Below are 115,343 nucleotides of genomic sequence, written 5' to 3'. Positions count from 1 at the left end.
ACCGGGACAGAGCACCTACGCCGGGCAAGGCGGAATGCTCGACCCGAACGGCACCGGCGCACCGGACGCACAGCTGCAACTGCCCAGCGGATCCGCGAACGGCCTCGGCGCCGGATCGGCGTCCGGATCGGGCGGGTGAGCCCGGCGTACCGAATGGGTAACTTGGCCGTCGCGCACCGCGGGCGACTCCTACCATCGGTACATGTCCGAGGTAGCCGCAGCTCAGCTGCCTCTGACCATGCTCGAGCGCGCCACCCTGGTGATGGACCTGTTCCAGGCGCCCGATCGGCATCTGACACTCGGCCAGATCGCCGTCCGCACCCGGCTGCCGCGCGCCACCGTGCATCGGATCGTGCGGCAGCTCATCGCACTGGAGTGGCTCACCCACGGCACGGACGGTTACGCGCTGGGCCGGCGCGTCCGCACCTGGAACGCCGACACCGCGCGACTGTCCCGGTTACGTGCCTGCGCGGCGCCGATACTGCACGAATTGCTGCTGGCCACGGCCGCGGTCGTCCATCTCGGGGCACTGGACGGCGGGGAGGTGCTCTACCTGGACAAACTCGGCGGCCGCGCGGCGACGGCGGTGCCCACCCGGGTCGGTACCCGGGTGGCGGCCCACCGCAGCACCCTAGGCCGGGTCGCGCTGGCGCAGCTGCCACCCGAGGATGTCGAAGCACGGGTGACCGATGTCGAACCCGGATTCGATCTCGCGGCCCTGCATCGGCGTCTGCATCGAATAGGCTGTCGCGCAACCGATTACGACGACGACGAATTCGGCTCCGGGCTGGCCGCGGTGGCCGTGGCCGTCGACGCGTCGGCGGCGGTGGGTGTCGTCTGTGATCGTCCGGCGGCGCTGCGGCGGATCGCACCGCGGGTGCGGGCGGCGGCCGCCGAGATCCGCGGCGGGCTGACGCCGCGGTCGCGGCAGGTGAGCGATCACCATCGACCGCGACCGTCACGGTGACGGAGTGGTCTCGATTTGCGCCGACACGCCTCGCCGCCGCTAACGCCCGCCGACCTGGCGCGGATCACACGATGACGGCACCGATCGCATCAGGAGACCGCCCATGCGCTCCCCCACCCGACTCCCTCATTTTTCCGGCCACCGGCAGATCCGGGCCACGGACATACTCCGCGTCGTCACCGTCGCGACCGGCGTCGCAGTCGCCGCCACCCTCGTCGCCTGCTCGACCGACTCACCGGCCTCGGAAGGACCGAACACCGCCGCATATCGGTCGATGACGCAAGCGCCCGCCGTGAACACCTCCGGCGAAACCGACAACGCCTCCGGCGGTTTCGAGCGGACGCCGTCCGGACCCGCCGAAGTACCCTCCGCGCCGACGTCCGACCTTCCCGTCGTCTCTGCGTCCAGCCCGGCCGCCGGCGACCGTCCACCCGCCGGCACCACCTTCCCCGGCGAAGGCATCAGTGGCGAGGCGGCCGAACAGTTGCAGCAGTCGGCCGACGCCGGTCACCAGGCGTGGCGGTTGGACGAGGACGCCGTCGCACGCGCCTTCCTCTCCGGGCGCTTCGGCTGGTCGCGGCCGACGATCACCCACGACGGCGCCTACCTCGCCGTCGCGACCGGGCCGAACGGACAGCGCGTCTCCCTGCAACTGTCCCAGCCCGCCCGCAAGAACAACGGCGGCGTGTGGGTCGTCGAATCGGGCATCTGGTTGTAGTGCCCGCGCGGCCCCCGATACGCGTCTGAGGTGATGCGTGTGCTGATGGTCGAGGACGAGCCCCGGCTCGCCGCGACCCGCGCTCGGCGACTACCTATCCGACAGCTCCGGCCTCGGTGACGGCGGTGGTGCGGCGCTGATCGGCACGATCATGGTGGTCATCGAACAAGCCTTGGGAGAACATCGCGTCCGGGCTCGTAACCTGGATTCATGCCCGAGCTCGCGACCCTGCCGACGACAACCGGCCTCGATCGTGCGGTGGAGGTGCTGGCGGGCCGGCGAATCGTGGTCCTGACCGGGGCCGGCATGTCCACCGACAGCGGTATCCCCGACTATCGCGGGCCGGATTCGCCGCCCCGCAATCCGATGACCTATCAGCAGTTCGTCGGTGATCCGGTGTTCCGGCAGCGCTACTGGGCGCGCAATCACGTCGGCTGGCGGCGGATGGACGCCGCGCGGCCCAATCTCGGCCACCGCGCGCTGGCCCGGCTCGAACGTGCCGGCGTCGTCGGCGGGCTGATCACGCAGAACGTGGACCTGCTGCACACCAAGGCCGGGCACCGCGCCGTCATCGATCTGCACGGCACCTATGCGCGGGTGCGCTGTCTGTCGTGCCACGGCCTGATCTCGCGCATGACGCTCGCCGACCGGCTGGAGGCGGCCAATCCCGGCTTCGCCGAACTGGCGACGGCGACGGGTATCGAGGTGGCGCCGGACGCCGATGCCGTGGTCCGCGAGACCGACAGTTTCCGCATGGTCGACTGTGACGACTGTGGCGGGATGTTGAAGCCCGATATCGTCTACTTCGGCGAGAACGTCCCGAAAGATCGTGTGGCCGAGGCGTTCTCGATGGTCGACGCGGCCGATGCGATGGTGGTCGCGGGTTCCTCGCTGACGGTCATGTCGGGGCTGCGATTCGTCCGCCGCGCCGTGAAATCCGGTAAGCCGGTCGTGATCGTGAACCGCGGCGCCACGCGAGGTGACGAATCGGCCACCGTCCGTATCGATTCCGGCTGCTCGCCCACCCTCACGGCCCTCGCCGACGCGCTGATCCCGGCCGACGGCGTCTCCGTATGAAACGGGTAGCCGGTGGACCGTGGTCCACCGGCTACCCGCACAGGATGTTCAGTTCCAGCCCGGTTGGGCCTGCCGTTTGACCGACGACGAGTTCGCCAGGATCTCCAGGTCCTCGAGGAACCGTTCGATACTGTCCGACTTCGCCTCGGGGGTTGCCACCTGGTCGCGCACCTTTTCCTCGGTGATCGCCAGCATCGCGGCCGCCAGATCCGTTTCCAGATCGCGCACCATCTGGCGACGCAGCTGGGCGACCTGATCGCGGCCCTGCCGTCGCACCCGTTCGACCTCCGCCGCGGCCGCTTCTCGCATCTGCGCCACGATGTACTCGGCGTCGGCGCGCGCGTCGGCGCGAATCTGCTCGAGCTCGGTGTGCGCTTCGGTGAGGGCGTTCGCGTAGGAGCGCTTGGCCTCCTCCAACTGCTGTGCGGCGTGATCGCTTTCGGTGAGCTGCTTGGCGATCGCGTCCTGACTCTTGGCCATCAACCTCTTCACCGGCGGGACGACCCATTTCCAGATGATGTAGATGATGACGGCGAAGCCGAACAGCTGACTGAAGAAGACCGGCCAGTCGAAGGTGATCTGGTATCCGCCTGCGGCAAGCACACCGCCGCTGGTGTGAATCATTACGAATCCCTGCCCCTCCTACGACCGGCGGTGCCGGCGTGGCGACTGTCACCGATCACCTGATCGGCGAGCGATTGGGCCAGCGGCTCGACCTCGAGTCGCAGCTCGGACTTGACGCGGTCGGCCTCGGCGCGCAGATGGGCAGCGGATTCGGCGACGATGCCGTCGACCTCCTGCTGTGCCTGCGTCCGCAGGTCGTCCATGATCGCCCGGCCCTGGGCCCGTGCCTCGTTGCGGATGTCGGCCGCCTCGGTACGGGCCTGTTCCAGCGCCGTCTCATATTTCGCCTGGGCGTCGGCGAAGACCTGTTTCGCCTCTTTGGCGTTGGCGGCGGTCGCCTCCACCCGCTCCTCGCGTTCGGTCAGCACCTTGCGGATCGGCGGAACGACGAAGAACCAGATGACTCCGAGCACGATCAGAAAAATGATCAGCTCGACGAAGAAGGTGCCGTTGGGGATGAGGAAGTTCCCCTCGGCCACCACATCGGTTCGCGCGGACATCTCGCCGATTACTTACCGGGAGTTGCGAATACGAACAGCGCCATGAACGCGAGGTTGATGAAGTACGCGGCCTCGACCAGACCGACGGTCAGGAAGAAGTTACCGCGCAACCGGCCCTCGGCCTCGGGCTGCCGGGTGACGCCGTTGATCAGTGCCGAACCGGCCAGACCGTCGCCGATACCCGCGCCGATGGCGCCACCGGCCATGATGAGGCCACCGCCGATGAGGGCACCCTGGACGATTGCTGGATCTGCTGCCATTTTCTCTTCCTGTTCTCCAACGTTGACCGATCGGTGGGGCCGATCGGGACTGCCGTTCAGTGGTTTTCGTGCTCCAGCGTCATGGATTGGCTGAAGTAGAGGACGGTCAAAAGCGCGAAGATGAACGCCTGAATGGCGCCGACGAACAAGTCGAACAACTTCCAAATGGCGTTGGGGCCCCACGCGATCCAGTACGGGAACAGTGCGATCACCGCGACCATGACGCCGCCGGCGAACATATTTCCGAACAATCGCAGCGACAGCGACAACGGCTTGGCGATCTCTTCGATGATGTTGATCAACACCATCGGCCCCCACCCCGTGTGGCCCTTCAGCAACTGTTTCACATGCGTCACCGGACCGCGGCGTCTGACACCCGCGGCGTGGTAGAAGACGAAGACGAACAATGCCAGGGCGTAGACGAAATTGACATCGGAGGCCGGCGGGAAGATGAATTCGCCGCGGCCGTACTGCATCGGCAGCACCGATATCCAGTTCGACAGCAGGATGAAGGTGAAAAGCGTTACCGCCAACGGCAATACGAAGGGCGCGATACGCATACCGATCGCGGACTCCACCTGCCCGCGCATCTGCACGGTGACGGTTTCGAAGAACAACTGGACGCCGTTCGGGACGCCCGAGGTGATCTTCATGCGAAGGAAGAGAGCCAAGGCGATGACGATCACCGCGGCGACCGCCGTCGAGAGGATGGTGTCGACGTTGAACGTCAATCCCCAGAGTTCGGTGGTGGCGTGGTGACCTACTTCGATCTTCGGCTCTTCATCGGCCAGGATCATCGTCGCGATAGTGCTGCTCATGACTGCTGACGGAGCCCTCTCCACTCGGGCACGACGGTATGCAAGACGAGGATCACCTGGAACAACGCGAGTCCGAAGAAGATGCCCACACCGTTCGGGCGCGTCAGGAACGCCACGATGATCGCCAGCACGGTGACGATGATCAGCCGCGCGGCCGTCGACAAGGCCAGCGCCTGCTTATTCGGCGATTCCGAGCGGGTGATGCCGGTGACCGATCGCAATGTCAATTGCGCGTTCAGCCATCCCAGCCCCAGCCCGATACAGATGAAAACACCCAACATCAACCGATCCAGCGGACCGGTCACCACCAAAGCCAGCACACCGAATGCGGCTACCATGTAGCTCGCACGGCGCAGCCGGAGTTTGTCGATACTCACTGCGACACCACCATCGCCGCCATCCCACCTCGTAGTAGGTCGTGATCGAGGTCAGCTTACACAGACCAACCTTCTTGCGTAGCAACATTTTTGATCTTCATATACTTGATCTTGAATTTTGCGCCGGACACTCCGGCTGAATAGGCTCAGTCATCGACGGGCTATCGTCTTCTACGCCGTACGACCTGCAAATGAGGGCGTTTTCCGGAACATTCGGACGCCGCTCGCAGCGGCGCGGCAATGGTAAATCAACGGTCAATACACTGCCGTGAAACGGTAAAATCATCGGCGCGTCGTAATTGCAATTTGTCTAGATTGCCCGAATTGTCGAGATTTCGATTCGTCGATCTATCTATGCCTTATATATATGCGCGCCCGGGCCTCCGAGGGCGGTGCGACCGAGGCCCGCCGACGACCCCGGACACCCCGGCAGGGGCGGCGACACGGTCCGCCGCGATGTCCTACCGCTCGGCAATCCCGCCCGCCCGACCAGGTCGGATCGCACAAATTTCGTGTTCTACCAGGCATTCCCGGACAATTTACTGTCGAGGGGTTACCGTGACGTCTGCTGGGTACATCACCCACCGGGTCGCTCCGGCCCGCCCGATGAGGGAAACCGTAGTTCCCGAGAGACGCCTGGTGGTTTCTGGTCTCTCGCCATGCTTGGTCGCAGCTTCACACGTTGAGGAGGCAGTACCATGAGCAGTAACCCGTCAGGCTCGGATTCCTCGGGTCCGTCCGGCTCCAGTCCCGTCGAGTACGACGACTCCCTGCACTACCCGGATTCGGCGTACTCGGCCTCGTTGGAGGACGCTTCACTGGCGGACTCGGAATCCTTGATCTACCGGCTCCACGGTTCCGGCGCGCCCTTGCACATCGTGATGGTCGCACCGCCGTACTTCGAAGTGCCGCCTGCCGGTTACGGCGGCGTCGAAGCCGTGGTGGCTCAACTGGCGGACGCACTGGTAGCACGCGGGCACCGGGTGACACTGCTGGGCGCCGGCCGCTCCGGGACTACCGCTCGGTTCATCCGGGTGTGGGACGACATCCTCGCCGATCGCCTCGGCGATCCGTTCCCGGAGGTGCTCAACGCGCTCAAGGTTCGGCGCATCATCACCGAACTGGCGCAGACCGAACGGATCGATGTCGTCCATGACCACACCTTCGCGGGGCCGCTGAACGCTCCGATGTACACCGCCCTCGGCATTCCGACCGTCGTCACCGTGCACGGTCCGGTCGACGGGGAAGCGCAGGAGTACTACAGCTCGCTGACCGATACCGCGCAGTTCGTCGCGATCAGCGATCGGCAGCGCTCACTCGCGGAGAATCTCAACTGGGTCGGCCGCGTCTACAACACGGTCCGCCCGGCCGAATGGCCATTCCAGACCCGCAAACAGGACTTCGGCCTGTTCTTGGGGCGCTACGCCCCGTACAAGGGTCCCGATCTGGCCCTGCACGCCGCACACGAGGCGGGGATCCCGCTGGTGCTGGCGGCGAAGATGAACGAGCCCCCGGAGAAGGCCTACTTCGAAAACGCGGTGCGGCCGCTGCTGCGCGACACCGATTTCGTCTTCGGTGAGGCCGATCAGATCGCGAAACGGCTACTGCTCGCCTCGGCGCGCTGCCTGCTGTTCCCGATCCGCTGGGAGGAGCCGTTCGGCATCGTGATGATCGAGGCGATGGCCTGCGGCACCCCGGTGGTGGCTCTGCGTGGCGGCGCGGTCGAAGAAGTCGTCGACCACGGGGTCACGGGCATCATCTGCGACGATCCCGCCGAACTGCCCGCGGCCATCGCCGCGGCCGACGAGATCGACCCGGCCGCCTGCCGGCGCCGGGTGGTGGAGAAGTTCTCCGTCGACCAATTGGGCGCCGGATACGAATCCGCCTACTACGCGGCGATCGACAAACTCGCCGGTGTCCCGGTACCCGTCGCATCCGACGGCATTCCCCTGATCCGCCCGCTCTCGGCCGTCGGAAACGGCTGATTCGCAGGCGAATCCACCCGCATCCGGTCCGCTTCTCGCACGACCGGATGCGGGCGTCCGCGCCGACCGAGCCGCCGCGCGCGTCAGCGGGGCAAGCCGCCGAACCGCCCTTCCCACCGCACCAGCACATCGGCCAGGATGCGGGCGAGTTCGCGCTGGTCCTCGTCCGGTAGTCCGGACAGCAATCCCGCCTCATAGGCCAGCTGGCGCGGCATCAGCCGATCGATCAGCGCACGGCCTTCCGCACTCAGCGCGATATGGGAGACCCGCCGGTCGCGGGTATCGGCCCGCCGGCCGACGAGCCCGCGCTCTTCCAGCCCCCGCAGCCGTTTGGTCACAGCCGCGGGCGAGGCGAACGTTTCGCGTGCCAGCCGGCCCGGCGTGAGTTCACCGCCGACGCGCCGCAGTGCCAGCAGAATGTCGAATTCCGGTCGCGCCAGGTCCTCGTCGCCGAGCGGTGCGTCGGCGACCTGTTGCAGCAGCGCCGCACAGCGGGTGATGCGGCCGATCACCGCGATCGGACTCAGATCGAGCTCGGGCGCGGCCTGCGCCCACTGCCGCATCACCTCGGCGACGGCATCGTCGGCGGTCGCGGCGACGGCGCCGCGCGTTGCGGCCGGAGTCCGCGCGGTCATCACGACACCGCCGCGAGGGTCCGGACCGGCAACCGATCCAGCAGCTGATGTCCGGTACGTTCCGCGGCGACGATGCGTTCGTCGGGAAGCGGCGCACTCCACCACTCCCCCGCGGCGGTGTCGGCGCAGTTTCGGACCTCGATCAGGGCGGCCGCGAGCCGAGCCCGGTCGCCGGGGCCACCGGTACCGGAGTCCACCGCCCGGCGGGCGCGGGCGATCGCGGCATCGAGTTCGCCCAGCGCCGCCGCAACCCGGTCGGTGACCCGGCGATTGGGCACGGCGAAACAGATCAGGACGGCGATCACCGCGCCCACGCAGGTGTCGAGCCAGCGATCGAGTCCGAGTTCGGAGGCCGGACGCGGAGTGGCGAACTCCACCATCGCCAGGGCCATCGGTGTGATGAACACCGAAGCGACCCAATAGTTCCGGGAGATGGTGGCCTCGACGATCACCTGACAGATCAGAGCCATCACCACCAGTGCGACGGCGCTGTGCGCCCACGGCGCCACCGCCGTGAACAGCGCGACACCTACCAGATTGCCCAGCACGCGTTGCACAGTACGCTGCCACGACAGCGCGGTGTTGGCGACGATCAGAACGGCGGCGGTCATCACCGCCCAGTACGGGCGATTCACGCCCAGCGCCAACGAGATCCAGCCCGCGGCCGCGGAACCGAGGGTGACGCGGGCGGCGAGCGGCAGTCCGGCGGCGCCGGGCAGGAAGGCATGGCCCACCCGCCGCAGCGCCGCACCGCGGACGCCGTCGGTTCGCCCGAGGCCGATACCGCGGATCTCGGATTCTTCGGCTGCGGCGCAATGGATCCGGGGGATGTCACGGCCGCGGCGCAGGGTGCGGGCGTACTGCTCGAGGGTTTCGGCGTCGATTCGGGTTCGCTCCCGTGTTGCCGTGAAATCCGTTTCCGCCCCGGCACTTCCGGCATCGGAGGGATACCGGGACAACTCGGAGTCGGCGGGCCGGGTTGTGGCGGCGAGGGTTTCGGCGCGGGCCAGCAGACCGGCCAGCGCGGTGCGTTGTGCCGCGGTGCGGGCGGTCGCGGGCACCCGGGCCAGCGCGGTCCATCCGGCCTGCACGGCGACCGCGGCATCGTGCCGGGCACGCGGCACTCCGGCATCGTCGAGCGGTACCCGCAGCAGCCGAGCGGTGGATTCGAGGGCGCGCGCCACAGCCAGCCGCTGCGGCCCGTGCGGGCGTACCAGCGCCGGGGCCATACACACACACCACGCCAGGACGCCGCCCAGCAGGATCAGGGCGAGGTGGCCGGGGAGTTGCTCAGTGCGCTGCGGGATGAAGGCCGCGCTGGAGACCACGAAGGTGAAGATGATGTTGCCGGGCGGGCCCATCCGGGCGGCATCACAGACCAGCTTGTACAGCCCGGCGAGCACCGCGATCACCAGCACCCGCACCGCCGCGGAGTCGATCAGCGCCGACGCGGTCAACGCGACCGCTGTGCCGGCGAACATTCCGAGCACCACCCAGGCCAGCGTGCGGCCGCGGGCGGCATACGGCAGGCCGTGCCCGTACAGGGCGCACAGACCGCCTGCGCTGGTGTAGAAGGCCAGCTGCACCTGCCCGGTGGCCAGCAGCACGACCTCCGGCCCGCCGATGGCGATCACCGCGCACAGCGCCGCCTGATACCAGGTGTCGGCGACCGGTCGCATCCGGAACACGCCTCGCAGCGACAGCATCCGCAGGGTGGTACGGAAGCCGGCAGCTGGGGAGGAGGGGGCACGATGCGACACACAGGAAGGTTAACAGGTATTTTACTAGGAAACTATATGACGGGCAGCACGCACTCCACGGAAGGTGGGGCGACGGACCGGGCAGCCGACGACCCACCGAGCGGCCGCGACTCCGCCCAGCGCAATTCTTCGGCATTCGATCGCCATATTGCGAATGCAGAATGCGGGCGACGGAAAATGCCGCAGCGAGTTAACCGGGACACGGTGCCGCACATTGTTTCGGGCACCGAAAATCACGGATTCCCGAAATCCGAATACGGGTCAGGACACGATTCGCTATCGATTTCGAGTCAGCGACTGGCGGTATGCCCGCGGTGACATCCCCATCCACCGCGTGAAGGCGTGAGTGAAATTGGCCGTTTCCGCATATCCGAGCCGGCGGGCCACATCCTCGACCGTCGACCCGGCGCGCAGCAGCTCCGCCGCGGTGCTCTCCCGCACGGTGTTGAGCAGGCCGCGGAAGCTGGCGCCCTCGGCGGCGAGTTGCCGGCGCAGCGTCCGGACGTTGATGTGCAGCTCAGCGGCTACTTCGGCCATCGACGGCACCGAACCCGGTTCGCGCAGCAGGCGCTCACGGACCAGCGTCGACAACTTCCAGCCGCCGTCCAGCAGCACCTGCAGCGCCTCGCGGCACTGCCGTTCGATCAGGTTCGCGGTATGCGAATCGGCATGTGGCATGCGCAGATCCAGGAACGAGCGCGGCAGTACCAGCGCGGTCCGCGGACAGTCGCTGAGGATGTTGTCGACCGAGGTGAACTCGGCCAGTGCGGCGGCCCGATCGGCACCCAGCTCCAGTTCCAGGCGCACCGCGGGGATGGTCACATCGAGCGCCCGCTCAGCGACGAAGATCAGCGCCACCTCGCGTTCGACGAAGTATCCGCGCAGGTCCGCGGGTATTCCCGAGCCGTCGGCAACCAGCGCCACCTCGTCGCCGCCGGACTCCTCCAGGTGATAGCGCGCCGCCACCGAGACCAGATCCTGGTAGCGGACCGCGATGTTCAGCACATCGCGCATGGTCGCGCTGGCCAGGGCCGCGAGGCCGACCAGACCGGCCTTGCCGAGGGATGCCTGCGCGGCGGTCTGCACGCCGAGACCGGGCCGGTCGCCGAGCGCGCGAATCAGATTGCGCGCGACGGCGAATTCTTGATCCGGCCAAATTCGCACCTGTTCATCGGCCAGATCCGCGGGTTCGATTCCGGTACCCGCCAATAACAGCGGTTCGTCCAATCCATGCGCGAGCCCGACACTGACCATCATTCGCACACTGACGCTGCCGTGCGGCAACACATCGGACGGCGTACCGATCCCAACCACAGTCCGAAATTACCAATATTCGGTCCGCTCGGCACATTCCGGCCCCCGAAAGTGGGGGCATAACCTCGACAGACCGACATCGGCACGGGATGGCCGATGGGCAGGCAGGGATCGAGGAGGGCGACTACACCGTGGATATGTTCAGCACCTGTTGGATGGAACCGCTCGACCTCACCCCGCAGAAGGCCCATCAGATCATGCAGATGCACCGAGGCTGCCGGACCGACGAATGCCCGCGCCGGCGTGCCGCGCTACGCGTGCTGGTCGAGGAAGGCCGGCTGATTCCGGATTCCTCACGGGTGCACTGACAACCCACGAACGGTGGCCGCGCTCAGGGCGCGGCGAAGCTCCACTCGTCGCCATCGGGCCAGATGACGCGGGAGCCGTCGCGGCGGCGCATGGTCCCGGACGGGTCGACGATCCAGTCCGCCGGATCGAAGCTGTCACCGCCGGTGGCCGGGTGCTCGACAGCGGTGTGGTCGCGGCGCACGTAGGCCCCGTCCTCACGCGGCGTCCAGAGCGCCGGATCGTAGGTACGCAGCGCGTTGTCCGCCGTGATCACCGCCATCGGGCCGTAGTGGCGCAGACGCGAGCCGTCGGAACGGGTGGTCCAGGCCGCGTCGGTCATCGTCTCGGCGTCGTCGCCACCGGCCCAGACGATCTCGGAGGTACCGGGCGCGTACAGGTCGCCGCGGTCACCGTACTGCCAGTACCCGGGCTCGCGCCGCAGCCACGGCCGGTCTCCGAGGAGAGCGACCACGGCGTCGAGATCCTGCGGCTCCCCGAAATGCGCTGTGCCGATGCCTTTTTCCGATCGGCGCAGCAGCGATGTGAGGCGTGCGCCGGGCCCGGCTTCGATCACGTATCGAACACCGCGCGCCGCCAGTCCGGCCGTCACCACATCCCAGCGCACGGGTGCGCAGATCTGCGCGGACAGCGAGTCGACCGGGTCGGCGTCGGTTCGCCACTGCCCGGACGCGCCCTCCACCACCGGAATTCGCGGCGAGGTGAATTCGGCGCGGGCGAGTTCGGATCGGAACCCGGCGGCGGCCGGTGCCATGAGTGCACAGTGGAACGGCGCGCTGACGTCGAGCGCACGGGTGATGGCCCCCCGCTCCTCGGCGAGTTGCCGGGCCCTGCCGACCGCGCCGGTGTGCCCGGAGATCACCAGCTGACTCGCGCCGTTGTAGTTGGCGACCGCGACGACCTCGGATTGCGCCGCGGCGGTGCAGATCCGGTCGACCTCGTCGGCGGCGAGACCCATCACCGCCACCATCGCGCCCGCCCCCGGCGGCACCGCTTCCTGCATCAGGGCGCCCCGGCGACGCACCAGGCGCACCGCGGTCTCGACGTCGAGGGCGCCGGCGCAGACGTGGGCGGTGATCTCACCGAGGCTGTGCCCGGCCACGACCATCGGATGAATTCCGGTCTCCGACACCAGAACTCGATAGGCCGCCACACTGGTGGCCAGGATCGCGGGCTGGGCGCATTCGGTCCGCGCCAGCTCCGCCGGGTCGCCGGCGAAGCACAGCTCGCTCAGGCCGAAGTCGATCGCCGCGTCGGCACGGTCGAACACCTCGCGCGCGACCGGATAGGTGTCGGCCAGCGCCTTGCCCATGCCGGGGAACTGCGCGCCCTGACCGGGGAATACGAATGCGAGCATGTCAGCCGATCCTCAACAGTGCGACGCCCCAGGTGCCGAACCCGTGGCTGATGGTCATGACGATCTCCCCCGGCGCGACGCCGTCCTCCAGATACGTCTGCAGATTGATCAGGTTGTCGGCCGAATGGACGTGGGCGTAGTCGGCGATGTTGTCCAGGTAGCACAGGTCGTGGTCGAGTCCGGCCGAATCGGCCATGAATCGCACGGCCTCCTCGTTGACGTTGTTGGCGATGATGCGCCGCACGTCGCCGCGGTCCAGGCCGGCGCGGTCGAGCATATCGGCCACCGCACGGGACAGGCCACGCTTGGTCAGCCCGGCCAGCGCCGGCATCTTCGCCACGCGGATCAGCTGATTGGTGCCCTGGTTCGAGCCGAGCACCTCGATCCGCGACGGTTGCGCGGAGGTGATCAGGCAGGCGGCGGCGCCGTCGCTCAGTACCGAGAGCGCGTCGCGCAGAATGCGGGCGTGCGGGTCCGGGCACGCGTCGGAGGTGACCACCAGGACGTTGCGGGCCGATCCGGCGGCGACCAGGCTGTGCGCGATGCGCAGGGCACTACCGAAATTCGCGCATTCGGCCAGCGTGACACCGATCGGAGTGGCACGGGTGAGACCGAAACGCTCACAGAAGCGCAGGAAGTCACCACCGGCCAGGGCGCCGGTTTCGGGGCTCGACGACGCGTAGACCAGCAGGTCGATCTCGGCGGCATCGACCGGGATCCGGTCGAGGGTGCTCGCGACCACTTCCGCGGCCAGTTGCAGCGGCGTCTGTTCGGCGCGGCAGTAGTTGTACAGGCCGAGGCCGTGCATATCGCGCAGCATGGCCGGGTCGTCCCGTAGCGGTTCGAGGCCGGCGATCGGCTCGCGGGCGCCGACCGCGTAGGAGATCCCGTGCAGGTAGACGCTCATCGGGACTCCTCCTCGCGTAGGCGGGCGCACAGATAGCGGTGCATCGCCCGCACGGTCGGATGTTCCCAGTGCACCGCGCCGGGCAGGTCGATACCCAGGGCGGCCGACAGGCCGTTCTTGAATTCGAGCAGCGCCAACGAACTCATGCCGAGCTCCAGAAACGGTGTGGCCGGGTCGATTTCGTCGGTGCCGATGCGCAGAACCGCCGCCGTCCTGCTCAGCAGCAGCTCCCACAGCGCGGCCTCGCGCTCCTCGGCCGGGAGGCGGCGCAACTCCTCCGCCAAGGCCGAGGTGGCGCCGGAACCCATGGCGCGCAACGGTTCGTACAGCGGAACGGCACGGGCGAAGGGGTGCGCGCCGAGCCAGGCGTCGGCATCGAGACCGATGATCGCGGCGCGCGGGCGGCCGTCGTCGAGCAGCGTCTCCAGCAGTGTGTACCCCGCCGCCGGTGTCAGCGAGCGGATTCCGCGGCCGGCCAGATACTCCTCCGTCGCGGTGCTGCGCGCGGCGAGTCCGGTATCGCGGAAGGGACCCCACGCCACCGCGGTGGCCGCCAGGCCCTGGGCGCGCCGGTAGTGGGCCAGGCCGTCGAGAAACGCGTTGGCCGCGGCATAGTTCAATTGACCGCCCGAGGGCAGCACCGTCGCGGTGGAGGAGTACATCACGAAGTACTCGACGGGATCGCCTGCCACGGCGCGGTGAACATTCCACGCTCCCAACGCCTTCGGGCGCAACACCGGATCGAACTGTGCCCAGCTCTGATTGGTCAGTACGGCGTCGCGCAGAACGGCCGCGAGATGGAACACACCGCGCACCGGGCCGACCCGGGAGCGCAGCCGCGCGACGGCGGCGCCGACCTCGGCCGCATCGGCGACGTCGGCGCGCTCCACCCGGACCCGTTCTCCTCCGGCATTGAGTTCGTCGATGATCGCGCGTTCCTCGGCATTCGGATCGCGGCGGGCCAGCAGGCCGACCTGCGCACCGCCCCGTTCGACCAGGGTGCGGGCCAGGTCGAGACCGAGCCCGCCCAGGCCGCCCGTGATCAGGACGCAGCCGGGTTCGGCCAGCCCCTGTGCGGCGCCGCGCACGATGTCGGTGGTGGCCGCGTCGTCGGTCACCAGCACCAGTTTCCCGGTGTGCGCGCCGGTGCTCATGAGACGAAAGACCTCGGGCGCCGCGGCGATCGGATAGGTCTGCACCGGAAGCGGTGTCAGTTCGCCGGAGACGACGCGGTCGAGGGTGTGGTGCAGCAGTTCGGCGAAGATGGCGGGACGCGCGCGATGCAGTCCGGCCATATCGACGGCGGTGTAGGTGATGCGGCGTTTGAAATGTTCCAGCGGGAGCCGCCCCGAGCCGTAGATATCGCGTTTGCCGAGTTCGAGGAAGATTCCGTCGGCGGCGACCGTGCGCAGACTCGCCTCGGCGGCCGCGCCGGTGAGGGAGTTGAGCACGATGTCCACGCCCGCACCGGCGGTGACGTCGAGGACCTGCTGCTCGAATTCGGTACTGCGCGAATCGAAGACGTGCTCGATGCCCAGCTCCCGCAGGTAGCGGCGCTTGTCCTCGGTGCCCGCGGTGGCGATGATCTCCAGTCCGTGTCGCCGTGCCACCGCGATGGCCGCCGAACCCGTTCCGCCCGTACCCGAGTGGATCAGGATGCGCATGCCCGGGCGCACCCGGGCGAGATGTTCGAGCGCGTAGCACGCGGTGGTGTAGGCGGTGGGCAGCGCCGCGGCGTCGATGAGCGGGAACGTCTCCGGCAGCCGATGGACCAGCGCCGCGTCGGCGACGGCATGGGTGGCCAGGCTGTTCAGTGCCACCGCCACCACTCGGTCGCCCACGCGCACCGTATCGACCTCGGCGCCCACGGCGAGGACGGTGCCGGCGCATTCCGATCCGAGTGGCACGTCGTCGAGATCGGAGAAGAAGCCCATGGCCCACATGACGTCGGCGAAGTTGAGAGCTGCCGCGGCCACGGCGATGACGACCTCGCGCGGGCCCGGTCGCGGTAGGCCGCGTCCACGCAGCGTCAGCGTCTGCAATCGGCCCGGCTCATCGATATCGACCCCGAAGCCGCGGGTTCCGGCGGCGACGACGGGCGGATCCGGGTTCAGCCGGACCCGGTCGAGGCGCGCGACCCAGCGCATTCCGGCGCGCAGCGCGATATGTCGCTCACTGCCGTCGGCGAGTTCCGAGACCAGGTCGGCCGCGTCGTCGCCGTCCACGCCCGCATCGGCGGCCAGGTCGATGAGCGTGGTCCGCAGTTCGGGGTGTTCGGCGGCCAGGGCCGTGCCGAAACCCCACAAACTGGCCTGCCACGGGTCGACGCATTCCTGCGCCACCGCCTGTCCGCCGCGCGTGACCACCCACAGGCGCGGCGCGGAGGTCATCTGCACGAGGGTGCGCGCGAGACCGAGCAGGGTGGCGAGATCGGCGAATGCCGTTGCGCCGTCCTCGGTTCCGGCGAGGTAGAGGATGTGGTCCGCGGGTTCGTCGAAGGTCGCGGCCTCCGGCCCGCTCTCGTCGGCACTCGGCGCGGCCGCAGCGGTGGTGGTCTCGGCGCCCGCCGCGACGAGCTCCCGGATCAGCGTCGCGGATCCCAGCGGTGCGTCGTCCTCCGCGTCGCCGCAGACGACCACCCAGCGCCCCGAGAGCCGGCCGGTGGTGCGCGGTCGCTGCTGCCAGTCGACCGCGAGCACGGCGGCCTCGGGGGTGTCCGCGCCGTCGACGCGGGTCGCGGTCAACTCGCGCACCGTGGCGACGAGGGAACCGTCGTCGGCGTAGATGTCGAGATCGGCGGTCTGCAAACGTCCTTCACGGGAGTAGCGGCGCACATGGGCGTGGACCTGCGGCGGAATGTGGTCGGCGACGGACAGGGCGCCGATCGCGGACGGCAGGAACAGTTCGTCCCCGGCCAGGGCACCGACCACCTGGAAACATCCGTCCAGCACCGCGGCCGCCGTGACCCCCTGCTCGGGATCGCGCGCGCCGGTGACCGCGCTCACCCGGCCGAGCGCCTCGCCGTCGCCGACCGACAGTTCGGTCACGGTCCGGAACGCGGGCCCGTAGCGGGTGCCGTTGCGGGTGTAGGCCGCGTAGAGATCCCGCGGGTCGAGCGCGGTGAGGCAGCGCCGCTGTGCCGTACTCAGCCCCGGCGCCTCGGGAAGGTGCTCGCCCGCGACGATCCGTCCGCGAGCGTGTTCGGTCCACACCGTGGCCGCGCCACTCGACTCGGCCGAACGGGCACTGATCCGAAATTCGTTGTCGCGCAACACCACCTGAACTCGGCGGCCGGAATCGGGCAGGGTCAGCACCCGTTCGAACCGGATATCGGCGAAATGGCATCCCGGTCCGAAACCGTGCTGCAGGCGCGCCGCGGCGGCGAGGTTGACCAGCCAGGCACCGGCGGCGACCGGGGTATCGCCCACGGCGTGGTCGAGCAGCCAGGGCGAGCGGGCGGGATCGACCACCCGCTGCAGGAGGCGTTCGCCGCTGACGGACGATTCGACCACCGCCTGGCCGCCGTGCTGTTCGGCGGCCACATCCCAATCGGAGCGCGCCCAGAACCGCTTGTGCTGCCATGGATACGACGGCAGGTCGACGATCCGGCCGCGCACCCCGGCAGCCGCCCAGTCGACAGGGAGTCCGTGCACGTACAACCGGGCGATCAGCTCCAGGATGTCGCGGCGCGCGTAGCCGTTGCGTTTCAGGGAACCGGCCACCGCGCCCCGGTCGTTCGAGGCGTCGATGCGGGCGCGGATACCGTCGACCAGGACCGGATTCGGCCCGATCTCGACGAAGGTCGCCGGGCCCTCCGCGAGCACCCGCTCGACCGTCTCGTCGAGTCGGACCGTGCTGCGCAGATTGCGGGCCCAGTAGTCGGCGGTCAGCGCACCGGTGGGGACGTAGTCGGACTCGACGGTGGACAGGAATGCGGCCCGGCCACCCGGGATCGCGGTGATACCGGCGATCCGTTCGACGAAGGCGTCCAGATGCGGATCCAGCTGGCGACTGTGCGCGGCCGACTCGATCTTGACCCGGCGCGGGTCGTCTCCCGCTGCGGCAAGGGCCTTTTCGAGCCGGTCCAGATCGGCGACCGTACCGGAGACCACGACCTGCGCGGGACCGTTCACCGCGGCGAGGTCGAATTCGCCTTCGATCCGTTCCAGCCATCCCTCGAGCTCGCCGACACTCATCGGCACCGACAACATGCCGCCGGTCCCCTCGATCGCGCGCAGCACCCGGTTGCGGTGGACGATGACCGCGGCCGCGTCGGCGAGGCTCAGCGCCCCCGCGACCCGGGCGGCCGCGATCTCACCGACGCTGTGGCCGATGACGGCGTCGGGGCGGAATCCGTTCGCCGCCAGCAACTCCGCCACTCCGATCTGCACGGCGAAGGACATGGGCTGGGCGAGATCGATACGGCCGCCATCGGATTCGCCGGCGGCGAGCAGTTCCGCGATATCGATGCCCAGATGCGGTTCGAACGCGGCCGCGCAGCGCCGCACCGCCGCCGCGAAGACCGGATGATCGGCCATGAGCTGGGCGCCCATCCCGGGCCAGTGCCCACCGAATCCGGCGAAGACGAAGACCAGCGCGCCCGGTTCGCCGCGGCGGCCGCGAATCACGCCCGCGCGGTCACGGTCCTCGGCGATGGCGGTGAGCCCGCGTTGCAGCGCGGCGGCGGTTTCACCGATCACCACGGCACGATGGTCGAGCGCGGCGCGGCGGGACGCGGTGAAACACAGGTCGCGCGCGGGGGTACCGGCTGCCAATTCGTCGCGCAGGCGAAGCGCCGTCTCGCGCAGGGCCTGACCGGTTGCCGCCGACAGCGGCAGGACCAGTAGTTCCCGCGCCGGTTCGGCGGCTTCTTCGGGAACCATTTCGGTTCCGGGGGCCGCGGTGATGATCGTATGCGCGTTGGTCCCGCTGAATCCGAATGCGCTGACCCCCGCGTACACCGGTTCGGTGCCGGGGATCTCCTGCGCGTCGGCGGGGATCACGATCGGTGTGGCATCCCAGTCGATCAGTGGATTCGGCGCGTCGAAATGCAGTGTGGGCGGGACGATCCGGTCGCGGACGACCGTGATGGCTTTGAGCAGTCCGGCGATTCCGGCGGCCGGTTCCAGATGCCCCAGGTTGCCCTTGGCCGATCCGACGAGCAGCGGACGGTCGCGTTCGGTACCGAAAACCGCCGAGAGCGCGCGTAATTCGATCGGGTCACCGAGCGGGGTGCCGGTGCCGTGCGCCTCGATGTAGTCGATGCGTCCGGCGTCCACCTTGGCCTCACGCAACGCATCCCGCAGCACCTGTTCCTGGGCGCGGCCGTTGGGGGCGGTGAGGCCGTTGCTGCGGCCGTCCTGGTCGACGGCGGTGGCCACGATCGAGGCCAGGACGCGGTCGCCGGCGGCGTGGGCGGCGGATTCGCGCTTCAGCACGACGACACCGCACCCCTCACCGCGTACCAGTCCGTCGGCGGCCGCGGAGAAGGGTGCGCAGCGATTGCTCGGCGAGGGCGCCCGCAGTTTCGACATCGAGATCATCGACTGCGGGGAGACGATCAGATTGACTCCGGCCACCAAGGCCAGATCACACTCCCCCGAACGCAGGCTCTGCACCGCCAGATGCAACGCCACCAGCGCGGACGAACACGCGGTGTCGACGACCAGGGCGGGACCCTGCAGTCCGAGGTGATAGGCGATCCGCCCGGCCGCCACCGACGGCGCCAGACCGGTCGCGGAGTAGATGTCGATCGACGCCGGGTCGGTGGCCGCGGCGCCGTAATCGTTGGGGCACATGCCGACGAAGACGCCGGTTCGGCTCTCGCGCAGGGTTTCCGGTGCGACCGCGGCGTGTTCGAGCGCCTCCCAGGTGACCTCGAGCAGCAGTCGCTGCTGCGGGTCCATGGCCTCGGCCTCGCGCGGTGAGATACCGAAGAAGGCGGCATCGAAGTCGCCGATATCGGTGAGGGCGCCCATCTTCGCGATGAAGGATCGGCCGGGTGCGTCGGCATCGGCGTCGTAGTAGTGCTCGACGTCCCAGCGGTCCGGCGGAATGTCGACCACACCGTCGCCGCCCGCGCGCAGGAATTCGGCGAATCCGTCCAGCGAATCGACCCCGCCGGGCAGGCGGCAGCCCGCACCGATCACGGCGGCCGGCTCACTGCGCTGCGCCAGCGCCCCACGGGCGGTACGCAAGGCGGCGATGGCGCCGCGTAAGGCCTCACTGCTGTCGCCGCCCTCGGGCAGCGCACTCGGATTCGTCGCGGTCGGGGTCAACGCAGCACCTCTTCCAGGGCGGCCACTTCCGCGCGAGCCAGCGCGATGAGATCGGATTCGCTCAGCCCGTCGAGCGGAGTACGGGTCGTGCTGACGGGGATGTCGAACGGCCGGGGGCGCGGGTCGGCCTCGCCGTCATGGTGCTCCGGCTCGGTCGTCGTCGGTGCCGCCGCCGGTGCCGACATCGCCGGTTCCGCAACCGGTGCGGGCGGAATCGCCGGCGCGACGGCCAATCGAGCGGTGAGTTCGGTGATCTGCGCTGTCGCCGTGGGGAATTCGAAGGCGAACGCCGCCTCGATCGGCAGCGCGAGGGCACGGCCCAGGACGGTGCGCAGTTCGATCGCCATCAACGAGTCGAAACCGAGTTCCTGCAGCGGGGTGTGCAGATCGACGGGATCGGACTCCGGCATCTGGAACACCTGCCGGATACTCGCCACGACGACCGCGCTCACCCGGCGGCGCAGCAGGAACAGATCCGCGTCCGTCCGCGCGGGTTCGACGGCTGACGCCCCGGGCGCGTCCGGCACGGTCGCACCGGCTCCATTGCGCGCGGGCGAGGCGGGGACGGTGGAATCGGCGGCAACTCCCCGGACTTCGCTCGTTGCGGTCGTGGCCGGACGCGACGCGCCGGCCGCGTCGTGTGGGGCCGTCCGGGCGGCGTCGCGGGCGTCCACGCCGAGCGTTTCGGCATGCGGAGGGAGCGCCGTCGCGGCCGGCGCACTCGGTTCACCGTGGGTCGCGCCGGGTGCTTCCACCCAGAACCGGCGGCGTTGGAATGGATAGGTGGGCAGCGTGATCCGGGGGTAGTCGGTGCCGTGCAGGTCACGGAGGTCGTCGACGGCTCCGGCCGCGAACAGTCCGGCCGTGCACCGGGTCAGTTCGCCGCGGGTGGTACCCGTGGTGAGCCGGCGGTTCTCGGATTCGCTCAGGCGGTTCCCGGCGAGGTCGGTCAGCGTCGCCCCCGCGACTTCGACGACGACGGTGCAGTCGAGTTCCCGCAGGGTGTCGAAGGCTCGGTCCAGGTGTGCGGGCCACAGCGGGCGGGACGACCAGTAGGCCGGATCGGCGGCTTCCCGGCCGAGGCGCATCCCGGTGTGCGCGGAGACGACGGTGAGTTCGGGATCACCCGGCTGCCCCAGGTCGGGCACGGCCGTTCCCAGGTGATCGCGCAGTTCGGCGTGGGTCGTGGCGGCGATACCGGCGGCGCGCAGGCGGTGCAGCAGCGGCTCGCGGCCGCCGGGACCGGCCTCCAGCAGGTAGCGGTCGCCGGTCTGACCACACAGGCGCGCACCGGTTTCGCGCAGCACCGCCTCGAGCAGGGCGCCGTCGTCGGTGCGTGCCACCGCACGCTCACCGAGCAGTGCGGCGGTCGATACCGACGCACGCAGTGCCACAGCGGGTTCCAGAGTTCCGGCGATCGCGGCGGCGACGTACTCTCCCACCCCGACGCCGAGGACGGCAGCCGGGCGCAGTCCGAATGCCAGCAGCTGGCGAGTGATGGCGTAGCGGTGTACGAAGGCCAGCGCATCCGCGAGGCCGGGTACCCGCTGCGCCTGATGGGGTGCGAGCCCCGCGAACAGGGCGGTGCGGAAACTCTCCCGGGACGAGGTCGCGTCCAGGCATTCGTCGACCGCGGCGCGGAAAACGCCGGAGCCGGTGTAGTTCTCGCGATCGAGCGGCTCCACACCGGGTTCGCGATGGCCGATCAGCAGGGCGGTGCGCACGGCGCGACCGCGCGGCACATGGCCGGTCACGACCGCCGGCTGCCACTGCCCGGCGGAATGGGCGTCCAAGGCGGCCGCCATCGCGGTCGTACTCCCGGCCACCACGGCGAGCCGGTGCTCGAACGTATTCCGGCCGAGATTGGCTGTCGCGCACACAGATTCGATCTGCGCGGGCTCGACGGTGCGCAACGCCAGCGCGAATCGCCGCGACTGCGCCCGCAACGCGTCGTCGGTCCGCGCCGACAGTGTCAGCAGTCCCGTGGGCACGGCGGTGCCCGACGCCGTGGCCACCGGCGGCTGTTCGACCACCACGTGCGCATTGGTCCCGCTGAATCCGAACGAACTGACACCCGCGATCCGCGATCCCGCCGGCCACGGTGTGGTCTCGGTGACCACCCGCGCCGAGCCGGACGCCCAATCGATGCGCGGATTCGGTTCCCGCACATGCAGGGTCGGCGGCACCACACCGCGTTGTACGGCCAGAGCCGCCTTGATCAGGCCGGCGATCCCCGCGGCCGTCTCGGCGTGCCCGAAGTTCGATTTGATCGACCCGACCCACAGCGGCGCTCGGGCGGCGCCGAAGACGGAATTGAGCGCGCCGATTTCGATCGGATCGCCCAGGGCGGTGCCCGTGCCGTGCGCCTCGATGTAGTTCACCTGCGCCGGTTCGACATTCGCCGTCCGCAGCGCGGCCCGCACCACCGCCTCCTGCGCACGGGCGCTCGGCACGGTGAGGCCGCCGGTCCGGCCGTCATGGTTGACCGCGGAGCCGCGGATCACCGCGTAGATCCGGTCACCGTCGCGCTGTGCCTGCGTCAACCGCTTGAGCACCACCAGACCGGCTCCCTCGGCGCGGCCGTATCCGTCGGCGGAGGCATCGAAGGTCTTGCAGCGGCCGTCCGGCGACAGCGCGCGTATGCGGCAGCAGAACATCGTCGAGAACGGCGAGAGGATCAGATTCACGCCACCGGCCAACGCGGTCGAGCAGTCGCCGTTGCGCAGGCTCTGCACCGCCTGATGCACCGCGACCAGCGACGACGAGCACGCGGTGTCGACCAGCGACACCGGTCCGTGCAGATCCAGCGTGTACGCCACCCTGCCCACCGCGATACTCGGGGTATTGCCCAGTCCCGCATAGGCGTTCATGGCCTCGGGGACGTCGGCGACGGCGACGCGGTCGTAGTCGCGCCAGCTGAATCCGACGAACAGCCCGGTATCGGATCCGCGCAGCCGCTGGGGTGCGATGCCCGCGTTCTCCACCGCCTCCCACGCGATCTCCAGCAGGAGCCGCTGCTGCGGATCCATCGCGTGCGCTTCGCGCGGCGAGATCCCGAAGAAGTCGGCGTCGAACATGTCCACTGCGTCGAGGAATCCGCCGCGGGTGGTGTAGATGGTGCCGGGCTTGTCCGGGTCCGGATCGTAGAACCGCTGCACATCCCATCGATCGCCGGGCTGTTCGCCGGTGGCGTCGACACCGCCGGCGACGACATCCCACAGGCTGTCCGGATCGGTGATGCCGCCGGGGAACCGGCAGCCGATGCCGACGATCGCGATCGGTTCCGCCGGGCGGGGTTCGGCCAGCCGCTCGCGGGCCGAGCGCAGGGCCGCGGCGATGCGCTGTTCGCGGTCGGGTGCCGCACCGCCGGTGCCGGCGGATTCGGAAGGTGCTGCGGACATATCCCTCACCACTGTGCGTCGCTGTGTAATGCCGCCTCCAGCAGAGCCAGCTCGGCGGCGATCGGATCCTCCGGCGGGGGTGCCGCTGGCCGGGCCGACGGTGGCGACTCGGCCGAAGCCGGCGATGTCGCGGCCGGGTGCGGTGGCCCGGCCTGCGCCGTCGGCTGCTGCGGCCGGGCGCGATGTGCCGCAGGGGCCACGATCGCGTCCGACGTGTCGGCTTCCTCGGAAGAGATGGCGGCCGAAAGATATTCGGCCGCCTTCTCGACGGTCGGATAGTCGAATCCGAAGGTCGCGGGCAGCGCGAGTCCGAAGCCGTCCTGCAGGCGTGAGCGCAGTTCGACGACCGCGAGGGAATCCATGCCGAGCTGGGTGAACCCCTCCTCCGGGTCGATCAGATGCCCGTCGTCGAGTCCCAGTACCGCCTTCACCTCGGTGGCCGTCAGATCACGGACGAGGGCCGGCCGGTCGGTCCGGGCAGCGGCCAGGGCCCGTTCCCGCAGCGAGGCGGCCGGTCCGGCAGCGGCGGGGGTGGCGGCGATACTTCCGTACCACGGGTCACCGCCCGCGGCCGTGGCAAGTTTCGGCCAGTCCAGATCCGCGGCGACGACCGTCGGTCCGGCTGCGACCAGATTGCCGGCGAGCAACCGCAGCCCCTGTTCCGGTGAGAGCGGGCGGTAACCGCGCAGCCGGGCGCGCTCGCGTTCCTCGGCGTCGAGACGGGCCGCCATCCCGATCTCCCCCCACGGCCCCCACGCGATGCTGGTGGCGGGGATGCCCTGGGCCCGCAGCACGGACGCGTACCCGTCCAGGTAGGCATTGGCCGCGGCGTAGTTGGCTTGCCCGCCCGCACCCACGGTCGCCGTCAGCGACGAGAAGCAGACCACGAAATCGGTTTCCGCGCCGATGATCTCGCGCAGCGAACGAATCCCGCCGACCTTGGGCGCGAGCACCTTCTCGAACCGGCCGGCATCCATCCCGGCGATCGTCGCATCGTCCAGCACACCGGCCGCGTGCACGATGCCGCCGAGCGGATGCGGCGCCGTGGCGACCACGGCGGCGAGTGATTCGGCGCCGATATCGGCGGTGTGCACGGTGATCGGGCAACCACCGTCGCGGATCTCGTCCAGCAGCTGCGCGGTCTCCGGATCGGGGGCGGTGCGGCCGACGAGTACGAGGTGGCCCGCGCCCTGTTCGGCCAGCAGACGCGCCACGCGCGGGCCGATGCCCCGCAGACCGCCCGTGACGAGATAACTGCGATCGGGCCGGATCCGCACATCCGTTCCCGGCTGTGCACGGCGAAGCCGCGCGACGTAGCGATCCTGCCCGCGATGCGCGATTCGCATCTCCGGCGACCACCGGTGGATCTCTTCCGCCAGACGTGCCAGCGACGAATCGGCGTCGTCATCCAGATCGACTGTGCTGCACCGCAATTCCGGATACTCGCGACGCACGACCGTGGCGACACCCCACAGCATGGTCGCGGCCGGATCGGTGACGTCGGCGTCGCCGGTCACCGGCTGAGCGCCACGAGTCGGCCACCACACGCGGACGCGTTCGGACGCCAGTGCCGGTAACGGTCGCACAGCCGCGGCACACCGCTGGGCGACCTCGCCGACGAAGTGCGCGCTCTCGTCGTCCGTCGCGGACAGGCCGCGTAGGTCGACGAAGCCGCGACGATCCGCCGCGGCGAATTCCGCGGGCCACGACCCTATTTCGGCATCGGTGGCCGCGTGGCGGGTGATGCCCGAGCCCGGCGGTACCTCCGCGCCGATCAGCACGGACACGGCCGGAATCGACCGCTCGCGCAGCACCCGCGCGAACCGGCTCAACCGGTCGGGTTCGTCGTCGACCACCAGCAGCGACACCGGCTCGGCGCCCGCCCCGGCCGCCTCGGTGCGCTGCCAGTGTTGTTCGTGGGTGATATCGGCCGTCTTGTGGGCGAGCGCCCGCTCCACCTGCGCGCGGCTGATGCGCCGCGATTCGAATCCGTCCACGGCGACCACCAATTCGCCGGTGACGTCGTACATCCGGATATGCGCGGTGAACGCCTCGTCCCCCGCGCCGTGCCCGCCCGCCAAGCGGGCGTGGATCCACAGCGGGCCCTCGGTGCGGCGACCGGAGAAGTAGTAGCGGTCGATACTGAACGGAACGTAGATGTTCTCCTGTGCCCGCAGCAGCGCGTTGTCGTATTTCCAGCAGCTGTTGAGTACCTGGAACGCGGCTTCGACCAGCCCGGCGTGCAGCGGTTCCGGTCCGATCTCCACACCCTCGGGGCGGGTGGTCAGGCACAGTGCCTCGTTGTCGCCACGCCAGATGGTCTCGATCCAGTGGAAGGAGTTCCCGGTGTCGAGCCCCGGCACCCAGACGTCCCGATAGAACTCGAGTCCGGACAGCTCCTGTGGACAGCGAGCGAGAACATCGTCGCGATCGGCATCACCGAAGGTCGAATCCGATTCGGCGGGAGCGCTGTCCAGTGCGGTGCGGAACAGCGCTGGCCACGCCACACCCGCACCGGATTCCTCCTCCGCAACCAGGGTCACGTCCCAGCCCGAACCGTTCGGGCGCAGCACCAACTGGGCGCGGCGGCTCCCGCCGTCGGACACGGCGAACGGATGGAGGAACAACGTGTCCCGCAACGCGTACGGCCCGTCGATGTGGTGGGCCGCCGCGGCCAGCACCATCGCGATATGCGAGGCACCGGGCACGACCGCGGTGCCGAACAGCCGGTGATCGGTCACGTACGACGGGGAGTCGCAGGCGAAACTCCGTTCGTAACGGATCTCCTCCGAAAGCGGCAGATCCACCGGACGGCCGGGCAGCCCGGCGTCCTCGGCGGCGCGAACGGTACGGCGAAGCGCACGCTCCGGTTCGACCCAGAAGTGGCTGCGCTGGAAGGTGTAGGTGGGCAGCGGGATTCGGCGCCCCAGAGCGAACGGCCCCCACGGCGTCGGGCAGATATCCATACCGACCGCATAGAGTTTCGCCGCGGCGATCAGCAGGGTCCGCTGGACATCGTGCGGCCCGTCGGCCGCGAGTACGGTGTGCACCCCGTGCCGATCGGCGGCCAGCCGCAGCCGGGCGCGTTCGTCGCTGCGCCGGCCCAGGACCAGCATCCGATCGCACCCCGCGGCCGTCACGCACGATTCGACGTCCGGTGCTTGCGAGACGAGCCACAGCTCGCGGCGATCGCCACCCGTCGTCAGCGGTGTCGCGGCGGCGGCGTAGCGCATCGCGGTCGCCAGATCCACGACACCGGATATCGCCGCCGCCACGTATTCGCCTGTGCCGTACCCGATCACCGCATCCCACTGCAGACCGCACGCCCGCCACACCTGCACCAGGACGTACAGCCGGCCCAGATCCGCTGGTACTCCGGTGGGTTCGGCGCCGCCGAGCGCGGCGGTCACCTCCGCCCGCGCCGTCCGCACCACCGAATCCTCGGCGTACAGGTCGAGGAATGCGTCGACACCGGCTTCGGGAGCGTCGCCCAGGACCAGGCACAGCCGCCGGTCCGCATGCTCTTCCGCCGCGGTGAACAATGCCGCCGCGGGTTCACCACGCAGGTACGCCGCCAGCGCCGCCCGCAACTCCGGCAGCGAGGAGATCACCGCGGCCAGTCGACGCTCGTGTTGCTCGCGACCGAAACCCGTTGTGTAACAGACATCTTCGACGGCCGTATCGTCGGTCAGACGATCGAGGTAGCGTTGCGCGAGGTCGCGCAGGGCCGCATCGGAACGCGCCGACAACCGGAACAGTCCGGTCCAGCCCGCGGGTAAGTCGGTGGCGGCGCGCGGCGGCGCCGCCTCGAGCACCGCGTGTGCGTTGGTGCCGCCGATGCCGAACGCCGACACGGTGGCGATCCGCGGCCGATCCGACGGCCACGCCCGCGAGCGCGGCGAAACCTGGAACGGCGTCTCGGACCACGGGATCCGGCTACTGGGCCGCTCCAGATTCGCCAGTCCCGGCAGCACCGCGTGATCCAATGCCAGCACGGCCTTGACGAATCCCGCGACTCCGGCCGCGGTATCGAGATGGCCGATATTGGCCTTCACCGACCCGACGTCGCACCGATCCTCACGCGGTCCCCCGAAAGCTTCGGTGAGCGCGGCGATCTCCATCGGATCACCCATCGGGGTGGCCGTACCGTGCGCCTCGACGTATCCGATCTCCGTAGGGGCGACTCCGGCCACACGGTGCGCCCGGCGGATGACCTCGACCTGGCCGTCGACACTCGGCGCGGTGAAGCCGACCTTCGCCGCGCCGTCGTTGTTGATCGCGGTGCCGCGCACCACGGCGAAGATCCGATCACCGTCGCGCACCGCGTCGTCGAGCCGTTTGAGCACGACCACGCCCGCACCGTTGCCGAAGACCGTGCCGCCGGCCTGCTCGTCGAAGGCCCGGCAGTGCCCGTCGGGCGAGGCGACCATCCCCTCCTGGTGCAGGTAGCCGACGCGATCCGGCACTCGCACGGCCACACCACCGGCCACGGCGATCTCGCATTCGCCGCGCCCGATGGATTGACAGGCCAGATGGACCGCGACCAGCGAGGTCGAACACGCGCTCTGCACGGTGACGGCAGGTCCGCGCAGGTCGAGGCGGTAGGCGATCGAGGTGGGCAGGAAGTCCGGTTCGTTGCCCACCTTGATCTGGTAGTGCTGAGTGGAGGGCAGCTGGGTGAAGTCGTCGGCGAAATAGCGATGGAAGTAGCTGCTGGGCAGCCCGCCCACGAACACCCCGGTGCGCGGCCGCTGCGGCGCACCACCGTAGCCCGCGTGTTCGAGCGCCTCGACCGCGCATTCCAGCAGCAGCCGGTGCTGCGGATCGGTGACCTGCGCCTCGCGGGCGGTGAAACCGAAGTAGTCGGCGTCGAATCCGGCGATATCGTCCAGAACCGCCGCGGTGCGCACGTAATTCGGCGCGGCGATGCGCTCGGCCGATTCGCCCGCGGCCCGTAGTTGCTCGTCGTCGAGGTCGGTCATCGTCGTGCGCGCACCGGCGATGACATCCCAGAATTCGTCGAGGTCGGCAGCGCCCGGCACGCGCACGGCCATCCCGATCACCGCGAACGGACCGCTGCGGTCGGCGGCCTCGTCGGCCACGTCCCGGGCGGCCACCGAGCCGGCGAGGGCCGCGGCCAGTGCGGCCACGGTCGGGTAGCGGAACAGGTCCGTGCGCGCGATCGAGATGCCGAGTGCCTCTTCCAAGGCCAGGTGCACCCGGGCGACGAGCAGTGAATTGCCGCCGAGATCGAAGAAATTCGCGGTGGCGGGGACCGAGTCGCATTCGAGCACTCGGGCCCACACCGCCGCTATCGCGTCGGAGAGTTCGTTCGCTGACGCTGTGGTTGCGCCGCGCACCGTCGCGACGGGTGCGGGCAAACTCCTGCGGTCGATCTTCCCGGCGGCGTTACGTGGAAACTTCTCGAGCACGATAATTCTCGCCGGCACCATATAGGCCGGCAGCAGCGCACGGGCGTGCTCACGCAACGTATCGGCGTCGACCACCGCGTCGTCCGCGGGGCTCACGTAGCCGACCAGTTCGCTGCGCTGCGGATCATCACCGAAGACAGTGACCACGGCCTCGCGCACCCCGTCGGCGGTGCGCAACACCGCCTCGACCTCACCGGCCTCGATGCGCAGGCCCCGCAATTTCAGCTGATGGTCGGCCCGGCCGAGATATTCCAGGCGTCCGTCCGGCAGTCGCCGCACCCGATCGCCGGTGGCGTACAGCCGTTCTCCGGTCCGCCGATCGGCCACGAAGCGGCCGCTCTCGTCGGCGGGATCGACATAGCCACGCGCCAGACAGACGCCGGCCAGATGCAGCTGTCCCGGAACACCCACGGGCACAAGCTGTCCCGCTGCGTCCAGGACGAGGGCGCGCACGTTCTCGATCGGCCGGCCGAGGGTGACCGCCGCTCCCGGAAGTACCTGTTCACAGGTGACGTCGACGGCGGCTTCGGTCGGTCCGTAATAGTTGTGCAGCGCGGTATCCGGCAGCAGCCGATGGAATTCGGCGGCCACATCCGCGGGCAGCGCCTCACCGCTGGTGGTCACATAGCGTAGCGAGGTGCACCCCTCGACGCCCGGCTCGGCCAGCCACGTGCGCAACATCGAGGGCACGAAGTGAGCAACGGTGATCTGCTGCGCGCGAATGGTTTCCAGCAGGTAGCGCGAATCCCGGTGCCCCTCCGCATCGCACAGCACCGACTGCGCACCGTGCACCAGCGGATAGAACAGATCCCACACCGACACGTCGAAGGTCAGCGGCGTCTTCTGCAACACCCGATCGGACTCGTCGATGCGAATCGCGTCGTGCAGCAGGCGATTACAGATCGCCGCGTGTTCGATCAGCACACCTTTGGGCCGGCCGGTCGAGCCGGAGGTGTAGATGACGTAGGCCAGATCCGTCGGCGCTCCGACCCGCGCGGGCGCGGGCTCGACCTGTTCCAGGTCGTCCCATACCGCATCCAGATCGATCGCCGTGACGCCCTCGACCGATAAGCGCCCGGCGATGCCGGCATCGTCGCACAGCACCACCGACGCACCGGAATCCGCGAGAATCGTCGCCAGCCGCGCATCCGGATCCGCCGGGTCCAGCGGCAGATAGGCCGCACCGGCCTTCATGACGCCCAGCGCCAGCACCGGCACCCGGAGCGAGCGCCGCAGGCACAGCGCGACGATCTGCCGAGGTCGCACACCCACGGCGCTCAGGTATCCGGCGGCCCGCGCCGCGCGGTCGTCGAGTTCGCCGTAGCTCAGCGTGCCCGCCTCGGACATCACGGCGGGACTGTGCGGCCGGCGCGCCGCTCGTTCGGCGATCAGCGCGTGCAGGGTGGTCGCGGGGCGGGCCACCGACGGCCCGGTCGACCACTCGTCGAGGGCCGTCCACTCGTCGTCCGGCAGCATCGGCAAGGCCGCGAGCGCGGTATCCGGATGGGCGGTGAACGCGTCGATCAGTAGCGCCCACTGCGCGAGGAGCCGGCGCACCGTCTGCGGCTCGAACAGCTCGGCATCGTATTCACAGCGCAGTTCACCGGCGCCGCGATCGTCGACGAAGACCAGATCGCAGCCGACGACGGCCTCGAGCGCATCCTCCGCCGCGTCCGGATCGTGGTCGCCGGTGAGCTCGCAGTAGGCGATCTGGAACAGCGGATGCCGATCGAAGACCGGTGTGGGGCAGAGTTTCCCGATCAACTCGTCGATGTCGAAACCGGCGCGTCCGTCCACCAGCCGCGACCGGGCGTCGGCGACCTCGGCGGCCAGCGCTTCCGCCGTGCGATCCGGTTCGACGGCGATTCGCAGCGGAATCGGTGAATCATCCTCTGGCGCGATCACACCGAGTGTGACCTCGGCGTGTTCGGAATACCTGTGGATCAGGGCGGCCAGCGCCGCCAACGCCGGACCGGACGCGCCGAGGCGGTACTCCTCCCGGGCACGCAGATATCGCTGCACCGGTGCGCGGCGGAAATCGGTGGCGATGGCGAGGACGCCGGGAAGAAAGTCGGCTTGCACAGTAACTCGATCCCACTTATCCGGCGCGAACCGGCTCTACCAGGTAATTGCCGATGGCCAGCACGTCCAGTCCGGCGGTGACGAAGGTGTCCAGGCCCTCGGCCGGCGTGCACACGATCGGCTGGCCCTTCACGTTGAACGAGGTGTTCAGCAGGATCGGCGTTCCGGTTTCCTGCCGGAAGGCGTCGATCACCGTCCAGAACCGTTCGTTGCGCTCCCGCGACACCGTCTGCACCCGCGCCGATCCGTCGACATGGGTGACCGCCGGCAACCCCTCACGGAATTCCGGCCGCACCGAGGTGATGAACAACATCCAGGCATAGGTGTCGACCTCGGTGTCCTTGATGTCGAAATACGTGGTCGCGTACTCGTCGAGGACCGCGGGGGCGAAGGGCCGGAAGCCCTCCCGCTTCTTGACCTTCGCGTTGATGATGTCGCGCATCCGCGGATGGCGCGGGTCACCGAGAATGCTGCGATTACCCAGAGCGCGCGGACCGTACTCCAGGCGCCCCTGGAACAGCGCCCCGATCTGCCCGGCGGCCAACCGACGGCCCAGTTCGCCGGCCAGTGCCGCGAAGTCGTCGAATCGCGTTGCGGTGCAATCGGTCCGGCCCGCCAGTGCCGCCGCGATCTCGTCGTCGGAGTATTCCGGGCCGTTCAGCGGGGTCTCGATGCCCGTGATCGGGGCCGCCTGGTCACGCTGATGGTGGACGTACAGCGCGGCACCCAGCGCGGTGCCGTCGTCGCCGGCCGCGGACTGGATGAACATGCGCTTGAACTGGCGGCTGCGCAGAATCACGCCGTTCGCCGTGCAGTTGAGCGCGACCCCGCCGGCCATGCACAGATTCTTCGCACCGGTCTGTTTGCGGAAGTGGCGCAGCGTATGCAGCAGCGTCGCCTCGAGTGCCGCCTGCAGGGCGGCCGCGATATCGCGGTGGTGGTCGGTCAGCTCGTCCTCGGGTCCGCGGGCCGGCCCGAAGATCTCCTCGACGGCTTTCAGTGTGCCGCGGTAGGTTTCCCGGTCCAGATCGGTTTCGTTGCGGTACAGGATGGGAATCGTGAAAGTACCGTCCGGCCGCAGATGAATGAGATCCATCATCGCCGCGAAGTGTTTGCGGTGGTCACCGTAGGGCGCCAGCCCCATGATCTTGTATTCGTCGAGGCCGAACGCGAAGCCCAGATAGTAGGTGAAGACGCCGTAGAGAATTCCCAGGGAATTCAGCTCCGAGACCGTCGCGATCGGTTCGATGCCCGCATCCGTTCCGAGCGCGACGGTCGCGCTGTGCTGCTCTCCCATGCCGTCGGCCACGAGGATCAGCGCCGAGTCGAATCCGCTCGGGTAGAACGTGCTGGCCGCATGGGCCAGGTGATGCGGTACCTGCACCAGCCGGTCGTCCCAGTCCCCGCCGAAGGTCTCGGTGAGTTTGTCCAGCAGCACCTGCCGGGCGAAGACCTCGCGGAAGCGCGCGCGCCCGAGTTCACTGTGGTCGAATTCGGCGCGCAGCGGCTCGTAGGAGAAGCCGTGCGCGAGGACGTCGAGCGAATCGACCGAGATTCCGGCCCGCTCGCAGCCGAAACGGATGGCGTGTTCGGGAAAGGCGCCGGTCGCCTTCTCGCCGGTGAACCGCTCCTCGGCGACCGCGCTGACCAGCTCGCCCTCGTGCAGCAGCGCCGCCGCGGAATCGAAGCCCTGGGTGATGCGATAGTCCCGCCAGCCCAGTCCCGGAAAGCGGGCCTGTTTGAACGGCACACTGTTGTGCAGACCGCTGATCCCCATGATCGACTTCGGTTGCGCGGCTGGTGTTCTCACCATGGCGGAGGCTCACAATCTTCGTGCCCGCGGACGTTTGCGGGCGAAATACTGGCTGGTCGCATACAGTTCGACGGTGATGTCGGTATCCGGGACGACGCGCTGCAGGAAGGCGCGATGGGCATCGATGGCCGCCGGGTCGGCGCCGGCGTGTTCCAGGTATGCCGGCACGCACTGTTCGAAACCCAAGGCGTGCAACATCTTCGCCTCCGGCATCGCCGACACCGGCTGAAAGCGGTCGCGCCGCGCGATGATGAAGCCGGCCTCGGTGAGCAGTTGCGGAGTGCGGTCGTAGATGTCGTGCGCGGCGCCGCGCGCCCGGCCGAGGGCGAACCACCACTGCCGCCACAGATCCGCCGCCGGATCGTCGGCGGGGACGAATCGCAATGCCCCGACGTCGGACATCTCGAGCAGCAGCGCACCGTCGTCGGCGAGCATGCGCGCCATCGCGGTGAGCGCGGCGGCGGCGTCGGCCACGTGCATCAGCAGGAAGCGGCTGTACACCCAGTCGACCGAGCCGGGTTCGAGCGGTGCGTCCTCGATGCGCGCGTGCACGTAACGCACCTGCGGCAGATCGCCCACCAACCGGCGGGCGATCTCGAGCTGTTCGGCGGAGGCGTCGACGGCGTAGACGATGCCGTCCGGCCCGACCCGCTCGGCCAGCCAGGCCGTCATCGCGCCGTGCCCGCAGCCGATATCGGCCACCGTCGCACCGGCACAGAGTCCGACCGACTCGAGGAAGGCCCGGGAACTCGGGTTGTAATGCTGATCCAGCAGGGCCAGGCGCGCCGCGTCGCGATCGCCGACGGCCATGCTGTAGGTCATCGCTGCAGCCATATCGGATTCGTCTCTCTACGAACGCGCGGCCGGTTCGTGCTCGAGCGTGGAGGCCCATTGCAGGCTGTGTGCCCGCTCCGGATCGGGCAGCAGATAGGCCCCGTCCTGGCGCGGCCGGCGGCCCGGTGTCACCAGACCGACCGGCGGCCCGGCGCCGAAATCCAGCCAGGAGGCGGGGATCCGGGACAGATTGCTGACCAGGAAGCCCGACTGCGGCGGATATCCCCATACCCGGTCGAGCCCGGCGATGCCGTGCACCTGCAGGAACGCCTCGAGTTCGGCGATCGCGTCGTCGATACGCTCGGGCGCGGTGGCGACCGCATCCCGCACCCAGCCGGCGATCTCCGGAACCGACGCGTCGCGAACCCGTTCGGTGTCGACATCGATCAGCACCTGCACGAAGGCATTACCGAAATATGTGGGGCCCAGCTCGCGGACGAAGCGACGGATGTCGACCGGGCAGGCCAGGGTCACCCGCTCGGTGTCCTTGGTCGCCGCGTAGTCGCGAAACAGGCCCGCCGCCACCAGATCCGCGGTCGACAGCCCCGAGACCTCCGCCTGCGCCTCACATTCGGTGAGGTCGAGCCGGCCGGTGTGGACGTCGAGTTCGGGCAGTTCCAGATCCGGCTCGACGGTGACGAAACCGGCCCGGCGCAACGCATCCGGATCGACGCTGTCGCGGTCGCGAGCCTGCGGCCGCGTCAGCACCTCGCGGTCGCAGCGCGGCGACAGGAAGCGAGCACCGCGTGCCCGAGCCGCCCATGCCGCCATGAAGAAGAACATGCCGTAGCCGTCTGACAGGCCGTGCGACATCGACAGCCCGACGGCCGTGCGCTCGCCGCGGGTCACCACCCGGCCGCGGGCGAGCACATGGCCCACCCCGATCTCGACCGGGTCGAGGCATTCGCTCAGCGGCACGGTGGATTCGGCGACCGTGGCCCGGATCGCGGGGCGCGGGTCGTCGACGTCGAGCGCCAAGGTGCGCTCGTCGAGTTGCACCAGTGCCGCGTCCGCACCGACGAATTCGCGGGCGGTCTCGACATAGGCCTCGACGATCCGATCGGCGTCGAGCACCTCGCCGAACTCCACCACGAACTGCAGCGGACCGGCCATATTCGCCGTCCACATGTGGTCGACGGTCGACAGCGGTACCGGCGCCATCGTCAACTCCTCTCCAGGGCGTCGAATTCCCCCTGCAGCAACTGGTTCCACATCACCCGCCGCCGCGGCTTACCGCTGGTGGTGCGCGCGATGAGTCCCCGGTCGCCGATGAACAACCGCAGCGACGTCTCCGCTCCGAGCTGCCCGGCCAAAACCTGCCGCAGCCGCACGGCCTCCACCGGCTTGTCCTCGACCAGCACGGCGACGCGCGCGGCGCCGAAGGCGTTGCCGGCCAGCGCGACCACACGATTGGCGGGCACGCCGAATGCCTCCACCACGGCCGCCTCGATATCCTCGGCATAGACCGTGCGCCCGCGCACCTTCACCGCGTCGCCGACCCGGCCGATCGGATACAGTTGCCCGCCCACCAGCAGGCCCGCGTCACCGGTCGCCAGAGCGCCGTCCTCGGCACGCGCCAGGTCGCGAGTGCCCTCGGCCGTCTGGTACTCCCGGGCGACGCTCGGACCACCGACGATCAATTCGCCCGGAGCTCCGGCATATTCGTCGGTCGACGCGGTCCGCACCGTCACCCCGTCCAGCGGTGCGCCGCAGCCGACCAGCCAGCGCCGGCCGTCCTCGAGCGGGGCGGACATCAGATCGAACGGACCGTCCACGGCGCCGGTGTCGGGTGTCACCGCGGCGGCCTGCACCGGCTCCGAGGGGCGCAGACCGGATACCGCGAGCGTGCCCTCGGCGAGCCCGTAGGCGGGACACGGTGTGCGCGAATCGAATCCGTACGGCGCCAGCCGCTCGGCGAAGCCGCGCAGAATCGCCGGGTCGATCCGTTCGGCGCCCACGATCATCACCCGCCAGGGATCGAAATCCATTCCGGCCAAGGCGTCGTCGGTCATCTTTCGCAGCAGATACGCCAGCGCGAAGTTCGGTGTCGCCGTGATCGTCGCACCGTCGCGGCCGAAACAGGACAGCCACGACAGCGGATCTCGAATGAAATCGATCGGCGTCATGGCCTGAATGTCCAGATTCAGAATGGTCGGCGTGATGATGCAGCCGATCAGCCCCATATCGTGATACGGCGGCAGCCAGGTGGCGATCCGGTCCGTCGGCCGAAACTCCAGCCACCGGTCGATCGCGGCGCAATTGGCCTCCAGATTCGCCACCGATACCCGCACCGCTTTGGGCGAACCGCTACTGCCGGAGGTGAATTGGAGCAACCCGATCCGGTCGGGTTCGCAGCCCGGCAGTTCCGTCACGGCGGGGGTCTCATTCGACGTCCCGACAATCGTGACTTCGCCCAGGGATTCGAGCACCGGATGAACCACCGCGGCGAGTTCCTCGGCCACGATGATCGCCGACGGGGCGGCCGCGGCCAGCAATGCCGACAGTTGCTGCCGATACGCCGACTCGTTCTGCAGCGGTAGCGGCGGCGCCAGCGGATTCGGTGTCGCCCCTGCGGCCAGCACGCCGAAGAAATTCGTCATGAATCGTTCCGGAGCCGATTCCACGATGGAAACCACCGCACCCGGACGTACCCCGGCGTCGATACAGGCCGCGGCCACCCGCCGCACCTGCTCACTCAGCCGGGGGTAGCCGACGCGCCGCCATTCGCCCTCGGCGGCGATGGTCCAGCCGCGGTCCTCACCGTCGTAGGCCAGCCAGTCGAGCAGGCCCGTCACGGCTGTTTCGCCCGCAGCGCGTCGCACACCATCTGCTCGATATCGCCGACGGTCACCACATTGGTCGCACCGGAGTCACCGCCGGCGTCGATTCCGAAACGCACCTGCAGGCCGAGCGCGAGTTCGATCAGGGCCAGCGAGTCGTAACCCAACTGTTCGGCCAGCACATCATCGGAGGCCAATTCCGCCGAAGGCTGGGGGGCGTGCCGACGGACCAGTTCCCGTACCTGGTCGCGCACTTCATTTTCGTCCACGAAATGCTCCCGAATTGTTTGTGTTCACCGCACGAGGTACGTGATCGGATGTGATTCGCCGTGTATATCGGCATATTCTCCGGCGGCCGCCGTGCAGGATTCCCGCCAGTTTTCCGCGAGCTCCGAAATAATGTCGCTCGGTATTCCGATGGACGTCATTCTGCGGCCGAGAGAACTTTCCGCGAATTCCCATTGTTCGTGAAGTATCTCGGCGCGCTTCTGCAAAACCGGAACCAATCGCGGAAACGGATCCCGGGTTTCCGGATCGACCAGAGTCCGGGCCGCCGCCGGAAGATGTCCGCGAATCATCTCCACAATATGATCGCGATATCCGCCGCGGACGCCGTTGCGCAATGCCAGCACACCGAAGGAAATATGCCGCGATTCGTCACGGGCGACATTCGTGATGCCGGTCCGCAGGATGTCGAAGCGCGGCAGCGCCCGCACGGTGCCCAGCACGGTGTGCAGACCGGTCATCGCCACCGCACCCTCGACCAGCAGGTGGTAGACCACCACCCCCTCGTACCAGGCGGCGGTGTCGGCCGGGTCCTCCCGCACCCGCTCGACCGCGTCCACGAGCGCCTTCTCGAACAGGTCGCCCACCCGATCGACGCCGCTGACCTGCGACAACTCCTCGTTGCCGAGGGTTTCGGAGAGGAAGGCCAGGTAGCGCCGGAAGAAGACGGTGTGGCGTGCCTCGTCGGCCAGCTGCGTGGCCAGATACATCTTGTAGTCGACCTCGGGCGCGGCGTAGGCCAGCGGCGCCAAGGTCTCGGTCACGGTCGTCTCGCCGATCAGGAAGCGCGCGAGGGTGGCCAGCAGCGGCAACCGCGCGAAGGCCGGCAGCTGGGTCCACCCCTCGGCATCACGCTCGTATTCCAGGCTCTGCGCCTGCCATTGCTGCATTTCCCAGCGGCGATAGAGATCGAGCGCGGTGACCCGTTCGGCAAGATCGATCTCGATCTCGTCGATGACCGTTGAATTGTTCATCGCGATTTCTCGATCTGTTACGACGGCAGGCCGGTGAAAATCGATAGCAGAGTGCTTTCATACACGTCGATCAACCCTTCCAACCGCCCAGCTACCCCACGCGCAGCGTCCTCACCTGCTGCGGCGTGTCAATACCCGTGACCACGCATCCGTACCGGAAGGATTAAATCCTTCGATCTTGTGGACAGCGATTCTGCACGGTGCCCGAGCTTACTCCCGAAATAGCCCGCGAGCCACTCGTAACGAGCAGATCACAACGGCAAAAGGTTATCTATGAATTTGCCGCCTTCTCGGCATTCCCGGTGAGTGGACACGGGCGTTTCACATTCCGGCTGACAGCCCACCACACCCCACCCCCCAGGTGGGATGCGAGAAGTTAGCCACAGATGCCGATAGGCCCGTCCACAGCGGTGAAAATCGCCCCAGCACGCCGAAACGGCCGCCGCTCGCAGCCCCTGGCTACGATGCGGCGGCCGTCGGCGACCGGCTGTCGGCTCCTATTCGCCTGCGGCGCGGCGGATTTCGCCTCCCGCGGCCCGGTTCCGGGTGGCCCGGGCAGCGGCGGCGTCGAAGTGCTCCAGATGGTCGAACAGCGGGTCCTCGTCGTCGACGTCGAGCACCACCGCGCGGCGGCGCAGGGCACGAGCGGCATCGCGGTCCATGCCCGGGCGCCGCTCGGTCCGGACCTGGTCCTGCGCAACGGGTTCGGTGTTGCCGGCCGGGCGCTGCCGCGCCCCGGGCAGCCGCGCGGCGCGACGCCGTCGGATGTCCTCCTCGAAGCGCACCTGCCGCCGCAGATACGCCAGGTAGGCCCCGAACGCCACCACCGAGAGCGCACAACCCCACCACAGGGTCGCGCTCACGACGATCGCGAAGGCGCCGAAAAGCAATGTGCTCAGGATCAATCCGAGTGCGGTGCGCTGCCGGAAGCGATACCGGGCCGCGCGTGCGATCGCGTCGGCCTCCGGATCGAACCCGCCGCGGCCACGCCGGGACGGGACGAAATCGCGTGCGGTCGATCCGGGTTCGTCGCCGGCGCGGTCGTCGAAATCACCGGAGTCGTCGAAATCGTCGTCGGAATCCACATCGCCGCGCCGGGCCGGAACCACCGCACTGGGCGCGGGCGGGATGCGGGCCATGCTCGTCTGGGGGCGATCCTCGGTCGCGGCGGCGGCCGGTACGTCGTCGGCCTCCTCACGATCCTCGGCACCGTCCGGATCACCGGTGTGGGCGTCTCCGGCGAGGTCATGGTCGCCCTCGCGTTCGGCTGTGCCGTCGATGTCGTCGCGGTCGTCGCCGCCCGGCTCGGCATCGGCGGCGTCGACGGGGGTTTCGGGGGCGTGCTCCTCGCCCGCGTCGGCGCGACCGGGCGGATCACCGGCACTCCGGCGGGCCCGCGTCACCTCCGATTCGGCGCGCTCGGGTGCGTTCCGGTCGTCCTCGATGACGGGCTCATCGGCCGATGTCGTCATCCGGTCCTCCGCATCATCGCCGTGGGAAAGCCTTCTCTGCCGAGGGGCCGGCACCCAGTCCGGATCGGTCTCATGTCCGGTGGCCGGCCCTTTCTTCGCACGTCGTCTGGTACCGCCTCGATGCAGCACCCGGGTTGCCAGGGCCACGTCCGTGGTGCGGCGGATCCGCGGATGCCGATCCGCGAGCATCGGGAACAGCACGAAGACCCAGAGCACGACCAGCGCGATCCACAAGATCGAATTCGGCATCGCGCTCCCACCTCCGTCCCCGCCTGACCACTGTCCCTTCTCGACCACTGGGCAGGTTCTCGCCACCTGTTCCGTCCTGGCACCGGACGCACCACCGACGTCCGTAGGTTAATCCGGCGTCACAGGAATATCCCGCAGGCGCGCCGCCCACACGCGTCCCACCCGTCACAAGCCGGTCATCACCCGGCGCGGGCGCGTCGACGCGGGACACGCCACGTGACGGGGCCACTCACGGCGGCGTGGCACGACCGGAGCGGATGAGGCGATCGACGACCGTGCCGGATACCTCCTCGGCGGTCATCGCGACCAGCAGATGGTCCCGCCACGCGCCGTCGACGTCCAGATAGCGCCGCAATGTGCCCTCCTCGCGAAAGCCCACATTGCGCAGGACCGCCTGGCTGGGCAGATTCTCCGGGCGCACCGTCGCCTCCACACGGTGCAGGCCCACGGGCCCGAAACAGTGGTCCAGGCCCATCGCCAGCGCGGCGGTGGCCACCCCCTGGCCGCCGACGTCCTTGGCGACCCAGTAGCCGATCCACGCCGAACGCAGCGCACCGCGCACGATGTTGCCGATGGTCAGCTGGCCGCCGAAGGATCCGTCGACCTCGATCACCAACGGCACCATCGCGCCCCGCCGCGCCTCGGCCTTCAGACTCGACCACAGCGCGGGCCAGTTGGAGGCGTGATTGCGCGCCTCCCAGCTACCCCGGCCGGTCGGCTCCCACGGCTCCAGATGTTCGCGGTCGCGCAGCCGGATGCGCGACCAGGCGGCCGCGTCGCGCAGCCGGATCGGGCGCAGGGTCACCCGCCCGCCCGCGACCCGAACCGGACCGAGATGGGCGGGCCAGCCGGGATGCTGGGCGGCCCGGAATACGTTCATGTCCACAGCTCACCCGCGCTGTGCGAGAAATGCGACCTGGACCTCGTCACCGGTGCGAATATCGGTGACCTCCGGGTCGATGACGATCAGGCTGTTGGCCTCGGCCAAGGTCGAGAGCAGATGCGACGAGCCGTTGACCCCGAGCGGCTGAACCAGGTACTCGCCGGTCTGCTCGTCGCGCATCAACTGGGCGCGCAGGTAGCCGCGGCGGCCCTCCATCGAGGTGATCGGCATGATCGTGCGGGCCCGCACCACGCGGCGCATCGGATGCCGGCGACCCAGCGCGATCCGGATCAGCGGCCGCACCATGATCTCGAAAACCACCAGTGCGCCAACGGGATTCGATGGCAGGAGGAACGTCGGGACCTCGTCGCGGCCGAGCCGGCCGAAACCCTGCACGGAACCCGGATGCATGGCGACCCGATCGATGGTCAGCTCGCCCAGCCCCTCCAGGGCCTCGCGGATCTGATCGGAGGCCCAGCCGCCGACCGCGCCCGCGATCACGACGACCTCCGAACGCACCAGCTGTCCCTCGACCACATCGCGCAGGCGCTTGGGATCGGCACTGACGATGCCGACCCGATTCACATCGGCGCCGGCATCGCGGGCGGCGGCGGCCAGGGCGTAGGAGTTCACGTCGTAGACCTGTCCCGGACCGGGCGTGCGGTCGATGTCGACCAGTTCGCCACCGATCGAGATGACCGACAGCCGCGGCCGCGGATGCACCAGCACCTTGTCCCGCCCGACCGCCGCCAGCAGGCCGACCTGCGCCGCGCCGATGATGGTTCCCGCCCGGACCGCGATATCGCCGGGCTGCACATCGTCGCCGATGCGCCGCACGTAATCGCCGGACCGCACCGGCTCGTAGATCTTGATCCGGGCCCGGCCGCCGTCGGTGAAATCCAGCGGCAGCACCGCATCCGCCAGCGTGGGCAGCGGCGCACCGGTATCGATGCGCACCGATTGCCGCGGCTGCAACCGGATCGGCTGGCGCGAACCGGCGGCGACCTCGCCGACCACCGGCAGCGTCAGATCGATCGGATCGCCGTCCTCGGTGCGGATGTCGGCGCCGGCGCCCTGCACATCCACACTGCGCACGGCATATCCGTCGATGGCGGCCTGATCGAATCCGGGCAGCGGACGCTCGGTGACCACATCCTCGGCGCACAGCAGACCCTGGGCTTCGGAAATCGCGACCCGGACCGGCCGCGGGGCGACGGCCGCCGCGGTCACCTTGATCTGCTGGTCCTCAACCGAGCGCATGCCGCCCTTCCCTTTACTCCGACTGATCACCCGGTCCCGCGGTGACGGGACCCGGCCGACCCCGCCGTCACGACGAGATCAGCTGCGGGTTCCAATCCGGAGCAAGCCGACGCTGCAACCACTCGCGCAAGGCGGGGCCGTATTCGTCTCGCTCCAAAGCGAAATCGACCGCAGCACGAAGATAACCGCCAGGGTTGCCGAGGTCGTGGCGCGACCCACGGTGGACGACGACATGAACCGGATGTCCCTCCGCGATCAGCAGCGATACGGCGTCGGTGAGCTGTAGTTCGCCGCCCGCACCCGGCTCGATCCGGCGCAGCGCGTCGAAGATGGCGCGATCGAGCAGATACCGGCCCGCGGCGGTGAAGGTCGACGGCGCCTCCTCGAGCGCCGGCTTCTCCACCATGCCGACCACGCGCAGTACGTCGGGGTTCGTGCTGTCGGTCACCGGCTCCACGTCGAAGACGCCGTAGGCGCCGACCTCCTGCTTCGGGACGTCGATCGCGCAGAGCACCGTGCCGCCGCGTTTGCGCCGGACGCGGCTCATCACGTCGAGGACGCCGCAGGGCAGCACCAGGTCGTCGGGCAGCAACACCGCGATGGCGTCCTCGTCGGGATCGAGCGCCTGCTCGGCCTGGGCGACGGCATGGCCGAGCCCGAGCGGCTCGTCCTGTACGACCGAGGTCACATCGAGCAGGCCGGGAGCCTTGCGCACCTTCTCCAGCAGCTGGAATTTCCCGCGTTCGGCGAGCGTGCTCTCCAGCACCAGATCCTCGACGAAGTGGGCGACGACCCCGTCCTTACCGGGCGAGGTCACGATGACCAGCCGCTGGGCGCCCGAGCCGGCGGCCTCGGCGGCCACCAATTCGATACCGGGTGTGTCCACCACCGGCAGCAGCTCTTTCGGCACGGTCTTGGTCGCGGGCAGGAACCGTGTCCCGAGTCCGGCCGCGGGAACCACCGCGGTGCGGAAGCAGGAACTCACGGCCTGCGTCGCGTCCGATCCGGCGTCAGCTGTCATAAGTGCACACCCTATCCATCGCTCTTGTCGTCGGACCGGCTCAACACCGGCCCGGCATCTGGGAAGCCTAGGCGGCCGCGGCGGCGCCGTCGCACCGAAACGGTGCGGCAGCAACCCTCACCAGCGAGTTCGCGGTAACGCGTCGGGTCAGCGATTCCCCGCCGAGGGCACCTGGAAACACGGGAGCGGGCAAACTCACCGTTCGCCCACCTAGGGTGAGCCCTGTGGAGATCGCCGGTCAGCGGGACAAGGGGCGGTGGCGAGCGGAATTGCTGGCCGCCCGGGCGGCGGTGCCGCCGGAAACCAGGGCCGCGGAGGCCGAGGCGCTGAGCCGATCCGTGGCGCGAGTACTGGACATCGACCGGCCGCGTACCGATGGGCCGCGCAGCGACGATCGCCCGGCGGGAGGATCCGGCTCGCAGGCTCCCCGCTCGCGCTGGGTGGCGGGGTACATCCCGGTCGCGGGCGAGCCGGGTTCGGTCGCGATGCTCGACGCACTGCGGGTCGCGGGGGCTCGAGTGATGGTTCCCGTGACGGGACCGCCCGGTCCGCTGGGGTGGGTGGAATACACGGGAATCGAGGGGCTGCGGCGCGCCCGCTACGGACTGCTCGAGCCCGACGGGCCGCCGTTGGGCGTGGCGGCCATCGAATGGCCGGAGGTGATCGTGATCCCGGCACTCGCGGTCGATCGGCGCGGTGTGCGGCTGGGGCGAGGCGCCGGGTATTACGACCGGACGCTGCCCGCGGCGCGACCGGACGCATGTCTGGTGGCGGTCGTCCGAGACACGGAACTGCTGGATGCGCTGCCGGAGGAACCCCACGATCGCCGGATGGGGTGGGCATTGCTGCCGGAGGCTGGGCTGTGCAGGCTCGATGCCGGCGATCGCGAGATCGGCGGTCGATACTCGAGCGTCTGACGCGGGCGCCGGGCGCCCGGACTCGGTGGCGCGGATGTGACCTCACGCGCACCATGGGAATCAAGACCGGATTGGCACTGTTGGCACTGTCGGCTGTAGAGTGCTAAAAGACGAAAACCGTGGAGGTTCGCAGGTGCCTACTTACTCGTATCAGTGCACGCAGTGTGGTGACAAGTTCGACATCGTGCAGTCGTTCTCCGATGACGCCCTGACCACCTGCGAGAAGTGCGACGGCAAGCTGCGCAAGCTGTTCAACTCGGTCGGCATCGTCTTCAAGGGCAGCGGCTTCTACCGCACCGACAGCCGCAACGGCTCGTCGTCGGCCAGTGAGCCCGCCGCGAAGTCGAGCGAATCCAAGTCGAGCGATTCGGCCGGCTCCGGCTCGTCCGGCTCGTCGAGCAGCTCTGCTTCGTCGACCTCCTCGTCGACCAGCACCGCCGTCGCCTGACCCATCCCCGTACCGGGCGGCCACGTACCGCCCGGACGGTCACCACCCTCCGGCCGCGCCGTCCTGAGTTGTCCACAGTCTTTCCGTTATCCACAGAAAAGTTCTGACCTGCTCTTTTCCCGGATGACCGACCTGGCGTGGGTCCTACGGTGGCCGGTATGCGGACCTTGCGATTCGATCGGCTTCGCGCCGGTGACACCGATCTCGGCCATGCTCGTGGCAGCGAATTCCTGTCCCGGATACGGCCGCCCTGGCTCGACCTGACCCTGATCCGCCGGCTGTCCGCCGTCGGACTGGCCGCCGCGGCAGCCGTCGTCGCCCTGCGCGGCGACCCCGCCGGGCATCGCACACCGGTCGTGGTCGCGGCACGGGACGTGCAACCCGGGCAGGTGCTGGCTCCCGCCGATCTGCGGTACGCCGACCTGCCACCGGACGCGGTACCGGAAGGCGCCGTCACCGATCCCGCGACACTGCTCGGCGCGACCTCGACCGGCGCTGTGCACGCCGGGGAAATACTCACCGATCTCCGGATCGTCGGCCCACGCCTGGCTGCCGCGGCGACCGGCACACCGAATGCCCGGATCGTGCCGATGCGCTTGGCGGACAACGCGATTGCCGACATTCTGCGCCCCGGCGACCGGGTGGACGTGGTCGCCGCGGAGGACACCGGGGCGCACGGCGATCCGGAGGCGATTGCGCCACGGGAGCGTTCACCGTCCGCGCATACCCTCGCCACCGATGCCGCGGTCGTCCTGATTTCCGGTGCCGCCGACACCGGTTCCCGGACCCGCGCCTCCCCCGAACGAATCGTGTTGCTGGCACTCGATCCGGGGCATGCGACCACCGTCGCGGCCGCCTCGTTGCACACCGCCCTGACCGTGGTGTTTCACTGATGTTCGCTGTGTTCGCCAAGCATTTGCCGCAACTGTCCGTTAGCATCCCGAGTACCTCATTCGATAGCGGAAAGCAATCGCATCGGATGCCACGACCAGACCGAACGGCGCGGCGCGGGCACGCCGGATGAGACAGGAGCCGCAATGCTGAAAGGTTTCAGGGATTTCCTGCTCCGCGGGAACGTGATCGATCTGGCGGTCGCGGTCGTCATCGGTACCGCGTTCACCGCGGTCGTCACCGCCATCGTGACCGGAATCGTCAATCCCCTCTTGGATGTGTTCGGCGGCGCGAACGAACACGGCTGGGGCTTCTATCTGGATTCCAGTAAACCGTCCACATTCATCGCACTCGGCCCCATCGTCACCGCCGTGGTCAACTTCATCCTCATCGCGGCGATCCTGTACTTCATTCTGGTGCTGCCGGCGGGCCGGCTGATGAAGCGCTACGGCACCGAGAAGGAAGCCGTGATGACCGAGGTCGCACTGCTCACCGAGATCCGTGATCTGCTCTCGGAGGGCAGCAAGAGCGCCGGCGGCCGGCACGAGTTCGCCGACGTCGATTCCCTACGCCGACAGGGGGATTCGCAGCGGAGCCGGTGACAGCGCCGGCCCTGCCGCGTATCCGGAACAGCTCAGCCCAGGCTGAACGGCTTACCCCACAGCGTCACCCAGGAGATGACGTTGTCGGTCTCGACCTCGACGCTGACGAACGCGCGCGCCTGCGCGTAACCGCCACATCCGGTCAGGCCGATGATCTCGTCGGACCAGGCCACCGAACCGCCGGCACCCTGGAACTTGTTGCGGGACTTGTGCACGTCCGGTCCGAAGTCGTCCTTCTCCTCACTGTCGAGGATGTAGAACGACTTCGCCTGGCCCGGACCGAGAGTCATGTTGCCACCGATATTTCCGCCGGCATCCGGCTTGGCGTTCTCGCCGTCGCTCCAGTCCATGCTCGCGCCGGGACCGCCGTCGACCCCGCCGCCGGAGATGTCGACCTGGCATCCCACGGTGTATCCGGGGTAGATGCTGCCGCCCACGGCGGTGGTATCGCCGGACAGCTCGACATGGGCGTTGCCGGAGACCCACGCGGTGCGGTGCACCGGCGTCGCGCCGAGCGACGGAGTGATCTTCGCGGATTCGCCGTCCAGCCAGACGTGCACCACGGTGCCGTCGGACAGCGTCTTGGACAGGTCGCCGCCGGGCAGCGCGACGAAGGTGTCGGCGTTGGCGGCACCGGTGGAGAACAGGCCGAGCGCGACGGCCGCCACGGCGCCGAGGCCCGCGATGCGCGCACCCCACCGCCGACCGTTCGCACGGTTGGTATTCATATGTCCCCTCATCAGGTTCTTGCCGTGGGCCACGAACTCCATCGGGCGGCGCGACGCGCGCGCCTACCCGGAGCCTTCGTGACCCGCAGGTGAAGCAGCCGAACGGGACAATAAACGGCACGCCTCACCGCTGCCAACATCGGGCGATGAACGTAACGGGTTATCCGTGATGAGGGGGCACCTGCGCGCGCAGCCAGTCGTCCGAGGAGCGGGGTAGCTCACCGTCGGGGGCGCGCTCGTCGCTGCTGGTGCGCGGCAGCGTCTCACCGAAGACCCGCGCCAAGCGCGCGGCCTCCGCGGCCGACCGGGCGCGGCCCTTCGCCGGGCGATCCGCGGACTGCGAATCGCCCGGACGCTGCGCCCCTGTCGGCCGGTCGGTCATACCGTGATTATTCCGCCAAGCCGGACAGTTCGTCGACGACCCGGCTCACCAGCGGGCCGAGCGTCGCCATACCGTCGCGCACGGCATCGCGGGTGCCGGGCAGATTGACCACCAGGGTGCTGCCCGAGACCCCGGCCAGACCCCGCGAGAGGCCGGCGTCGAGCGAACCGGCCGCGAGTCCGGAGGCGCGCAGCGCCTCGCTGATGCCGGGCAATTCGCGATCGAGTACCTCGAGGGTCGCCTCCGGGGTGACATCGCGCGGCGACATGCCGGTGCCACCCACGGAGATCACCAGGTCGACCCCGCCGATCACGGCGGTGTTGAGGGCGTTGCGAATCTCGATCTCGTCGCCGGCCACCGACACCGTGGCGTCGACGAGGAAGCCGAATTCGGTGAGCAGTTCGGTCACCAGCGGCCCCAGCGAGTCCACCCCGCCATGCGCGGTTCGATCGTCCACGACCACAACAAGTGCCCGGCCCGCCACGGGAGCATCGATTTCCATGTTGCTCACCGTAGCGTCCGTGGGCGACAACCACTCCGGTCCCCCGGGCTCGTCGGCGTCGGGTGTCGGGAGCACTGTCAAAGGACGCGGTTCACGGATCATCGGCCACCCTCCGCCGGTGCGGCGCCGAGGGTCACCTCGACGGTTTTCGGATTCTGTCCTTGTGGATCGGTGTAGGTGACCTTCACCTTGTCACCCGGTTGATGCGACCGCACGGCGGCGATCAGCGAATTGCCCGAGTCGATGACCTGATCGTCGACCCGGGTGACGATCGCACCCGACGGAATGCCCGCCTTGGCTGCCGGGCCGTCCGGTGTCACGTCCAGGACCCGAGCGCCGTTGACGTCGTCCTGCGCGCGCACCGAGATCCCGATCTGAGCATAGGTGGCGTGGCCGGACTTGGTCAGCTCATCGGCGACGCGACGGGCCTGATCGACCGGAATCGCGAAGCCCAGACCGATCGAACCGCTCTGCGAACCGGGCATTTCCGAGGCGCCGAGGGTGGCGATCGCGGTGTTGATGCCGATCAGCTTGCCGTTCGTATCGACCAGCGCGCCACCGGAATTGCCGGGGTTGATCGCCGCATCGGTCTGAATGGCGGAGATGACCGTGCCCTGCGAGCCGGCCTCACCACTGGTCGACACCGGGCGGTTGAGCGCCGACACGATGCCGGTAGTGACGGTTCCGGCCAGGCCCAGCGGCGAGCCGACCGCCACTACGGGCTGGCCGACCATCAGGTTGCGCGAGGTGCCGAGTTCGATCGGCGTCAGGTTGGTCTTGCCGGCCGCTTTGATGACGGCCAGATCCGACACCGGGTCGACACCGACGACCGAGGCGTTAGCGGTCGTGCCGTCCTGGAAGGCGACCTCCATCTTGGCGTTGGGGCCGGCACCGCTGGCCACGTGGTTGTTGGTCAGGATCAGCCCGTCCGAGGACAGCACCACACCCGAGCCCTCGCCCTCCGCGCGGGCGCCCGCGACGCGGATCATCACGACGCTGGGCAGGACCTTCTGCGCGACCGCGGGCACGGATCCGGGCGGTGCGCTCGCCGAGGCGGGATCGACCGGCGCGGGCGCGTTCAGGGCGTTGTCGACCGGCGCGTTGTTGTCGTCCGAGCGTGTGGCGAGGGTGCCGACCGCACCGCCGATACCACCCGCGACGAGCGCCAGCACGACGGCGCCGGCGAGCAGGCCCGCGCGGCCGCGGCGGCGCGGAGTGCCGGCGTAGGCGCCGGTGGGATCGGCGCCCGAACCGGTGGGATACGGTTCACCCGCGCGGTGCTCGCCGGTGGCGTAGGGCGTGCCGGAGGGGTACGAGCCGGGCTGCTGATAGCCCTGACTCGAGGTGTGGCCCGCCGCGTACGGGTTGTACGGCGGCATCGGCGCGGTGTGGCCGGCCGCGGGATCGGCGGCGAACCCCGGATGCTGTCCCGGTCCGTACCCTTGCCCCGGTCGGTCGGGCCCGCCCTGTCCGGGATTCGTGAACTGCTCGGTCCGATGCTCGCCGGACGCTTGCTGGCCGGGCTGTACCTGCGGGCTCCCACTCGAACCGGCCGGTCCCGGCCCCGGCGACTGCGCACCCGCGTCGGCCCCACCGGCCTGCGACGACGGCCCTGCCCACTGCGACGGTTGCCCCCACCCGCGCGAGGCGTTCCCGGCATCCCCCGACTGCGAAGCGGTTCCGGAACCTGTCGACGGCGGAGTCGGCTCGGCCCCTCCCGACTGGGGAGTCGAACCGGTCGGCTCGTCGCGCCTGTCCCTCGAATCCTCGGTCATATTTCTCGTTTCTCCTCGAGTCTGTCGCCCAGCCTGGTGACAGCGACTGAGAGCGGACTGAGACCGTGCTTTCAGTTCTCCGTGACTCCGTGCCGTATCCGGGTTTCCGCGGGAGCGGGACGCCGCACGGGTCACAGTTTATGGGGCGCCCCCGCACGCGCCCGGCGATTCCGGATCGCCGGTGATCACCCCCGGCGCTCCCCGGCGACCGGCGGTTCGCCGGGAAGGACGATGCGCACCAGCGTGCCGCCACGCTCGGAGGTGTCCACGGTGATCGTGCCGCCGTGTTTGGACACCACCTGTTTCACGATCGCCAGACCCAGCCCGGAACCGGGCATCGATCGCGACGCCGTGGTGCGGTAGAAGCGTTCGAAGACCAGTTCCCGTTCCTCCGGCGGAATACCCGGCCCGGCATCGTCGATGGCGATTTCCATGAGCCCGGGCCCGGTTTCGCGCATGGTCAGGACGACCTGCGCCTCCGGCGGACTCCACTTCGCGGCATTGTCGAGCACGTTGAGGATGGCTCGCTCCAGCCCGGCGTCGTGGCCGTAGACGAACCACGGCCGCAGTTGCGCCGAGAATTGGACGTCCACGCGCCGCCGCCGCACCCGTTCCAGTGCGCGCTCGGCGACCTCGCCGAGATCGACCCGCTCGTAGACGGTTTCGGGCGCGTCCTCGCGGGCCAGGTCCACCAGGTCTCCCACCAGCGTGGACAGCTCCTCGATCTGGGCGATCACATCCGCGCGCAACCCCGCCATGTCCTCCTCGGGAATCGGGGGCGCGTCCGGGCGCGAGGAGGCGATGAGCAGTTCCATATTGGTGCGCAGCGAGGTCAGCGGGGTGCGCAGTTCGTGTCCGGCGTCGGCCACCAGCCGCCGCTGCCGATCGCGAGATTCGGCCAGCGCCCGCAACATCAGATTGAAACTCTCGGTGAGCCGCGCCAGTTCGTCGTCACCGGTGACCGGAATCGGCGCCAGATCGTCGGTGCGCGCGACGCGTTCGGTGGCCGCGGTCAATCGCGCGATGGGCCGCAGCCCCGTTCGCCCGACCGTGGCACCGGCGGCTCCGGCGACCAGCACGCCGCACCCGCCGATCGTGAACAGCAGCCACGCGAGCCGGTCGAGCACTTCCCGGGTGGGTTCCAGCGACCGCGAGATAACCAGCGTGGCACCGGATTTCGTGCGCCGGGCGAGCACGCGCTGATTGTTCGCGGTCCGCAGCGAGACATCCGCCCTACCGTGCGCCACCGCCATCTCGGCCGGGCCGATCGGCGGATCCATCGGCTGCGGCGGGGCATAGGGCACATCGACGTCGGGGTAGATCAGCGCGATGCCGATATCGTTGGAGTACAGGCTGCTGAACATGATGATCGCCTGGAAACCCTGCAGGTCGATGTTGTTCTTGACCATCACCTCCGAGCGGCTGCGCAATTGACTGTCCACATCGGCGTACAGGGCGCGAGCGACCAGTGCGTAGGCGGCGATCGAGGTCACCGCGACGGCGATGGCCACCACCGAGGCGGCCAGCAGCGTCACCCGCCAGCGCAGCGACACCGATCGGGTCAGCGGCATCGGCGGGCGCATTTCGTGCGGATCGGGACGCGGCCCCAGCCGGGCCACGCGATCGGGACGGCCACCGTGCCCCGGATGAGCTCTTGCCACGACGCCCCGGCCTACGGAGGAGTCTCGCGCAGCACGTAACCCACCCCGCGCACGGTGTGGATCAGTCGTGGCTCCCCCTCGGCCTCGGTTTTGCGGCGCAGATAGCCGATATAGACCTCGAGCGCATTACCGGAGGTGGGAAAGTCGTAGCCCCAGACCTCCTCCAGAATGCGGCTGCGCGTCAACACCCGGCGCGGATTCGCCATCAGCATTTCCAGCAGCGAGAATTCGGTGCGGGTCAGGCTGATGGCGCGCTCGCCGCGCGATACCTCGCGCGTCACCGGATCCAGGGACAGATCCGCGAAACGCATCGTCTCCGAGGAATCGGTGGCCGGGTCGGCGGTGGTGCGGCGCAACAGGGCGCGCAAACGCGCCAGCAATTCCTCGAGCGCGAACGGTTTGGGCAGATAGTCGTCGGCGCCGGCGTCGAGCCCGGCCACTCGCTCCGACACCGAATCCCGGGCGGTGAGTACGAGAATCGGCAGATCATCACCGGTGCTGCGCAGGCGGCGGCATACCTCCAGGCCGTCCAGCCGCGGCATCATCACATCGAGCACCAATGCATCGGGCCGGGACGCGCTGACCTTCTCCAAGGCGTCGACGCCGTCGACCGCCAGCTCGACGGAATATCCATTGAAGGTGAGCGACCGGCGCAGCGACTCGCGCACCGCGCGATCATCGTCGACTACCAGAATGCGCATGGCCTCCAGTTTGACCGGATCGACTGAGAGCCGACTGAGAACCGACCATTCGACACGCCGCACATCCACAACAGATGACCTGCGGAATCATCGAAAATAGTTCCGAGAAGTATGCGTTGCACACGAAAGTTGTTGCGCCGAGCCGATTTAGACCGTTGTCGCTGGACCCCTCCAAATTGCCGCGAACGTGTTCTCGCGGTATGTTGCCTGCGGTAAAAGTAAACCTCTAGTTGGTTCTCAACCCGTTGGACCCGAACGGCCAGACGCGGGCGGCGGCCGGAACCCGGGGCACGTGCGCGAGCGGAGGCGACGGAAGCGGGATGGGCACTGCACCGCGGCCATGGCAGAGGAGTCTGTCCAATCTGTCCGTGACCAGCAAGGTCGGCATCGTGCTACTGCTGCCGGTCGTGCTGGCATCGGCATTCGCCGTTCTTCGAATCAAGGACGAGCTCGGCACCATCTCACAGCTGAACACAGCCAGTGAGCAGGCGCGGATCATTCGGCCGACCCTCGACTTCGGTTCGGCGGCCAACAATCTCGCCGTCACCCTCGGCAACGGCGAACACGTTCCGCAGTCGGCGCTGGACCAGGCCGCGGCCCGGTTCGACCAGGCCGCGGCGGATCTGCAGACGGCGCTGCAGAATTCGGCGGCCGACAAGCGGGTCGCCACCGAACTCACCGAGGCGCTGGCGGCCGGGCGCACCCTGCGCAACAGTCTGCACGGCGGTGCGCCGCAAGAGGTGGTCAAACAGGCGAGCGAGGTGAACGGCCACGTCAGCAACGCCGTCTCCTCGCTGGCGACGCCGAAGGAAACCACCCTCGAGCGCTATTACGTGCAGATGGGTGTCATCGCGATCGCCCGCCAGATGTTCACCCAGCAGCAGCTGGCGCTGGAGAGCGGCGAGATCGGCAACAACCCGGCCGTGCTGGCCCAGGTCCTGACGGCCACCGGCGCCGAGCTGACCATGATCAACCAGTACGCGGTCGTGCAGCCGGAATCGGCGCTGAAGCCGGATGTGCTGCTGGGTGCGCTGCAGACGCGTATCGCGGCGATGAGCCAGAACGCGGTCGAGCCGATCAACGTGCCCGGCGTCGTGCAATCGCTGCAAACCAGCACCGACACCTACAACGAGGCCACCAACCATCTGGTCGACCTGATCGACTCCGGACTGTCGGACCGCTCGGTCGACGCGCGCGGCACGGTCCTGCGCGATGTGGCGCTGGTGGTCGTCACCCTGCTGGCCGGTCTGGCCCTGGCGCTGGCGGTCGCCCGCTCGCTGGTCGTCCCGATTCGCCGCCTGCGCCGCGATTCGCTCCAGGTCGCGCACACCGACCTGCCCGCCGAACTCGCGGTCGTGCGCGGCGGCGGCGCGACCCCGGAGATCGTCCCGGTCGACGTGCAGACCACCGAGGAGATCGGCCAGCTGGCCCGAGCCGTCGACGACATGCACCGCCAGGCGTTGTTCCTCGCCGCCGAACAGGCCCGCCTGCGCCTGCAGATCAGCAATATGTTCGAAACGCTCTCGCGGCGTAGCCAATCCCTGGTCGAACAGCAGCTGTCGCTGATCGAGGATCTGGAACGCGACGAGGACGACTCCGATCGGCTGCAGAGCCTGTTCCGCCTCGACCACCTCGCCACCCGCATGCGCCGCAACGGTGACAACCTGCTGGTACTCGCCGGCACCGCGCTGCGCCGCGGACATCTGCCGCCGGTGCCGCTGTCGGACATGCTGTGGAGCGCGGTCTCCCAGGTCGAGGATTATCAGCGCGTCGAAATCGGTTCGGTGCCCGACGGTATCGTCGCCGGTGAGCCCGCCGTCGACATCGAACACCTGCTGGCCGAGCTGATCGACAACTCACTGCGCTACTCGCCGCCGAATACGCCGGTGGCGGTCTCGGTATCGCGCGCGGTGGACGGCGGATATCTGATCGAGATCACCGACCGCGGACTCGGCATGTCCGCCGACGATATGCGCGCGATCAACGAGCGCCTGGCCTCCGGTGGTGAGGTCACCATCGAAACCGCTCGCCGCATGGGTCTTTTCGTGGTCGGCCGCCTGGCGGCACGGCACACCATCACGGTCAGCCTGCGTCGCACCTCCACGATGGCGCAGCAGCCGGGCATCACGGCCAGTGTGCATCTACCGGGTGCGCTGGTCTCGCCCACCGAGGCCGTCGTCCCGCCGGCCATCTCGACGTTCACCACACCGGCGGCGGACTTCCCCTCCCCGGTCACCGAATTCCCCGCTCCCGGCCGCACACTCACCGCGGTGCCCAATCCGCCGGAGCGGTTCGGGGAGACGTCGGAGCCGGCCCGATTCACCAGCGCCGGACTGCCGCAGCGCCGTCCGGCCGGCCAGTCGGATTCCGACTCCACGGCCCAAGTCACCCGGCTCACGCCGCTGCCGGACGTCGCCGAGAACGACGATCGCGCGCCGGAACCGCTCGACGACGGCGTGCTGCGCGGTGCCGAGACCGGGCGCGAGAACGCCTTCCACGACGACCGCGGCGAAGAGAAACAGCGCGACGAACGCGCCGAGGCCGAGGAGGCCGAAAACGCGAGTCGCGGCCAGGATTTCGCCCCGGCCTCCGATCCGTGGAACCCGGTGACCGACCGCGATCTGCAACAGATCGTGCCGCCCCGGCGTCCCGCCCCGGCCGATCCACGACCGCAACCCCAGCCGCAGCCCATCGATATCTGGGCCGAAACGGCGATCATGACCCCGGCACAGCGCACCCCGGACCGCGAACCGGCGCCGCTGTCCCGCCACGGCGCGACTCTCGCGCCACCCCGGCCCGATGCCTATCAGCACGATGCTCCTCAGCAGGATGCTCAGGCGCCGGCCAAACCGGAATCCCCCACGCCGATCTATCAGCGCATGGTGTCCGAATGGCTGGTCGAACCGTCCTCGAACGCGCCGACCGGCGCCTGGTCGTCTCCCGCCGACGAGGGCTGGGCGGCGGCCGCGGACGCCAGCACCCCGACCGCGACCACCCGTACCACGGGTGGCCTGCCCATCCGCCGGCCCGGTGCGCAGCTGGTGCCCGGCGGAGTGACGCAGGACGATGCCGTCGAGGCTCGGGATCCGGAGGAAATCCGCAACAACTTGTCAAGGCATTTGAGCGGCGTCCGCAGCGGACGCGTCAGCGTCCGAGACAACACGGCCCAGTACGACCCCGCCGATACGGCCGGATACGACCCGGCCGGGCCGGCCCGATTCGACACGGCCGGGCGGAACAACGCTCAGCAGAACGACGGAGGCTTTGCATGACCGACACTGCGCAGAACAGTACGGACGAGAATTTGAACTGGCTCGTCACCCGCTTCACCAGAGAGGTGCCTGGAGTCTCGCACGCGGTGCTCGTCTCGGCCGACGGCCTGCTCCAGGCGACCAGTCCGCACCTCCCGTCCGATCGGGCCGAACAGCTCTCCGCGGTGACCGCCGGTCTGGCGAGTCTGTCGGCGGGGGCGGCGCAATTGTTCAACGGCGGCAAGGTGATGCAGTCGATCGTCGACATGCAGCGCGGCTACCTGCTGGTGATGAGCGTCGGCAACGGCTCGCATCTGGCGGTACTGGCCAACAAGCAGCACGACATCGGCCGCATCGGTTACGAGATGGCCCTGCTCGTCGATCGAGTCGGATCGGTCGTGCAAGCCACGGCCCGTTCGGCGGTCTGACGATTGCGATGTCCAGCTCGTTCGGAGCCGGGTCCGGCCGGCCAACCACTCGCGTCCGTCCTTATGCGCTGACCGCTGGGCGCACCGAACCCGCGGTCGAACTGCCTCTCGAGGCGGTCGTGGAAACACTGCCCTACGCCAATCAATTCGATTGGCCCGCAGGCGATATTCGAACAGATATTCTGCGTCTGGGCGCGGGGCGGCTCTCGGTCGCCGAAATCGCCGCCCATCTGCAACGTCCCCTGGGCATGATCCGGGTGGTGATCGGCGACCTGGTGGTGGCCGGCACACTGCGGGTGCACACCACGCTCAGCGAGGACGCCACATTCGACGAGCGGCGATCCCTGATGGAGAGGACCCTGCGTGGACTCCGTGCCCTTTGATACCGCGGCACCGCCCCGGCCCGCCGGGGCACCCTCGACGGCCGAGCGGTATCCGCCCGCGCCGCAGCCCGATTCCGCGCAGATCGGACCGCTCGGACCCAATTCCCCGGGCTCGCACCCGCAACCGCCGCTTCCATACCAGAATCCCCCCATGCACTTTCAGAACTCGACGGCTCCGATGCCGCCCCACCCGGAGCTCGACAGCCGCACCGCCTCGACCAAGATCGTGGTCGCGGGTGGGTTCGGCGCCGGGAAGACCACTTTCGTCGGTGCGGTCTCGGAGATCGTGCCGCTGCGCACCGAGGCCATGGTGACCGGCGTATCCGACGGCATCGACGACCTGTCCGCCACCCCGGGCAAGGAAACCACCACGGTGGCCATGGATTTCGGCCGCATCATCCTGCCCGGCAACCTGACGCTGTACCTGTTCGGCACGCCCGGGCAGCGCCGATTCTGGTTCATGTGGGACGACCTGATCCGCGGTGCGATCGGCGCCGTCGTGCTGGTCGACACGCGCCGGATCGAGGACAGCTTCGCCGCGGTCGACTTCTTCGAGGCGCGCGGGCTGCCATTCCTGGTGGCGGTCAACAGGTTTCCGAGCGCACCGCGTTTCCCGGTCGCGGAACTGCGGGAGGCGCTGTCGATCCGCGAGGGCGTGCCGGTGGTCGATATCGACGCCCGGGACGCCGGGGAGGTTCGACGGGCGCTCGCCGCGGTCACCGAATACGCGATCGCGCGGTTGACCGCCACCCACGCGACGGTGGGACAGAGCTGAGCGGTGCGAGCTGAGGGGAAGCGATGAACTACTTCACCATGGGGTACTGGGTGCTGGGCCTGGCACTCGGGGTTTCCGCGGCCGGCGCGGTCGTCGGACTGGCCTGTGTTCGCCAGTCGACGCTCTCGGTCACCGCGCGGTTCCGGTTGGTGTGGCTCACCGCGGCGGCAGTGTCCATCGGCGGCGTCGGCACCTGGCTGGCGGTGTACGTCACCATGCTCGGTGTCGGGGTGTCGGCCGGTGAGATCCGCTACGACATCGCCCGGATGGTGGTGGCGACGGCCGTCGCGGTGGCGGCGGTCCTGGCCGGCCTGGTGATCACGGGCAAGGTGAGCACGCTGGTGCGGGTGATCACCGGCGGCGTGGTGATGGGTATCGGCATCGGCATCATGCACCTGCTCGCCATGGGCGCGATCCGCGTGCAGGGATCGGTCGACGTGAACATCTGGATGTCGCTGAGCGCGGGGGCGCTGGCCGTCGCGGCCTCGATCGGTGTGCTGTGGGCCACCACCCGTTTCCACGCGATGCTGCCACTGGCCGGGGCGGCCGCACTGTATGCGCTGGCGGTCACCGCGATCCACTACCTCGGCCAGGCCGGGGTGCACGTACATCTCGACACCGCGGTCGGCCAGCCCGACGGCGACGATCTGTTCACCCTCTTCGTGCCGGTGTTCGTGATGGGGACGCTGTCGTTGGCGGTCCCGATCACCGCCGTGCTGGTCGCCCCCGACCGCACCGGAACCACCCGCTCGCGGCAGTTGGCACAGGCGGCGAATTCTCCTGCCGGACAGACCGCTTCGCCGGCCGGGAAGGCGCGCCCGGCGGCTCGGGCACCGCAGCCGGTGAGCTGAGCGGATTCGCGGCGCCGGGCCGCGCACAGACGAGAATCGGGGCGGGCCGTACGGCCCGCCCCGATCGCGTTGCGCTACTGGTGATTACCCTTCGGCGGGCGCGTTGATCCGGTTGAAGTACTCGATCGCGACGAGCACGCCGGAGATGCCGCCGACGCCGACCAGACCGGCCGCGGCACCCAGCGGGGCGCCCAGGGCGGCACCGGTCAGGCAGCCGCCGATCCAGCCCGGGACGACAAGGAACGGGGTGCCGAGGACGGCACCGAGCGCACAACCGCCGGCCAGGCCGATCGCGGTGCCGACGAGGGTGCCGATGCTGGTGGCGATACCGAGCTCGTTGATCGCACTCTGGTTGGCCGCGTCGAGATCCGAACGGCTGGCCACATCGTGCAGCATCGGCGCCGGGTGAGCGGCGGCGCGGTCGGTGCTCGGCACCAGGGTGGCCTGGTTACCGTCGATCTGCGCGGCGATCGGGAACTCCAGACCGTCGTGCTGATAGCTCAGCGGAAATCCGGCTACCACCTTGCCCTGGTTGTCGCGGACCTGGAACTCGTTGCCTTCGGTCGTCAGCGACCCCGCGTCCGTCTTCACCACAACGGATTTGTCGACAACGTTTGCCGTGTAATGAATGTCGGGGTTGGCGGCCGGAGCCGGAGCTGCGAATGCGGTGCCGGTGGAGATCCCAAGAGCAGCGATGACCAGAGCCGATGTTGCGGCGAACTTCCTGAGCTTCATTCCCTCATACACTTTCTTCAGCAGTTTGCGGCGCCGATACCCTGGCGCCTGAGCTCGAAATCGAAACCCTTAGACAGGCTGTCGTGCACCCATTACGAACACGTAACAAAGGCCGTTAATAAGCCGCCAAGAAGATGCCAGGAATGTTAATAAACTGAAAATTCGGACATTTTCCGGCGGCTGAGCCAGGGTCGGCAAACGCGCAGCCGCCCGCGCGCCGACGTCTCCGGCCCCCGATACACGGCGCCCGCCGGCCGACCGGCATCCGCACGGGAACCGCTCTGCTGGGCGTCACCGCCCCGATCTCGGGGCACACCGGAGGAGCTCCGCGAATTACAGTGTGGAGCAGGCATTTCGGCCCGCGGCGGGAGCGATGAGGAAGGTACCGGATGTGACTCCGGAGCAGGAAGCGATATTGCGCGATGTACAGGTGCAGCTGCGCGGTCCCGGTTTGGCGGGCTGGCCCCAGCTGGGCGACGACGACGGCACGGACGGCGGCGCCATATCGGAACGGACGGTCGTCGAGGCGCTGGGCACCGCCCTGCGGCAGATCGCCGAGTTGCGGACCGAGATCGCCGATCTGGAGACGACAGTGCTGGAACTGACCCGGCAGGCGCCGCCGGCGACCGAACTGCCGTGGCCGCTGTCGCTGGTGGCCGCCCTGCTGGAGAATCCGGCGGCGGTGATCGGTGAGCAGATCGCACGCTGGGAGTCGTTGCTCGAGGCCTTGCGACCGAAGCCGGACGATGCGCCGCAGCCCGGACAGCGAGCGTTGGAAGCGCGGTCACCTTCCGCGCGACATGAGTGAACGGCCCTGAAAGTGGCGATGAGCGGGTTCTCCTGTTGCCAGGAGAACCCGCCCTCAGCCACGAGGGTACCGGGGGCGTCTCAGGAAAACAGCAATTCCGCTGGACTTTTTCCGGCGCCAAAAACCAACCAGCAGTTGGCGATTCACATTCCAGCTACCGCCTCGCAAGCCCGATGACACCGATACCCCTGCTGGCTCCGATTTATTCGATAACCGATCGGTCGCTCGATTCAGGCAAACGCCACATATTTTCGACCGAAACCCGTGTCCTACAGCCGGGTCGGGTCGATCAGGCCACGTCGGACGGCGGTGACGAGTCGGCGCGGGATCTTGTGGACGACGCCCCCGACGCTGACCGGCACCAGGTCGGGAGGAGTCGCCTTCCAGTTCGAACGCCGGCTGTGGGTGTTGGCGCGCGACAGTCGTCGCTTCGGCACCGCCATCTCAGTTCTCCCCTCGCACAGCAGCGGGACGCGGTGTGCGCCTGCCGTATCTGCGCTCGAATTTCTCCACCCGGCCCTGGGTGTCGAGGACGCGATGCGCCCCGGTCCAGAACGGGTGGGAGTCCGCGGTGACGTCGACGGTGATCAGCGGATAGCTGTTGCCGTCGGACCATTCGACGGTGCGGGTGCTCGTCGCCGTCGATCGGGTGAGAAAGCGTTTGCCCGTGCTCACATCCTCGAAGACCACCGGGTGGTACTCCGGATGAATCCCTGATTTCATCGCCCTACCTTTCGTTCGGCCGGGATTCGACGCCGCGGCCGCCTGAGTTGTCGGATTCGGTTGTCTCGCAGGGGTCCTCGTGGAATTCGCCGAACGGATCGGCCCAGTGCGCGACCAGATCCGGCGCGTTGCGCAGCAGGATCATCTCGGCCTCGTCGAGCAGTGCCCAGTGCAGTGCGGTGCGGATGTCGTCCGGATCCGCGCCGCAGGTGAGGATCACCATCGAGATGTCGCGATCACCGAAGTGCTCGTCCCAGCGCAGCGCCGCCAGTGCCCGCCGATCGGGGTCGACCGATTCCCGTTCCGCGGGACTCATCGCCGCCAGCCAGGTTCCGGCGTCACCGACCCGCACTCCCCCACCGGCGGATTCCAGCCACACCACGCGCTCGGGCTGAGTCGCCAGCCAGATGCGTCCGCGCGCGGTGACCACGCCGTCGAACAGCACATCCATCGCCTCGTGCAGGCGGGTCGGATGGAACGGGCGATCGGTGGCGAATTCGATCAACGCCACACCGTGCTCCTCCGTCAGCGGTGGCCGGCCGCGCAACAACGGTGCGTGCGCGTCGAAGATGCGGCCGCGCCGGGAATCGGCCGGAATGCGGTCGAGCAACATCTCGATGCGCGCCGCGGCGATATCCCGCCCGTCGCCGACCCAGATCGACGGAGCCCGCGGCACCAGCCGATCCACGACCGACCGCAGCACGTCGCGCTCACCGTCGCCCACCTGGTCCGTACCGAAAACCACGAGGGCGTCGGCGAATTCGACCTGTCCGACGGCGAGTTGCGCCACCGTCCGGTCGTCGTCACCGGGGCCGCCCGCCCGTTCGTCGATCGTCTCGTCGCTCAGCGCGTCCGGCAGCCAGCTGCGGGCGTCGAGCCCGGTCACGACCGCCTCGATCCGCACATCGCGGGCGGCGGGCCCGTCGACGCGACCCACCAGGTCGACCACGGGCACGTTGCCGATCGCATGACATACGGCTTCCGCCTCGAAGGCCGGATCGAGCGCGATCACGATGCGGTGCACCGAATCTCGTGCCGCCAACCGGCACAGCAGCGGCAGCAGATCGGCGCGCAGCGTGCAGGAGACGCAGCCGTGCGCGAGTTCGTGCACGCTCGCCGTCTCCCGGCCGTCGAGGTGCACCCGGCGGCGCACCACACCCTCGGGCAGTGAGCTCAGATCGTGTCGCACGACGACGGTGCCGGGCGCCGAGCCCAGCAGTCGCGCGAGGTGATCCATACCGTCCGCGACCGGCCCCTGGAAGCCCGCCAGCAGCACGACGGGCGTGCGGCGGTCGGGATGTGACAGCACCGGAACCCCTTTCGATAATGATTGTCATTTGCTCCAGCCACACGGTACAGTCTGCGGCGACCGTTGTCGAAAATGATTTTCAGAAAGGAGCCCCATGTCGGCCCACTGCCAGGTCACCGGTCGCAAGCCGGGCTTCGGTAAGTCCGTCTCGCACTCCCACGTCCGGACCAACCGGCGCTGGGACCCGAACATCCAGCGCAAGACCTACTTCCTGCCCAGCGAGGGCCGCCGCATCACGCTGCGCGTCTCGGCCAAGGGCATCAAGACCATCGACCGCGACGGGATCGAAGCGGTCGTGGCTCGTATCCGGGCGCGTGGGGAGAAGGTTTGATGGCCCGCAGCAATGAGATTCGACCCATCGTGAAACTGCGGTCGACGGCCGGGACCGGCTACACCTACGTCACCCGCAAGAACCGCCGCAACGACCCCGACCGCATGGTGCTGCGCAAATACGATCCGCTGCTGCGCCGGCACGTCGACTTCCGCGAGGAGCGGTGATGGCGAAGAAATCCAAGATCGCCCGCAACGAGCAACGCCGCGCTGTCGTGGCCCGCTACGCCGAACGCCGGGCCGAGCTCAAGGAGTTGATCCGCGATCCGGCCACCGCCGACGATCGCCGGGCGGCGGCACAGCTCGCGCTGCAGCGACTGCCGCGCGACGCCAGTCCGGTACGATTGCGCAATCGGGACGCCACCGATGGCCGCCCCCGCGGCCATCTCCGCAAGTTCGGACTATCCCGGGTACGTGTGCGCGAGCTGGCCCACCGAGGGGAGCTGCCCGGTGTACACAAATCGAGTTGGTAGACCATCGCAGATCTCGTCGGAAGGAACCGGCAGGAGCGGTCGGGGCGCCCGCGCGACAGCGTAGGACCAGAGCTCACGCCGAGAAAGGATGGCCCACATGGCAGTCAAGCGAGCACCGTCGAAGCGCATCCGCGCCGAACAGGCCCGGCGGCCCAAGAAGAATCCGCTGATCGCGGCCGGCGTCGAGACCGTCGACTACAAGGATGTGAACCTGCTGCGCACGTTCATCTCCGACCGCGGCAAGATCCGCAGCCGCCGCGTCACCGGGCTCACCCCGCAGCAGCAGCGGCAGGTGGCGGTCGCGGTGAAGAACGCCCGCGAGATGGCGCTGCTGCCGTTCACCAGTAGGTAGCGATGATCAACGAACGCCCCCGGTGCCGCGGCACCGGGGGCGTTCGCCGTTTCCGGTCACGGAATGGATCGCATCACAGCCACCGCATCGCCGCAGATAGGGTGAGCCCCATGGACTCCATCCCCGGACGACGCCGCATCGCAGCGGCGGCACTCGCCCTACTCGCACTACCGGCCCTGCTGGTCACCGCATGCGGGAACTCCGACAACGGTGGGGCACAAGGGAATACGACCACGGCCGCGGTCAGCACGCCGACCGAGCAGAATCCGCCGCAACCCGGCCGGATGTTCACCGCCAACTCGACGATCACCAATCCGCACCCGTTGCCGTTCGACAGCTGGAGCCGGGTGGCCCCCGACCGTATCGCGGTGAACTTCCAGATCGGCTCGCCGGAGTGCTATGGCGTGGACGCGTCCACCACCGAAACCGACACCACCGTCACCGTCGCCCTGAAGGCCGGCACGCTGCCCGAGGCTGCCGGGCGCATGTGCACCATGATCGCCGTCTTCGGCACGCTGGAGCTCCCGCTGAAGAAGCCCCTGGGCGACCGGAAAGTGCTGAGCGCGAACTGATTCGCGGGCCGGCAACCGCACCCTCGAACAACGTCGCCGCCCGCTGGAGGCACCAGCGGGCGGCGACGTCGGTGGTTACTCGATCAGTGCGCGAAGTGGCGCGCCCCGGTGAGATACATCGTCACGCCGGCCTCCCGGCAGGCGTCGATGGTCAGCTGGTCGCGCACCGAACCACCCGGCTGCACAATGGCTTTCACGCCCGCGGCGATCAGCTGCTGCGGACCGTCGGGGAACGGGAAGTAGGCGTCGGAGGCCGCCACCGAACCCTTGGCGCGGTCACCGGCGCGCAGGACCGCCAGATGGACGGCGTCGACGCGGTTGACCTGCCCCATGCCGACACCGACCGAGGCGCCGTCGTGGGCCAGCAGAATCGCATTCGATTTCACGGCACGGCATGCGCGCCAAGCGAATTCGAGATCGGCGAGGGTTTCGGCATCGGCCGGCTCACCGGTGGCGAGGGTCCAGTTGGCGGGGTCGTCACCGTCCGCGTCGACGATATCGGTCTGCTGCAGCAGCGCGCCGCCGCTGATCGGCCGCAGTTCGACGCCGCCGCGCCGCGGTTCGTCGGCGATCAGGATGCGCACGTTCTTCTTGCGCTGCAGCACCTCCACCGCGCCGTCGGCATAGCCGGGGGCCACGATGACCTCGGTGAAGATCTCGGCCACCTGTTCGGCCATCTCGACGGTGACCTCGCGGTTGGCCGCGATCACACCGCCGAACGCGCTCACCGGATCGCAGGCGTGCGCCTTGCGGTGCGCCTCGGCGATATCGGCGCCGACCGCGATGCCGCACGGATTGGCATGCTTCACGATGGCCACCGCGGGTTCGGCGTGGTCCCACGCGGCCCGCCAGGCGGCATCGGCATCGGTGTAGTTGTTGTACGACATCTCCTTGCCGTGCACCTGCTTCGCCTGCGCCAGCCCGGCCGGGGCGGAGTCGTTGCGATACAGCGCGGCGGCCTGATGCGGATTCTCGCCGTAGCGCAGCACCGCGTCGCGGGTCCACACGCCACCCATCCACGACGGGAACTGCCCGCCCGCGGCCGAATCCGCGGTGTCCTCGGCGGTCAGCACGTTGGTCATCCAGCTCGCGACCGCGACGTCATAGCTCGCGGTGTGCTGGAAAGCCTTGGCGGCCAGCGTGGTTCGCTCGGCCAGGGTGAAACCGCCGCCGCGCACCGCGGTCAGCACGTCGTCGTAGTCCCCGGTGTCGACCACGACCGCGACCGAGGGGTGGTTCTTCGCCGCGGCGCGCACCATCGACGGGCCGCCGATATCGATCTGCTCCACGCATTCGTCGGGGGTGGCGCCGCTGGCGACGGTCTGCGTGAACGGATACAGGTTCACCACCACCAGCTGGAATGCCTCGACGCCCAGCTCCACCAGCTGATCGAGGTGCTCCTGCTTGCGGGTGTCGGCGAGGATGCCGGCGTGCACGCGAGGGTGCAGCGTCTTCACCCGGCCGTCGAGGGTTTCCGGGAAGCCGGTCAGGTCTTCGACCTTCGTCACCGGAATTCCGGCGTCGGCGATGCGGGCGGCGGTCGAACCGGTCGACACCAGCTCGACACCGGCGTCGTTCAGTCCGGTGGCCAGCTCGATGAGCCCGGTTTTGTCATAGACGCTCACCAACGCCCTGCGGATCGCCCTGCGTGCACCCGTGTCTTCGGGTCGTTCGCTGCGCTCACTCACCGGGGCCTCACTCATCTGGGATTACTGCCTTTCGTCCGTCGCAGACAATGCCTCGCGTGGCGACGGCGGCGACGGTGTCCGCCAGCAGCCGACGCTCCACAACTTTGATGCGCTCGTGCAAGCTCGCCTCGTCGTCACCGGGCAGCACCACGACCGGCTCCTGCGCGAGGATCGGTCCGGTGTCGACGCCCGCGTCGACCAGATGCACGGTGGAACCCGTCACCCGCACGCCGTAGGCCAGCGCGTCGCGCACGCCGTGCGCGCCCGGGAACGCCGGCAGCAGCGCGGGATGGGTGTTGATGATCCGGCCCTCGAATCGCTCCAGGAATTTCGGGCCGAACAGGCGCATGAATCCGGCCGACACCACCAGGTCGGGCGCGTAGGCCGCGACCGCGTCGGTGAGCGCGATATCCCAGGCGGACCGATCGGGATGGTCGGCCGGGGCCACCCGGAAGTCCGGAATGCCGGCCCGGACCGCATGCTCGGTCGCCGCGCAGGTCCGGTCCACGCCCACGGCGGCGATCCGCGCCGGATAGTCCGGCCGCTCGGTGGCCGCGATCAGCGATTGCAGCAGCGATCCCGTGCCCGAGGCGAGAACGACGAGGGTCGCAGGCGCGGTCGGAGGGACCAGCTGGGCGGGCGGGGTGGTCAGCGCTCTACTCCCTGTGCGTCGGGGCTGCCGGAGGGCGGCGAACCCGAGGTCCGCCGGGTTAGAGCCTAACGACCGCCCCTGCCGGGGCTCTCCGGCAGGTCACCCTCTACCACTTCGGCGTCGACGATGTCGGAGTTTCCCGCGTCGAATTCGGCGTCCGGATCGGCGTGTGCGGGCGCGAGGTCGTCGTCGAGCAGTTCGCCGTCGACCTCCACGACCTCGGTGGAGCCGGTGCGGCGGTAGGCCGGCTGGGGATAGTCGTCCGCGACGGCGACCTCGTCCTCGAATTCGTATTCGACGTAGCGCGGGTCGTCGTACAGCTGGTCGATATAGCCCGGTTCGGCGCGATCGTCGTAGTAATCGTCGCGATCCGCGGCCGGGTCGGGGTCGTAGCCGTGCTCCCGGTACTCGTCCCGGTCGTCCTCGTCGTACTCGTCGTGCGAGTAGTCGGTGGGAAGGTACCGGTCGCGCCGCCCGCCGAGATCCACCTCGACCACAGCGGGCGGAATTCCGAGAAACCTTCGCCCACACAGCAATCCGAGGTATCCGGCGACGGTCAGCCAGGCGAAGGTGAGGCCTGCGGTGACCAGCACGCCCGGTCCGATCTCCCCGAACGATCCGACCGTGCCACCGGCGAACAGGCCCAGCAGCAACAGCGCGAGCGCGGCGAGCGCCGCCGAGAACACCGTCGCCCATGGGCTGCGCACCTCGTCGGCGGACTCGCGCGCGCAGTCAAAACCGCCCCGCACGCCGACGGCCGCCGGCACCAGCAGCAACACCGGCCACCAGCCCGCCGCGGGTCCGCTCGGTACCGCCGCGAGCACCGGCAGCGCGGGTACCGGCGCCCCGGCGACCGAGAAGACGCTCAGCGCCCCGCCGCCGATGTGCACGTCCGCGCCGATCAGCACGCTGGTCGCCGCGATCACGACATTCGGCAGATAGGCCAGCGACAGCACGGTCAGACCGACGAGACCCGCGATATTGCCCGCGGCCGCGTAGGTGTCACCGATCACCGACCAGTGCAGCACGAACGACACCAGCGTGAGGATCGCACCGCCGAGCAGCAGACGCCACAGCGCCCGCGCCGCCGCCCGCGCGCCGGCGAAAACCCAGTCCGGCAGTGAGGAGGCGATCCGATCGCGCAGCGCATTGGGCCGGGTGGCGATCCCGGTGACCGCCGCGAGCAGGTGCAAACCCGCCACACAGCAGAAGGCGGTGAGCGTATCGGGCGACTGCAGCGGCACCGCCGTGGCGGCATCCTCGGCCACCGCCAGGCAGACGGCGGTGACCAGCAGCGGGCCCGCGAGCGCGGCGCCGACGATCCAGCCCAGATCGGCCCGCGAGGAGCGCGGCGAGACGGCATGCGCACAGTCGTGCATGGTCAGCCACAACACGCCCGCGGTCGGCAGCAGCGGCAAGAGCCCGAGCGAGGTCTTGCCGACGACGACCGGCACCTGATGCACGGCCAGCCAGCCGGCCGCGATCGCGCCGGACGCGCCGGTCATACCGCTGCCCGCAGCCACCAGCGTGATCAGCACGAGCGCGACGATGGCGACCACGGTGAAACTCGACGCCCGAGCGGCGATGACGAGCAGCACCTTGGCCCGCTCGGGGCTCAGTGAGAGGAATACCGGATCCTCGGGGCCGCCCGCGCCCGTGCCGCCGGGACCGCTCCGCTGCCGGGGCGCATCGGCGTTCGGGCGAGCCTGCGCCGGTCTCGTGCCGGCCCGCTGTTCGCGAAGGTCGGCCCATCGGACCAGTGCGGACTTCATAGAACTACCTCGCGGGATCCTGGTTGACTCGTCCGGTTGACTCGCCGAAGCACGACACGACCACCGACATGACAGGGTCTCAGCTGGAAACGGATCGGCGAGTCAGGCGCGCCGTGAAAAGCGCCTGACTCGCCGATCGTCGTGTCGAGCGGATCTACTTCTGGTCGTCCTCGGGACGGAAGGCCTTGGTGGCATCGGCGGCCGGATTGCCGGTCTGCTCGCCACCGAACGGCTGCGCGCCGGGCTGGCCGGGCTGCCCCTGCTGGCCCTGCTGACCGAAGTTCAGCGAACCGTACTGCTGACCGGACTGGCCGGGCTGCTGGCCCGCGGCGCCGAAGTGCTGGGTCGCGGCCTCGTCACCACCGGTCTGCGGACGCTGACCGTAGGGCGACTGCGCACCCTGCGCACCGTAACCCTGCTGCGCCTGCTGACCCTGCTGACCGTAGGGCTGCTGGCCGTACGCGGAGGGCTGCTGACCGTACTGGCCCTGGCCGTACTGCTGACCGTACTGGCCGTAAGCCGCCTGCTGCTGTCCCTGCTGCTGGGCCTGACCCTGCGCCTGGCCGTACTGCTGGCCGTACTGGCCGTAGGCGGCCTGCTGACCGGCCTGGGCCTGACCGTAGGACTGCTGCTGGCCCGGCTGGCTCTGGCCGTAGGACTGCTGGCCGTAGGCGCTCGACCCACCGGCGCCCGGGGCGGCGGCCGCCGCGGGCTTCGCCTCGGGCGCGGAGAGGATTCCGCTCTCGAACAGCAGCGCGACCACGGCCGCGGCGAGCTGCACCAGCGCGAGGAAGACCAGGACCCAGGCGGTGCCCGCGGTCTTGTACAGCGTCGGCGTCACGAACGCCTGGAACAGGACACCGAGGAAGCCGGCCGCCGAAGCCGCCGCGACCACCGCGTTCCTGGCCTCCTGCTTGGGCAGCAGCGCGATACCGGCCACCAGACCCGCGAACAGCAGGAGCAGCAGCGGCGCCGTGCCGCCTTCCTGGAACAGGCTCATACCCTTGTCGGGCTCCTTGGAGCTGTTCATCGCGCCCTCGTCGAAGGTCGAGAAATCGAGGAAGCCCAGGAAGAAGTTGATCACGCCCAGCGCGGCGATTCCAACGGTCAGGTAGAAAGTCAGCCCCTTGGCGCTCAACGCCGAAAGCCCCGAACCGCCGCCGGTACTACCTGTCGGCTGCTGGCCGAAGCTGGGCGCGGACGAGGGTGTGGGCGAGGGCGTCTGATTGGGCGCGTTGTACCCGGATCCCCCGGTCGGGTAGGACATGTGGTCGTCTCCTATCGAGTCCTTCATCGGCTTCAGGCTGAATGCCCTTGACGCTACTGCACTCGAGCGCACCGGTCACGGCCACGACGCCACTGGCGGCAAGCTCGAGAATTCACTATGAACCGCATACCCGGATCGATCGTGTTGTCACCGAAGACGATCGGAGGTATCGGATGGACCTTTCGGAAATGTTCTGCACAGTGGTGCGGGCGCTGGGCCTGTGCCACCTGTTCCCGGCACCCTGAACGACGGTTGTCCCCTGCCCGCGACAACCGCTGCTGTCCATGCCCACCGCAGCGAGCTGCGACCTGCCCACAGCAGCGAGCTGCTACTGCCCAGCAGCACGTCGTTCACCTGCCGAGTGAAAAACGAAGGCCGCCTTGCCGTTACGACAAGGCGGCCTTCGCGCTGTGTCCCGCTGCCGCACGGCAGCGAACGATCAAGCGGTGATCGAGGCCTTCTCCAGGATCTCGCGCGCCAGGGCGGCGGTCTCGGACGGGGTCTTGCCGACCTTCACGCCCGCGGCCTCGAGGGCCTCCTTCTTCGCGGCGGCGGTGCCCGAGGAGCCGGAGACGATGGCGCCGGCGTGGCCCATGGTCTTGCCCTCCGGCGCGGTGAAGCCCGCGACGTAGCCGACGACCGGCTTGGTGACGTTGGCCTTGATGTAGGCCGCCGCCCGCTCCTCGGCGTCGCCGCCGATCTCGCCGATCATGACGATGAGCTTGGTCTCCGGGTCCTTCTCGAACGCCTCGATGGCGTCGATGTGGGTGGTGCCGATGACCGGGTCGCCACCGATGCCGATGGAGGTCGAGAAGCCGAAGTCACGCAGCTCGTACATCATCTGGTAGGTCAGGGTGCCCGACTTCGACACCAGGCCGATCGGGCCCTTGCCGGTGATGTTGGCCGGGGTGATGCCCACCAGCGACTCGCCCGGGGTGATGATGCCGGGGCAGTTGGGGCCGATGATCCGGGTCTTGTTGCCCTTCTCCACGTTGTAGGCCCACGCGTAGGCGGTGTCCTGCACCGGGATGCCCTCGGTGATGACCACGAGCAGCGGGATCTCCGCGTCGATGGCCTCGATGATGGCGTCCTTGGCGAACTTCGGCGGCACGAAGGCGATCGACACGTCGGCGCCGGTCTCCTTGATGGCCTCGGCGACGGTGCCGAACACCGGCAGCTCGACGTCCGAGCCGTCCTTGGCGGTGTGCGAGACGGTGGTGCCGGCCTTGCGGGCGTTGACGCCGCCGACGACCTGGGTGCCCGCCTTCAGCATCAGTGCGGTGTGCTTGGTGCCCTCACCGCCGGTGATGCCCTGGACGATGACCTTGGAGTCCTTGTTCAGGAAGATAGACATCTCTGTAGTCCTTACTTGGCCGCAGCCAGTTCAGCGGCCTTGTCGGCGCCTTCGTCCATGGTCTGGGCGAGGGTGACCAGCGGGTGGTTGGCATCGACGAGGATCTGGCGACCCTCCTCGACCTTGTTGCCGTCGAGGCGGACGACCAGTGGCTTGTTCGCCTCCGACCCCAGGATCTCCAGGGCCTTGACGATGCCGTTGGCCACCGCGTCACACGCGGTGATGCCGCCGAACACGTTCACGAACACGCTCTTGACCTGCGCGTCGTTGAGGATCACGTCGAGACCGTTGGCCATCACCTCGGCCGAGGCGCCACCACCGATGTCGAGGAAGTTGGCCGGCTTCACGCCGTTGTGCTTCTCACCGGCGTAGGCGACGACGTCCAGGGTCGACATGACCAGGCCGGCGCCGTTGCCGATGATGCCGACCTCACCGTCGAGCTTGACGTAGTTGAGGTCGTTCTCCTTGGCCTTGAGCTCCAGCGGATCGGTGGCGTCACGATCGGCGAACTCGGCGTGGTCGGGGTGGCGGAAGTCGGCGTTCTCGTCCAGGGTGACCTTGCCGTCCAGCGCCAGGATCTCGCCCTCGGGAGTGCGAACCAGCGGGTTCACCTCGACCAGGGTGGCGTCTTCGCCGACGAAGACCTCCCACAGCTTCTGAATGGTCACCGCGGCGGCGTCCAGCACGTCGGCGGGCAGATGGCCCTGCTCGGCGATCGAACGCGCGAAGGCCAGGTCCACACCCTTGACGGCGTCGACCGGCACCTTGGCCAGGCGGTCGGGCTTGGTGGCGGCGACCTCTTCGATCTCCATACCGCCCTCGACCGAGCACATGGCCAGGTAGGTGCGGTTGGCACGATCGAGCAGGAAGGAGATGTAGTACTCCTCCGCGATGTCCTTGGCCTCGGCGACCAGGATCTTCTTGGTGACGTGGCCCTTGATGTCCAGGCCCAGGATGTTGTTCGCGTGGGTGAGGGCGTCGTCCGGAGTGGCGGCGTACTTCACGCCACCGGCCTTACCGCGGCCACCGACCTTGACCTGCGACTTGATCATCACAGGCTTGCCGATTTCGGTCGCGATGGCACGGGCGTCCTCGGCCGAGTCCGTGACGCGGCCCTCCGACGAAGGCACTCCGTGCTTCACGAAGAGTTCCTTCGCCTGATATTCGAAGAGATCCATGTACTCACCGTCTCGTCTGCGTTGTTGTGACAACGACTTTGTTGGCGGCCCGTCGTCGGAAGCGGGTCGAGTCGGACTCTAATCAGTTCGATGTCGCCGAAATCAGCCGCATACAGCCTAAGTGGCGCAGGTCACGAGCGGGCATCCGCCCGGGCAAAACCGCTGGCCAAGGCTACTGGCGAGTAGCTTGCTGACACGCCGCCAGGTAGGGCGGACGATGATCCGAATTGCCACGCTGGCTACTACATAGTGTAGTTGTCTGTTCTCACTCGCGTGCCCAGTGGAACGTGAGATATTCCGCGCGCCAGACGTGATCAATGTCACAAGTGCCCCCATATCGAGCGGAGCGCTTGCCCACCTGCAATCGTTTCGTTACCGTCGATGCGGTCGATGTCACAGCCAGATCACAGGCGTGACGGGAATACTCGTCACTCGGTCGTCGGGCCCAGCTGGTAGAACACATCGACAGACCCACCCGGATGAGGCCGCGTACACCGCACCGATCAGGAGGACGGCAGGCTTGTTGCAGCACAGTGCTCCGCAGGTAGCAAGCCGTTCCACCGGCGCACCGCGTCCCGCGTCTTCCGGATCCCCCGCGTTACCCGGTCTCGGAGTCCGCCGATGAGCCACGGTCGCCTACAACCTGGGCATCGGCCACAGTCCGCCCGCCGTTACCGCGGCGACGGAGAATCCCTCGACCAGCATCCGTACTTCGGTGGTAACCAATCTTTCGGCGGTTACACCGGTTCCCGTTCCGAGGAGCCCGCGGCCCCACCCGTGCGCAGTATGCCGGGACGTGCCGACAGCTGGATGTCCGCCGGCGCCGGTGTGGCGGGCGCGACCGTCGTCGGCCTCACCGCGACCACCGGGAATTCCACCGAGAACGCCTGGGGCGCAACCGCTTCGGAGGATTCCGGGCAGTGGCAGCCGTGGGGAGCCCAGGCGCAGCCCGACGGTGACTGGACCGCCGATCCGCAGTGGCCACGGACCGACGAGTGGGCCGCGGCGGACCCCGGTCTCGACGACGGCCGCGGCGTGCACTACCCCGAGGGCCCCGCCGACTACGACGCCGCTCACTACGACGCCGACGACGAATTCGACGAACCCGCCGGCAACGAATCGTTCAACCTGGCCCGGCTGCGCAGCTCCTGGAAGCGAGACAGCGCCGACGCCGATGAGACCGGCACCGACGCGGAGGGCCCCCGGCGCTTCAGCGGTGCGCACCGCGTGCCGACCCCGCCCGCCGCGCTCAAGGGCCGCGCCGCCGTGGTGGCGGTCGCCGCCGGCGCGGTGGTCGCCGCCGGCCAGGCCGGAATGGAGTCCGGCAGTCAGCACCACACTGCGACCGCCGACTACGACGCCGCCGGTCAGGTCCACGAAATCGCGGCCCAGGCGGTCAGCACCCAGGCGGGCAATCCGCAGTCGCCGCAGGTTCTCAATATCGCGCCCGTCGCGGACCTCCGTCAGTTCCAGGACATCCTGCAGCACGGTCAGGAATTCGCCGCCGGACTCGCGGCCCAGGAATCGGCGAAACTGCGCCCTCTGTTCTCCAAATTCGCCAACGGCACCTTCACCTCCGGCTTCGGTAGCCGCTGGGGTGTGCAGCATCTGGGTGTCGACATCGCGGCCCCCATCGGTACCCCGATCTACGCGGTCGAGGACGGCGAGGTGATCAGCGCCGGCCCGGCCTCCGGTTTCGGCATGTGGGTCCGTCTGCGGCACGCCGACGGCACCATCACGGTCTACGGCCACGTCGACACCGCCACCGTCTCGGAAGGCCAGCACGTGCTGGCGGGCGACCAGATCGCCACCGTCGGCAACCGCGGCTTCTCCACCGGCCCGCACTGCCATTTCGAGGTGTGGCTCAACGGCCAGGACAAGATCGACCCCCTCCCCTGGCTCGCCTCCCGCGGTATCTCCCTCGGCCCCGAACGCGACTGAGACTCGTTCGCAGCGGTCGATCCTGCTGCTCCGCGCTCTCGAACGTTGGGCTGCCGAGGGCCGCTACACCACTCTGCGGCTCGACGTCTTCAGCGACAACCGACATGCCATCGGGCTGTACCGGCGCAACGGCTTCGACTTCCTACCGGAACGCGGCGAGCTCGCGCAACCGGACGAACCAGCCGATCACCGGTCGCATCCCCGAGTGGAGCGAGTCATGGTCAAGGCTGTCGCCCCGGCGATCGGCTGAGGTCGCGGTCGCCGCTCAGAGTTTGATCAGGGTCCGGCTGTACTGCGGGATCAGGCGGATCTTGCCGGCAGTGCCGAAATCGATGGTGACCGTGGCGAGGGCGCCGAAGCCTTCGGCGGCGACCACGCGGCCGAGACCGTACTTGTCGTCGCTGACGCGGTCGCCGACGGCGAGCACCAGTCCGGAGTTGTTGTGCTTGGCGGCGGGCCGGGCAGGGCTGCGGTCGCGCAGGCCGGGGCGCTGCTGGGACCAGCCGTCACCGCGGGTCCAATCGCGTTCCAGGCCGTCGTCCTCGCCGCGGCGGCGGAACCCTCGCCCGCCCGACGGCGGAGTCGGTTCCAGCCGCTGCCAATCCATCAGATGCCCCGGAATCTCCTGCAGGAAGCGGGACTCCGGATTCGACACCGCCTGTCCCCAGCCGGAGCGCACCACCGCGCGGCTCAGGTACAGCCGTTTCCGGGCGCGGGTGATGCCGACATACGCCAGGCGGCGCTCCTCGGCCAGTTCGGCCGGATCGCCCAGCGCGCGCATGTGCGGGAACTGGCCGTCCTCCCAGCCGGTCACGAACACCACCGGGAACTCCAGGCCCTTCGCGGTGTGCAGGGTCATCAGGGTGACCACGCCGGAACCCCCGTCCGGGATCTGATCGGTATCGGCCACCAGCGAGACCCGTTCCAGGAACGCCGCCAGGGAACCGGGGTCCGGCTCGCCGTCGGCCGCCTCGGGCAGCAGGCCCTCCGCGCGGGCGGCCTCGACATTGTTGCGCGCCTCGGAACTGAATTCCCTTGCCACGCTGACCAATTCGTTGAGGTTGTCCAGCCGGGCGCCGTCCTGCGGATCGTCGGAGGCCTCCAGCTCGGCGCGGTAGCCGGTCTTGTCCAGGACCGCCTCGACGACATTGCCCACATCGGGGAATTCGCTGTCGTCGGTGACGCCGGCGGCGCGAATCTCGTCGAGCAGATCGAGGAAGCCGGCGATCGCGCGCTGGGCGCGGGTGTTCAACAGCGCCACCTTGCCGTCGGCGGCATCGCGCAGCGCCGCCGCGAAACCGATGTCGCGCTGTTCGGCGTGCACCGCCACACACGCCTCGGCGCGGTCACCGATCCCGCGGCGCGGAGTGTTGAGAATGCGGCGCAGGCTCACCGCGTCGTCGGGATTCTCCAGCACGCGCAGGTAAGCGACCACATCGCGGACCTCCTTGCGCTCGTAGAACCGGACGCCGCCGACCACCTTGTAGGGCAACCCCATACGGATGAAGATTTCTTCCAGCGCCCGCGAGTTGTTGTTGGTGCGATAGAACACCGCGACATCGCCGTAGTTGTAGTCGCCCTGTTCGACCAGGCGGTCGATCTCTCGCGCGACGAACGACGCCTCGTCGTGTTCGTTGTCGGCGACGTAGCCGACGATCAGATCGCCCTCACCGGAATCGGTCCACAACTTCTTGTCGCGCCGATTCTCGTTGCGGGAGATGAGCGCGTTGGCAGCCGAGAGGATGTGCTGGGTGGAGCGGTAGTTCTGTTCCAGCAGAATCGTTTCCGCATCGGGGAAATCGCGCTCGAATTCCTCGATATTGCGGATGGTCGCCCCGCGGAACGCGTAGATGGACTGGTCGGCGTCACCGACCACACACAGCTCGCTGGGCGGCACCGCATCGCCGCGGCGTGCCGGGCTGAATTCCGGATCGGCCGCCTCGGCCCCCGCATCGGCGTCGGCGAGTTCGTCGGCCGCCGGTCGCACATGATGGCCGACCAGTTCGCGCACCAGCACGTACTGGGCGTGATTGGTGTCCTGGTACTCGTCGACCAGCACATGCCGGAACCGACGGCGGTAGTACTCGGCGACCTGCGGGTGGCTCTGCAGGAGCGCGACCGTCTCGCCGATCAGATCGTCGAAGTCGAAGGCGTTGGCCGCGCGCAGCCGCCGCTGATATTCGGTGTAGACCCGGGCGACGATGCCGGGCAGTTCCGTCTCGTCGGATTCCGCGTCGGCCGTGGCCGTTTCGGGGTCGATCAGCTCGTTCTTGAGATTGGAGATCGCGGTCGCGAGCAGTCGCGGCGAATATTTCTTCGGATCCAGATTCTGGTCGCGAATGATCATCGCCAGCAGGCGGCGCGAGTCGTCGGCGTCGTAGATGGAGAAGTTGGAGTTCAACGCGCCGGGCAGCAGATTCGCCTGCATGCGCAGGATGCGCACACAGGAGGAGTGGAAGGTCGACACCCACATGGCGGCGGCGCGCGGACCGACCAGGTCCGTCACGCGCTCGCGCATCTCCGCCGCGGCCTTGTTGGTGAACGTGATGGCCAGGATCTGCCCGGGCGTGACGCCGCGTTCGGCCAGCAGATAGGCGATGCGCCGGGTGAGTACGGCGGTCTTCCCGGAGCCGGCGCCGGCCACGATCAGCAGGGGTGAACCCGCGTGCACGACCGCCGCCCGCTGCTGCGGATTCAGGCCCTCGAGCAGGCGCTGCGCCTGTTGATCGGCCTGCGCGGACCTGTCCGCACCTCGCGTTGCCGCCGTACCCACCGTTGCCGTCCCCGCCGCTGTTCCCGCCACCGTCGTCTCCATCGTCCATCCACGCTACCGGCGGCCACCGACATGCTGTAGTCCGGCGCGATCTCAGCGCATTCTCACCGCCGAGAACTTTGCCTCACTTGCCCCACGTGGCAGACTGGCCACATGACCAGCGCGCTCACGACCTCTGCTGTTCAGGCGTACGAAGGTATTCGTGGTCGCCGATTTCGCACGTGAGCGCATACTCGACGGGGGACAATTCAAGGCCGAACAGGTCTGTTTCACGGTGGAGGAATCACATCGGTAACGGGGCAGGGCCGCACGCCGATCGAAGTTCTGACACGAGGAGAAGAAAGTATGAGCACCTCTACTGAGCCGATTGATCAGCCCGCGACCGGTTCCGATGCGACGTTGCCGAGTAGTGAGGCGGAGATCGAGAAGCTCCGCAAGGAGATCGATCGCCTCGACGCCGAGATTCTCGCAGCCATCAAGCGGCGCACCGAGGTCTCGCGCATCATCGGCCGCACCCGCATGGCCAACGGTGGCCCGCGCCTGGTGCACTCCCGCGAGATGAAGGTGCTGGAACGCTTCAGCGAACTGGGTCAGGAAGGTCACACGCTGGCCATGCTGCTGCTCCGCCTCGGCCGCGGCCGTCTCGGCCACTGAGTTACCGCCGGCTCGGCCACTGAGCTACAACCCACCGAGACCACGCGGCGATCGTCTCGACGAACTCCGCGACCCCAGGCCGCCCCGGGTGCCGATCCCCCGGGGCGGTCGTTTCGTATCCGGGGACTACCGGATCAGGGCAGGGCGATGTACTTCGTCGACAGATATTCCTCGATCCCCTCGAAGCCGCCCTCGCGGCCGAATCCGGAGGCCTTGACCCCGCCGAACGGTGCCGCCGGATCGGAGATGACGCCGCGGTTGATGCCGACCATGCCGCTCTCCAGGCCCTCCGCGATACGCAGGGCACGATCCAGATCGCGGGTGTAAACGTAAGCGACCAAACCGAATTCGGTGTCGTTGGCAGCGGCGAGGCCCTGCTCCTCGGTATCGAATCCGACGATCGGCGCGACCGGCCCGAACACCTCTTCGCTCAGGATCCGGGCCTGCTCGGGCACCTCGCACAGCACGGTCGCCGGATAGTAGTACCCGGTCCCGCCGGGCGCCTTCCCGCCGATGCGCACCTCGGCGCCGCGCTCGACCGCGTCCTCGACCAGTTCGCTCACGGTGTCGAGCTGGTCCTGGTTGATCAGCGGGCCGAGGGTGGTCGACGGGTCGTCACCGGGGCCGAGTTTCACCTCCTGCATGGCGGCGACCAGTTTGTCGGTGAACTCGGCGCGCACCGAGTTGTGCACGTGGAACCGGTTGGCGGCAGTACACGCCTCGCCGCCGTTGCGCAGCTTCGCCAGCATCGCGCCCTGCACCGCGGCATCGATGTCGGCGTCGTCGAAGACCACGAACGGGGCATTGCCGCCCAATTCCATCGAGGTGCGCAGCAGGCCGTTCGCGGACTTCTCCACCAGCTTCTTGCCGACCCCGGTCGAGCCGGTGAAGGTGAGTTTGCGCAGCCGCGGATCGTTGATAAGCGGCTCGGTCACCGCACCGGAATGGCTGGAGGTGATGACCGACAGCACCCCGTCCGGCAGCCCGGCCGCACTGCACAGCTTCGCCAGCAGGAGCATGGTCAGCGGCGTGGCCGAGGCGGGCTTGACGATCATCGTGCAGCCCGCGGCCAGGGCAGGGCCGATCTTGCGGGTGCCCATCGCGAGCGGGAAATTCCACGGTGTGATGGCCAGGCACGGCCCGACCGGCTGTTTGTGGACGACGATGCGGCCGGTCCCGGTGGGCGCGGTCTGGTAGCGGCCGTGCACCCGGACCGCTTCCTCGCTGAACCAGCGGAAGAATTCGGCGCCGTAGCGCACCTCGTTGCGGCTCTCCGGCAGCGCCTTACCCATTTCCAGAGTCATCAGCAGGGCGAAGTCCTCGGTGCGCTCGACGATCCGCTCGTAGACCGCGCGCAGGATCTCGCCGCGTTCGCGGGCCGGGGTGGCGGCCCAGCTGTCCTGCGCGGCCACGGCCGCGTCGAGGGCGCGTACGGCGTCCTCGGGCGTGGCGTCGGCGACGTGTGCGAGGGGCTCTCCGGTCGCCGGATTCTCGACCGCGAAGGTGGCGCCGCCGGTGGCATCCACCGGCCCGCCGATCCAGAGTTGAGTGGGGACGGATTCGAGTAACTCGGTTTGCGACACCATGTGCTCAGGGTAGGCCGCGGTGGACGCGAGCGCGGGCAACTGCCAGGTGGGCTGTGATACCTGCGCGTAGCGGAACTGGTCTGTAATTTCGCGCGACGGCAGAGCCAGCGACATCACTACCTGCGCGTAGCGGAACCGGTCTGTAATCTCGCGCGACGGCAGAGCCAGCGACATCACTACCTGCGCGTAGCGGAACTGGTCTGTAATCTCGCGGGGGTGAGCAGCGACATCACCGCGACGGCGGCCTGGCGGAAACTGCACGATCACTATTCGGCCGTGGCCGACCGGCATCTGCGCGAGTTCTTCGCCGAGGATCCGGAGCGGGGCCGCGAGCTGACCGTCGAGGTCGGCGATCTGCACATCGATTACAGCAAGCACCGCATCACTCGCGAAACCCTGGATCTGCTGCTCGATCTGGCGGAGACGGCGGGTGTGGCGCGGCGCCGGGACGCGATGTTCGCGGGCGAGCACATCAACACCTCCGAGGACCGCGCGGTGGGCCATGTCGCCCTGCGCCTGCCGGCCGGCGCCTCGATGGCGATCGACGGCGCCGACGCGGGTGCGCAGGTACACGAAGTGCTGCGCCGGATGGGCGAATTCACCGACGCGGTGCGCTCGGGACAGTGGCGCGGCGCGAGCGGTGAACGCATCACCACGGTGGTGAACATCGGCATCGGCGGTTCGGATCTGGGCCCCGCCATGCTGTATCAAGCCTTGCGGCACTATGCGGATGCCGGTATTTCGGCGCGATTCGTCTCCAATATCGACCCGGCGGATCTGACGGCGAAGCTCGACGGCCTCGATCCGGCGCACACCCTGTTCGTCGTTGCCTCCAAGACGTTTTCGACGCTGGAGACGCTCACCAATGCCACCGCGGCGCGGCGCTGGCTGGTGGCGGCGCTCGGCGAGGACGCGGTCGCCAAACATTTCGTGGCGGTGTCCACCCATGCGCAGCGAGTGGCCGATTTCGGCATCGACACCGCGAACATGTTCGAGTTCTGGGATTGGGTCGGCGGCCGCTACTCGGTGGATTCCGCGATCGGGCTGTCGATGATGGCGGTGATCGGCAAGGAACGTTTCGCCGAATTCCTCGCCGGAATGCACAGTGTCGACGAACATTTCGTCTCCGCGCCGCCGGAGCGCAATGCGCCGATCCTGCTCGGCCTGCTCGGGGTCTGGTACTCGAATTTCTTCGGCGCCCAGTCGCGCGCGGTGCTGCCGTACTCCAACGATCTGGCGCGCTTCCCGGCCTATCTGCAGCAGCTGACCATGGAGTCGAACGGCAAATCGGTGCGCCTGGACGGCAGTCCGGTGACGACCTCGACCGGCGAGATCTTCTGGGGCGAACCCGGAACGAACGGACAGCACGCCTTCTACCAGCTGCTGCATCAGGGCACCCGGCTGGTGCCGGCCGATTTCATCGGATTCGCCCGTCCCACCGACGATCTCGCGACGCGCGACGGCTCCGGCAGCATGCACGATATCCTGATGAGCAATCTGTTCGCGCAGACGAAGGTGCTGGCCTTCGGCCGCACCGCGGCGGAGATCGAGGCCGAGGACGGCGGCACTCCGGATTTCGATCCGGACCTCGTGCCGCATCGAGTGATGCCCGGTAACCGGCCGTCCACCGCGATCCTGGCCCCGCAGCTCACCCCGTCGGTGGTCGGACAGCTGATCGCGCTCTACGAGCATCAGGTCTTCGTCGAGGGCACCATCTGGGGCATCGACAGTTTCGACCAGTGGGGCGTGGAGCTGGGCAAACAGCAGGCGCTCGCGCTGGAGCCGCTGCTCACCTCCGCCGAAGATCCGGCACCGCAATCGGATTCGTCGACCGACGCGCTGATCCGGTGGTATCGCGGCCACCGCTGACCATGACCTCGGTTGCACAACATCTGCTGTGGTTCCTGCCGATGCTGTGGCTCGGCATGGTGCTGGCCATCTCCTTCCTGGAGGCGCCGCTGAAGTTCCGCGCGCCGGGCGTGACGCTCGCCCTCGGGCTGGGAATCGGCCGGATGGTGTTCAAGGCGCTGAACATCACCGAGGCCGCGCTGGCCGCGCTGCTGCTGATCTCGGCGGCCGTGGTCGGCCCGGGCGCGGCGACCTGGGGGTGGCTGATCGGCGCGGTGGTCGTGCTGGCGATCCAGGTGGCGGCGGTGCGGCCGCCGCTGACCCGGCGTTCGAACCGGGTCCTGGCCGGCGACGACGGACCGCGCTCGACAGCGCACTACTGGTACATCGGACTGGAGCTGCTCAAGGTGGTGGGCCTGATCGGCCTGGCCCTCGCCGCCGCCCCGTGAGGCCGGGACCGCAGTGCGCATCACCGAGTGCGTGCGATCCCCGCGGCAACAGGTCGGTGAGCGCGTCGCCCAGTGTCGGATACCGGAATCGAAAACCGCTGCGGCGCAGCAACTGCTTGTACGTCGTCGTACGAGACATGACTCGATCCAATCCCGCCGATGCGACCACCGGAAGGGTGTGCTTACTCACCCATACCCGTTGACTTATGCAGGTAAATACCTGCATAATTTCCCCGTGCAACCCGAACCGGATATGGACGTGGTCTTCAAGGCATTGGCCGACCCGACTCGGCGACTGCTACTGGACCGGCTTCGCGAGCAGAACGGGCAGACCCTGCGCGAACTGTGCGAGCGGGTGGAGATGGCGCGCCAGTCACTGACGCAACATCTCGACATCCTGGTGCGAGCCGGACTGGTCACCGTGCTGCGACGCGGGCGGGAGCGGGTGCACTACATCAATCCGGCACCAATCCACGACATCGAACAACGATGGATCTCCGTCTTCGACAGGCCGCGACTGGATGCGATCCGGGCCATCAGAAACCAGGCTGAGGAGTACGCCATGAGCACGACCGTGCCCACCTACGTCTATGTCACCTACATTCACGCCAGTGCCGAACAGGTCTGGAAGGCACTGACCGACGCCGATCTCACCGCCCGCTACTGGGGACATGCGAATGTGTCCGACTGGCAACCGGGTTCGGGCTGGGAACACCGCCGCGTGGACGGCTCGGGCGCCGTCGACGTCGTCGGCGAGGTGATCGAATCGGATCCGCCGCACCGCCTCGTGGTGACCTTCGAGGACATGCCGGATGCCGAGCGGTCGCCGTCGCTGGTCACCTTTCTCGTCGAACCGCACCGCGATATCGTCCGGCTCACCGTCACCCACGAGAACCTGCCGAATCAGGAGATGCTGCAGGGCATTTCGAGCGGATGGCCGGCGGTGCTGGCCAACCTCAAATCCCTCCTCGAGACCGGCGACGTACTGCCGCAGGCCCCGTGGGAGATGTCGAGCGAACCGGTGGGCTGAGCCGGGTCGGACGACGTTGGATCAGACGAAGGCGCGCCGCAGGATCGCCTCGGTATCCACCCCCACCGGGAGGGTGCCGAAGGCGATTCCCCAGTCACCACCGAATCGGCTGGCGCAGAACGCATCCGCGACCGCGGCGTGACCGTGCCGCACCAGCTGCGCGCCCTGCAGCACCAACGCCATCAATTCGACCACACGCCGGGCGCGGAACTCGATATCGCTGAGATCGGTGAGCTCCTTGCCGATCCGGTCGATCGCGTCGTCGAGGTGGTGGTTGGCGCCGCGGGCCAGCGATACCTCGTTGAAGTAGGCCTCGACCGTCTCCGGCTGACGGCCCATGGCGCGCAGGGCGTCCAGCGCCGCCACATTGCCCGAGCCCTCCCAGATCGACATCAGCGGCGCCTCCCGGTACAGCCGCGGCATACCCGATTCCTCGACGTAGCCGTTGCCGCCGAAGCATTCCAGCGCCTCGGCAGCGTGTGCCGGGGCCCGCTTGCAGACCCAGTATTTGGTGACCGCCAACGCGATTCGGCGCAGTGCCGCCTCGGCGGGGTCGGTCGCCGCGCGGTCGGTGGCACCGGCCAGCCGCATCATCACCGTCGTCGCGGCATCGGATTCGATCACCAGATCGGCCAGCACATTGCGCATGGCCGCCTGGTCGATCAGCTTGGCGCCGAACGCTTCCCGATGCCGGGCGTGGTGCGCGGCGTAGACCACACCGGTGCGCATGCCGGTCGCCGAACCGATCACACAGTCGAGCCGGGTCATGTTCACCATCTCGATGATGGTCTTCACACCCGCGCCCTCGGCGCCGACCAGCCAGCCGGTCGCGTTCTCGTACTCGATCTCCGAGGACGCGTTGGACTTGTTGCCCAGCTTGTCCTTCAGGCGCTGCAGCCGCAGCGCGTTGCGGGTGCCGTCGGGCAGCACCCGCGGCAGCAGGAAGCAGGACAGACCGCCGGGCGCCTGGGCCAGCGTCAGGAACATGTCCGACATCGGCGCGGAGGTGAACCACTTGTGCCCGACGATGCGGTAGGTGCCGTCGGATTGCGGTGTGGCCGTGGTGGTATTGGCCCGGACGTCGGAGCCGCCCTGCTTCTCCGTCATCGACATCCCGGCGATCAGACCGGCCTTCGACGAGGGTTCGCGCAGGCCGAAATCGTAGGTGCGCGAACCGAGTAGCGGCTCGAAGCGGGCGGCCAGTTCGGGGTTGTGGCGCAACGCCGGAACCGCGGCGTAGGTCATCGAGATGGGGCACATATGTCCGGCGTCGGCGATACCCCACGTGTAGAACTTCGCGGCGCGGGCGACGTGCGCGCCGGGCCGGTCGTCGAGCCAGGGACTGCCGTGCAGGCCGTGCCGTACCGCGACGTCCATCAGGTTGTGCCAGTAGGGGTGGAATTCCACCTCGTCCACCCGATTGCCGTAGCGATCGTGAGTGTGCAGCACCGGCGGGTACTCGTTGGCCAGCCGGCCCCACTCCTGCGCCTCGAAACTACCTGCCAGCGCTCCCAATTCGCGCACCTCGGCCTCCGCCCAGCCGGCGCCCTCGCGGTGCAGGCCCTCGATCAGGGCCGGGTTGCGGGAGAAGTCGAACGGGGTGATCGGCGGGACCTGGTTGAACACTTCGTGGGTGGCCATATGAGTTCTCCTATTCGTGCGCGCCGAGGGCCCGCAGGGCGAAGGCGACGAGTTCGGGCACCACGGATTCGCTCTGCAACTGCTCGGCCAGCGGGCCGACCAGCACCTCACCGATGGCGCCGACCAGGGCGGTGGCGGTGGTTCGAGGATCCTGGGGCGGTAGCTGCCCGGCGCCGACACCGTCGGCGATCGCGGTCTCGAAGGTTTCGGCGAACGCCCGGCGGAAGCGCAGGCGTTCGGTGTCGACGCTCGCGTCCACCGGTTCGGCGAGCAGGACGTAGGCGAGTTTGGGATTTTTCAGCGCGCGCCCGGCGAAGGTCTCCACCGCGGCGGTGACGCGCTCGACCACGCCGCCCTCTGCCCCGGCCTGCGCGACCGCGGCGACCTCCCCGGTGACGACGTCCCGGAACACGGCGGTGACCAGTTCGGCCTTACCGCTGAAGCTTTTGTAGACCGTCCCGGTGGCGACCCCGGCCTCCGCGGCGACGGTGGCCATCGACAGCCCGCCGAAGCCCTGCTCCGAGAGCACCTTCATGGCCGCGTGCACGATGGCGCGCGACTGGGCGTCCAGTCGGGCCTGCACGGCGGGGGTTCTGCGGTACGCCACGCAAGAAGTGAATCACATATTCATTTCTTGACGCAAGGGCCGGGGCGGGCCGTATGGTCGAATTCGTGAGCGTACGAATCGAGCGCAGCGGGCCGGTCTTCACGGTGATCCTGGATCGCCCCGAGGCGCGCAATGCCGTCGACGGACCGACCGCGCAGGCACTGGCGGCGGCGTTCCGCGAATTCGATGCCGACGACACGGCGGCGGTCGCGGTGCTCTGGGGCGCGGGCGGCACCTTCTGCGCCGGGGCGGATCTGAAGTCGCTGGGCACCGAGAAGTCCAACCGGGCGGCCGAGGACGGCGACGGGCCGATGGGCCCCACCCGCATGACGCTGACCAAACCGGTGATCGCCGCGGTCTCCGGCTACGCCGTCGCCGGTGGACTGGAACTGGCGCTGTGGTGCGATCTGCGAATCGCCGAGCAGGACAGCACATTCGGCGTTTTCTGCCGCCGTTGGGGCGTCCCGCTGATCGACGGTGGCACGGTGCGACTGCCGCGCATCGTCGGCCACGGCCGGGCGATGGACATGATCCTGACCGGCCGTGCGGTCGCCGCACCCGAGGCACTGCAGATGGGACTGGTCAACCAGGTCGTGTCCCCCGGCGAATCTCGCGCCGCCGCGGAGCGGCTCGCCACCGAACTGGCCGCGCTGCCGCAGACGTGCCTGCGTTCGGATCGGATGTCGGCGCTGGAGCAGTGGGGGCTCGACGAATCGGAGGCGATGACGCGCGAGTTCCGCTACGGCTTCACCGCGCTGGCCGACGGCGCGCTCGAGGGCGCGCAACGGTTCGCCGGTGGCGCGGGCCGGCACGGATCGTCGGCCTGAGCGGCGATGGGCCGGCTCACCGTCGTCGACGAGATCTTCCTGCGCGCCCATCGCGGTCTGGGCACTCCCAGTGCGCTGCAAGGGTTGTGGCGCACGGCCGACCCGATCGACCGCCGGCTGCTGGAACAGATCCACGCCGCCCTGCGCGTCGGCCCGCTCGGCCGCCGGGTCGTCCGGCCACGGGTGCCGGGTGCGCGGCCGTACTGGCGGCGCAACGACGGCGCTCATCCGTTGCGTATCGCCGGCGGCGGCATCGCCACCGCTGATCTGCTGAGCTGGGCCGGCGAACAGGGTTACGACCTGGATCCGGAATTCGGACCGGGATGGCGGCTGTCCGCGGCGGCGCTGCGGGAGGGCGGTTCGGTGGTGGCGCTGACGTGTTCCCACGCCCTCGCCGACGGACGCGGCCTGGCCCTGGCCGTCGACCACGCACTGTCCGGCACGCCGATCACGGATTACGCCGCCCCCCGGTCGGATTGGGCCGATGCCGCCCGGCAGTGGTCCACCGTGATGTCCGGAACCGCACGCGCCCTGCGCCACGGAGTTCCCCGGGAATCCGGTGGCGGCACGGGCCGCAGCGCCGAGACGGCGACGACCTGCGATGCGGTCCTCCAATTTCCGGCGGCCGATTGGGAGCTGGCCGCGGCGGGGCGGGGCGGAACCGCCAACAGCCTGTTCCTCCGTATCGTCGCGAGAATACTGTGGGACAGCGGCTTTCCCGATCCGACCATCACGGCCGCGGTGCCCGTCGACACCCGCGACGATCGCCGCGTCAACAACGACATGGCGATGACCGAAGTGGTGGTGGAGCGCACCGACACACCCGCCATCCTCCGCGAGAAGTGCCGTGCGGCATACGAATACCGGATGTCGGGTCCGCCGGGGATGCCCGCGGAACTACTGCAGGTGCTGCCCGCACGCGTGGCTCATCGGCTCTCCCGCGGTGCGGGTGAACGTGACATCCTGTGCTCGAATATCGGCACCCTCCCGGCCTCGCTGGCCCAGCTGGGTCCCCATCGCTGTACCGGCGTCGCCGCCCGGGCCATCCATCCCGGACTGCAACCGACGGCGCTGCCCCGCACGCGTCTCGCGGCCTATCTGTGCCGGATCGGGCACACGTACACCCTCGCACTGGTCGGCCTGGATCGGGACCACGTCGAATCTTCCGCCGCGCTGGCAGATCTCGCGCGCACGGCGATCGAACGACTCGATGTGCCGGTCATCGTGTGGTGAGACTACCGCCCGGACATGGTGTGCCCCGTCCTCTCGCGGACTTCCGAGGCGGTGCGTGCCGTCACGTGGTCCGGGACAGCCACCGGGCGCACCAGGTCGGGCGCCGGGACCGGCGTGCCGAAGACCTGTCGGACCGGGAGCAAGCCCGCCCAGGCGTCGCTGTTCAGATCGGCGGAATCGTCGGAGGGGTCGCCGGTACGGGTCTTCACCGAGGCTTCGGTGAGGTCGAGAGCCAGGACCAGGGTGGCCGCCAGTTCCTTCTTGTCGGGCGCGCGCACGGTGTCCCAGGCGCCGGGGGCGGAATGTTCGACGATGGCGCGCAACGCGCGCAGCCGCTCCTCCGGATCGGTGACCTCGACCGGGCGCCCGTGGATGACGGCCGAGCGGTAGTTCATCGAAAAATGCATGGCCGCACGGGCGTACACGATCGCGTCGACCAGCGTCACCGCCACCGAGATCTCGCCGGTGAGGGCGGCGCGCATATTGCCCGCACCGGTCGAACCGTGCAGATACAGCGTGTCGTTCACCCGTCCGTAGATGGTCGGCAGCACGACCGGCGCGCCGTGCAGTAACACGCCGATATGGCAGATCAGGCCGGCGTCGAGAACGTCGTCCAAGGCCGCGCGGTCGGTCGCCGCGCGGTCCCGGTAGCGAGTGACCGTACTGCGGCGGGTGGGAGAAAGCGCAGGTCTGGGAGCTGATGTGGCGGTCATGGGAACAGCATCGCGCGGCGAATGGCATTATGAAATGGCCAATACCCTGACTTTTGAGAAGTCCACTTCGGAGTGGATCGGAGAACCACCGTGGACGAGCTGCCGCTCGCCGTCGATCGATCGGACCGGCGTCCGCTGTCGGTACAGGTCGCCGACGAGTTGCGCACCGCCGCGACCGACGGGCGGCTGCGCGGCGGTGACCGTATGCCCTCCTCGCGTGCCCTCGCCGCCCGGCTCGGCGTCAGCCGCACGGTGGTCACCGCCGCCTACGACCAATTACATGCCGAGGGCTGGATTTCGGGTCGGCACGGATCGGGGACCTACCTCACCGCGGCACCCATTCCCGCCTCGAACCAGTCAGCCGCCCAGGCGGATTCGGATGCCGCCGGGGAGCTGCTGGACCTCGCGCCCGGCGCCCCCTGCGCGGAGGCGATGGACAGCGCCGCATGGCGGCGAGCCTGGCGGGCGGCCGGCGATCGTGGCCCCTCGGTGCGCAAGGAGCGCGCCGGCGATCCCGGCTATCGGGCCATGGTCGCCGAACATCTGCTGCGCCATCGCGGGCTGTGCGTCGATCAACCGGCACGCATCCTCGCGACAGCCGGAACCAGTTCCGCCGTAGCCGAATTCGCTCGTGCGGTACTGCGGCCCGGCGATGCCGTCGCCATCGAGGATCCCGGATATCTGCGCGCGGTCGGCGCCTTCCGCTCCGCGGGAGTAGAGGTGGCGCCGGTGCCGATGGACAGCGACGGGATCCTGGTCGAATCGATTCCCGCTCACGTCCGCGCGGTGTATTGCACTCCGGCACACCAATTTCCACTCGGCGTACGGATGCCCGCCGGCCGCCGGGTCGAGCTCGTGGACTTCGCGCGGCGCACCGGCGCGGTGATCATCGAAGACGACTACGACGGGGAACTGCGCTACGACAGCGCACCGCTGCCCTTGCTCGCCGGCCTCGCGCCCGACCTGGTCGTACACCTCGGCACCACATCGAAAATCCTTTCTCCCACATTGGGCGTCGGATGGCTGGTCGCCGCCCCATGGATCGTGGCGGCCGTACTGGAGCACCGCGAATCGACCGGCGCCTGGCCGGCCCCGGCCGGTCAGCTGGTGCTGGCCGAACTCGCCCGCCACGGCGATCTTGCCCGCCATCTGCGCCGATTGCGCCGGGAAGTACCGCCCCGGCGCACCCTCACCGTCGCGGAACTACGCCGCCACGGCCTCGACATCCGCGGTGACGACGCCGGATCCCACCTGGTGGTTCCCCTCCCCGACGCGGCGGCGGAAAGCCGAGCGATCGAGCTCGCGGGCGGCCGCGGTGTCCTCCTCGACGGTCTGGCCCGCCACCACGCCGGACCTCGGCAGGCGTTCGGCATCGCGCTGGGATACACCGCGGTGCCCCGTGACGAACTCCCCCGCGCCCTCCGGATCGCCGCCGAATGCCTCGCGGCCGCCGCGCACGGAGCGAATACCGATGTGCACGCCACTTTCCAGGGGTGGCAATAGCAGCCCGGTTGCATGCGGGCCTCGGTTACGAAATTCTCGATCCGAATGCGGCCCTGACGAGCGATAGATCGAGGCGGTGGTGGGAATTGAAGATCTCGCGGACTTGGCGGATCGGATCACCGCGGGCTTGCGCGAGCTCGCACCGCCCGGATGGCAACGGCTGGAGGCTTCGTTCGCGGTGACCGTTGTCACCGAGTCGGCGTTGTTCCTGGTAGATGACGGTAACGGGCCGATCAGGTGTCAGGTGTCGGACGAGGTGTGGGCATCGGTGCGCCGGCACCGGCAGCTCTCGGCCGAGCTGGAGAGCGAACCGTGGTGGCGGATCGTGGTGCGCGCCGACGCGGAGGAGGCCGAGGTCGTCGTCGATCACGGGGCCGAGCCGTTTCCCGGGGAGCAGCTGTTCGCACCCCAGGCGTATCTGGCCGACCTGGAACGTCATCCGCGCCGTCGGCTGCCGGTGTGGCTGGCGGCCTACATCGGGCGCGGTGGATCCCAGTCGAGGCCACCGCGTGCCGCCTGGGACGGAATGCGCGCGGACCGGAGTGCGGGCGTGCGGGCGGTGCCGGTCACCGGTGAGTTGCCGGACCTGCGGATACTGTGGGCACGGTGGGCGGTGCTGGCCGCGGCCTTCGTGGCGGTCGGCTCGGAACGGGGGCCACGCATCGGTCCGTCCGTGGGCATCTTCGAAAGCGCGACCCACAGCGGCTCGACGTTGACGTTGCTTCCCGGGGATCGGGCGGTGCTGTCGGGTGGCGTATGGGAAGCCCACGCGTTGGACGTCGCCTACAACGGGGGTGGCGCGATGCCGAATGTGTTTGCGGGAGCACCGGACTGGGTGGCGGACCCCGTGCTCAATCCGCGGGTGCTGACCGGCATGCTGTCGTTTTGTTACTGGTGGGAGGAGGGGCAGTGGTACCGGGGTGAATCCGCTCCGGTGCCGGAATGCGCGGCGGCGCTGCCCGCGGTGTGGACTACCGACACGGTGGCGCGAGTGGTCGCCGATGTGGTGGAGAATTCATCGCCGGATGCCGCCGAGTTGCTGGTCTCTGCTGCGCAGGCCGCCGCGGTGACACGTGAGGCGATCGTGCAGGTGGTCGGTGACGACACCCGGGTCGACGTCGCCGGTGCGCTGTTCCAGTTCGTCCTCGCGGATCTGGTCGCCGGAGAGGTCGCCGGGATCGGCGAGGCGGAGGCGTTGGCACTGATCCGCGATCACATCCGGGAGCGCGGGTACGACACCGCGGACTATCCCCTGTCGTCCTTGCGCGCCGACCGGGTCAGCGTGGGCTGGATGGTGCGATCGCCGGTGCCGGACAACGACATCGCACTGGACCGCGCGGTGTTCTACGTCGCCGACGACGGAGTCGTGGAGCGCTCGAGTTCGTCGGTGCCGCTGTCGGTTTTCGTGACCGACTTCGAGCGACGGCTCCGCCTGCGGGTCGGCGGCCGGAGCTGACGGTTCGAGGCGGGATATGAGCGGCGAACTTCGACTGGACCTGGCCGGTCTGCGCGAACGCGGTGCACGGCTGACCGAACTCGCCGACCGGGTCGGGCAGACCTATGCGGGACTGCGGGATTGCCTGGATCAGGCTCGCGGTAGCTGGGGCGACGACTATATGGGCCGTCAGTTCGCCGAGCAGTTCACACCGCATGCCGATCAGATGCTGGCCAATGTGCGGGCGATGGAGCAGGGCCTGCACAGCACGGCGTCCGGAATCGTCGGTGTCGCAGACGAATTCGACGCCGAGGATGCCGGTAACGCCGCCCGGCTGGCCGACGCGGCGAATGATCACGCTCCGGGAAGCGGGAGTTCGCCCACGCTTCGACCGGATGATGCGACCACCCTGCCGTCGCCGGTCGACACCGGTGCACAGGTCCCGTACGACCCCGCTGTGTCCTCCCCTGCACACAACTCCGCGGTCGCCGACGCTCCGGCGCAGCGCTCCGGCGGGGCGCAGCGCGCCGAACAACCTCCGGCCGGTGGCGCGCAGTCACCGAACGGTTCTCCGGCGCGGACCGGCCCGGAGGGGGCGCAGTCGAGCTCGCCGTGGAATCAGGATCGGCCGACATCCGATCCGTCCGGGCTGGACGGGCGGTCCCCGGCCGGTGACTCCGGTCGCCGGTCCTCCTCCGTTTCGGCGCCGCCATCCTCGTCGGCACCGCCTCCTGCCGACCGCCGCGCCGCGCCCCGGGCGACGGACGCATCGCCGGGCGGCCGAACGGCACCGTCGAGACGAGGCGATACCCCGTGGGGAGGGCAGCCGCCTCGCCCTTCGGGCACACCGGGAAGGACCGAATCCCCCGGAAGGACCGGATCTCCCGGTCGGCCGGAGTCGAATCCCCGGCCCGGTTCGCCGCCCCGATCCGACCGTTCGTCCCGCGACAAGGCGCGGGCGGATGATCGGCGCCGCTCTCGCGAGCAGCGGGCGTCCGACCCGATGATCGGCTGGCTGGCGCGGACAGTGGCCGAACGCCACGGTGTGGAGGTCACCGGGTTCGACACACCCGGCCTCCAGCTGCCGCCCGTACGTGACTTTCTGTCGGCGGTGGACCGGGTTCTCACCGATTACCCGATGATCCAGCTGAATTCGGTCGCGGTAGCGGAGCTCGATGGTGAACACGGCACGGTGCGATGGAGTCGTGAACCGGGCAACGAGGGCTCCGCCAGCTCGATGACGCTCGACCTGCCCACCGCGCAAGAGCCGGCGGCCGCCCCGACCACGGAACCCGGCGGCGAGCCGGCGCGATCGGACGTCTATCCGGCGACGCTCCACGAGTTCGGCCGGGCCCTCGACGACGCCGGTGGCGGCGCGGCGCGCAAGCAGGCGCAGCGCGTCCTGATCGGGGAATACCTGCGCCGGGAGCCGCAGCCGGATCGCACACTCGCCGAAGTGGTGAGCGGTTACCGGGACTGGCGAGCCGGTTTGGCCGGGAAGTCCGCTGCCCCAGGCGAATTCGATGTCGGCCACGCGCTGGGAGTCGCGTTCGCCGAGGTGGTGCAGCACGGTGCCGAGGCGGGCATCCAGGCGAGACTGCTGCATGCGGTGCTGATCGCCGCGGCATCTCGACCGGTATAGGTGGTGCCGGTGGACGGTTCGTTGTTCAGCCCCGTCGTCGAGCTGCGGAACACCTTCGAAAGTCTGCCCGACATGCTGCGGCGACCGATCGAGATGGTGGTGTTCGGCGGAGAACTCCCGCGCGCCGACATCTCCGAGATGCGCCGCATGGCCGCCGAGCTACGGGCACGCGGCGAGGAGCTGGACGGGCATTCGAGGGATATCAAAGCCGTTCTCGCACAGGAAGATTCGGTGGGCGAGCTGGCCGACCGGCTGCGCGAGGCCTTGCATTCGTACGGAAAAGGCGCGGCCCAGCTCGGGAACGACGCCGCCACCCTGGCCGACCAAGCGCAGGCCGCCGCCAATGACGCGGAGAAATGGCTGTGCGTGATGTTCACGTTCGGTATCCACCTGGCGTGGCGCATCTTCGGTGTGGTGAGCAGCGCCACGGCGGCGGGTCCGGCCGGCACCGCCGCCGCCGCGCCCACCGTGGATGCCATGCTGGTCGAGGGGCGCGGCGAAGTAACGGCCATGCGGGCGAGCCTGGAACGGGCGATCCAGGCCGGTGCGGCGAAGGCCGCTACTCGGCTGGCCGCGGCGGGATCGTTGCAGTTCGCCACCATGCTGGGCAAGGCGGCCGCGCTCCCCGTGGGCGTGGACGCGGGGGTGCAGGCGCTGCAGGTCGCCACCGGCGATCGCAGCGCCGACATCATCGGATCGGACGGTTCGAATCCGACCGGAATCGACCTGAAGTCGATCGAAGTCGCGGCCCTGGCGGGAATGGGTGGGGCGGCGGGCGGCATGCTCGCCGGAAAGTTCGCGCCGATGGTATTTCCCAAGATCGGCAGCAGTCGCCTGGCCATGGGCCTGGTGCACGGTACCGCCGGTGCGATATCGGGTCTGGGTGCGGCGTCGATGGTGGCCGGTTGGCCGCAGCATTACGACCAGGTACTCGCGCCGCTGCTCAACGGCGCGTTCGCCGGGGGCGTGTATTCCCGTGGCGGCGCCCCCGCGCGGACCGTCGACGGCGGCGGGGCCTTCACGCCACCCGACGCGTTCGCGGCAGGACACGATGGGAAAGCCGCGACGCCGCGGCGGCCGGTCGAGGTGGCGGCGGAATCGAAACGGGCGTGGGCGGACGCGCGGAAGGCATGGGGCCCGACCGCGGAGGCCACGAAGACCTCAGGTGAGCGCGACGGGGCTCGCGCCGAGGTCAAAGAGGAGACCCCGGCAGCGGAACCAGGCTCACGCAGCGAACGGGGTACGTCGACCGCAGCGGACGGAGCCGGTGGCCGCCAGCCCGGGCACCAGGTCCGTCCCGCATCCTCCGACGCCGCCGCGGCCCGGTCGGGCTCGCATTCCGAGACCGCCGCTCAGGGCGAGCGGCCACCGGCCGAGAAAACGGCCGCCGCCGGGAAGGCGACCGCGCCCCGATCGGTGGAGGCGGTGGGCGAAACCTCGCCGCCGCCCAAGCTCCCGGCGGGCGCGACGCCACGCCCGGTCGGCGAGGTCCACGAAAGAGCCGCCGCCCCAACCGAAAACCGTGCGCCCGCGAAAGCCGGGCCGAGCCCGACCGGAGAACACACCGCGGTCGCGGACGGCGCCGGCAACGAGACATCGGCACGACCCCATCCGGTAGCCGAGGGCGAAGCCGGTTCGCCGCCGGGCGCTCGCGACGAGCACGAATCCTCGGGTGGCGGAGAGCGTTCGGCCCCGCAGCGGGATGCGACCGCCGAGCAGTCCGGCGCGGAAAGTCCCGAGCACTCGAGCCGGACCGAGACGGACGGTGCCGAACCGCCAGTTGCGGAGGAACATTCGTCGTCGGTGCACGAGAAGCAGAGCGTTCCGACCGCCGATCACGACAATCTCGCCGACGCCGCCGGTATGCCGCGCAGCGACCGCGACAAGGCGGTCGATCTGCTGATCGACTTCCACCAGGCCTCCGCCGAGGAGGTTCCGGAAAGTCAACGCCTGCACAATCTTCCGGACGACGTGCTGACCGCCGGGCTGCACAGCGGCGATGAGCACCAGTCATTGCTGGCGACAATGGAGATCATCCGGCGCGGCACGATCAGCGAAAAGGTGCCCGGCGGCATGGTGCTGCGGGTCGAACAGGCCGAAGCCGTCTACGCGATGAAATCGCGTCCGGTGGAGATGAAACCCGGCGAGGGCAAATCGCTGGTATTCATGGCCGGCGCAATCCAGCGTGCGGTGCAGCACGGTTCGGTTCTGCTCGTCACCACCACCGATGGACTGGCCAATCGCGAAGTCAGCACGTATCGGAAGCTGTTGACCGGCGATGAGGAATTCGCCGACACGCGGAATTTGCTGAGCAAATTCGGAATCGACGTGTTCCGCGCCGATCAGCAGAACGGTTTCGGGCCGATCACGGAAGGTCGGCCCGCGATCGTGGTCGCGACCGGTGAGACGGTCGGGCATCTGTGCAACGCCGGTATCAAGCCACCGCGCCATGCGCTGATCGACGAGATGGACGGCATCATCGACCGGGGTGAACGGCAGTTCCTTCGGTCGGAAGGTGCCGAGCAGGCGGCGCCGGAGGCAACCGCCAAGCAAGTATTCGATGCCCACGATTTTCTCACCGAGGCATTGGCGAAAGGGGCTCTCTCACACGAGGATTTCGGCCTCCGGCGCATCTCGGAGGAAATAGGAGAGCATGCCGACGGGACACCGGAGGTCATGTACTGGTACGACGGTCAACCCGAACTCACGCCCGAGGGCCGGGCGAAGGTCGAGGCACTGCCCGGCGGAAAGAACTGGCTGGACGGAATGGGCGCCTCCCGGCTGGAGACCGCGGCCCACGCCGAATTCCTCGTCCGTGAAGGCGTCCACTATGAAATGGACGCGGGCAAGATCGTCATCATCGACCAAGCCGAACACGGTCTGCAACGAAACCCGAAGACCTCGAGCGAATCACGGTGGAGCGCGGAGCCGGGCAAGGCGAGCCTCGCCCAAGCCATCGAAGCCAAGGAGTTTCGGGCGGCCGAGGCCCGAGGGGAGAAGGCCGAGGCGCATCGGATCGTGGTGCGCGCGGACGCGGAGTCCGCCAAACGCATCGATTCGGTCGAAATCTACCGTGTCGGAAGTGAATCCTTCTTCGACGAAGTGACCGGCGCGTCCGGCACCCTCACCGACCTGAACCCGGTACTGAACAAGATCTACGGTCTGCAGGAGGCCCACGAGGTCGGACGGTCGCAGACGCATCGGCTGGTGGAGGGTCAGCATGATGTGGTCGAGAGCACCCATGCCAAACTGCGCGCGATCGCCGAATACGCGAACGAGATGCGGGCCGGAGGCGAGGGCCGGTTCCAGGAGATCCTGTGTCACCGTAATGATCTGGTCGCCCGGCAGGTCGAGGCATTGGTGCGCGCGGGGGTGCCCCGAGAGGCGATCGAAGCGGTCGATGCCAAGCGGATCATCGGCTGGGGTGCGGACTGGGAAGCCCAGCTGCAGAAGGTCTTCGACGAGGCCGGTGAGCAGGGCAAGATCCTGGTGATCAACCGGCAGGGCCAGCGCGGCGTCGACATCTCGGTCTCGGAGGCGGTGAAGGCCAAGGGCGGCATGCACGTCTGGATGACCGAGGCCCCGGAGCAGTCCTACATCCACGAACAGGCCAAGAACCGCACGGCACGCAACGGTGAGCGCGGCAGTTCGCAAGTGGTGATGTCGACACAGGACGCGCTGATCCGCAATGCCATGCACCTGCGCGGAGTCCGTGAGGCGGTTGTTGTCTACGAGCAGGCTGTTGCCGCACACCAGGCCGATCCCACGCCCCAGACCCACGACGCGGTCGTCGCGGCGAGCCATGCCATCCGTGAGATGACACCGGAACTGCAGCAGCGTGCGCTGCGACACTCCACCGCGGAGTTCATCAGCCATCACGCGAGTTCCACATACCTTCCCGCCCTCGCCGTCGCCGAGGCCGAGACCGGGCACTACCGCGACGACACCGACTTCGGCCGCCCGGACGGACCGGCGGACCGGACGGCCCGCCTGGCCGGGCTGCTGGGCATACCCGCCCCGGTCGTCGCCGATCATCTGGCCGGTCTCGAACGCGACGGTGCCGCCGATCCGTTGCGAGAGCTGCTGGAGCAGAACGGAATTCCGTCCGCAGCCGTGGAGGCCCTACGTCAACACGTCGATGCGACCGCGCCCGCGACGGTCCTGCAACGCGCCTTGTTCACCGACGAGCAAGCGCTGGACCACCTGACGCCCCTGCGGGATCGGCTCGCCGTCGCGCTCGGTCTGCCGATCGCCGATATCGACGGTGCCGAAGGTATGCGCACCCTCGATCCCGCGCTGATCGACGCCACGAACGTCCTGGCGGAGGCACTGGGGTACCCGGCCTCCGCGATCACCCCCACCATCGCCCGCGACATCCTCGGCGAGGCGGTCGATGACCACCTGACCGCCGCGAATAACGGACAACACGCCGCCCGGGACGATATCGCCTCGGCTGCGGTGGATTCCGGGCCTGTCGATTCCGGGTCGGCGGATTCCAGGTCGGTGGATCTGGACGCCCGGGATCCGGAGGCGGAGACGCCGCGCGCCGACGATCGGACGGACGCCGACATCATCGCCGCGGCGTCGCGGTATCTGGCCACCGCGGCCCTGCTCGATCTGGTCGTGCAGATCCACCGCCGCAGCCCCAACAGTTGCGTCAACAATGCCGTGACCGGCATGCGAGTGTTGTGCCCCGGCAACGCCCGCCGTTTCGAGATGCCCGCCACCACCTTAGGGGGCCACGGACGCGACGTGGTGCGCACTGTTTTCGGCGCCGGGCTCGAGAAGGCCGAATCGCTGGAGCAGGTCGCCGAATCGTTGAAGTCCCGGCCGGGTGGGATCAGCGTCCTGGTCTACAAATGGAAGGACACCCGCGCGTCCGGCAGCGCCGACGCCGACGACCATATGGTCCTGCTGGTCAACGACAGCGACTCGGTCGACCGACCGAACCTGGTCGTCGTCGACCTGGCGGCCTCGCGAGACGGCGACACCGCGAACGACTACGGCCCCAAGGACCTCCGGAACCGCCGGGCGTTGCTGAACAAGGCGGTCGGATTCGATGAATGGCGCCGCGAGCAGAAGAAGTTCATCGATCGGATGCCGGTGGAAAAGCGGCTGTTCGAAAGCATCGAGTTCGACCGCGAAGGCAACCTCGTCGGCTCGCGCATGGGCACCCCGGCCGCCGAGGCCCGACAGCCATCCCGGCGAGTCGTCGTTCGCGACACCACGATGGACGAATTCGATGCGATAACCGCGGGGCTATCGGACCTGGGCGCGGCGGTGCCGATCCGACTGGACGACGCAGAGACCGGATCGGACGATCCGCGCCGCGACGAACGTGTCGAGGTCGGTCGTCGGCCCTACGGGGGTCCGGGCCCCATAGTTGCCGAAGACCGAACCGGTGCCGCACTGGGGAGCATCGGCAGCAGGCCGTCGGAGAGCGCGGCAAATCAGCCGGCACCGAGCACCCGCAAGCAGTACACCGTGCGGGAGACCGGCACGGCAGCGGGCCCGTCCGGCCGAGAAGGCGAGCGAGCCCGCACCAGCGAAGTCGCCGCGGAACGTCACCGCCTCGAGGAACTGCTGAACCAATCGTTCGGCTGGCTGGACTCCGACGGCGTCGACATCGCGGTCATTCTGATGTCGGAACTGATGGCGAACTCCCTCGCCGATACCGACGGCAAGGTCGAGGTCGTCATCACCCAGACCGATGCCGAGGCCGCGCGGAAACTGCGTTTCGAAGTTCTCGACGAGAGCACCTTCGCCCCTGAAATGCACGATATGCCGGATGAATTCGCCGAACGGGGCCGCGGCCTGCCGATCATGGCGGCCGCCGCCGACGAGTCCGGCATCACCGTGTTCGACGACGGCTCAGGCAAGTCGTCCTGGTTCGAACTACACCGGCCGCTACCTGCGAGTGATCAGGCCGCGCCGGCCGTCGGCACCGATACGAGCCGGACAGGGGCGGATCCGACCGACGACCGTGTCGAGTCGATGGCCGACTGGCTCAGCGCCGACCGCGAACTTCGTGGTATCAGCCGACCGGATCTCGCGGCTCGCATGGGCCGTAGCAAATACAGCGTGCAGAGCATCGAACTCGGGCGCCGCCCTGTGACAGTTGCCTACCTGCGGGAATATGCTGCGGCCGTCGAGGTCCCGGAAGAGGTTTTGCGTTCCGCGGTTGCGCGCTTCGAGCCCAGATTCGCAGACCATTTCGGTGAGTCGATCCCGCCACCGACCGACGACCGATTTCGGACCGTCGGCGAGTGGCTCGTCGCATTGCGCAACCACCGCGGGTGGACACCGCAGACGGTTGCGCAGCGTATCGGCTTCGAGGTCGAAACCGTTCGCAGGACGGAGATCGGGCGCTACCCGGTAACGCTCAATTATCTGCGTGCAGTGGGCACTGCATACGGGTTATCGAACGACGCACTGCGCACGGCTGCTCTTCGCTTTGCGCCCGACTTGGCGGACTATCTGGCCGATTCGGTTCCAGAACCGAACGATCCCCGATACCGCACGTTGAACGCGTGGATGACGGCGGTCCGGAAACAACGGGGCTACACGAAAGGACAACTCGCCGAACGTATGAGTCGGTCCAGCGACACCGTACGAAAGGTTGAGGGCGGCGAGACGGTAACCCGGGACTATCTGCGTGCGTTCGCGACGGCTCTCTCCCTGCCCGATGAGACGGTCCTGGTCGCCGAGCGGCGCTTCACGACCCCCGACCCGGCGGAGTTCGAGTCGATCGGCCACTGGCTCAGAGCTGTTCGGGAACGCCACGATCTGGATCAGCCACAGCTCGGGGCTCGTATGGGTCGCCATCGAACAGTGGTATCGATGGTGGAAACCGGAAACCGCCGCCCCGGTCTCGGTTATCTACGTGACGTAATCGATGTGCTCGGCATATCGGACGCCGAACTGTTGTCCGCTCTCCTCCGTTTCGAACTCCCGCTGGCAGACCATTTCCGGGAACCTGTTCCAGATCCTGCCGAGCCGGAGTACCGGACACTGGGTGACTGGCTGCGCGCGGTGCGAGAACACCACGAGTGGACCCAGACGAAGCTGGGCGCCCGAATGGGCTGGAGCCGTACAACAGTTTTGAACGCAGAGAATCACCGTACGATCGGGCCGAAGTATCTGCAGGACTTCGGCCGGGCGCTAGGAATTCCTCGCGTCACACTGCACGCAGCGGCACTTCGATTCGCGCCGCACCTGGCCGACGCAGTCAGCACCGCCGCCCCTGACCCGAGAGACCAGCGGTTCGAGACGATCGGAGATTGGCTGACAGCCAACCGCCAGCGTCGAATCTGGACACAACAAGAAGTAGCCGACCGCGCCGGCGTTCCCAAAAAGCGGGTGTGGCGCGCGGAGCACAGTGAAAGCCTGCCCGAGGAGTTGTTGCGGCAGATCGCCGGCGCACTCGGCATTCCCGCGCAGATGATCACGATCGCACAGCGACGGTTCGCGGTGCCTGATCCGAACGATCCCGCATTCGATACCTTGGGCGACTGGCTCCGCGCCAACCGCGAGCGGCTCGGCTGGAACCGGCAGGAACTGGCGAACCGAACAAATGACCATCGCGTCGCAATTTGGGATGCGGAGGATACCAATCGCCCCATCGGTCCTCGGCTCCTGCGCGATCTGCGCGTAGCGCTGGGGATTCCGATCGAGACGATGCAAGCTGCCCTCCGCCGCTTCGCTCCCGAACTGCAGGACTATTTCGGCACATCGATACCTCGCCCGCGCGACCGTGCATCGATCGGAGAATGGGTCACGGCGGTCCGGCGACATCACGGGCTGACCAAGAAGGACCTTGCCGGCCGGATGGAACGTCATCAGCGGACGGTTGCCGATGTCGAAAACGGGGGTCGGGCAACGCTCGATTTCCTTCGAAGACTGCGTGATTCGATCGACATGCCGCGGGAAATACTTCGCGAGGCTGTCGAGCAGTTCTTGGTTCGCGGCACCCCGGAGGAAAGACCGGAAGACAGGCTGTTCTGGCAACTGATAGATGCGCCGGCCGGGTCCTCCGACGAGACGCGGATCCGAAACGCGATCTTCGAGCAGTTCGACTGGATCGCCGTCGCCGCCGCTCGGCGCTGGAATTCGCTCCCGGAATCTGCAGAGGATCTGACCCAGCGGTTCCGAGAGGCGATACTCGGCGCGATCCGCAACCATGTACCAGGTGGACCGCCGTTCGCTGCCCACGCCTGGCGCAGTGTCCGCGGCGCGATGCTGAGTTCATACTTCGAATCGAGATTCCCCAACCTCGACAGACCGACACGACTGTTGGTGGTCCGGGTCTACACGTTCGTCAATCGCCATGTCGAAAAGACCGGTGGCCAACCAGAAGTCGACCAGATCGCGGCGGCGCTGGATCTCGCACCCGCTGAGGTCAGAAGTGCACAGCAGCTCATCGCGGGAAAGACGTCATCGCTCGATGCCAACGCGCCCGGGCTGGATCGCCCGCGGCAAGTGGCCGACCCGACCCTTGCCACAGCCGACGTCGAGTTCGCGACCACCGTGCGCGCGGCGCTGCAAGATTTGCCGGACCCGGCAACCGCCGAACTCGTGGTGGGCGCCCTCATGCAAGGACTTTCGCCCGACGAGGCGCAAGCCCGACTGAACATCTCGCCCGAAACTTTCCAGCAGCTGACGCTGGAAGTGAGTGAGGTTCTCCGCACCGTCTTCGCCCGGCCCACCGAGGCGACCGGGGAAGATCCGGTTGATCCGATCGGCAGTAGACCACACGACTCGGAAAGGGCGAACGCGACCGGATCGAACCTTTCCCGTTCCGCGACAACAGCACCCGACGGTTTCCGCACTGCGCTGATGACGAAGCTGTGGGGGCCGGGCTCGTCCCTCGAATCCGCCGCTGCGGTGGCATCCGATCCGGAAGCGGGGAACCGTACGGCGCGAGAGCGCAGCATGCTGGCGGTCCTCGACTACGTTGCCGGGGCAGCGTCCGGCGACGTCGCCTCCGCGGTGAGCGAGGGTCTGGAAGCGTCGGTGGTCGAGGCGATTCGAGGGCTGGACCCCGCGGATCTCGAAGCCATGCTTGTCGATCTCGGTGCGACTCGTTCGGCCGTCGACGGCGTCGTCGCGCGGTTCACCCAGATCCAGATCCAGGGGGCGCTCCCGAGTGCGGCACCATCCGCGTTGCCCGACGTCGACGACTATCTGGTGCGGGTCAGCGCCCCGGACGGTTCCGACAGCTGGCGAACTCGGCGGCTGGTGCGCCGGATCATGGAGAACTGGGCACACGCCGGCGAGGTGGGGTGGCCGGTCTCCGATCAGGTCGACTCGGCGGAGTTGCTGGTATCGGAGTTGGCGGGAAACATCCCGCGTCACGACGGAACTCACGGGTTCGTCATCGCGACGGTGACCGATGGGCCCGGCGGCCCGGTCATCCGGGTGGGTGTTCGCGACTACAACCGCACACTGCCGGGTTGGCGCAACCCGGGCGGTAATGCCGAGTCGGGACGGGGTGGTCCACTGTTGACGATGCTCGCCACCGATCACGGTGTCGTCGAGCATGTCGATGGAAAGACCGTGTGGTTCGAGCTCCGCGGTGAGCGACCGGACACCGACTCCGACCGAGACAGCGACGACGAACTGGATCGTCTGAGCACACTGTTCCCCGGCCCCGGCGACGATTCGCCGGACCGGCCTTCCGGCGGCCCGGAAGGCCGGATCGGCAGCGTGCCCCACAGCCCGCGCACAACCGGTTTCCCGGTCCTTCTCATCGAAGGCCTCGACGCTGGTGTGGTGCGCCGGGAACCGCTGCCGGGCGCCCCGGGAGTCAGCGTCGAGCGGGTCACGTTCGGTAACGGCTACCAGAGCCTCCAGGAGGTCTACGACGACGCCGAGGATGCGGCGAAACAGTGGCATATATCGCTGATCGGTGGTGCGATGGGCGCACCGGTCGCCGCCACCCACCCCGCAAGCGACGACCATAGAGTGCTGTACCGGGAAATCGTGCCCGGTCGGGATGCGAATACCGTTCTGCCGCAGAGAATGTCACGGGCATACGATTTGGGATTGGTCGGCGACGATGCGGCGAGCGAAGGATTCGCGGCGTTCGGTCCGGTCGATCGCGGCTATCTGGATTCGGCTTCCGGGGAGCTGCTCGGCCTGCTGGATGCTGTCACCGGAACTCGGCGCAGCACACGGCATTGGAGTATCGGCCCGGACGGCGAGGTGACCGGCGGGCGGACCGCACTCGACTCCGAGCAGGCCGTGCCGAGCCCATTCGCCACCAAGTTCACCCGGTATGTCGACGGTCGCCCGGTATGGCAGGGCCACGGCTTCGCCCGCGCCGACATCACCGAGATGCGGGAACAGGTGTCCTACCTCGAGGACCGGCTGCGGGACTTCTCGAGTGCGCAGGAAACCATGTTGCTCGACAGGCACTCGCGGGTGATGGCCGAGTTCGCCCGGGCCGAGCGGTATGCGGTGCACACCCCGGAAGAAACCGCGCACGTCGGCGGTGTGAGCGCCGACGCCCAGGCCAAAGCCCGGCTGGTCGAGGAGTTCACCCTCAACCATCCCTACTTCGCCGTCGCCGGATTCGACCATCCCCGCGTCCCCCTCGACGCGGTGCGAGAAATTCTCGAGACACTGGACGACCTGCTCACCCGATACCGGCACGCCCCGGATCTGGTTGCGCACATGAGCAATATCCGCGAACTGCGCATCGATTTCCTGGCGGATCCCGGGGTCAACGCCGAGACTTTCAACCGGGGCACCCGAAGCACGTGGATGACCCTGAACCTGTCCCGGGTGGCCGACCGAGCTCAGGCACTCGAGGACGATCTGTACGACCGCTCGACCGGGTTCCACCCGGCCAGCGGACGGTCCTACCACGACGATGTCATCCATGAATTCGGGCACGCGATCGACAACGCCGCGGACAACCGGTTCAGCCGGGAGGTCGAGGCCGTGCTGCGCCGCGCATGGAGGGCGCTGCGAATCACCGGCCTGATCGCCGAATCGTACGAAGATTGGCTCCAGCGCCTTCCGGAGGCGGCCTTCACCGACGAAACGAAAACCACGCTCAGGCCGGCGGAGGCGGTCGCGGTGGGGTTCGCCGCGGTGGAGATCGACGGCCCCGACGTCGGCAGTCCGGAATGGGTGATCCATCACTATGTCACCACCCTGCGCCTACCGGAGATCTCACCCGACCTGGTGGTGAATCTTCCTCCCGGCGAGGCGAAATCGGGAACCGCCACCACAGTGGACCAGTCGGGATTCGGACCCGACGACGTCATCGGCAGCAGGCCCTCGGAGAACGAGGCAAACCCGCGATTCGACCCGATCGGCGCGAGACCGGCCGAAGCTGGGCCGGCATACGAGCGTTACCGGCACCGGCTCGATGACCAATACCGTGCCTTGGCGGGACAATTCGGTGCGGTGGCGGGCGGACCGCTGTCGACGGCCCTGCGGCCGGAGTTGCGGCCGGTGCTCGATCGCGCCGTCGAGATGAACGGGGACCCGAGTGTGCCGGCCGATGCCGACCGGCTCGTCCGGCTTGCCTGGCGTCTGCAATGCCTCGACGAGCTGGCCGGTCGCGTGTGGGCCGATGCGCGGGGCCGGTCCGGCGCCGAGATTTCGAACGCCGAGAGCCGGCCGGTGCCGATGCACCGCGTGGAATCGCTGACCGCGGCGTTGCTCGCCCACGGCGACGCATCGGCCGCGTTCGACAACGAATCCTCCACGCTCGCAGCACAACTGGACGACGAGCTGGCACGGCTCTTCGGTACACCGCCCGGCTCGCTGACGGCAGGCTTTCCGCGCGACGCCACCGTCCGGGATATCGACGGAATCGATATCCGCAGTGTGCCCGGCGTCCTGCCGCCGGATGCGGGCGCGCTGGTCAGGCATGTCGACGCGACCGGCGTCGAACGGTTTCTGATGGTCAGGGAATCTCCCCGTCCCAGTGGTTCGCCCGCCGACTGGCGGTCGCCGACCGTAGCGGAGGCGGTGGCCTTGAATGTGCGGGCGACGGGTCCGGTGACATTCACCGATGCCGGAGTGGCGGTGGTGGAAGCCGCCGTGCGCTTCGCCGCCGGTATCAGCGAGGGCCGGATCACCGACGCCCGGTGGCTGACGGCCGGTGAACTCGAGGTGGAAGAGTCCGCAGACCGGTTGCACTCATGGTTCGTGGATACCCTCCCGGCCGCGCGGGACACGTACGACGAGGTGCCGCCACCGCGCGATGCTGCCGGCAGCGTCGCGCGATCCGCCTCCCGGTTGTCGTTGAGCACGAACGACATCGAACGCCTGGTTCGCGCGGTGGACGCACGGCCGGTGACCGAGCACGCCGATATCGTCGAGTTCTTCGATCAGCTCGTCGAGTGGGTCGAGGAGAACAGGATGGCCGACGCCTCCGCGGCGAGCGGCGATGCCGAACTGCTCGACAGCTCGCACAAACACCAGATCTATATCACCCTCGCCACCCATCCCGACATCCTGGACGCGCTGTCCACGCCGATAGGCTACGAGGCCGTGCTCGATGTCGCGCACACTCCGGGTTGGAGTATCGCCGGGATAGCTGCCCGAGTGGAATTCTTGGCGGAGGCCGAGATCCGTGCGGCTCTGCGGCGGGCCGACGCGAACAATCCGGATTTCGCTCCCGTTGTACGCGGAAGTCTGGGTCTGCCATGGGTGGACGATCTCGGCAGGATCGGCCGGGAGCTGCGTCGCCTGGCTGAAATACCGGCGGGGGCCCTGGATCAAGCCCTACTGACGATGATCCGCCAGTTCGTGTCGAAGAGCGCAGATCCCGACGCTCCGGAAACAACCGATCTGCGCAGCGCGAGGATGGCCCTCGATCACCGGGCCTGGAGTTATCTGGTTGCCCTGGACGACAATTCCGCGAGCGCGATCCGGCACAGCATCGCACACGACTATTTGCGGTCGGGGCGAATCGGAGAGTTTTCGGAGGAAATACTGGGTGAAGTAACCTTCACCGAACAGCAGCTGCGCGAGGTCGAGGACCTCTACATCGACCGCGCGAGTGCTTTCGCATTCTCCAGATATTTCACGCTGGCCGCCGCGCTGCCAGCGAGCCGTCGGCCGCCGACGATTCGCGCGGCCATGGAGTTGGTCGCAGACGTAACAGTGGAACTCGCCCGGTCTGTCCGCGCTGTCATGGCCGATGACGAGCAAGGCGGAGAGCACACAGTCCTCGGCTTGCGGAGTACCGGGGCGGCAGTGCTGCCCGAATTGAAGGCTGTGGTGCGAGCCTTCGTGACCGAGGTGAAGACAGCGCATCTCTCGCGGGAAAGCTTGGCGAAAGTGCGGTCGTCGGATCTTCTCGCCGGCGTGCTGATGGCCGTGACGAGATTTTCGACGTCCGAGTGGCACCGCGGCGATACCGCGTCTTTGCGGGAGTTGCTGGCGTATTTCGACCGGGCGACGGCCGACGGGCGTATCGCGGCGATGCCCGAGGAATACCAGCCGAGTGACGTGGTGGAGGTCGCCAAGCTGCGCGCCGGATCCGGGCCGCAGTGGACCGAGGATCTGCTGACGCGTTTCGCGCGGCTGGCGGCAAATCTGCGTGCCGCGCATTCGGCGATGACCGGTGCCCGGCGTCCGATCACCCAACTACTCGGCGAGCTCGGGCGCGGCATCACCGGACACATCTCTGCATTGGAGCGTTCGCTCGCGTCGGGCAGGCACGCCAACGGCGACGTGATGAACGATGTGGCGCGTCGGAAAATGGGAGCTCTCGCGGAGGAGCTGCGGAAACTCGTCGCATCGGAATCCGGTAGTGCTAATCCTTTTCCGGCATTGCGTTCGCTGAAGGATTTCGAGAACAATTTCCAGCTGTTGGCCGGAGTCGGTGAGTTGCACGACCACTTGCGGACGATTTCTTTTGCGTGGGCGATGCAACAATATCCGGAATGGATCGACCGGTTGCGGGATATCGGTGCGGGAGAGCCGACGCTCGACGAGATCGTCCTCGTCCGGGAATTTGTGGATCACATCACCAACCAGGAGGTGTTCTCACACTATTTCTCCAGCCGCAACGGCGCCCGCACTTTCCGTCGAATGACCAGCGCTATCGCGCTCGAGGAGGCGATAGCGCGCGCTCAGGGGGTCGGTGTCGCGAGCGAGACGACTCCGCTGCGATTCATTCCGACACGTGGGCCGTTGCTCGAGCTGTCCGGACATATCGCCAGCGCCTGCTGGGCGGGCAAGTATCGCTCGGTTGCCGAAGCGATGCCGAATATGACGGCCGCTGTCATCGTCCGCAATCCGGAAGACCCGGACCGCGCCAGGCTGGAGGGAGCGGGCCTGCTCATCGAAACCACCAGCACATCCGGTGTGCCCTTGCTCCTCATTCGCGGTCTCAATCCCCTGGAGACCTATATCAATCATGTGTCGATCGATGATTTCTATCGCACATTCGTCGCCTGGGCACAGGGTATTGCCGCAGCTCGCGGCCGTCATCTCGCAATCGTCATCGACGGCGCCAGCGGCCGAGCCGCGACCAACCGCCCCGCCCTGTTCCGGTACCTCGACGACATCCGCGCGACGCTGACTCCGGTCCAGGTGGATCCGGCCGACACGACCTTCAACGGCTACGACGTCGGCCGATCGGCCTACCTTGTCGAGCCCGCCGCCAACGCCGGGCGGCAAGGGCTGCCGCAGCCCGACGATCGCATCGGCAGCAGGCCGACGGAGGAACTCGGTTCACCCGACGATGCTCTACGGTCGTTGTCGGAGCCCGAAGCGGTTCTCGGGTGGGTCCGTTCGGCAATGGCCGCTGCGGACCACGGGAACTCCGACCGACGCGCGCTGATCGATCACCTGCGCGACCGCGCCGCCTTCGCCCATCCCGCCACCGGCTTCCGGCCACCGGACGGGTGGCTCGCGGACAACCGCGATATGCGTCGCGACCACGCCGCGAAGGCACGGGAGATCGCCGACCGATTGGAGTCCGATCCGTCCTACGGGCCGGCCGAAGCTCATGACGATGCTCGTCTGCACGCGTCCGAGATGCGCGAGGAGTACAGCGGTTTTCGCTGGCAACTGGTCGTATCGGGCGCCGACGTATCGAATCCGGGCGCCCTGGCCGCCGCCGTCGCGGCTCGACTGCCCGACGAGGACTCGAAGCCGGCGCACCGGGACATCATCGCCGCGGCGGCACGCCTGGCCGAACTCGCCCGGACCACTGCCGGGGACGACGCCACATTCGTTGTCACGTCGACCCAGGACCCCGACGGCCGACACCGCTTGGTCAGCCAATTGGATTACACCCGAAGCGATCCCACCGATTCCGATCCCGGGCTGACCGTCGAGGAGTTGCGACGCGGACTGTCCGATGTGGACGGCCGCATCGATCTCGACACGGCCGAGCCCCTGCCGGAGGGGCAGGTCTGGCATCGGGTCCGGCTCGACCTCACCAGACAGCGAATTCTGGTGTGCTGCGCTCTATGGGGGCGGGGCCGGACGGGTATGGGCACGTTGAACCTCGCGCTCTGCGAGGGCTTGGCAGCGGCCGGGCACGAAGTGACTGTCCTACCGGGACAGGTCGATTCCGAGTTCCGGGTTCCGGGCGTGCAGGTCTACCTCCGCGAGGAGTGGATGCGGGATCTGCACCCCGAGCACGTGAGAAGTCTGCCCGAGTCGGTCGATTCGGTGATCGTACACGTCGAAGCCGACGGCCTCCGTGCCGCGGTGAATGCCGAGAAGGCCTATCCCGCAGCCAAGATTGTCGCTGTCCATCATCTGATTCCGATGCTGTGGGAGAGCCTCACGAACGATCCTGCGCGGGGTCGCGGCAGCGTAGCGGCGGGCATCTACCTATCGCGGCGGGCGCATCTGGTCACGGGCTTGGGCCCGGCCTTGGCGACGGACGCACTGTTGCAGGCCGCCCTGGCGGGCCACGGATCGGTGCACGAACTGCAGCCGGTCCTGGACATGGCCGAACAGCCGCCGCAGCCCGCGCCCGGCAGTCCGGTACGGGTTCTGCTCTTCGGCCGTGTGGACGACGCGTTGAAAGGTGGCGCGGAGATCGCCGAGGTGGTGTCGCGGCTGCGCGCGCACGGCCATGATGTCCGGTTGGTGGTCCGGGGTTTCGAGAACGACCTCGGAGCGGCCCACACCGAATTGGCACAGATCGTGGGTGATCCGGATGCGGTCGAGGTGCTGCCGCACACGAGAGATCCCGCCGAGATTCGAGCGGACATTCGCGCGGCTACCGTGGTCGTGATGCCTTCACGGGCAGAGGGTTTCGGCAGCGTGGCTACCGAGGCGACCGAACAGGGCGTGCCGGTCGTGGTGCCGTCGACGAGCGGGGCGGGTCGATACCTCGCCGCACTGGCCGGGCACCGCGGCGCGGCGGAACGATTCAACCTGGTGAAGCAGGACCAGGGTGCACCGGTGCCGATCGACGACTGGGTGGCCAAGCTGCGGGTCGTCATCGACGATGTGCCCGGCGCATGGGCGGCGGCCCGCCGATTGCAGGAGCTGATGCGGCCCCTGACGCGGGAGAACAGCGCCAGGATGCTCGTGCACGCCACAGTGAATACCGATCCGCACGCCCGACCCGAGATCCGGCCGTCGCGGACGCGGGTGTCGTTGGTGCAGGGGCGAGTCGTGGCGCGCGGGGAGGAAGAAGACTACCTGCGGATACTCGCCGTGGCCGACGCGATGGAAACCGATCCCGCCGTGCGCAGTGCGATCATCGACCGCAAGGGCATCGAATTCGCGCCGTCCTGGGAGCCACTGTCGATCCGCCTCGCCACGGCGGATCCGGACGAGTGGTTGTTCGCACCATGGACAAGACTTGCGCGGCACGATGATTCGCGAGCCCGCATCCTGGGTGCAACGGTGGCGACGGTAGCCGAGCAGGGATTCGCCGCAACGACAGTCGACGAAATCTGCCGCCGGGCGGAAGTCACTCCGGAGGAGTTCGGCGAAAACTTCCCGCGCGCCTACAACGCACTGACCGCGGCGCACAAGGCTGCGCTGGATGATCTGCGGCAACTGATCGCCGACGAAGTGAGTATCGCTCGGGCGCCCGACCACACCGCCCGCATCGCGACCGTGGTGCACACCTATGTGAGTGCCCTGACCGCTCGACCGGACACCGCACGTGTCGTCCTGGTAGAGAGATCGGGCCTCGACCTGGTTCAGCGTGCCGGCCGCGCGCTGGCCGTCACGAACTCGATTGCCGTCACTCTGGCGGAGGTGCTCGACGAGCCGGCAATGTCCGTCGAGGGTGTGCGCGCTCTGGCGGCCGCGGTCCACAGCCTGCTGGCGAACTGGGCCGCGACCGGTGACATCGCTGCGGCACCGCGCCTGCGGCGTGATCTCGCCGACCTCCTCCGCATCGGTATCACCTCACCGGAGGTGAAGCCCGTCGCCGTCACGCGGCCGCCACACCGGCAATCGGAGGACGGCGGCTCGACCGAACCGGCGAAACGCGATGAGCGCGAACGGATTCTGACCGAGCTGCTCGCGAGCGCCGCCCATTACGGTTACACGAAGATATCGCTGGACGCCGTCCGACAGCGTGCCGGCGTGTCCGCCGAGACCTATCAGGAGTTGTTCTCCGACAAGGAAATCGGCTTCGAGGCCGCGTGCGCCGCGGCGATCGAGCGCCTCCGAGCGTCCCTTCGAGCGGCGTTACCCGACACGGTCGGCGGTGAACTACGACCGTGGCTGGAGACCGCATTGGGCACCTGTCTCACGGTCCTGGCTGTGCACGGGGACGAGACGCGAGTGCTGCACATGGAGTTGCCGGCTGACGGCCCACTGCGCGACCGTTTCCACGCGATGCTGGCTGAGCATCTCACCGAGGCGGTCGATGCCATCGACGCCCGCACCGGCCGGCTTCTCGCCGCTGCCATCACGGGCGTCGTCGCCGACCGGATCGCAGCACGGCAGTACGCCCGGTTTCGTGATCTGCCGTCGGCCGTTGTCACCGCGGGAGCACTGACGCCGCTGCCCGGCGACGTTCCGATACTGACGGCCTGGGCGCACGCACTACTCTCCGGGCCCGCTTCACCGATCGCCGGGCCGATCGGCTCACGCCCAGGCGGCCCTGCTGGAAAGCCTGCACTGCAACAGGATTCCGACACCGCTCGGGGACCCGACTCCCCATGGCGCCGCGGCGGTACCTCTCGCCCCGGGCCCGGCCCTGCCGCCGCGGACTTCGGCGAAGACAGCGATGCCACGGCGATCGGGGCCACCCCGTGGCAGCGCAACAACTCGACGCCGGCCACTACACCGTGGGCTTCTGTCGCCGGAAACGCCAGCGGTACAGCGAGTTCCGATTCGGCGCGACTCCTCGAGAGGATCAGGACGCACATCGACGAGGGGGCGCGAGATCGGGCGGTCGCACTCGTCCGCGCGGAGTTCGATACCGAACTTCGCACAGTCTCCTCACGTTTCGGTCTGCAGGCGACCCCCGGCGTGCTCGACGAGATCTGCGCCACGGTCGTCGCGCGGATCGCCCGGATCGGAAACCGAAGCCTGGCCGAGTGGGTGCAGCTCGTCGCCCACAACGTGCTGTCACAACAGCGCGGATTCGCCGACATGTGGTGGCGCATCCGTGAACTGCTCGTCAACGGCGCGGGTCTGCCGGAATCGGATCCGATGGTGCAGGCGTGGAACCACGCGCGGTTGACCGATGTACGGCGGGCGCTCGACGCGCTGCCGCCGCATCGCCGCGATCGCCTGATCGCCGCCTTCAATCCTGCCCGCCGCGGTATCGGGCGGGCACCTGTCGATCCCCTTGCCACCCAGCCGCAGGCGCTGTGGTCGGCTGCCCGCCACCTGGGATCGGCGATCGCCGCGGCCGCTGGTGTACAGGCCGAACTTCCGGACGCGCCTCGGACAGAGGTCGACCACGTCGGCGCGGACCTACCGGCGGAAACACCGGCACCGGCGGAAACACCGGCCCGGGCACGTGCACGCAAGTCCGCCGCCGAAGCGGAGGCGGTCTACCTCGTCAATCCCGGTCGAATCACCGATGCGCTTCGATCACTGCCCGGTCTCGAGCGGGAGTTCAACCGGGCCGGTGTGGCGGATCCGCTCGACGAGTTCGCCGCGGCCGGGGCGGATTACCTGCGCACCTTGATCACGATCGCCGAGTACGAGCTCTCGCTCGGCCGATCCACGACCGCACGCACACGCCTCTCGGCGGCATTCGACGCCGGTATAGCACTGCTCAATCGGTTCACCGCGGACGCGGAGATCAAAGCCATCCTGGCACCGCTACATCAGCTGCGGCGCACTCTCATCGAAGTCCCGGCGTCGGCCGTGACGCTGGCCGACGAGCTCGCGGAGAACAGTCCCACCCGCCGGATTCTCGACCGAACCGTGTCGCATCTCCAGACCATCGGCCGGACCGGGCCGGCCCGCCCGGAGAATCCCGGGACACAACCGGACGAGCCCGTGGGAGCCCGCCCGACCGCCGACCGCGCGGTCGGGTCGGCCGCCCGGCGAGGCCTGGCCGAATTGCTTTCGGCGCCGGTGCCTGTCGTGGTCATGGGAGCGGTTCGCTCCGCCGTGGACGCCATCCGGCAGCGCATCGCCGAGGCCCCCGACGACGTTCTGGTGGCAGTGAACACCTCGGAGTTGATCGCCTGGATCGCGGAGTCGCTCGAGCTGCACCACCGAATCGAGGCGATGACCAGAAAGTCCGCGAGCACCGATGCCCTTCCGGCGGACCGGCAGGATCAGCTCGACCACCTTCGGCGGGCGTTCGTCACAACGAGCGACGCGCTGTCCCGGCGCCTGGACAGGATGTTCGGATCCGATTCCTCGGCGCCGCTCGCCACCCCGGATGCCGATGATCCCCTGCGTGAGTTGCGACGGCTGGCCGACGTGTCGAACTCGGCGCATGCCGCCGCCCTCGTCGATGCGCTGACGCGCTACTTCGCGAACACCGGCGTCGACAACCGTCGGCCCGACGACCATGCGAATCCGGAATTGGCCGCTGCCGCTGCCCGATACCGCGACCTGCAGGCAGCCGGATTCACCGGAAAGCTGGCTCAGAAAGATATCGCGAAGGTCGCCGGAGCCTCGCAGTCGAAGGTCAGTCAGGTACTGCGCCGAGCGGCCACCGATATCACCGCCGACCAGCGAATCATCCTCATCGCCGCGCGCTGGCTCGACTACCCGATGCCGGAGGATCTGGTACGCGCCGCCGCGCGGTACGAATCGGACATGCGCGACGGCGGCGACGGGACACAACCCGGGTCGGCATCGGCGGATCGGGCAGCGGACATTGTTCATTTGCGCGACAAACTGGTCTCCGCATACCGAGAACTGGAAAATGCCGACGACTCGGACCCCCTCGCCGAATCGTTCTCCCGCGCCACCCCATCACAGTTCGACGAGCACTTCCGCACCCTGAGCCCTATTCAGCGTCGCGTCCTGAAGCTGCGCTACCAGCAGGGTTCGGCGCCCGCCGAGGCGTCCGAGGAGCTGAACGCGCGGGGCTGGGCCGCCTCGACAGTGACGCCCCAGATCGTGCGGACGGCGGAGGCCGGTGCCTTGCGCCGGCTGGCCGGATTGCTGGCCCCGAACGGGACGGAGGCGGTCAGCGATCGCTCCCGCGAACGGCAGCAGACACTCCTCAGGCTGATCGCCCGTGGCGTGTCGTGGTCGGGAGTCCTCGAACAGACCGGCTGGTCGCGAGAGACCGGGCGCAGAACCTACTCACAGCTCCTGCGAACCCTCGACGTCCCGAAGCGCGTGTCGATGGTGCCGGAGGCGGTCCGCCGCGGCTTGCTGGACATCACCGAACTTCCGGCAGTACCCGAGCGGACTCCCCCCGTAACCCCCGACGAGTCCACCCTGCTGTTCCTGGTAGCCACCGGATTGTCGAACCGCGCGATCGCCGAGACGCTCACCGCCCTACGCGGTGTGCCCGTGGGGAAGGACGCGGTGACCAAGCGCCTGCAAGCCCTCGGACGCAGGATCGGAGTCGGCGATCGCGCCGGGATGGTGGCCGCCGCCATTCGCGCGGGCTGGCTGGATGTCAATGCCGACGACTGGCCCTCCCACTCCCGCGTTCGCGGCACCGCCGTACCTCTCAGCGCACAGGAACTCCGGACCCTCAGCCTGATCATCTCCGGTCACACCGACGATCAGATCGCAGCCGAGTTGAACACGACCCGGCAAACGGCCGTGACCTATCGCAACCGGATTTTCGTCAAGCTCGGTGTCCACTCCCGAGAGGACGCGGTCATTGCCACGTATACGAAGCCGGAACTCGTTGCCGCACTGCCTGATTCGAGCAGCGCCGATATTCGGGCCATAACCGGCATTCTGCGGATGGTCGAGCAGGCTACCGCGGGCCGCGAGGCCGGTCAGCCACAGTGGCGTCGGACGCTCGTGCATCGGCTGCGTCACGCGATCCTGTCGGGCGACGTAGCTGCCGGCCGGGCACTGCCCTCGGCCCGTCTGCTGATGCAGCGGCTGCCCCCCGAGAAGATACAGGCGTCCACGGTCCGAGGGGCGTACCGGCAACTACGCGATGAGGGCTATCTCGCCGTCGTCATCAGAGGTCGACCGACCGTCGCCCCGCGAGACAACTGGCCGATCACCACCGAGACACTCCGAACCCATTTCGCCGACAGGATTTTCGACCTGGCTGCCAGAACTGTCGGGGCCGCCTCGGGTTCGCTGATCGTCGCGGAAGTGTGCGCACGCGCGGAGCGCGGGGCCGCGACGAATGGCCCGACGGTGGCGGAATGGGTTGATTCCGTCACCCGCAACGTGATCGCCGAACACCGCCCGGCCGCCGAATTCCTGAGTCGTCTCCGAGATTTCGTGCTGCGCGGCGCCGGCTTGTCCGGTGACGACACGCTCGCGCTGGCACTGGCGAATGTCTCCACCGACGAAGTGCGCCACCTACGCGCCGAACTCCCCCTCAATCGACAATTGCGGCTCGACAGGTTCTGGCCGGCGCGGCGCGACTCGGCGGTGCCACGCGAGATTCCCACGGATCCGATGACCGAACCGATCGAACTATGGTCGGCCGCACGCGCTTTCGCCATTCAGCTGGCCGAACGCCACGGCGTCACCACTTCTCTGCCGATGGAGCCCACCGGCCACTGGCCCTGGCAGATACTCCACACCCGGACAGGAAAACCGTCCACCCGACCGACCATGGATCTTCGTCTGACGCCGGACCAACGAAGACTCGTCCATTTGCTCGCACAGGACCTGACATATCGGGAGATCGCTGCCGAGCTGGGCATTTCGGTGGACTCATTGAAGTCGCGAGTGGCCGATGTGACCCGCGAACTCCACGGCGAAGGTCGCGCCGAGCTCGTCGAGATCGCCCGTCGCTCGGGCCTGCTCGACGACACGTCATCGGCTTCCCCCGCCGCGAAAGGCCCGCCGCGACGGACCGCCTCTCCGGTCGCGAACCCATCGGCCGTAGCTCGCCGGGCGGGTCTGTCGAATCGCGAGGCTCAGGTGCTCGCGTTGACGGAACAGAATCTGTCCAAGCGGGCGATCGCCGCCCAGCTGGGTATCGCCCCGCATACCGTAGAGGACCACCTCGGCAGCGCACGCCGCAAGATCCGGAAGATCACCGAGCTGGAAGATTCGAATATCGTTGTGGCCGAGGGTAACTCCGCACCGGGCGTGGCGACGGACGAGACAGGACGCGAGAAGAATCCCGGCCGCACCGACCCGGGCGCCGTTTCGTCGGCCGACGAGGTGCCGGATACCGAGCGACCGGACCAGGGTGCGATCGGCGCGAAGCCGACATCGACACCCGGGGAAGCCTCGGCGACGAACTCCGCCGTCACACCGGATCCCCTGCCGGCCGACACCGATCCCACCCTGTCCGAGACGCGGCTCGCCGCCGAGGCACTGACCGGACTACAGGGGTACTTCGGCCCCGGCGCGGACGAACGCACACTGCTGCAAAACGTCGACGCCACCGACGTCGTCGGCGCCTCCCGCGCCCACACCGACAAGGTCGCCCCGTGGTGGCATGCGATGAGCACCGGCTTGCCCGACCGCCCGGACCTGCCGCCGCTCCAGGTCGAACTCGGACTCTCCGATCAGCAGTACGCGCTGCTGCGGGCCTACCCGCACGCGATCGGCAACGCCGACGGTATTCCGTTCACGGTGCGGGACAAGGCGAATCGGCTCTCGATCGCCCGGGATATCCGGCGGTTCCTGCAACGGCGACCCGAGGTCGCCACGCATGCCGTCGTCGAGGGCGCCGCGGGTATCGCGCGCGCCCGTGCCTTGTTGCGCCGCGCCGGTACCGATCTGCGGGCGAGAATTCCCAATCCGACACTCACCGGAGCCGAATTCGAGGAACTGCGCAACCTGATCGCCACACGGCGGCACCTGCGCGACATCGAGGCCGATGCCGCGCGCCTCACCGGACACCCGCCGGTACAACTGCTCGCTTACGACGCCACGGCACACGCCGGCAACGGCCGCGTGATCCTGTCCATCGGCGACGCCGACCACGCCGAAATCGTGAACCGGATGACCAACGGTCTGGGTTCGACGGCGCGGAAACTGCACCACCGCGCGCAGTATGCGCAGAGTCTCTACGAGATCACCACGCTGCGCGGGAACGGCGCTTCGGTCGCCGCGATCGTCGATATCGGCTATCACTGCCCGGTCGATCTGTCCGTCGCCTCACCGCAGATGGCCGAAGTCGGCGGCGACATCGTGGCCCGCGACATCACCGCCTTCAACGCCACCCGCGAGTTCTACGCCGAGCAACCGACCGGCGTGCCCGTGCCGCGGCTGCGCAACGCCATCGGCCACAGCTACGGCTCGACCACCCTGTGCTACGCGGCGCAGGATATGCGATTGGCCGGCGAGGTCGATCAGGTGATTCTCACCGGTTCCCCGGGAACGGGCCGTCGGATGACGCATGCCGCCGAGTTCGGGGTGCCGGTGTACGTGTTGAGCGAAAAGGCCGATCCCGTCGCCAATCTGGGTACCCACAAACCGGGCCGGCAGGGGCGCCTGGGACTGGGTACGAGCCCGGCGGCGGCGATCTTCGGCGCCACCCTGCTCACCACCGAAGTACCGGCCGGTGGCAGCTACGCCGCGCAACGCCCCGGGCCGGCCCACCGCTTCGTAGTGAAACCGCACGCCTCCTACTATCTCTGGGCCGACGAGACCGAACGGGTGCCGGGCCGCAGCCTCGACAATCTGGGATGGATACTCGTCGGCCGACCCGAGGCCGCCGAACGCGCCGAGTACCCCGTTGCGCCACGGCCGCACGGTAAACGGTGGCGGCAAGCGTCCTCGACCGCCGAAAGGGATGTCGACGCCGAGGCCGGTCCGCCCAGCCGCATCGGCCGCGCGCCCGCAGACGACGACCCGAGCGAACCCGCGGCGCCGGCCCCCGAGGACGACGCGACGGTTTCGAAACGCGAACTGCTCGTCGTCAACAAGCCGTTCACGAAGTTGTTGTTCGGCGAGAAATTCTTGCCGGGCGAGTTCGTGAACCAAATCGGTACCGCCGCAGCGTCCTCGGGACTCACCTATGTCTTGCTGGGCCACGGGGAATCGACGACGACGACCGCCATGGCGGCTGCCGCGCTCTGGGTCCCGGGCGCATTCGAACTGCTGGCCGGCTACGCAGCCGACTTCTGGAATCCGGAAAAGGTGGTGAATTCCGCCCTGTGGGTCGGCTCGGCAGCCGCGACCACTGCCGCCGGGCTGGTGCTGGCCGATGCCTCCCATCTCGGAGCCGCTTTGACTGCGGCGACACTGGTCGAAGCCACCGCGGCCACTTTTTATACGAGCACCTTCCTCAACGAAGTGCGGAATCTGCTCACCAAATCACAGCTCGATTCCGGAAACCGCCTGATAACCAGCACCGGATCTGCCGCGGGAATCACCGGCGCAGCACTGGGCGCGGGGCTGGCCGGCGTCGCGCCCGCAGCCTCGTTCGGCCTGAACGCTCTCAGCTACTGGGGGAACCTGGCGAACGTCAGGGGATTCGCTTTCCCCGCTCGTGCCCGAAGGGAGCCACGCAACCTTTTCCGGGAGATCGGCGAAGGAGTACGCGCACTGCGGCGGGAGAAATTCCTCACCCGACACACCGCTTTCGCCACGATCAACAATGCCGCATTCGCCATGATGGGGCTCCGCACCGCCACCGTTCTGACCGACGCGGGCCTGCCGGGTTGGGCAACGAGCGCGGCGGCTACCGCACCTGCTGTCGGCGGGATACTCAGCGGCTTCCTGCCGAAAGCGCTCGACCGGATCGACGCCACCACTTTCTATCCGGCTGCACTCGCCAGCATGGCCGGCTTTTTCACGCTGATGGCATCGACGAACGACCCTGCTGTGATCGCCTCCGCGTCGCTCGTGGACGCGATGGTGATGGCGGCCGCGGGCAACCGGGTCACGAAATACGCACAAGACGCCTTCCCCGAGGACCTTCAAGGCCGAGCGATGTCAGCGCGTCGGCTGTTCCTGAGAAGCGGACCGGCCCTCGGCTTCTTGGGGGCTGCCGCCGTGGCGAACGCGCACGGAGGCCAGGGCGGTGACGCCATGGCCGGTATAGCCGCGGCCGCCACCGCGCTCACCGCCGCGGGGTACAGCGCTCTTCTGCTC

The 115,343-nt window shown here is 68.5% G+C and carries 77 protein-coding genes (2 of these 77 running past the window's edge); 33 read left to right on the top strand and 44 right to left on the bottom strand.

The genetic code is table 11. The annotated features are described in order from the left end of the window. The 4 genes from NK1_RS00600 to NK1_RS00585 all read left to right on the top strand — a co-directional run. Positions 1-139, top strand: the 3' portion of a protein-coding gene (locus NK1_RS00600) for a DUF8020 domain-containing protein (protein WP_063006670.1). The gene continues 587 nt to the left of window position 1, outside the view; 139 of the gene's 726 nt are visible here — the last part of the coding sequence; its start codon lies off the left edge, out of view; it ends in the stop codon at positions 137-139. Positions 140-202: 63 nt separating this feature from the next. Next, positions 203-967, top strand: a complete 765-nt coding sequence (locus NK1_RS00595; RefSeq protein WP_063006669.1) for an IclR family transcriptional regulator — start codon at positions 203-205, stop codon at positions 965-967. A 103-nt stretch (positions 968-1,070) separates the two neighbouring features. Beyond that, positions 1,071-1,685 (top strand): hypothetical protein, encoded by a 615-nt coding sequence (locus NK1_RS00590; RefSeq protein WP_063006668.1) that lies wholly within the window; start codon positions 1,071-1,073, stop codon positions 1,683-1,685. 210 nt (positions 1,686-1,895) lie between these two features. After that, on the top strand, positions 1,896-2,762 hold the full coding sequence (locus NK1_RS00585; RefSeq protein WP_063006667.1) for an NAD-dependent protein deacetylase: 867 nt from the start codon (positions 1,896-1,898) through the stop codon (positions 2,760-2,762). Positions 2,763-2,810: 48 nt separating this feature from the next. Here NK1_RS00585 and NK1_RS00580 read toward each other — a convergent pair whose 3' ends face one another. From NK1_RS00580 to NK1_RS00560, 5 genes are read right to left on the bottom strand one after another with little or no spacing between them, the layout of a single operon-like run. Further along, positions 2,811-3,386 (bottom strand): F0F1 ATP synthase subunit B family protein, encoded by a 576-nt coding sequence (locus NK1_RS00580; RefSeq protein WP_063006666.1) that lies wholly within the window; start codon positions 3,384-3,386, stop codon positions 2,811-2,813. Continuing rightward, a complete protein-coding gene (locus tag NK1_RS00575; RefSeq protein WP_036505341.1) occupies positions 3,386-3,886 on the bottom strand; it encodes a F0F1 ATP synthase subunit B in 501 nt (166 codons plus the stop codon). Before NK1_RS00575 ends, NK1_RS00580 begins: the two co-directional genes overlap by 1 nt. 8 nt (positions 3,887-3,894) lie before the next feature. Beyond that, the gene (locus NK1_RS00570) at positions 3,895-4,146 is read right to left on the bottom strand and encodes a F0F1 ATP synthase subunit C (RefSeq protein WP_025352811.1); all 252 of its coding nucleotides are present in this window, start codon (positions 4,144-4,146) and stop codon (positions 3,895-3,897) included. A 56-nt stretch (positions 4,147-4,202) separates the two neighbouring features. Continuing rightward, positions 4,203-4,964 carry a F0F1 ATP synthase subunit A gene (gene atpB / locus NK1_RS00565; RefSeq protein ID WP_174372335.1) on the bottom strand — a complete coding sequence of 254 codons (762 nt, stop codon included), beginning with the start codon at positions 4,962-4,964 and terminating at the stop codon, positions 4,203-4,205. Beyond that, on the bottom strand, positions 4,961-5,341 hold the full coding sequence (locus NK1_RS00560; protein WP_030515130.1) for an ATP synthase subunit I: 381 nt from the start codon (positions 5,339-5,341) through the stop codon (positions 4,961-4,963). Before NK1_RS00560 ends, atpB begins: the two co-directional genes overlap by 4 nt. 881 nt (positions 5,342-6,222) lie before the next feature. Between NK1_RS00560 and NK1_RS00555 the strand changes: the two genes are divergently transcribed. After that, the gene (locus NK1_RS00555) at positions 6,223-7,326 is read left to right on the top strand and encodes a glycosyltransferase family 4 protein (protein ID WP_084460491.1); all 1,104 of its coding nucleotides are present in this window, start codon (positions 6,223-6,225) and stop codon (positions 7,324-7,326) included. Positions 7,327-7,409: 83 nt separating this feature from the next. Here the strand turns inward: NK1_RS00555 and NK1_RS00550 are convergent, their stop codons facing one another. From NK1_RS00550 to NK1_RS00540, 3 genes are all read right to left on the bottom strand, one after another. After that, positions 7,410-7,961 (bottom strand): MarR family winged helix-turn-helix transcriptional regulator, encoded by a 552-nt coding sequence (locus NK1_RS00550; protein ID WP_063006665.1) that lies wholly within the window; start codon positions 7,959-7,961, stop codon positions 7,410-7,412. Then, complete coding sequence (locus NK1_RS00545; RefSeq protein WP_218023032.1) at positions 7,961-9,721, bottom strand: FUSC family protein; 1,761 nt, start codon at positions 9,719-9,721, stop codon at positions 7,961-7,963. The genes NK1_RS00550 and NK1_RS00545 overlap by 1 nt, the downstream gene beginning before the upstream one ends. 276 nt (positions 9,722-9,997) lie before the next feature. Beyond that, complete coding sequence (locus tag NK1_RS00540; protein WP_157104018.1) at positions 9,998-11,035, bottom strand: AraC family transcriptional regulator; 1,038 nt, start codon at positions 11,033-11,035, stop codon at positions 9,998-10,000. Between the two features lie 89 nt (positions 11,036-11,124). On the opposite strand from NK1_RS00540, the gene NK1_RS00535 reads away from it, so the two are divergent. Further along, positions 11,125-11,343, top strand: coding sequence for a hypothetical protein (locus NK1_RS00535; protein ID WP_036505435.1), 219 nt, complete (start codon positions 11,125-11,127; stop codon positions 11,341-11,343). A gap of 23 nt (positions 11,344-11,366) precedes the next feature. On the opposite strand, the gene fabD is transcribed toward NK1_RS00535, so the two are convergent. From fabD to NK1_RS00460, 15 genes are all read right to left on the bottom strand, one after another. Then, positions 11,367-12,698, bottom strand: a complete 1,332-nt coding sequence (fabD, locus tag NK1_RS33205; protein WP_063905866.1) for an ACP S-malonyltransferase — start codon at positions 12,696-12,698, stop codon at positions 11,367-11,369. 1 nt (position 12,699) lies between these two features. Then, on the bottom strand, positions 12,700-13,605 hold the full coding sequence (locus NK1_RS00525) for a 3-oxoacyl-[acyl-carrier-protein] synthase III C-terminal domain-containing protein (protein WP_063006662.1): 906 nt from the start codon (positions 13,603-13,605) through the stop codon (positions 12,700-12,702). Beyond that, positions 13,602-19,883 (bottom strand): type I polyketide synthase, encoded by a 6,282-nt coding sequence (locus NK1_RS00520; protein ID WP_063006661.1) that lies wholly within the window; start codon positions 19,881-19,883, stop codon positions 13,602-13,604. Before NK1_RS00520 ends, NK1_RS00525 begins: the two co-directional genes overlap by 4 nt. After that, positions 19,880-23,284, bottom strand: coding sequence for a type I polyketide synthase (locus NK1_RS00515; RefSeq protein WP_063006660.1), 3,405 nt, complete (start codon positions 23,282-23,284; stop codon positions 19,880-19,882). Before NK1_RS00515 ends, NK1_RS00520 begins: the two co-directional genes overlap by 4 nt. 5 nt (positions 23,285-23,289) lie before the next feature. After that, positions 23,290-30,798, bottom strand: coding sequence for an amino acid adenylation domain-containing protein (locus tag NK1_RS00510; protein ID WP_063006659.1), 7,509 nt, complete (start codon positions 30,796-30,798; stop codon positions 23,290-23,292). Between the two features lie 16 nt (positions 30,799-30,814). Beyond that, entirely contained in the window at positions 30,815-32,611 is a 1,797-nt protein-coding gene (locus NK1_RS00505; RefSeq protein WP_063006658.1) for a carbamoyltransferase family protein, read from the bottom strand. Positions 32,612-32,620: 9 nt separating this feature from the next. Beyond that, positions 32,621-33,445, bottom strand: coding sequence for a class I SAM-dependent methyltransferase (locus tag NK1_RS00500; protein ID WP_084460470.1), 825 nt, complete (start codon positions 33,443-33,445; stop codon positions 32,621-32,623). A 15-nt stretch (positions 33,446-33,460) separates the two neighbouring features. Further along, positions 33,461-34,606 (bottom strand): acyltransferase, encoded by a 1,146-nt coding sequence (locus NK1_RS00495; RefSeq protein ID WP_063006656.1) that lies wholly within the window; start codon positions 34,604-34,606, stop codon positions 33,461-33,463. A 2-nt stretch (positions 34,607-34,608) separates the two neighbouring features. Next, complete coding sequence (locus NK1_RS00490) at positions 34,609-36,267, bottom strand: AMP-binding protein (RefSeq protein ID WP_084460469.1); 1,659 nt, start codon at positions 36,265-36,267, stop codon at positions 34,609-34,611. After that, positions 36,237-36,494 carry an acyl carrier protein gene (locus NK1_RS00485; protein ID WP_030515113.1) on the bottom strand — a complete coding sequence of 86 codons (258 nt, stop codon included), beginning with the start codon at positions 36,492-36,494 and terminating at the stop codon, positions 36,237-36,239. Before NK1_RS00485 ends, NK1_RS00490 begins: the two co-directional genes overlap by 31 nt. A gap of 24 nt (positions 36,495-36,518) precedes the next feature. Further along, positions 36,519-37,484 (bottom strand): ferritin family protein, encoded by a 966-nt coding sequence (locus NK1_RS00480; RefSeq protein WP_063006654.1) that lies wholly within the window; start codon positions 37,482-37,484, stop codon positions 36,519-36,521. A gap of 497 nt (positions 37,485-37,981) precedes the next feature. Continuing rightward, positions 37,982-39,205: a divisome protein SepX/GlpR gene (gene sepX, locus NK1_RS00475; RefSeq protein ID WP_063006653.1), complete on the bottom strand. Its 1,224-nt coding sequence runs from the start codon at positions 39,203-39,205 to the stop codon at positions 37,982-37,984. Positions 39,206-39,434: 229 nt separating this feature from the next. Beyond that, entirely contained in the window at positions 39,435-40,085 is a 651-nt protein-coding gene (locus tag NK1_RS00470) for a GNAT family N-acetyltransferase (RefSeq protein WP_036505451.1), read from the bottom strand. A gap of 9 nt (positions 40,086-40,094) precedes the next feature. After that, on the bottom strand, positions 40,095-41,348 hold the full coding sequence (gene glp / locus NK1_RS00465) for a molybdotransferase-like divisome protein Glp (protein ID WP_036505452.1): 1,254 nt from the start codon (positions 41,346-41,348) through the stop codon (positions 40,095-40,097). A 67-nt stretch (positions 41,349-41,415) separates the two neighbouring features. Continuing rightward, positions 41,416-42,369, bottom strand: coding sequence for a UTP--glucose-1-phosphate uridylyltransferase (locus NK1_RS00460; RefSeq protein WP_063006652.1), 954 nt, complete (start codon positions 42,367-42,369; stop codon positions 41,416-41,418). A gap of 224 nt (positions 42,370-42,593) precedes the next feature. Between NK1_RS00460 and NK1_RS00455 the strand changes: the two genes are divergently transcribed. From NK1_RS00455 to mscL, 4 genes are all read left to right on the top strand, one after another. Beyond that, the gene (locus NK1_RS00455) at positions 42,594-43,286 is read left to right on the top strand and encodes a 5-formyltetrahydrofolate cyclo-ligase (RefSeq protein ID WP_063006651.1); all 693 of its coding nucleotides are present in this window, start codon (positions 42,594-42,596) and stop codon (positions 43,284-43,286) included. Positions 43,287-43,419: 133 nt separating this feature from the next. Continuing rightward, on the top strand, positions 43,420-43,734 hold the full coding sequence (locus NK1_RS33370; protein ID WP_084460468.1) for an FmdB family zinc ribbon protein: 315 nt from the start codon (positions 43,420-43,422) through the stop codon (positions 43,732-43,734). 158 nt (positions 43,735-43,892) lie between these two features. Beyond that, positions 43,893-44,627, top strand: coding sequence for a Flp pilus assembly protein CpaB (gene cpaB, locus NK1_RS00450; RefSeq protein WP_084460490.1), 735 nt, complete (start codon positions 43,893-43,895; stop codon positions 44,625-44,627). 144 nt (positions 44,628-44,771) lie between these two features. Then, positions 44,772-45,227 carry a large conductance mechanosensitive channel protein MscL gene (gene mscL / locus NK1_RS00445; protein ID WP_063006650.1) on the top strand — a complete coding sequence of 152 codons (456 nt, stop codon included), beginning with the start codon at positions 44,772-44,774 and terminating at the stop codon, positions 45,225-45,227. A gap of 32 nt (positions 45,228-45,259) precedes the next feature. Here mscL and NK1_RS00440 read toward each other — a convergent pair whose 3' ends face one another. From NK1_RS00440 to NK1_RS00415, 6 genes are all read right to left on the bottom strand, one after another. Continuing rightward, positions 45,260-45,955: an MspA family porin gene (locus NK1_RS00440; RefSeq protein ID WP_063006787.1), complete on the bottom strand. Its 696-nt coding sequence runs from the start codon at positions 45,953-45,955 to the stop codon at positions 45,260-45,262. 160 nt (positions 45,956-46,115) lie between these two features. Further along, positions 46,116-46,337 (bottom strand): hypothetical protein, encoded by a 222-nt coding sequence (locus NK1_RS00435; protein ID WP_063006649.1) that lies wholly within the window; start codon positions 46,335-46,337, stop codon positions 46,116-46,118. 7 nt (positions 46,338-46,344) lie between these two features. Beyond that, the gene (locus NK1_RS00430) at positions 46,345-46,839 is read right to left on the bottom strand and encodes a MogA/MoaB family molybdenum cofactor biosynthesis protein (protein ID WP_081879443.1); all 495 of its coding nucleotides are present in this window, start codon (positions 46,837-46,839) and stop codon (positions 46,345-46,347) included. A 98-nt stretch (positions 46,840-46,937) separates the two neighbouring features. Then, positions 46,938-48,218 carry a S1C family serine protease gene (locus NK1_RS00425; protein WP_245660287.1) on the bottom strand — a complete coding sequence of 427 codons (1,281 nt, stop codon included), beginning with the start codon at positions 48,216-48,218 and terminating at the stop codon, positions 46,938-46,940. 581 nt (positions 48,219-48,799) lie between these two features. Beyond that, the gene (locus NK1_RS00420) at positions 48,800-50,197 is read right to left on the bottom strand and encodes a sensor histidine kinase (protein ID WP_084460489.1); all 1,398 of its coding nucleotides are present in this window, start codon (positions 50,195-50,197) and stop codon (positions 48,800-48,802) included. 89 nt (positions 50,198-50,286) lie between these two features. Continuing rightward, positions 50,287-50,976 carry a response regulator transcription factor gene (locus tag NK1_RS00415; RefSeq protein ID WP_039780838.1) on the bottom strand — a complete coding sequence of 230 codons (690 nt, stop codon included), beginning with the start codon at positions 50,974-50,976 and terminating at the stop codon, positions 50,287-50,289. 368 nt (positions 50,977-51,344) lie between these two features. Here NK1_RS00415 and NK1_RS00410 point away from each other — a divergent pair, with 368 nt between their 5' ends. The 5 genes from NK1_RS00410 to NK1_RS00390 all read left to right on the top strand — a co-directional run bounded on the left by NK1_RS00410 (position 51,345) and on the right by NK1_RS00390 (position 56,664). Then, on the top strand, positions 51,345-54,248 hold the full coding sequence (locus NK1_RS00410; RefSeq protein ID WP_063905865.1) for a HAMP domain-containing sensor histidine kinase: 2,904 nt from the start codon (positions 51,345-51,347) through the stop codon (positions 54,246-54,248). Next, positions 54,245-54,655 carry a roadblock/LC7 domain-containing protein gene (locus NK1_RS00405; protein ID WP_030515097.1) on the top strand — a complete coding sequence of 137 codons (411 nt, stop codon included), beginning with the start codon at positions 54,245-54,247 and terminating at the stop codon, positions 54,653-54,655. Before NK1_RS00410 ends, NK1_RS00405 begins: the two co-directional genes overlap by 4 nt. An 8-nt stretch (positions 54,656-54,663) precedes the next feature. Beyond that, a complete protein-coding gene (locus tag NK1_RS00400; RefSeq protein WP_051025076.1) occupies positions 54,664-55,038 on the top strand; it encodes a DUF742 domain-containing protein in 375 nt (124 codons plus the stop codon). Between the two features lie 151 nt (positions 55,039-55,189). Then, a complete protein-coding gene (locus tag NK1_RS00395) occupies positions 55,190-55,813 on the top strand; it encodes a GTP-binding protein (protein WP_228533681.1) in 624 nt (207 codons plus the stop codon). Positions 55,814-55,836: 23 nt separating this feature from the next. Then, positions 55,837-56,664 (top strand): MHYT domain-containing protein, encoded by an 828-nt coding sequence (locus NK1_RS00390; protein ID WP_063905864.1) that lies wholly within the window; start codon positions 55,837-55,839, stop codon positions 56,662-56,664. Between the two features lie 84 nt (positions 56,665-56,748). Here the strand turns inward: NK1_RS00390 and NK1_RS00385 are convergent, their stop codons facing one another. Continuing rightward, entirely contained in the window at positions 56,749-57,399 is a 651-nt protein-coding gene (locus NK1_RS00385) for a DUF8020 domain-containing protein (protein WP_063905863.1), read from the bottom strand. A gap of 373 nt (positions 57,400-57,772) precedes the next feature. Here NK1_RS00385 and NK1_RS00380 point away from each other — a divergent pair, with 373 nt between their 5' ends. Next, the gene (locus tag NK1_RS00380; protein WP_157104016.1) at positions 57,773-58,207 is read left to right on the top strand and encodes a hypothetical protein; all 435 of its coding nucleotides are present in this window, start codon (positions 57,773-57,775) and stop codon (positions 58,205-58,207) included. Positions 58,208-58,476: 269 nt separating this feature from the next. On the opposite strand, the gene rpmF is transcribed toward NK1_RS00380, so the two are convergent. The 3 genes from rpmF to mrf are packed head-to-tail and all read right to left on the bottom strand — an operon-like array spanning position 58,477 to position 60,239. Beyond that, positions 58,477-58,650: a 50S ribosomal protein L32 gene (rpmF, locus tag NK1_RS00375; protein ID WP_063006645.1), complete on the bottom strand. Its 174-nt coding sequence runs from the start codon at positions 58,648-58,650 to the stop codon at positions 58,477-58,479. A gap of 1 nt (position 58,651) precedes the next feature. Beyond that, complete coding sequence (locus tag NK1_RS00370) at positions 58,652-58,930, bottom strand: type B 50S ribosomal protein L31 (RefSeq protein ID WP_063006644.1); 279 nt, start codon at positions 58,928-58,930, stop codon at positions 58,652-58,654. Positions 58,931-58,934: 4 nt separating this feature from the next. Further along, positions 58,935-60,239, bottom strand: a complete 1,305-nt coding sequence (mrf, locus tag NK1_RS00365; protein ID WP_439955919.1) for a ribosome hibernation factor-recruiting GTPase MRF — start codon at positions 60,237-60,239, stop codon at positions 58,935-58,937. 94 nt (positions 60,240-60,333) lie between these two features. On the opposite strand from mrf, the gene rpmB reads away from it, so the two are divergent. The 5 genes from rpmB to NK1_RS00340 all read left to right on the top strand — a co-directional run bounded on the left by rpmB (position 60,334) and on the right by NK1_RS00340 (position 61,966). Beyond that, positions 60,334-60,570, top strand: a complete 237-nt coding sequence (gene rpmB, locus NK1_RS00360; RefSeq protein ID WP_063006643.1) for a 50S ribosomal protein L28 — start codon at positions 60,334-60,336, stop codon at positions 60,568-60,570. Next, positions 60,570-60,737 (top strand): 50S ribosomal protein L33, encoded by a 168-nt coding sequence (gene rpmG, locus NK1_RS00355; RefSeq protein ID WP_036505471.1) that lies wholly within the window; start codon positions 60,570-60,572, stop codon positions 60,735-60,737. Before rpmB ends, rpmG begins: the two co-directional genes overlap by 1 nt. Beyond that, positions 60,737-61,042, top strand: a complete 306-nt coding sequence (gene rpsN, locus NK1_RS00350) for a 30S ribosomal protein S14 (protein ID WP_039780833.1) — start codon at positions 60,737-60,739, stop codon at positions 61,040-61,042. Before rpmG ends, rpsN begins: the two co-directional genes overlap by 1 nt. A 97-nt stretch (positions 61,043-61,139) precedes the next feature. Then, complete coding sequence (gene rpsR / locus NK1_RS00345) at positions 61,140-61,394, top strand: 30S ribosomal protein S18 (protein ID WP_040722001.1); 255 nt, start codon at positions 61,140-61,142, stop codon at positions 61,392-61,394. 110 nt (positions 61,395-61,504) lie between these two features. After that, entirely contained in the window at positions 61,505-61,966 is a 462-nt protein-coding gene (locus NK1_RS00340) for a hypothetical protein (RefSeq protein WP_063006642.1), read from the top strand. An 83-nt stretch (positions 61,967-62,049) separates the two neighbouring features. Here NK1_RS00340 and purH read toward each other — a convergent pair whose 3' ends face one another. The 6 genes from purH to sucC all read right to left on the bottom strand — a co-directional run bounded on the left by purH (position 62,050) and on the right by sucC (position 69,877). Next, entirely contained in the window at positions 62,050-63,669 is a 1,620-nt protein-coding gene (gene purH / locus NK1_RS00335; protein ID WP_063006641.1) for a bifunctional phosphoribosylaminoimidazolecarboxamide formyltransferase/IMP cyclohydrolase, read from the bottom strand. Further along, entirely contained in the window at positions 63,662-64,306 is a 645-nt protein-coding gene (purN, locus tag NK1_RS00330; RefSeq protein WP_174552681.1) for a phosphoribosylglycinamide formyltransferase, read from the bottom strand. Before purN ends, purH begins: the two co-directional genes overlap by 8 nt. A gap of 65 nt (positions 64,307-64,371) precedes the next feature. Next, entirely contained in the window at positions 64,372-66,078 is a 1,707-nt protein-coding gene (locus NK1_RS00325; protein WP_063006639.1) for a cell division protein PerM, read from the bottom strand. A 154-nt stretch (positions 66,079-66,232) separates the two neighbouring features. Beyond that, positions 66,233-67,372: a DUF5336 domain-containing protein gene (locus NK1_RS00320; RefSeq protein ID WP_245660286.1), complete on the bottom strand. Its 1,140-nt coding sequence runs from the start codon at positions 67,370-67,372 to the stop codon at positions 66,233-66,235. Between the two features lie 412 nt (positions 67,373-67,784). Beyond that, positions 67,785-68,699, bottom strand: coding sequence for a succinate--CoA ligase subunit alpha (gene sucD / locus NK1_RS00315; protein WP_039780846.1), 915 nt, complete (start codon positions 68,697-68,699; stop codon positions 67,785-67,787). 11 nt (positions 68,700-68,710) lie between these two features. Then, entirely contained in the window at positions 68,711-69,877 is a 1,167-nt protein-coding gene (gene sucC, locus NK1_RS00310; protein WP_063006638.1) for an ADP-forming succinate--CoA ligase subunit beta, read from the bottom strand. Positions 69,878-71,005: 1,128 nt separating this feature from the next. Between sucC and NK1_RS33365 the strand changes: the two genes are divergently transcribed. Next, positions 71,006-71,818 carry a M23 family metallopeptidase gene (locus NK1_RS33365; protein ID WP_439955921.1) on the top strand — a complete coding sequence of 271 codons (813 nt, stop codon included), beginning with the start codon at positions 71,006-71,008 and terminating at the stop codon, positions 71,816-71,818. Next, entirely contained in the window at positions 71,727-72,068 is a 342-nt protein-coding gene (locus NK1_RS36130) for a GNAT family N-acetyltransferase (protein ID WP_084460487.1), read from the top strand. The genes NK1_RS33365 and NK1_RS36130 overlap by 92 nt, the downstream gene beginning before the upstream one ends. 15 nt (positions 72,069-72,083) lie before the next feature. On the opposite strand, the gene pcrA is transcribed toward NK1_RS36130, so the two are convergent. Beyond that, on the bottom strand, positions 72,084-74,633 hold the full coding sequence (gene pcrA / locus NK1_RS00300) for a DNA helicase PcrA (RefSeq protein ID WP_084460465.1): 2,550 nt from the start codon (positions 74,631-74,633) through the stop codon (positions 72,084-72,086). 303 nt (positions 74,634-74,936) lie between these two features. On the opposite strand from pcrA, the gene NK1_RS00295 reads away from it, so the two are divergent. Continuing rightward, on the top strand, positions 74,937-75,245 hold the full coding sequence (locus NK1_RS00295; protein ID WP_036505489.1) for a chorismate mutase: 309 nt from the start codon (positions 74,937-74,939) through the stop codon (positions 75,243-75,245). Between the two features lie 134 nt (positions 75,246-75,379). On the opposite strand, the gene NK1_RS00290 is transcribed toward NK1_RS00295, so the two are convergent. Continuing rightward, positions 75,380-76,831 carry an NAD-dependent succinate-semialdehyde dehydrogenase gene (locus NK1_RS00290; protein WP_063006783.1) on the bottom strand — a complete coding sequence of 484 codons (1,452 nt, stop codon included), beginning with the start codon at positions 76,829-76,831 and terminating at the stop codon, positions 75,380-75,382. A 216-nt stretch (positions 76,832-77,047) separates the two neighbouring features. Here NK1_RS00290 and pgi point away from each other — a divergent pair, with 216 nt between their 5' ends. The 3 genes from pgi to NK1_RS00275 all read left to right on the top strand — a co-directional run bounded on the left by pgi (position 77,048) and on the right by NK1_RS00275 (position 80,158). Continuing rightward, on the top strand, positions 77,048-78,700 hold the full coding sequence (pgi, locus tag NK1_RS00285; RefSeq protein ID WP_063006636.1) for a glucose-6-phosphate isomerase: 1,653 nt from the start codon (positions 77,048-77,050) through the stop codon (positions 78,698-78,700). A 2-nt stretch (positions 78,701-78,702) separates the two neighbouring features. Beyond that, complete coding sequence (locus tag NK1_RS00280) at positions 78,703-79,128, top strand: hypothetical protein (protein WP_063006635.1); 426 nt, start codon at positions 78,703-78,705, stop codon at positions 79,126-79,128. Positions 79,129-79,387: 259 nt separating this feature from the next. After that, positions 79,388-80,158 carry an ArsR/SmtB family transcription factor gene (locus NK1_RS00275; protein ID WP_218023035.1) on the top strand — a complete coding sequence of 257 codons (771 nt, stop codon included), beginning with the start codon at positions 79,388-79,390 and terminating at the stop codon, positions 80,156-80,158. 21 nt (positions 80,159-80,179) lie between these two features. Here NK1_RS00275 and NK1_RS00270 read toward each other — a convergent pair whose 3' ends face one another. Further along, positions 80,180-81,799, bottom strand: coding sequence for an acyl-CoA dehydrogenase family protein (locus NK1_RS00270; RefSeq protein ID WP_063006633.1), 1,620 nt, complete (start codon positions 81,797-81,799; stop codon positions 80,180-80,182). 10 nt (positions 81,800-81,809) lie between these two features. Further along, positions 81,810-82,406, bottom strand: coding sequence for a TetR/AcrR family transcriptional regulator (locus NK1_RS00265; RefSeq protein ID WP_063006632.1), 597 nt, complete (start codon positions 82,404-82,406; stop codon positions 81,810-81,812). 53 nt (positions 82,407-82,459) lie between these two features. On the opposite strand from NK1_RS00265, the gene NK1_RS00260 reads away from it, so the two are divergent. After that, entirely contained in the window at positions 82,460-83,233 is a 774-nt protein-coding gene (locus NK1_RS00260; protein ID WP_063006631.1) for a crotonase/enoyl-CoA hydratase family protein, read from the top strand. Between the two features lie 6 nt (positions 83,234-83,239). After that, positions 83,240-84,466: a hypothetical protein gene (locus NK1_RS00255; protein WP_063006630.1), complete on the top strand. Its 1,227-nt coding sequence runs from the start codon at positions 83,240-83,242 to the stop codon at positions 84,464-84,466. A 2-nt stretch (positions 84,467-84,468) separates the two neighbouring features. Here the strand turns inward: NK1_RS00255 and NK1_RS00250 are convergent, their stop codons facing one another. After that, entirely contained in the window at positions 84,469-85,179 is a 711-nt protein-coding gene (locus NK1_RS00250; RefSeq protein WP_063006629.1) for a pyridoxamine 5'-phosphate oxidase family protein, read from the bottom strand. A gap of 90 nt (positions 85,180-85,269) precedes the next feature. Between NK1_RS00250 and pdxR the strand changes: the two genes are divergently transcribed. The 4 genes from pdxR to NK1_RS00230 form a co-directional block, all read left to right on the top strand. Beyond that, complete coding sequence (pdxR, locus tag NK1_RS00245; protein WP_063905862.1) at positions 85,270-86,682, top strand: MocR-like pyridoxine biosynthesis transcription factor PdxR; 1,413 nt, start codon at positions 85,270-85,272, stop codon at positions 86,680-86,682. A 79-nt stretch (positions 86,683-86,761) separates the two neighbouring features. Next, entirely contained in the window at positions 86,762-88,138 is a 1,377-nt protein-coding gene (locus NK1_RS00240) for a hypothetical protein (RefSeq protein WP_245660284.1), read from the top strand. Between the two features lie 16 nt (positions 88,139-88,154). Continuing rightward, positions 88,155-89,759, top strand: coding sequence for a WXG100 family type VII secretion target (locus NK1_RS00235; RefSeq protein WP_063006626.1), 1,605 nt, complete (start codon positions 88,155-88,157; stop codon positions 89,757-89,759). Positions 89,760-89,768: 9 nt separating this feature from the next. Then, on the top strand, positions 89,769-115,343 hold the 5' portion of the coding sequence (locus NK1_RS00230) for an MFS transporter (RefSeq protein WP_157104014.1). It continues 9,015 nt past the right edge of the window; the window shows 25,575 of its 34,590 coding nt (coding positions 1-25,575); the start codon lies at positions 89,769-89,771; its stop codon lies off the right edge, out of view.

The sequence above is a fragment of the Nocardia kruczakiae NBRC 101016 genome (assembly GCF_001612965.1).
GTDB classification, from domain to species: domain Bacteria; phylum Actinomycetota; class Actinomycetes; order Mycobacteriales; family Mycobacteriaceae; genus Nocardia; species Nocardia kruczakiae.
Note: the sequence above shows the minus strand (reverse complement) of the source record. Positions and strands in the feature narration are given on the sequence as shown.

Coding starts and splice junctions, on each gene's coding strand:
- NK1_RS00460 (WP_063006652.1), bottom strand. CDS start 42,369: ATGACAGCTGACGCCGGATCGGACGCGACGCAGGCCGTGAGTTCCTGC.
- NK1_RS00525 (WP_063006662.1), bottom strand. CDS start 13,605: ATGAGCGTCTACCTGCACGGGATCTCCTACGCGGTCGGCGCCCGCGAG.
- sepX (WP_063006653.1), bottom strand. CDS start 39,205: ATGCCGAATTCGATCTTGTGGATCGCGCTGGTCGTGCTCTGGGTCTTC.
- pcrA (WP_084460465.1), bottom strand. CDS start 74,633: ATGGAGACGACGGTGGCGGGAACAGCGGCGGGGACGGCAACGGTGGGT.
- NK1_RS00250 (WP_063006629.1), bottom strand. CDS start 85,179: ATGACCGCCACATCAGCTCCCAGACCTGCGCTTTCTCCCACCCGCCGC.
- mscL (WP_063006650.1), top strand. CDS start 44,772: ATGCTGAAAGGTTTCAGGGATTTCCTGCTCCGCGGGAACGTGATCGAT.
- NK1_RS00440 (WP_063006787.1), bottom strand. CDS start 45,955: ATGAATACCAACCGTGCGAACGGTCGGCGGTGGGGTGCGCGCATCGCG.
- sucC (WP_063006638.1), bottom strand. CDS start 69,877: ATGGATCTCTTCGAATATCAGGCGAAGGAACTCTTCGTGAAGCACGGA.
- NK1_RS00470 (WP_036505451.1), bottom strand. CDS start 40,085: ATGAACGTATTCCGGGCCGCCCAGCATCCCGGCTGGCCCGCCCATCTC.
- NK1_RS00260 (WP_063006631.1), top strand. CDS start 82,460: ATGGTCGAATTCGTGAGCGTACGAATCGAGCGCAGCGGGCCGGTCTTC.
- NK1_RS00575 (WP_036505341.1), bottom strand. CDS start 3,886: ATGTCCGCGCGAACCGATGTGGTGGCCGAGGGGAACTTCCTCATCCCC.
- NK1_RS00515 (WP_063006660.1), bottom strand. CDS start 23,284: ATGTCCGCAGCACCTTCCGAATCCGCCGGCACCGGCGGTGCGGCACCC.
- NK1_RS00595 (WP_063006669.1), top strand. CDS start 203: ATGTCCGAGGTAGCCGCAGCTCAGCTGCCTCTGACCATGCTCGAGCGC.
- NK1_RS00340 (WP_063006642.1), top strand. CDS start 61,505: ATGGACTCCATCCCCGGACGACGCCGCATCGCAGCGGCGGCACTCGCC.
- NK1_RS00380 (WP_157104016.1), top strand. CDS start 57,773: ATGAGGAAGGTACCGGATGTGACTCCGGAGCAGGAAGCGATATTGCGC.
- rpmB (WP_063006643.1), top strand. CDS start 60,334: ATGTCGGCCCACTGCCAGGTCACCGGTCGCAAGCCGGGCTTCGGTAAG.
- NK1_RS00550 (WP_063006665.1), bottom strand. CDS start 7,961: ATGACCGCGCGGACTCCGGCCGCAACGCGCGGCGCCGTCGCCGCGACC.
- NK1_RS00495 (WP_063006656.1), bottom strand. CDS start 34,606: ATGGCGCCGGTACCGCTGTCGACCGTCGACCACATGTGGACGGCGAAT.
- NK1_RS00390 (WP_063905864.1), top strand. CDS start 55,837: ATGAACTACTTCACCATGGGGTACTGGGTGCTGGGCCTGGCACTCGGG.
- NK1_RS00280 (WP_063006635.1), top strand. CDS start 78,703: ATGACCTCGGTTGCACAACATCTGCTGTGGTTCCTGCCGATGCTGTGG.
- rpmG (WP_036505471.1), top strand. CDS start 60,570: ATGGCCCGCAGCAATGAGATTCGACCCATCGTGAAACTGCGGTCGACG.
- NK1_RS00535 (WP_036505435.1), top strand. CDS start 11,125: ATGGCCGATGGGCAGGCAGGGATCGAGGAGGGCGACTACACCGTGGAT.
- NK1_RS00290 (WP_063006783.1), bottom strand. CDS start 76,831: ATGGTGTCGCAAACCGAGTTACTCGAATCCGTCCCCACTCAACTCTGG.
- glp (WP_036505452.1), bottom strand. CDS start 41,348: ATGCGCTCGGTTGAGGACCAGCAGATCAAGGTGACCGCGGCGGCCGTC.
- NK1_RS00270 (WP_063006633.1), bottom strand. CDS start 81,799: ATGGCCACCCACGAAGTGTTCAACCAGGTCCCGCCGATCACCCCGTTC.
- NK1_RS00400 (WP_051025076.1), top strand. CDS start 54,664: ATGTCCAGCTCGTTCGGAGCCGGGTCCGGCCGGCCAACCACTCGCGTC.
- NK1_RS00590 (WP_063006668.1), top strand. CDS start 1,071: ATGCGCTCCCCCACCCGACTCCCTCATTTTTCCGGCCACCGGCAGATC.
- NK1_RS00255 (WP_063006630.1), top strand. CDS start 83,240: ATGGGCCGGCTCACCGTCGTCGACGAGATCTTCCTGCGCGCCCATCGC.
- NK1_RS00580 (WP_063006666.1), bottom strand. CDS start 3,386: ATGATTCACACCAGCGGCGGTGTGCTTGCCGCAGGCGGATACCAGATC.
- NK1_RS00570 (WP_025352811.1), bottom strand. CDS start 4,146: ATGGCAGCAGATCCAGCAATCGTCCAGGGTGCCCTCATCGGCGGTGGC.
- NK1_RS00585 (WP_063006667.1), top strand. CDS start 1,896: ATGCCCGAGCTCGCGACCCTGCCGACGACAACCGGCCTCGATCGTGCG.
- NK1_RS00295 (WP_036505489.1), top strand. CDS start 74,937: ATGAGCACCTCTACTGAGCCGATTGATCAGCCCGCGACCGGTTCCGAT.
- rpsR (WP_040722001.1), top strand. CDS start 61,140: ATGGCAGTCAAGCGAGCACCGTCGAAGCGCATCCGCGCCGAACAGGCC.
- NK1_RS00480 (WP_063006654.1), bottom strand. CDS start 37,484: ATGAACAATTCAACGGTCATCGACGAGATCGAGATCGATCTTGCCGAA.
- NK1_RS00235 (WP_063006626.1), top strand. CDS start 88,155: ATGAGCGGCGAACTTCGACTGGACCTGGCCGGTCTGCGCGAACGCGGT.
- NK1_RS00555 (WP_084460491.1), top strand. CDS start 6,223: ATGGTCGCACCGCCGTACTTCGAAGTGCCGCCTGCCGGTTACGGCGGC.
- NK1_RS00405 (WP_030515097.1), top strand. CDS start 54,245: ATGACCGACACTGCGCAGAACAGTACGGACGAGAATTTGAACTGGCTC.
- NK1_RS00500 (WP_084460470.1), bottom strand. CDS start 33,445: ATGGCTGCAGCGATGACCTACAGCATGGCCGTCGGCGATCGCGACGCG.
- NK1_RS00420 (WP_084460489.1), bottom strand. CDS start 50,197: ATGCGCCCGCCGATGCCGCTGACCCGATCGGTGTCGCTGCGCTGGCGG.
- NK1_RS00395 (WP_228533681.1), top strand. CDS start 55,190: ATGCACTTTCAGAACTCGACGGCTCCGATGCCGCCCCACCCGGAGCTC.
- purH (WP_063006641.1), bottom strand. CDS start 63,669: ATGAGTGAGGCCCCGGTGAGTGAGCGCAGCGAACGACCCGAAGACACG.
- NK1_RS00430 (WP_081879443.1), bottom strand. CDS start 46,839: ATGGAAATCGATGCTCCCGTGGCGGGCCGGGCACTTGTTGTGGTCGTG.
- NK1_RS00415 (WP_039780838.1), bottom strand. CDS start 50,976: ATGCGCATTCTGGTAGTCGACGATGATCGCGCGGTGCGCGAGTCGCTG.
- NK1_RS00385 (WP_063905863.1), bottom strand. CDS start 57,399: ATGAAGCTCAGGAAGTTCGCCGCAACATCGGCTCTGGTCATCGCTGCT.
- NK1_RS00325 (WP_063006639.1), bottom strand. CDS start 66,078: ATGAAGTCCGCACTGGTCCGATGGGCCGACCTTCGCGAACAGCGGGCC.
- NK1_RS00435 (WP_063006649.1), bottom strand. CDS start 46,337: ATGACCGACCGGCCGACAGGGGCGCAGCGTCCGGGCGATTCGCAGTCC.
- NK1_RS00370 (WP_063006644.1), bottom strand. CDS start 58,930: ATGAAATCAGGGATTCATCCGGAGTACCACCCGGTGGTCTTCGAGGAT.
- fabD (WP_063905866.1), bottom strand. CDS start 12,698: ATGCTCGCATTCGTATTCCCCGGTCAGGGCGCGCAGTTCCCCGGCATG.
- rpsN (WP_039780833.1), top strand. CDS start 60,737: ATGGCGAAGAAATCCAAGATCGCCCGCAACGAGCAACGCCGCGCTGTC.
- rpmF (WP_063006645.1), bottom strand. CDS start 58,650: ATGGCGGTGCCGAAGCGACGACTGTCGCGCGCCAACACCCACAGCCGG.
- NK1_RS00320 (WP_245660286.1), bottom strand. CDS start 67,372: ATGAAGGACTCGATAGGAGACGACCACATGTCCTACCCGACCGGGGGA.
- NK1_RS00425 (WP_245660287.1), bottom strand. CDS start 48,218: ATGCCGCCGTACAACCCGTACGCGGCGGGCCACACCTCGAGTCAGGGC.
- atpB (WP_174372335.1), bottom strand. CDS start 4,964: ATGAGCAGCACTATCGCGACGATGATCCTGGCCGATGAAGAGCCGAAG.
- sucD (WP_039780846.1), bottom strand. CDS start 68,699: ATGTCTATCTTCCTGAACAAGGACTCCAAGGTCATCGTCCAGGGCATC.
- cpaB (WP_084460490.1), top strand. CDS start 43,893: ATGCGGACCTTGCGATTCGATCGGCTTCGCGCCGGTGACACCGATCTC.
- NK1_RS00505 (WP_063006658.1), bottom strand. CDS start 32,611: ATGGTGAGAACACCAGCCGCGCAACCGAAGTCGATCATGGGGATCAGC.